Genomic DNA, 86,938 nt, shown 5'->3' with positions numbered 1-86,938 from the left:
GGGCAGCTATGAATTCAGGAGCGGTTTGATCCGGTCCCAGAACACGTAGGCACCCAGTGCAGCAAGGTGCATCCACACCGTCAGCCAATACATCGCCTGAAAACCGGGTTTGACGGTTTTGTGTCGTAACACCTGCTGCGCCAGTCGCGCAGCGGGCCAGCCACCGGCCAAGCCGAACAGGTGCAGAGTGTTTTCTTTAACGCGCCACCGATTGGCTCTCGCAGCGCGTTTATCCACCCAGTAAGCAATGAAGGTCGCGGCGTTGAGTGCAACTGCCAGCCCCCAAGCCAAGAGCGGCAGGCGGTGTTGGAAGATGCCCCAACCCAGCACTGCCGCCCAGAGTGCCGCCAGGGTGGCGGCGGGAAACTGCTTCAACCCGCTAGCGCCACGTACACGTTTTGTACGTCGTCGTTTTCGTCGATGGCGGCCAGGAAGGCTTCCACTTCTTCCAGTGCCTCGGCGCTCAGGCTGGTGGGGTCTACCGGGTTTTTGGCCTTGTAGCCCAGCTTCATGGACAGTACGTTGAAGCCGAAGTTGGGCAGGGCGCGGGCGACCAGGTCCAGGTCGGCCGGGTCGGTGTAGAACACGGTGTTGCCTTCTTCATCACCGGCTTCAAAGTCTTGCGCGCCAGCTTCGATGGCGGCAACCTCGGCGTCCGAGTCGGCCGCGTTAGGGGCCGCTTCGATCATGCCAATGTGGTTGAAGTCCCACGCCACCGAGCCGCTGGTGCCCAGCTGGCCCTTGCGGAACAGCACTCGCATTTCGGGGGCGGTGCGCTTGACGTTGTCGGTCAGGCATTCCACCATCACCGCCACCTGGTGGGGCGCAAAGCCTTCGTAGATGACGTGCTCGTAGTTGATGACCTCACCGGTCAGGCCAGCGCCCTTTCTTGATGGCGCGGTCCAGGGTGTCCTTGGGCATGGAGACTTTGCGGGCCTGTTCCACCACCAGGCGCAGCTTGGCGTTGGCCGCTGGGTCGGCGCCGCCGCGTGCGGCCACGGTAATTTCTTTCACCAGCTTGGTAAACAGCTTGCCCTTGGCATCGGCCACCAAGGCCTTGCCCTTTGCTTTCCATTGCGCGCCCATAGCGAGTCTTTCTGAGAGTTGTTCGTGAGAATTTTACTTGGCTGCTTGTGCCGGCAGGGCCGCGCTGCTGCTGCGCCATTGGGCGATGCGCAGCTCCACCTGGGTGTGGAAGGCGTAGCTGGCCAAGAGCGCCAGTGCCCAGGCCACCGCCGTGAAGGGCAGGGCCCAGTCGGTGTCGCCAATCTCCAGCACCGCCCACAGCGCGTTCGCCAGTAGCAGCACCGAGAAGTGCACCAGAAACAGCGCGTAGGAGCTGTTGCTCAGGCGGCGCACCCAGGCGTCCAGGCGGCGCGGCAGGTGCAGCGGCGTGCTGCCAAAGCTGGCCAGTACGGTGGAGACGCCCATGGCCAGCGCAATGCGCTCCCGAAAGCCCAGCGCCAGCGAACCGAGCCCGGCGCTTACGGTGCCCAGGTACAGCGCCAGCGCGTAGCCGCTGTGGCGCGTGCGCAAGCCAGCCCACCAGGCCAGCGCGCCCAGGCCGTAGGCACCAAAGAAGTACATCGCCCAGACGTCGTAGTCCGCATCCAGGTTGAACCAGGTCAGCGAAGCCACGGTTACCAGCGCCACCAAGGCCGTGGTGGCCCAGCGGTTGCCACGCGCCAGCCAGACCAGCACGGCCATCAGCGCATAGAGCTGGAAATCAATGGCCACGTACCAGACACCCGCCGAGAGCGAGTCCACGCCCAGCACGCTGTGCAGCAGGCTGGCGTGGGCCAGCCACTGGGCCAGCTGGGGTGAGGCGGGTACCAGGTCGCCATCCAGATGCGGGCGGGCCAATGCCGAGCACAACACGGTGATCAGCAAGGCCGCCACAAAGGGCAGCACCAGGCGTTCGTAACGCTGCCACAGGGTACGCAGCAGGCCCTGGCGCAAGCCGCCTTGGCCCAGGCTGCGCGCAGCCAAGTAGCCGGCCACCACCAGAAACACCTGCACTGCCATGCGGGCGTAGTCGATGAACCATGCCGCCACCTCGGGGGCGGCTTGGGCGGTGGCGTCAGACAGGGGGCCGTAGAGTGCGAAGTGGTGCAGGACGATGCACTGGGCAGCCACAATTTTCAGCAGGTCGATCAGGCGGTAGGCAGGGCGTTGCAGCGGCATCAAATCAAAAAAACAAAGCGCGCGCCTGCAGAGCGCAGGCGCCTAGTTCATCGTGTACAGGGGGATGTCCTTGGCCATGGCCAAGGCGTCCAGTTGTTGGCGGGTTTTGCCAGCCAGGTAGGTGGCGATGGCCGTGTGCGTCTCGGGGGCGAACATGGCCAAGATGTGCGATTGTGGCAGACCCACCTCGACTGCCAGCGCTGCAGCAAAGTGCGGCTCCAGCGCGGCCAGGGCCACACGCCCGTCCTTGCAAGGGTAGACGCGGTAACCTGCATGGCCGCCGCCCACGGCAGCGCCGGGTGCGGTCAGGCCCCAGGTGCGCGGCAGCGCCAGGTAGCCCGCCGCCACCGACAGCGCCACCTCTTGGACCACGCCTTTGCCCTTTTGCAGCTGCAGAAGCCGTGCCTGCAGCACGGCTTCTGAGGCCATCAGCGAGCCCGCCATGTCGGCATAGAGCGTGGGCGGCAGGTCCAGGCCAGTCACCAAATCGTTCTCGGCCAGGTAGGTCAGGTCGTGGCCGGGCTCTTCGGCGCGGGCGCCGGGGGCGCCCACGATGGCCACCAGGCTGAGCTGGGGGTACTGCTTGTGTAGCGCTTTCCACTCCAGCCCCAGCTTCTTCAGGGCCGAGGGGCGAAACGACGTGAGCAGCACGTCGGTCTTGGCCAGTGCCCGGTGCAGGGCCTTTTGGCCGGCTTCGGTTTTGAGGTCGGCGTGGCTGACCTTCATGCCGGCGTGCATCACGTCGTAAGCGGCGCGGTTGTACAGGCCCATGGGGTCACCACTCGTGCCCTTGGGCGCGCTGGGGTGGGGCGGTGGCTCCAGCTTGGTGCAGGTGGCGCCCATGCCCTGGCAGCGCATCAGGGCGGCGGGCCCCGGCAGGTTCAGCGCCAGGCTGAGGATGCGCACGCCCTTGAGCGGGCGCAGGGCGGACGTTTTGGCGGCGGCAATGGGGGGCTTGGTGCTCATGGGTTTGCTATCAAAATAGAAGCTGCTTGCGCAGGGGCTGCGGGGGCTAGAGGCTATTTTGATACCAAAACGCTAGGCCGCTGTCGCCAGTTGGACTGCCCAGGCCCGGAGCCAGGCCACGGCATCGTCCTCGGGCTGGCTGGTTTCCATGGCGTCCAGCACGCATATCTCGCCCACGCGCTGGGCGCCCAGGTCGCGCAGGCGCTCGTCAAACTGCTTGCCGCCGCCCACGAAGCTGTCGCCATAGCTGCTGTCGCCCAGCGCTACCAGGCCGTAGCGCACATGGCCCAGGTACTTGGCCTGCGCGTCCAGCGAATGGAACAGCGCCTGCGCGTTGTCGGGCACATCGCCCACGCCGGTGGTACTGGTGCAAATGATGAAGGTGCCGGGCTGGTCAAACACGGTGATGTCCAGGCCGTCCATGGGCAGCACGTCGATGGTGGCCTGGATGTCGTCGGCGCTGAACTGCAGGGCTTGGGCGACGCTGCTGGCATTGCCGTGCATGGTGCCCACAAGGATGGTGATCTGCATACGTAGAGAGTGGAAATGGGGATTGGCGCCGATGGTAGCGGCAATAATGTCGGCCTACCCGGCAACGGGATTCCCGTCATTTGCAGGTGCCCCCGTGACCCAACCCCTCGATTCGCAGCTGGGCTTTGCCTTTTTGGCCGAGCTGCCCACCCTGGACCTCGCGCCGCCCAAGCGCACGGCCCGCGCGGCCAAGGCCGCCCCCAAACCTGCAGGCAGCCAAGCCCGCGCTCCCCCTGGTGCCTGTGCCTGCCGCCACCGTGATGCCCGCGCTGGACGCCGAAGCCATGGCCCAGGCGCTGGAAGCCCACCCCGACTACCGCGTGCAGCGCCGCCTGGTGCCCCAGCTGGACTGGCCCGGCACGGCACAGGGCGAGGTCAAACGCATTCTGGTGCTGGACACCGAAACCACCGGTCTGGACCAGGCCCGCGAAAAAATCATCGAACTCGCACTCTTGCGCGTGGACGTGGACACTGCCACCGGCCTGCCGGTGGGGCCGGTGCAGGTGTACGACGGGCTGGAAGACCCGGGCAAGCCGATTCCGCCCGAGGTGGTGAAGATCACCGGCATCACCGATGCCGACGTGCAGGGCCAGGCGCTGGACGAAGCCCGCGTGGCGGAGCTGCTGCAAGGCGTGGACGTGGTGATTGCCCACAACGCGGGCTTTGACCGCCCCTTTGTGGAGAGCCGCCTGCCGGCGTTTGCCAAGGTGGCGTGGGCCTGCTCGTTTGCCGATATTGACTGGAAAGCCCAGGGCCGCAGCTCGGCCAAGCTCGAAAGCCTGGCCCAAGCGCTGGGTCTGTTTTACGACGCCCACCGTGCCGAGATGGACTGCCACGCGCTCTTGGCCGTGTTGGCCGCGCCGCTGCCGCAGGGCCGTGGCACCGCGCTGGCGCATGTGCTGGAGGCAGCCCGCAACCCCAGCTACCGCCTGAGCGCGACCAACGCCCCCTTCGAAGCCAAAGACCTGCTCAAGGCGCGCGGCTACCGCTGGAATGCGGACCAGCGCGTCTGGGCCACCCGCCTGAGCGATGACGCAGCGCTGCATGCAGAATTCGACTGGCTGCGCGGAGCAGGTCTACAACCACCGCCACGCTGCGGTGCAGATCGAGAAGCTGGATTCGCTGGCCAAGTACTCGGCCCGCAGCGGCCTCACCAGCCACCATCAGCTCTAGGCGCTGCCGTGGCTGACCCCAAACAAGGGCTGCTGCAGAGCGTGCAGCTGGGTGTGGCGCGCAAGGTGCAGATCAGCGGGCGCAGCATCCTCACCGCCATCCACAAGACCCCGGTAGCCGGCCCGGTGCCCGTGCAGCCGCTGGGTTTGCTGGGCGATGAGCAGGCCGACCTTTCGGTGCACGGCGGGCTGGACAAGGCGGTGTATGCCTACCCCAGCGAGCACTACGCCTTTTGGCAGCAGGCCCGGCGCGAGGCCGGCGTGGCCGACATTGACGATGCCTTGCCGTTTGGCAGCATGGGTGAGAACCTCACGCTGCGCGGCCTGCTGGAGACCGATGTGTGGGTAGGCGACGTGCTGCGCTTTGCCCACTGCGCGCTGCGCGTGGTGCAGCCGCGCGAACCCTGTTTCAAGTTCAACGCCGCCATGGGCTTCAACACCGCCGTCAAGGCCATGGCGTTGAGTGGGCGCTGTGGTTTCTACCTGGCGGTGAACGAGCCTGGCAGCGTGCAGGCGGGCGAATCGTTCACCCTGGAGCCGGGCCCGCGCCAAATGGGCATTCCCGAGCTCTTCAAGGCCAAACTTTTCAAACATTTGCGCTAGGCGTCTCCTCCGTGGCTGCCGGGCGGTCACCCGGGTCCGACCGATAAGATCGAGGTATGAGTCACCCACCGCATCGCCACGCCAGCACCCTGACATCCCTGACCCCTGTGTTGTTTGTGGCGCTGTGGAGCACTGGCTTTATCGGCGCCAAGTTTGGTCTGCCCGATGCCGAACCACTGACTTTTTTGAGCCTGCGCTATGCCATCGTGCTGGTGCTGATGGGCGCGCTGGCCTGGGCCATGCGTGCGCCTTGGCCACGCACCGTGCGGGAGTGGCTGCACATTGGCGTGTCGGGCCTGTTGGTGCATGCGGTGTACCTGGGCGGCGTGTTCATGGCCATTGGCAAGGGGCTGCCTGCGGGCGTGGCGGCGCTGGTGGTGGGGCTGCAGCCCGTGCTCACCGCGCTGGGTGCAGGCGCATGGTTGGGCGAACGTGTGCGGCCCACGCAATGGCTGGGTCTCGTGCTGGGGTTTGTAGGCGTGGGCCTAGTGGTTGCGCACAAGGTGGGGGCCGGTGCGAGCGGTGGCACGCTGCTCGATATGCTGCTGCCCGTGGTGGTAGCGCTGTTAGCGATCACGGCAGGCACGCTGTACCAGAAGCGCTATTGCCAGTCGTTTGACTTGCGCACGGGTTCGGTCATCCAGTTTCTGCCGAGCTTGCTGGCTACGCTGTTGGTGGCCAGCTTGACGGAGACCCTGAAAATCCATTGGACCGGCTCATTTGTGTTTGCGCTGGCCTGGCTGGTGCTGGTGCTGTCGCTGGGCGCGGTGAGCCTGCTCAATGTGCTGATCCGCAGCGGAAGCGCAGTCAATGTGGCTAGCCTGTTTTACCTGGTGCCACCGTGCACGGCGTTGGTTGCCTGGGCCTTGTTTGGTGAGACGCTGACCGGGTTGGCCCTGCTGGGCATGGGGGTCACGGTGTTTGGCGTGTGGCTGGCGCGCAAATGATGTTTCTTGAGGTAAATGTGTCTCTAGAGCCCATGGATTATGCGCAAGCAGCTATTAAAATAATAGCAATTTAGGCAGCTTCTCGCGCCATGCCCTGCGTCAGCGACAGGGCGCGTGCCGCGTGCCGCAGGGATTCACGCACCTCTTCCATTTGCGGTCCCACGTGTCGGTCGATACGGCGGATGTAAGGGCAGGTGAGGGTGGCCAGTGCGGTGTTGTCCGGCCCCAAGATGGGGAAGGAAATGTCGATCACCCCCAGCGTCTGTGCACTGTCGCGCTCAAGGTAGCCGCGCTCGCGGATGCTGGCCAGCGTGGCTTGCAGCTCGGCTTCGGTGATGGGTACTTCGCCATCCAGCGGCGTGTGTTCCGCGAGCATGCGGCGGTAGCTGCCCTCGTCGGCATAGGCCAGCAGCAGGTGGCCCGAGGCAGTGTCCAGCAGGCCCACGCGGGCACCGCGTTGCACCGCAAAGCTCCAGCCACTGGGGCTGTTGATCTGGGCGCTGATGAGCACATTGCCCCGGTCGTACACGCCCATGTGGCAGGACTGTTCGGCTTTGCGGGCGAAGTCGTCCATGACGGGCAGGGCCTGGTTGATCAGGCGGCTCAGCGGCGGGTGCATATTGGCCAGGGCGAACAGCTTGAGGCTGAGCGCATAGCGGTCCCCGGATGCGTTGCGCATGACGTACTGCCGCGCCACCAGGCGCTCCAGCATGCGGTAGATCTCGCTGGCGCTGCGGTCCATCTCTTTCACGATTTCGGCGCGCGTCAGGCCGTGCGGCTGCGTGGCCAGCAACTCCAGAATGTCCAGCCCCTTGTCCAGTGCGGGCGCGCGGTAGCGGTCTTCCGGGGGCAGGCTTGATTCGTCCTGGTCTTCGGTTTTGGCGGGGCGGCCGCGGGGCTTGGCGGGAGACGTGGTCATGGTCGGGGCTTTCGGGTGGGGGTTTATAGCAGGGCCCTGGGGGTCTAGGGTAAGTACTAGGCCGTGGTGGGACAAAGCTGCCTATGATTTCGCTTCATACATAAATAGTTTGTTCATATTTGAATTATTAAACCGGAGTCAGCAGCATGGGTCAAGGGCGTTTGCAAGGTAAAACAGTGCTCATCACGGCAGCGGCGCAAGGCATTGGCCGGGCCAGTGCCTTGGCCTGTGCGGCAGAAGGCGCCCGTGTGATTGCCACCGACATCAACCAGGCCTTTCTGGACAGCTTGGCGGCCGAGCACAGCAACATCCAGGTGGAGCTGCTGGATGTGCGCAGTGACGCCGCCGTGGCGGCCCTAGCCGCGCGCACCCCGGCGCTGGATGCACTGTTCAACTGCGCCGGCATGGTGGCCAATGGCAGCATGCTGGACTGCACCGAGGCCGACTGGGACCTGAGTTTCGACCTGAATGTGAAAAGCATGTTTCGCATGACGCGCGCCTTTTTGCCGGCCATGCTGGCCAAGGCCGAAACCCAGGCCTGCAGCGTGTCCATCATCAACATGGCGTCCATGGCGTCCAGCATCAAGGGCTTTGCCAACCGCTGCGCCTATGGGGCCACCAAGGCGGCGGTGATTGGCCTGACCAAATCGCTGGCGGCCGACTATGTGAAGGCGGGCCTGCGCGCCAATGCCCTGTGCCCCGGCACGGTGGACACGCCTTCGCTGCGCGGGCGCATTGCCAGCGCGGCCGACCCGGTGCAGGCCGAGAAGGATTTCATCGCACGCCAGCCCATGGGGCGCCTAGCGGCGGTGGACGACATCACGCCCCTGGTGGTGTTTCTGGCCAGCGACGAGTCCCGCTTTGTGACGGGGCAGGCGCTGCTGGTCGACGGTGGTGTCACCATCTGATGATGTCCACTGCAACAAGGGCCTGACTGTGACAGCACTGGTTTCCGTACAAAACCTCAGCAAATCGTTTCCGGGCGTGCGTGCGCTCGATGGCGTGCGCTTTGACCTAATGCCCGGTGAGGTGCATGCCCTGATGGGCGAGAACGGCGCGGGCAAGTCCACGCTGATGAAAATCCTGGCCGGCGTCTACCGCAAGGACAGTGGCGAGGTGCTGCTGGATGGCAAGCCGGTCGAGATCGAAAGCCCGGCGCATGCGCAGTCGCTGGCCATCGGCATCATCCACCAGGAGCTGCACCTGATGGGCCACCTGACGGCGGCGCAAAACATCTTCCTGGGCCGCGAGCCGCGCAAGGCGGGCGGGCTGTTGCTGGACGAAGCGCAGCTCAACCGCGATGCGCAGGCGCTGTTCGACCGGCTCAAGCTGGCGCTGGCACCCACCACCATCATTGGCGAGCTGACCGTGGCGCGCCAGCAGATGGTGGAGATTGCCAAGGCCCTGTCGCACAAGTCGCGCGTGCTCATCATGGATGAGCCCACCGCAGCCCTGAACAACGCCGAGATCGAGGAACTGTTTCGCATCATCCGCCAGCTCAAGGACGAGGGCGTGGGCATTGTCTACATCTCGCACAAGATGGACGAGATCCAGCGCATTGCCGACCGCATTACCGTGATGCGTGACGGTGCTTACATAGCCACCGTACCGTCTGCGACACCCATGGCAGAGGTGATTGCGATGATGGTGGGGCGCAAGCTGGACGCCACCGAAAAGCAGATTCCCGATACCTCGGCCAACGAGGTGCTGCTGGATGTGCGGGGCCTGAATCGGGGCCGTGCCATCCGCGACGTGAGCTTTACCGTGCGCCGTGGCGAGATTCTGGGTTTTGCTGGCCTCATGGGGGCAGGGCGCACCGAGGTGGCGCGTGCCGTATTCGGGGCCGATCCCATCGATTCAGGGGAGGTGTGGGTGGGTGGCAAGCGCATCCGGCTGACATCGCCCGAAGATGCGGTTCAGGCCGGTATTGGCTATTTGTCGGAAGACCGCAAGCACTTCGGGCTGGCCACCGGCATGGACGTGGAGTCCAACATCACGCTGCCCAGCCTCAAGCGCTGGCTGAAGTGGGGCATGTTCCTCAACCGGCCGGCTATCACGGCGATTGGCCACGAGATGGTGCAAAAGCTGCGCATCAAAACGCCGTCACTCACGCAGACCGCCAAGCTGCTGTCCGGTGGCAACCAGCAAAAGGTGGTGATTGCCAAGTGGCTGGTGCAGGACTGCGACGTGCTGATTTTTGACGAACCTACGCGCGGCATTGACGTGGGTGCCAAGAGCGAGATTTACAAGCTGCTCAATGATCTGGCGGCGCAGGGGCGCGCCATCATCGTGATCTCCAGCGAACTGCCCGAGGTGCTGCTGCTGAGCCACCGCATTGTGGTGATGTGCGAAGGCCGCATCACCGGTGAAGTGCGCGGGGATGAAGCCACGCAGGAAAGCCTGATGGCCCTGGCCACGCGGCGTGATTGATTCGAAAAAATACAAGGTTTTGCCATGACACAAACAAATTCCTCTCCCTCCTGGTTGGCGCGCCTCTCCGGTGGCCAGGCCAAACAAAAGCTGCTGGCTTTTGCCAGCCTGATTGCACTGATTCTGGTGTTCACCGTGCTCAAGCCCGATGCCTTCATGACGCAGGACAACATCATCGGCATCTTGCAGTCCACCACGGTGATCGGTGTGTTGGCGATTGCCAGCACCTTCATCATCATCACCTCGGGCATCGATTTGTCGGTGGGCGTGCTCATGACCTTTAGCGCGGTGATGGCGGGTGTTTTTATGGTGAACTTGGGTATGCCCATGCCACTGGGTGTGGTGTGTGCGTTGGCCATGGGGGCCTTGTCGGGCTGTGTGTCCGGTCTGGCCATCACCAAGCTCAAGGTGCCACCCTTCATTGCCACGCTGGGCATGATGATGTTGCTCAAGGGTCTGTCGCTGCTGATCACCCAGACCCGCCCGATCTACTTCAGCGATGTGGAGGGGTTTGACCAAATCTCGCTGGGTTCGCTGTTGGGGGACGTGTTTCCGTCGCTGCCAATTCCCAATGGCGTTCTGATCCTGTTTCTGGTCGCTATCGTCAGCGCGGTGGTATTGAACAAAACCGCGCTGGGTCGCTATACCTTTGCCCTGGGCAGCAACGAGGAAGCCGTGCGCCTGTCGGGTGTCAACGTGGACCGCTGGAAGGTCATCATCTACACCTTCTCCGGCGGCATCTGCGGCATTGCCGGTTTGCTGATTGCATCCCGTTTGAACTCCGCCCAGCCGGCCTTGGGGCAGGGCTACGAGCTGGATGCGATTGCTGCCGTGGTGATTGGCGGCACCTCGCTGAGCGGCGGTGTGGGCACGATTCTGGGCACCATCATCGGCGCTTTCATCATGAGCGTGCTGATTAACGGCCTGCGCATCATGTCGGTGGCGCAGGAGTGGCAAATGGTGTTGACAGGACTGATCATCATTCTGGCCGTCTACACCGACAACCTGCGCCGCAACAAGAAATAAGGAGACCGCGCCACACCCCATGCCCTTCACTTTGACCCCGTGTTTTTCCTTTCCGTGATTCCGTGTGACATAACTTTTTTCAACAGGAGACAACCATGAACGCAAAAAGAAAACTGCTGGCCTTGACGGCTGGTTTGGCACTGGCTGGTTTTTCCAGCTTCGCATCGGCCCAGGAGATTTACATCCCGCTGGTGTCCAAAGGCTTCCAGCACCAGTTCTGGCAAGCCGTGAAGCAGGGCGCTGACCAGGCTGCCAAGGATTACAAGGTGAAGGTGACCTTTGAAGGCCCTGAAACTGAGCAACAGGTGGACAAGCAGATCGACATGTTGTCGGCTGCCATGGCCAAGAAGCCCGCTGCCATCGGTTTTGCCGCGCTGGACAGCAAGGCCGCCATTCCGCTGCTGAAGAAGGCCCAGGCCGCCAAGGTGCCCGTGATTGCCTTTGACTCCGGCGTGGACAGCGACATTCCGGTGACCACCGCCACCACCAACAACGTGTCTGCCGCCGCCCTGGCTGCCGACAAGATGGCCGAGAAGATCGGTGGCGAAGGCGAAGTGGCCGTGATTGCCCACGACCAGACCAGCCGCACCGGTGTGGACCGCCGCGATGGTTTCCTGAACCAGATCAAGGCCAAGTACCCCAAGATCAAGGTGGTGGACGTGCAATACGGTGGTGACCAGCTGAAGTCGGCTGAAATTGCCAAGGCCCTGGTGCAGGCACACCCCAAGCTCAAGGGTATTTTTGGAACCAATGAGCCAGGCGCTATCGGTGCCGGCAAAGGCATCAAGGAAGCCAAGAAGACCGGCGTGACCATCATCGGTTTTGACTCCGGCAAGGCCCAGAAGGACATGATCAACGACGGCACCATTGCCGGCTCTATCACCCAGAACCCCGTGGGCATTGGCTACAAGACCGTGGAAGCCGCTGTGAAGACACTCAAGGGTGAAAAACTGCCCAAGATCATCGACACCGGTTTCTACTACTACGACAAGAGCAACATGGCCGATCCCAAGATCGCCGCGGTTCTTTACGACTGAAATCACCCCCTGAGCGGCTGTGCCGCTCCCCCCTCTCTCGCCTTTGGCGGGAGGGGGGCGCACCCGGCGGCCTGGCAGAGCCAGTTCCACGGGTGCCATGAATTGGAATGTTGACTGAAAAGGAAAGACTGTGAAACTTCTACGCTACGGATTGCCAGGTCAGGAAAAGCCCGGTGTGTTGGATGCCCAGGGCCGCGTGCGCGACCTCTCCGGGCACATTGCTGATGTGGCCGGTGCCGCGCTCCTGCCTGAGAGCCTGGCGCGTTTGCGTGGTGTGAATATTGAGAGCCTGCCACTGGTGGCTGGCACTCCGCAGAAAGACTTGCGCCTGGGTGCCTGCGTAGGCAACGTGGGCAAGTTCATCTGCATCGGACTGAATTACTCTGACCACGCCGCCGAGAGCGGCATGCAGGTGCCACCCGAGCCCGTGGTCTTCAACAAATGGACCAGCGCCATTGTGGGGCCCGATGACAACGTTGAAATCCCCCGTGGTTCGGTCAAGACCGACTGGGAAGTCGAACTGGGTGTGGTCATTGGCAAAGGCGGCCGCTACATCGCGGAGGCCGATGCGCTGTCCCATGTGGCGGGTTACTGCGTGGTGAACGATGTGTCCGAACGCGAATACCAGCTCGACCGCAGCGGTACCTGGGACAAGGGCAAGGGCTGCGACACCTTCGGCCCTACCGGCCCTTGGCTGGTCACTGCCGATGAGGTGCCGGACCCCCAGGCCCTGAAGATGTGGCTGGAAGTGGATGGCAAGCGCTACCAAAATGGCAGCACGTCCACCATGGTCTACGGCGTGCAGTTCCTGATCGCCTACCTGAGCAAGTTCATGAGTTTGCAGCCTGGCGACGTGATTTCCACTGGCACCCCGCCCGGCGTGGGCATGGGCCAGAAGCCGCCGCTGTATTTGCGTGCGGGCCAAACCATCCACCTGGGCATTGATGGCCTGGGGACCCAAACCCAGACCACCGTACAGGCCTGACATGACCAAAGTCACCAATATGCGCGTCGTGGACGTGCGCTTTCCTACGTCCCAACACTTGGATGGTTCGGACGCGATGAACCCGGACCCGGACTATTCCGCGGCCTATGTGATTCTGGAAACCGACCAGCCCGGTATGGAAGGCCACGGCCTGACCTTCACCATCGGTCGCGGCAACGAGATCTGCTGCGCCGCTATTGAGGCCATGCGCCATCTGGTGGTGGGTCTGGACATGGACTGGGTGGCCGCCGACATGGGCCGCTTCTGGCGCTATATCACCTCTGACAGCCAACTGCGCTGGATTGGTCCGGACAAGGGGGCTATTCATCTGGCTACGGGTGCGGTGGTGAATGCCGTGTGGGACCTGTGGGCCAAGCTCGAAGGCGTTCCGGTGTGGAAGCTGGTGGCGCGCATGAGTCCCGAGGAGCTGGTCAAGCTGATCGACTTCCGCTACATCACCGACTGCATCACCCCCGAAGAAGCGCTGGCATTGTTGCGCGCGCGCGCGGTAGGCAAGGAAGAGCGTTGGGCCACGCTGGAGCGCGAGGGCTACCCCTGCTACACCACGTCAGCAGGCTGGCTGGGGTATGAGGACGAGAAGTTGCGCCGCCTGGCTCAAGAGGCGGTGGATGCGGGCTTCAACCACATCAAGCTCAAGGTAGGGCGCGACAAGGCGGACGACATCCGCCGCTTGCGCATTGCGCGTGAGGTGCTGGGCCCTGAGCGCCACCTGATGATTGACGCCAACCAGGTCTGGGACGTACCGCAAGCGATTGCATGGCTGGAAGAGCTGGCCTTTGCCAAGCCTTGGTTCATTGAGGAGCCCACCAGCCCTGATGACATTGAAGGCCACCGCCAAATCCGCGAAGCCATGCTGGGCAAGATGAAGGTCGCCACCGGCGAGATGTGCCAGAACCGCATCATCTTCAAGCAACTCATCATGCGCGGCGCCATTGATGTGGTGCAGATCGACTCCTGCCGCCTGGGCGGTGTGAACGAGATTTTGGCGGTGATGTTGATGGCAGCCAAATACAACTTGCCGGTGTGCCCGCATGCCGGTGGGGTGGGTCTGTGCGAATACGTGCAGCACCTGTCCATGATCGATTACCTGTGTATTGCCGGGACCCGCGAAGGGCGTGTCATCGAGTATGTGGACCATCTGCACGAGCATTTCAAGGAGCCGTGTGTGATTGAACATGCGGCCTACATGCCGCCCAAGGCGGCAGGTTTCTCCATCGAGATGAAGCCGGAGTCGCTGGCGCACTACACCCACCGGCCACGGGTCCTGGCCGCATGAAAATCGACACCCACCAGCACTACTGGCGCTACCGGGCGGACGAATTCCCCTGGATCAGCGCCGCCATGCCGGCCCTGCAGCGCGACTGTATGCCGGTGGACTGCGAGGCCGCGATGCGGGCTGCGGGCGTGGACGCGGTGGTGGCGGTGCAGGCGCGTACCTTGGCCGCAGAGACGGACTTCTTGCTGCGCGTGGCCGACCATAACCCCGAGGTAATTGGGGTGGTAGGCTGGGCTGACTTGGCGGCGCCAGACCTGGATCACCGGCTGGACCAGTGGGGCGCACATCCCGCTTTCAAGGGGGTGCGCCATATCCTGCAGGACGAGAATGATGTCGGCGCTTGGGTGAACGCTCCGGCCATCAACACAGGCCTGCGCGCGCTGCAGCAGCGTGGGCTGGTCTATGACGTGCTGGTGTTTGACCACCAGTTGCCTGCGGTAACTGAGTTCTGTGCCCGCCATGACCAGCACTGGCTGGTGTTGGACCACGTAGGCAAGCCCGCCGTGCGTGACTGGGCGAGCAACCCGGAAGTCTCGCGCCGCTGGATCAGTTGCATCCGTGAGCTGGCGACTTTGCCCCATGTGGTGTGCAAGCTGTCGGGCGCTGTGACTGAAGCGGACTGGGGCGCACACGCTGGCATTTCGCCCGAGGATGCCAAAATTATTCTGTCCTGCTTCGACCAGGCGCTGGAGTCCTTTGGGCCGCAGCGGCTGATGTTTGGTTCGGACTGGCCGGTGTGCCAGCTGGCGGCGCCGTATGAGGGCGTGCATGGTCTGGCGCACAAGTGGGCCAGCACGCGTCTGACCGTGCGTGAGCAGGAAGCCTTCTGGAGCGGCAATGCTGTGCGTTGTTACGGCCTGAATGTGCAGGCTTTGGCCGATTGACCTTTTTTAAGCGAGAGTTTCCATGGATCTGCATTTGAAAGACAAAGTGGTCATCGTGACCGGTGGCGCCAGCGGGATTGGTGCCGCCATTTCCCTCACATTGGCCGAGGAGGGGGCGATTCCCGTCATTCTGGGCAAGAGCCCCATGCCAGCAGAGTTTGTCCAGCAGCTGCAGGCCAAGGCTGCGCAGCACCTTTTCGTGCAAGTGGAGTTGTCGGACGAGGCGGCCTGCCGCGCGGCGGTCGAACGGACGGTTGCGCGTTTTGGTCGCATTGATGGCCTGGTGAACAATGCCGGCGTGAACGACAGCATTGGTTTGGAAGCGGGGCGCGAAGCTTTCATCGGCTCGCTGGAGCGCAATCTCATCCATTACTACGTGATGGCGCACTACTGCGTGCCGCACCTCAAGGCGGTGAAGGGCGCGATCGTGAATGTGTCCTCGAAAACCGCCTTGACGGGGCAGGGCAACACCAGTGGTTACTGTGCTTCCAAGGGTGCCCAGCTCTCCCTGACGCGGGAGTGGGCGGCGGCCTTGCTGAACGACGGGGTGCGAGTCAACGCCCTGATTCCGGCCGAGGTGATGACCCCCTTGTACGAACGCTGGATCCAGACCTTTGACAACCCTGCTGAAAAGCTGGCGGCGATCACCTCCAAAATTCCGCTGGGCCATCGCATGACCACCTCCGAGGAGATGGCTCGCATGTGCGTATTCCTGTTGTCCGACGCGTCCTCTCACACCACCGGTCAGTGGGTGTTTGTGGACGGTGGCTACACCCACTTGGACCGGGCCTTATCATGAATACGGCGACCGTCCGTTACGCGCTGGCCCTGGATTTGGTGGACGATGCACAGCGTATCGCCGACTACGAAAAAGCCCACGAGAAAATCTGGCCCGAGGTGCGTGAGCACCTGCGCGGGCAGGGTGTGCTGCAGATGGAGATTTACCGGCTGGGCACGCGCCTTTTCATGGTGATGGAAGTAGACCCTGCGGTGTACAGCGCCGAGCGCATCGCCCAGGCTTCGCTGGACAACCCGGCCATCGTGCGTTGGGAGGCACTGATGTGGACCTACCAAGCCCCCACACCCTGGACGCCTTCCGGGGAGAAATGGGTGCCTATGGCCAAGATTTTTGATTTGGCTGCGCAGTAGCTTTGCTTGTCAGCATAGACAGCTTTTTAACACCCACTCCCCCAGCCCCTCGCCCCGTCGGCGAGGGGAGCTTTTAACAGCCATATCTTGTTTTGTCTCGCCGGACGCGGGCTACGCGCGGGAGGTTGCCACCGTCAGCTCGCGCCACGGCCAGCGCCTGCGGTTGTGAGACTTCGGAGGGGTTTGTCCGGCACGGCTGGCGGCTGCGCCCGCCAGTGGCTCCGCGCCACTGTGTTGGCAGCTCCTACACCCGTTGGCTGGGGCCATAGCGCACCCACTCAGAGGTAACGCGTCTTCTGCGGCCCCGTAGCCGGAGTACTCCCAAACAATATGGCTGTTAAAAGCTCCCCTCGCCGACGGGGCGAGGGGCTGGGGGAGTGGGTGTCAAAAAAACGGTCTATCCCTGCCAAAAAAAGCAGAGAAACCCTCAAGCCCCAATGTTGCACTCCCGCCGCAACAAAGCCACCGCATCGTTGAACGTGTAGTCGTGGTCACTCTCCAGCGTGGGCCGCGCATCTTCAATGAAGTTGTCCCACAGGCTGGTGTAGTCGTCCAGTTGCTGGGCGGGGGCATGCGCTGCAATAAAAGCGTTTACCACCTCCGGCTTGAGCCCTGACTTGCGAATTTTTCTCACCAGCGTGGCCGCAGCCTTTTCGGTCAGCAAGGTTTTGGGCGTGCTGCCTGCCGCCATGCACAAAAACAGTGTCAGCAGCGAGCTTTCGTCGTCATTGCCACCGGTGGCCTTGTCCCATGCCTTGTTGCTGGTGCGTTCAAAGTGGTCAACCTCGGCCAGCATGTCTTCCTGCCAGAAATAGCGGCCCATGAAGGCCGGGGTCTGGTCAAACAGTTTGCGCGCGGGAAGAGGGGATTCCAGCCATTTGGGGGCGTCTTGCAAGAGTGACTTGCGCACCGTCTCCACCACTTCGGTGTATTCGTCCGGTAGTTCTTTGGGCAGCGGTATCTTGAACTTCTCAGGCTGTCCCGCAAACTTCTTGCGCAACGCCAGCACCATTTTTTCGAACAACACCCAGTCCGGCATCTCGGTGCGTTTGAGCGCCAGGGCCAGCAGGCCGGTGCGAATCACCGCCTCTGCATCCTTGCCGGCTTCCTCCAGCGCATCTTCGTCCACGCCCAACTGCTGGGCTATCCAGATGGCGGCATCCACCACGGCTGCCACACGACTGCGGCTGGCCAGCTCGGCCTGGTAGTCGGGCAGGCTGCGCAGCGCCCATTTGGCCAGCAGGGGAATATGCTCGTCGCGGAAGCCACTGCGCTCATTCATGCCGAAGTGGGTGGTCTGCGGCATGGCAATGAGCGCCTTGAGCATGTCGGAGCCACCCTTGGAGCGCGAGAGAAAGCTGTAGTCACGCAAGTCTTCGGCTGCCCGCTGCAAATCACCACCGCTGCTGTGCTCCAGGTACAGGCTCACCAAGTTGACCATGCGGTCCTTGGCCTGCTCCAGCTCGGGGCGCAAGAATTCCGTGCCAAAGTAGCGTGCAATTTGCACCATGCCTTTGGGCGCATCGGTGCATATGGCATCCAGCCGGGCCTGGTCAATCAGCCCGTGTTGCACGCCATGGGCCAGCGCCTTCTCGAAGAAGGGGCGGGCGTCAAAGAGGGATAGAGCTTGCGGCTGCGCTGACATGGTCAGATGGCAGACTCTTCGTCGTCGTCACGGGCCGCAGGGGTGGCCTTGCCGCGGTCGGTGTCGCCGGTTTCCACCTTGCCATCGTCCTCCTCGGCTTCTTCCTCGTCATCCAGGCCGAGGTCGTGCGCGCGCGCCTTGGCACGCAGCACCAGCAGCATTTCAATGAACAGGTCTGGCAGCTCGTGGCGAAGCAGCCAGGCCATTTGCATCCAGTCCTGGTCCGCCACTTCATCGAGCTCTACCCGCGGGCGCACATAAGCCGATTGGTAGAGAGCTTGCTCGGACAGCATCTCGCCATCATCTTCCACGGTGTCAAAGAGGCCGGTGCGTGCAAAGGCTTCGATGCGACTCCACTTCTCGGTAAAGTAGTCGGCCAAGGCTTCGCTGCCACCTTCGAGGTCGCCAATGGCGGTCAAAAATTCGATAGCCTCTGCCGACTCATCGCGGAAAATGACCGAGTTCATCATGCCGCGCAGGTGGGTGCGCGTCAGGTCCTTGTACTGCTTTTCAATGACCACGGCATGCGCAAACTGCTGCGGTGTGATCAGCAGGTTGACGATGGACTCCTTGGAATCGTCGTACTCGCGGATCACGGCCAAAATGTCTTTGGGCGGGAGTTGTTCCAGCACCACCATCAGGGCGCCGTCTCCTTCGCTGTCGGCCAGTTCGGTGAGCACGGATTCGGCACCCACGATGTCGCCAGCGGCGATGAGGGCTTGGGTTTTTTCAATCAGGGCAAGTTGGGACATCGTGTTCTCCGCTCAATCAGTCTTTGTGATCAAAGCCTTGTTCCACCATCCAGGCGGCGCCTTCTTGCTCGCGCACACGGGCTTCACGTTCGTCTTCGTCCAGGCCTTCGTCTTCGCGGTTGTCATCGTCCGAATCTTCATGGTCCTCGTCGTCCTCGCTGTGCGCTGCCGCACGGCTGTCAGGGCGGCCGTACATGTATTCCAGTGCTGCGGCTACCGACATGAACCATGCGCCTGCAGGTTGTTGCAGCACTTGGCTGATCAGGGGGCGGGCTGCAGGCAGCACCTCTACCGAATCGCTGATGCTGTCCCATCCCGGCAGGTCTTCCGACTCGTGCGAAATCAGGTGGTTCATGGCGGAAGTGGACTTGAAGCGGAAGGACTGGTGGAACACAACGGCCACCATCTCGGGGCTCAGCTCCAGCATGCTGAGCAAAAAGCCCAGTTCCTTGCGGCGCTCGGCCAGCTTTTTGGGCAGCATGTGTTTGCCCTCGGAGTCGGAGGCCAGATCGTCAATCTCGGCCTCGTAAGCGCTGCGCAGGTGCTGGAAAAAAGGGGAAATGCTCATGAAGGGGCTTTACTCACAAAATGCGTGCGAAGTAGGTATTCCAGATTTCGCGTGCTGTATCAATCGGGCTGTCCAGCAGGCCACGGCGACGGTTGTCGTCGTATGCCTGGCGTTTGCTGTCATCCGACAGCGTGTCATAGGCTTCTTGCACTTCACGAAAGCGCAGTGCTGCGTCCGCGGCCGGGTTGCGGTCCGGGTGGTACAGCGCAGCCTTTTGGCGGAAGGCCTTTTTGATATCGGCCAGCGTGGCAGCGCTGTTGAGCCCGAGGGCAGCGTAATGGTCTTTCATGCAGCGGCTTTCAGCGAAGCGCATTGTCGCGGACAAAGAAAAAACCCCGCTACTGAAAAAGTAGCAGGGTTTCTTGCACCCTTGCGGGTTAATTTGGCTCCTCAACCTGGGCTCGAACCAGGGACCTACGGATTAACAGTCCGGCGCTCTACCAACTGAGCTATTGAGGAATGAAGCCTCAGATTATAGCGTGGTTTTTTCGGTGATTTGGAAAACACGCTAAATTTTTGAGAATCAGGCTATTTTTTCTCCGGCGTCTGCACACCGAGCAGCGCATGCAAGCGCGGACTCGTGGTGGTGTACTGCAGCATGACCTTCTTCTCGGGAAAGATGAGGGGCATGGCGCCGTAGGCGGCGAGTGTAGCTTCATGGAAGCCGCACAAAATCAATTTCTTCTTGCCTGGGTAATTATTGATGTCGCCCACAGCAAAGATACCTTGCACATTGGTGGCGAAATTCTCGGTGTTCACTTCTACCTGCTTGCGCTCCATGGCCAAGCCCCAGTCAGCAATCGGGCCCATCTTGGGAGAAGTACCGAGGAACACCAGCAACTGATCCGTGGGCAGCGCATGGCTTTGCCCCTCGCTGTCCAAAACATTCAGGGCAGCGAGGCGGCCATCACGGGCCTCAAACCCGGCAATTTGTGCCGCGGCAAACCGCAATGCACCATTGGCACGCAGTGCCTGCACCCGGGCTTGTGTGTCAGAGGACGCTGTGAAGACATCGCGCCGGTGCATCAAGGTTACCGATGCGGGGCGGTGGGTATTTTCATGGGCAAGCACTTCAAGTGCACACTCCAGTGCGGCATCGCCACCACCGTAGATCACCACATGGCGCTTGGCCAGGGCATGCAAGTCGGGGGTGTGATAGTGGAGCTGGGTCTGCTCAAAGGCTGCAATGCCTTTCAGCGGCAGGCCACGGGGTACAAAGGCTCCGACACCGGCAGCCACAAAAAGTGCTTTGGTGCGGAACTGCTGGCCCTTGGTGGTGAGCAGGTGAATGCTTCCATCGTCCTGGCGCTGCACCGAGGCCACTTGCTGACTGAGGTGCATCTGCGGACCAAACGGAGCGATCTGCTTCAACAGGCTCTCGATGAGGCCACTGCCGGTGGTGACAGGAACCGCAGGGATGTCGTAAATGGGTTTGTCTGCGTACAGCTCGACACACTGGCCGCCCGCATAGGGCAGGGCGTCGATCACATGGGCTTGGACTTCCAGCAGACCGAGCTGGAAGACTTGGAACAGGCCCACCGGGCCCGCGCCTATCACGACGGCATCGGCTTCTATGACGTGTGCAGCCATGCCGAGTGCCGCTTCAGCGGATCAGTTGGGCCAACTTGCCGGTCTTGTCTTTCCACTCTTCGGCGTCGTCCAGAGGGGCCTTGCGCTTGGTGATGCTCTTCCAGCCGGGCAGCTTGGCCAAATCCGCGTTGAGCTGAATCATGTGTTGCTGGTCTTTGGGAGCGTCTTCTTCGGCATAGATGGCGTTGACCGGGCATTCGGGAATGCAGACCGCGCAATCGATGCACTCATCGGGGTCGATCGTCAGGAAATTGGGGCCTTCGCGGAAGCAATCCACGGGGCACACGTCCACGCAGTCGGTGTATTTGCACTTGATACAGGCTTCGGTGACGATGTGTGTCATGTTGTTTGAGGGCAGTAAATAAGATGGCTGGCATTGAAATGCCAAGCCCTTGATTTTATTGGGTTTTGGAGGCTGCCCCTTGTCACAGGGGCATCTCCTTTGCGTTGCATCAACTCAGCAGCAGTGCCCCCGAGGTCTTGTGGGTGGCAGTGTCCACCAGAATCAGCGAGCCCAGAACACGGCTTTGCGCGTACGGAACAGCGGTAATAGCCTCTTGCAACGCCAGCTCGATATGGCCGATGGCGTTAGGCGCAATCTCGGTGGCGTCGTGTTCTTGCAGGGTGTTGATATCCAGGCTGTGGACGATGCGCTTGACCTTGGCCTTGATCCAGCGGTGGCCATGCAAGGCCAGGTACACGCGGCCGGCAACCAGGGGCTCATCATCCATCCAGGCGACGGTGGCCTTGATCTCACGGCCGGCTTCTGCAAAGGCGCGGGGCTTGGGCGTGTCGGCAAATTCGTCGTCCGGGTCGGCAGCGGGAGTCACTTGTGCCAGGAACCAGTCGCCACGAGACACGTCCACTTCACGGTCCAGCGTGATGCCTGCGCCATGGCCTGCCGCAATGCTGCCGGGGACGCGCGCGTGGTTCACCACCTGGGCCACCACGGCGGTCTGGCCGCTGGGGTGGATGCTGACCGTGTCGCCCACCTGCACGGTGCCAGTGGCTACACGGCCCCAGAACACGCGGCGGCCTTGGGTGGTGTCGGCAGAGTGGTGGAACTTTTCCACCCACTGCACCGGGAACGCGAAGGGCACCTCGGTTTCCGCAGCGGTGACGGGAAGGGTCTCCAGCAGCGCCAGCAGGCTGGGGCCCTGGTAGTCGCACCAGCCGGGCGTGGCTTCCACCACGTTGTGGCCCTTGAGGGCAGACATGGGGATGGTGGCCGTCACGACAATGCCGGCTTGCTTTGCAAAGGCCTGCAGCGCTTCGCTGATCTTGGCAAACGCGGCGGTGGCGTCATCGCCCAAGGCGTCGAGTTTGTTCACGGCAAAGATGATGCCGGGCACGCGCAGCAGGTTGACCAGCAGGCTGTGGCGGCGGGTCTGGGGCAGCAGGTCCACCAGGCCGTCCACATTCCACTTGAGCTTGGTGGCATCCACCAGCACCACGGCGGCGTGGGCGCTGCTGGCAGCGGTGACCATGTTGCGGGTGTACTGCTCGTGGCCGGGCGCATCACCAATGATGAACTTGCGGGTGGGGGTGGCGAAGTAGCGGTAGGCCACGTCGATGGTGATGCCTTGCTCGCGCTCGGCACTCAAACCGTCGGTGAACAGTGCCAGGTCGGCCTCGCCACTCTTGGAGACGTTGGCCAACTGGTCTTGCAGCACCGCTTTGCTGTCCACCAACAGGCGGCCGATCAGCGTGCTTTTGCCGTCGTCCACACTGCCGCAGGTGATGAAGCGCAGGGCGGATGAAGTGTCATTTTGGCCATTAGCCCCCGTGGATGTTGCGGGAGCAGCTATCGTATTCGTAGCAGTCATCAGAAGTATCCGTCCTTTTTGCGCTTCTCCATGGAAGCCTCAGAAGTCTTGTCGTCCATGCGGGTGGCGCCGCGTTCGCTCACGTCGGCGGCCAGCGTTTCGATCACGATGTCGGCAGCATTGGCGGCCAGACTTTCCACCGGGCAGGTGCAGGTGATGTCGCCCACGGTGCGGAAGCGCACGTCGCGGCTTTCGATCTTTTCACCATCCTTAGCCGGGGTCAGGTCGGTCACCGGCACCAGCAGGCCCTTGCGCTCCACCACGTCGCGTTTGTGCGTGTAGTAGAGCGATGGCAGTGCAATCTTCTCGCGTTCGATGTACTGCCACACGTCCAGCTCGGTCCAGTTGGAAATGGGGAACACTCGGAAGTGTTCGCCGGGCTGCAGGCGGGTGTTGAACAGCGTCCACAGCTCAGGGCGCTGGGCCTTGGGCTGCCATTGGCCGAAGCTGTCGCGGTGGGAAAAGATGCGCTCCTTGGCGCGGGCCTTTTCCTCGTCGCGGCGGGCGCCGCCGATCAGCGCGTCAAAGCGGAACTCGTCGATGGCTTCGAGCAGCGTCACCGACTGGTGCACGTTGCGGCTCTCGCCGGGGTGGGCCAGGCGCACGGTGCCGCGGGCCATGGAGTCTTCGACGCTGCGCACGATCAATTCAGCGCCCAGTTCCTTGGCGCGGAAGTCGCGGAAGTCGGTCACTTCGTGGAAGTTGTGGCCGGTGTCGATCATCAGCAGCGGGTAGGGGATGCGGCCCACGCCGAAAGCCTTCTCGGCGCACTTGAGCATGACCAGCGAATCCTTGCCGCCCGAGAACAGCAGGGCGGGGCGCTCAAACGCAGCCGCCACCTCGCGCAGGATGAAGATGGTCTCTTCTTCCAGCGCATCCAGGTGCTGGTTGGAGAGGCGGTCGAAATGGGTGGGTTCAGTCATGGCGTTCATGCTTTTGATTCTTCATGTTTCACGTGCAGGCCGCATTCTTTGGCGGCACCACCTTCCAGATTGGCTTCCCACCACCAGCGGCCGGAGCGGAAGTCTTCACCCAGGCTGATGGCGCGGGTGCAAGGCTCGCAGCCTATGCTGGGGAAGAACTGATCGTGCAGGGGGTTGTAGTCCAGCTTGTGGGTCTGGATGTAGTGCCACACATCGCCCCAGGTCCAGTTGGCCAAAGGGTTGATCTTCACGCGCTTCTCTGAGCTGTCCACCAGCGGCACATCGGCGCGGGCGCCGGACTGCTCGCGGCGCAGGCCGGTGATCCAGGCGTCTTTGCCCTTGAGCGCGCGCTCCAGCGGTTCCATCTTGCGGATGCCGCAGCAGGCTTTGCGCAGGGCAATGCTCTTGTACATCGCATCTTTGCCTTCGCGGTCCACAAACTGAATCACCGATTCATTCACCGGCTGGTACACCGTGACCGCAGCGCGGCTGGAGGCCTTGAAGCGCTCCAGCAAGTCCAGCGTTTCCTTGTGCAGGGCACCGGTTTCCAGCACGAAGATGCCGATGTCCAGCTTCAGGCTGTTGATCAGGTGGCTGATGACCACGTCTTCAGCGCCCAGGCTGGACGCTTGGGTCACGGTCGCAACATCGCCGTCCGTGCCCGCGTATTGCGCGGCTGCCTGGGACAGCACGCCCTGGGCTTCGGCCAACTTGATGATGTATTCGCCGCTGGCTTCGGCGTTGCGCGCCATGGCGCTGCCTGCAGGCTGCACTTGCACCGCAAAACGGTTCCCGAGGGACGAGGTTTCGGCGGTCATGCGGCTTCGCCTTCGCGAGCAAAGTGCGGCTTCACCGTCACCGCGTCGCCTTGGTAGAAGCCGCGATAGCGGTCGAACTGGCGTTGTGCAAAGTCGATGTTTTGGTCAGCGCGCAGCACCGCCACGTCAAAGCCGGTGCGTTCCATTTGCACCAGCTGGTCGATCAGCACGTCGCCAGTGGCGCGCAGCTCGCCGGTGAAGCCAAGGCGGCGGCGCAGCAAAAAGGCTTGGCTGTAGGCGCGGCCGTCGGTGAACTTGGGGAAGTTCAGGTCGATGCGGGTGACACCTGCAAGGTCCAGCGTGCGGGGGTCTTCGGTGTTTGCCAGTTCAATGACGTTCTGGCCCTCAGCGCGCGTGGAATGTGCGGAAGCAGCTATTAATTTCATAGTGTTTTCTTTCTTTCAGCGTCCGGGGGGCTCAGGCTTCCTGGGCGTCTTTGGCATAGCCGTCTTGTTTGGGCAAGGCGTGCAGTTCTTCGTGCTTGTCGGCCAAGCGTGCCGCGTTGGCTGCCGCCTTGAACGGCTCCATGCCCACGCGCTTGAAACAGTCGATGAAGGTTTCGCTGCCCACGCGGTGCTGGCGGAAGGTGTCGAGCACCGCCTCAATCACGCCGGGCACCTCCAAAGCGCCAAACGAGGGGCCCACCACCTTGCCAGGGACTGCGTCGCCACTCAGGGCCGAGCCGTCCGAGCCGCCGAGGGACACCTGGTACCACTCTTTGCCGTCCTTGTCCACGCCCAAGATGCCGATGTGGCCGCTGTGGTGGTGGCCGCAGGAGTTGATGCAACCGCTGATGTGCAGGTCGATCTCGCCCAGGTCGTGCAGTTCGTCCATGTCCTGGTAGCGCTCGGTGATCTGGGCGGCAATCGGGATGGAGCGGGCATTGGCCAGTGCGCAGAAATCGCCGCCGGGGCAGGCAATCATGTCGGTCAGCAGGCGCACATTGCTGCGGGCCAAGCCGGCGTGGCTGGCGGCCACCCACAGGGCGGGCAGGTCTTCTGCGCGCACCCAAGGCAGCAGCAGGTTTTGGTCGTGCGTCACGCGCACTTCACCGGCAGAGAACTCGTCGGCCAAGGCAGCAGCCGTGTCGAGCTGGTCGGCATCCGCATCGCCGGGCGCTTGACCCAGACGTTTGTACGACAGGGTCACGGCGCGCAGCGCAGGGTTCTTGTGCGGGGCCACGTTTTGCTGCAACCAACGCTCGTAGTCCTTTTGACGCTCGGCAGGAGTTGCTACCGTTTTAGGAGCTGCTTGCGCAGGCGTAGCAAGCGCTGGAGGCACAAAACATGCTGTAACGCGGTCCAACTCAGCCTGGCTGATGGTGTGTGGCGCACCGTCGCGGGTGATGATTTGCTCGTACTCGGCTTCCACCTCGTCGATATAGCGCTGGCCTTCGGCCTTCACCAAAATTTTGATACGCGCCTTGTACAGGTTGTCGCGGCGGCCCCAGCGGTTGTACACGCGCACCACCGCCTCCAGGTAATTCATGATCTGGTTCCAGGGCAGGAAGGCGCGGATCTCGGTGCTGATGACCGGAGTGCGGCCCATGCCGCCGCCTACAAACACGCGGAAGCCGAGTTCGCCGGCCGCGACGCCGTGTGTCGCTTCCCCTTCACTTTTGATCAGGTGCAGGCCCACATCGTGCCAACGCACCGCAGCGCGGTCGTTGGTAGCGCCGGTAATGGCGATCTTGAATTTGCGCGGCAGGAAGGCGAACTCTGGGTGCAGCGTGCTCCACTGGCGCATGATTTCGGCAAATGGGCGGGGATCTGCAATTTCATCCACCGCCACACCGGCCAGCTCGTCGCTAGTGATGTTGCGGATGCAGTTGCCGCTGGTCTGGATGCCGTGCATGTTCACGGTGGCCAGCAGGTCCATCACGTCGGCGCTCTTGTCCAGGGGAATCCAGTTGAACTGCACGTTCTGGCGCGTGGTGAAGTGGCCGTAGCCCACCGGCAGGTGGGTGGTGCCCCAGGTGGCTTGGGTGCCGATGGCCTTGTCAAACACTTCCTTGCTGGGGTGGTCGTACTCGCGGGCAATGCGGGCCAGCACGCGCAACTGGGCGCTGGACAGCTCGCCGTAGGGCACGGCCACGCGCAGCATGGGCGCGTAGCGCTGGATGTACCAGCCGTTTTGCAGGCGCAGGGGGCGGAACTCTTCGTCGCTCAAGGTGCCGGCCAGGTTGCGTTCCAGCTGGTCGCGGTGCTGGGCCGCGCGGGCGCGGATGAACTGGCGGTCAAATTCGGTGTATTGGTACATAAGCTATTCAGTTGAGGACAGAGCTAAAGATCTGTCCCGCAAGGTTTCACAAAGCAATGAGTTTCAAGCCAGCATAGGCAAGAAGAACGGAAAGCAAAGAACGAATCACGCGCTCGGGTGTTTTGAACATCAGGTGGGAGCCGACCCAGATACCCGGAATCGAGCCCGCCAGCAGCTTGGCCAACATGGGCCAGTCCACCGAACCGAGCGACGCATGGCCCAAACCGGCCACCAGTGTCAGCGGCACGGCGTAGGCAATGTCCGCCGCCACGATGCGCGGCAGGGGCAGCAGCGGGTACAGCAGCATCAACACCGTGACGCCAATGGCGCCCGCGCCGACGGACGTGAGTGTAACCAGCGTGCCAATGAGCGCGCCAAACAGCAGCGGCAGGCTCCAGTGGCGGGGGCGGGCGGCCGCATCTTCTTGCCCGCTGGCTACCGCCGTGGGGGCGGATTTGCCGCGCAGCGCCTTGTACAGCGTGGCCGCCGCCGTCATCAGCAGGGCGCCGCCCAGGGTGGTGGTCATCAGGCGCTGCACCTCGGGGCTGGTGGCGCCCAGGGTGTGCAAGACATAGAGGGTGATGAGCGCGGCGGGAATGCTGCCGGCCGACAGGTTGATCACCACCCGCCAGTCGATGTGGCGGGAGCGCGCGAGTTTGACCGTGCCGCCCATTTTGGTGAAGGCCGCAAACAGCAGGTCGGTGCCCACCGCCATATAGGGCTTCACGCCAAAGAAGAAGATCAAGATGGGCGTCATCAACGAGCCCCCCCCCACACCCGTGAGCCCCACGATGGAACCCACAAAAAAGCCCGCCAGTACAAACGCCAAATCTTGCATGGGGGCGAATGTAGGCGGGCCGGCTTAGATTGAAAACTATTTTTTAGCTATGCCTATATGCCAATTGAGAATATGAAGCCCGGAAAGTTGGGACGCCATGGGCAGACGCTTTACCATCAGCCCGCCAGTTGCCCCTGTGCCGCACGAGAAGGAGAACCCCATGGATCTGGATGCAGTCCCAATTACCGAGGGCCCGACGGGCCTGGTGGTCGTGGCGTCTGCCGAGGTGTTGGCCCGGGTGCGGGATGTGTTGGCTGCCGAATACCGCCTGCAGGTGGCCGCCACCGAAGCCCAGTCTCTGGACATGGCCACAGCGGCCACACCCGCCGAGTTGGTTGTGATGGACTTGGATGCGCAGTCTTTCACGGCCCTGGCGCAGCAGACGGCCGCTGTCCAGGATGTGACGATTTTGGCCATGGCTGCCCTGGCCGAAACCCGTGACTCCGACACTGGCAACCACTTGCGCCGCACCCAGCACTATGTGCGGGCCTTGGCGCGCAAGCTCTCGGTGCATCCGCGTTTCAGCGCAGTGCTCACCCCCAAAAACATTGGCATGATTTTCAAATCGGTGCCGCTGCACGACATCGGCAAGGTGGGCTTGCCTGACCGGGTCTTGCTCAAGCCGGGCAAGTTGACCGAGGAAGAGTTCGAGATCATGAAGACCCACACCACCCTGGGCCGCGACGCGATTGTGCAGGCCGAACAGGCTGTGGGCGTAGCGCCGGATTTCTTTACTTTCGCCAAGGAAATTGCCTATTCCCACCAGGAAAAGTGGGATGGCACGGGCTACCCGCAAGGGCTGGCGGGGGAGCAGATCCCGGTATCGGCCCGCCTGATGGCGGTGGCCGATGTGTACGACGCGCTGATCAGTCGGCGGGTCTACAAGGCCGCCATGTCGCACGAGGACGCGGTGGCCATCATTGCCCAGACACGGGGACGCCACTTTGATCCCGACGTGGTGGATGCCTTTGTGGCGCTCCAAGACACGTTTCACGCGATTGCCATCGCGTTTTCAGACACCGACGCCGACCTGGACAAGAAGTCTGCCTACCTGCAGACGGCACAAATTCAGCGCTAATTTCAAGCCAAATGAGGCCATGGAACCCGTGGATACTGCGCGAGCAGCTTCTCTTTTGATAGCAAAAAAGAAGCGTCGCCTTGCCCAGCCTCAGTACTTCTTGCCCCGCAGTTCTTCCATGCGCTCGTTGAAGTAGCTCTCGACCGTGTAGCGCTCTGACAGCACCACCTCGCGGCGGGGGTGCAGGAAGAGTGGCAGCGAGATGCGCGACTTCTTGGCGCCTTCGCCGGTGGGGTTGAGCACGCGGTGCACGGTGCTGGGGTAGTAGTGGCCTGAGGCCTCTTGCAGCATGTCGCCGATGTTGACGATCAGCAAGCCAAAGTCGCAGGGCACATCGAACCAGGCGTTGTCTTTGCCCAGCACCTGCAGGCCGGGTTCGGTGGCCGCGGGCAGGATGGTCAGCAGGTTGATGTCGCCATGGGCGGCGGCACGTACGGCACCGGGTTCCTCGTCGCCACGCAGGGGCGGGTAGTGCAGCACGCGCAGTAGCGTGTGGTCGCTGCCCTCAATCATTTGGGGCAAGGGCATGGAGTAGCGCGCGCGCACCTCGAGCGGTGAGTAGTCTTCCACCCAGCGCAGCAGCGTGGCGGCCAATGCGGCGCCATCTGCGTAGTAGCGTTGGGCGGCATCACTAACCTCGGCGGGGTAGCGGCCCCAAGGGTAGATGTGGAAGAACTCCTTGAGGTCTTTTTTGGTGTTGTTTTTGGCCGTCTCGGACACGCTGGGCGAGAAGTAGCCGTCGTGCTTGGCCGGATCGTGCGGATATTGGTGTTTGGCCTCGGTCTTGAAGAACGCCAGCCATTCAGCATAAATGCTTTCCACCAGGTCTTGGTTGAGCGGATGGTTCTTCAGCACGCCAAAGCCGGTTTCATGCAGGCTTTTGCAAAACGCTTGTGGCGCATCCGGGCTGGTGAAGTCAACAATGGGTAAGTGCATGGCGGTCCTCGCAGCGTTCCAAAAATTACAGCCAGTTCGACATCAGGGTGCTGTCAATCAACTGCAGCGCCGCATCAGCCTTCAGGTTCAGGCAGACCTGGGTGTCGGGCACCTCGTCACCCCAGCCGGGTTGGGGGTAGAAGATGTCACGGCGACGCATCATGGTTTGCCCATTGGCAGGGCCGTCCAGCGCCACGCGAACGCGGCCTGCCTGGATGTCAAACAGCTCGGGATTGGTCAGCGCCACAAAGGCCAGCACATCGTGGCCGAAGCAGCCGTGGATCTTGGCCACATGGGGGTAAATACCGCTGTAGAAATCGGCGTAAAAGCTCACGGCGTGGTGCAGCACATCGGTGGCGACATGCTTGTGGTGCTCGGCCACGCGTTTGAACAGCGCCAGCGGCACGATCAGCTGGTGCGTTACGTCCAGCCCCACCATGGTCAGCTTCCAGCCGGCGGTGAACACGAAGTCGGCCGAGTGGGGGTCGTTCCAGATATTGGCTTCGGCCACGGGGGAAACGTTGCCCGGCTCCATCACGGTGCCGCCCATGATGATGACCTCTTGCAGCAGTTGGGGCAGCTTGGGTTCCAGCTTGAGTGCGGTGGCCAGGTTGCCCAGTGGGCCCACGGCCACCAGGGTGATCTCGCCGGGGTGGGCGCGCGCCATGTCCACGATGAACTGGGCGGATGGGCGGGGGTCCAGCACGCTGGTGGTGGGCACGCGGCTGGGCAGGTTGCCCAGGCCATCGGCGCCGTGGATGAAGTCGGGCGGGGTGCCGGGCGCCTTGAGCCAAGGCGTTTTGACGCCCAGGGTCACGGGGATTTTCTTGCCGGCGATTTCGGTCAGATAAAGGCCGTTGGTGGCAGCTTGCTCCACCGTGACATTGCCAAATGTAGTGGTGATGCCCACCACGTCAATGCCAGGGTGGGCCAGCGCGTAGTAAAGCGCCATAGCGTCATCCACGCCAGGGTCGGTGTCATAAATAACTTTGCGTGCGGGGGTGTTGCTCATAGATGTCTCGCTTGAAAAATTGGATAAAAAAATCAGCTCAGGCCGCAGAAGGCGCGCAGGGCCTGTTCTGCCTGCGGCGATGTGGTGGGGTGCTGGCCCATGAAGGCCGTGACTTCCGCCGCCTCGGGGATGCTGGACTGGGCACCCCAGCGGGTGCATGCAATGGCGCTGGCTGCGCTGGCAAACTGCAAGGCTTCTGCCAAGGTCTTGCCCTGGCTCAAGGCCGCCACCAGGCTGCCGCAGAAGGTGTCGCCTGCGCCCGTGGTGTCGACCGGCGTGATCGGGTAAGCGCCCTGCAAGGTAAAAGCGCCTTGCTGGCGGGCGCAGCTGCCGTGGTGCCCGAGGGTGACGACGACGGTGGGGACCTGGATGCGTTCCAGGCACTCGGCAATGCTGCCGGAGTGGCCAGATACAGTCGCCAATTCGCCTTCGTTCACCACCAGCACATCAGTGTGGGCCAGCAAGTCGGCAGGCAGGCTTTGCGCCGGGGCTGCATTCAACACCACTGTGACCCCTTGGGCACGTGCAGCGCGGGCGTAAGCGGTTACCGTGTCCATGGGGGTTTCCAGCTGGAGCAGCAGGTGGGTAAAACCCTTCAGGCTTGGCAGGTGTTCGGGGCGCAGCTGGGCATTGGCGCCGGGTGCCACGGTGATGGCGTTTTCCGCGTCGTCGGACACACAAATGAATGCGGTGCCCGTGGGGTGGTCTGGTGTGCGAATGGTGTGAAGCTGTACGCCTGCCCCTTTCAGTGAAGCCTCCAGTGGCACCGCAAAAGCGTCATCGCCCAAGCCGAGCAGCATGTGGGTAGCGGCCGCACCTGCGCGGGCGCTGGCAACTGCTTGGTTGGCGCCTTTTCCACCGGGGAACGTTTTGAAATCGCGGCCCAGCACTGTTTCACCCGGGCTCGGGATGTGATGGGCGCGGACTACAAAGTCCAGATTTGCGGAGCCAGCCACAAGTATCATCGGTTGCACTTTCTGTACACAAAGAGCGTCTATTTTGACGCCGAAAATACAGCCTCCCAATAAGTCCCGTTGTATAGACCCCAATGCAATCCCTGATGTCAGTCGCTTACCCCTCATTTGGTCCAGGTGATTCAGCCTCGCTGACTCCTGCAGTCACCGTGGTGGGTGGCGCCAATATGGACTTGGGCGCACAAACAGACACCCCCTTGCTCCCAGGCGATTCCACGCCAGGGCATATCCAATATGCGCCAGGTGGAGTGGGGCGCAATATTGCAGAAAACCTGGCTCGCTTGGGCGTGCCGGTCAGCCTGCTTACCGTGGTTGGAGATGACGCATTTGGTACGCAGCTGATTACGTCAACCGCTGCCAGTGGGGTCGATGTGACGAAGATGTTGCGCCTGCCAGGGCAGCGGACCGCAACCTATCTGTCCATGCACGGACCCGATGGTGACATGGCATTCGCTGTCAACGACATGGCCATCTTGGAGCAGCTTACCCCGGCATGCTGTACCCAGCATATGCCCGCTCCAAAACCGGGGGAATGGCTGTTGCTGGATTGCAATCTTCAGACTGCTACTTTGGCGCATCTGTTGAATTCGGGCCGCACGGTGGTCGTTGACGCGGTGTCCGTGGCCAAGTGCCGCCGGGTGGAGGCCCACTTGCCTGCCGTGCACTTGCTCAAAGTCAATCGCCTGGAGGCCGCGGCGCTGTCAGGAAACCCGGTACACGCGCCAGAGGATGCTGTGCGGGCAGCGCACGCCTTGCATGCGCGGGGCGTAAAGCGCATCGTGGTGAGCCTCGGGGCGGACGGGGTCGTTTGGTGCGATACCGATGGCTCCACCGGCTTTCTGGCCGCCCGGCACGTTCCTGTAGTCAATACGACAGGCGCTGGTGATGCCTTGCTTGCTGGCATAGTGGCCGGCTTGCAGCGTCAGATGTCCCTGTCGCAAGCGGTGGCCTATGGCCGGGCGTGCGCAGAGATCACACTTTCCAGTACATTCGCCAACTCTTCTGAATTGAGCCACGCCGCCGTCTTGCGGCAACATTGAACCACTATGAACGCATTGCCCTATCTGGATATCGCACCCGAGGTGCAGCACGCACTGGCGCAACAGCAACCGGTTGTTGCGCTGGAGTCCACCATCATTTCGCACGGCATGCCGTACCCGCAAAACGTGCAGACTGCCTTGCAGGTTGAGGCCGAGGTGCGGGCTCACGGTGCCGTGCCAGCCACCATTGCCATCGTGAATGGCAGGCTGAAGGCCGGACTGTCCGTCCAGGATATTGAACTGCTAGGGCGCAGCGGACGCGATGTGGTGAAAGTGAGCCGCCGGGATATCCCGTTTATCGTGGCAGCTGGCGCGACCGGGGCCACTACCGTGGCTTCCACCATGATCATTGCCGCCATGGCAGGCATCCGCGTGTTTGCCACGGGTGGCATCGGTGGTGTTCATCGTGGGGCGCAGCAGAGCTTTGACGTGTCGGCAGATTTGCAAGAGCTTGCACAAACCCCGGTGGCGGTGGTGTGCGCGGGTGCCAAATCCATTCTCGACCTGCGCCTGACGCTGGAGTACCTGGAAACCCATGGCGTGCCTGTTGTGGGGTACCAGACCGATTCGTTGCCAGCTTTTTTTACGCGCGACAGCGCTTTCTCCGTGGATTACCGCCTGGACAGCCCTGAGGCCATCGCTCGTGCCCTGCATGTGAAATGGCGCATGGCTTTGGCCGGTGGCATGGTAATTGCAAATCCCATTCCCGAGGCGTTTGCGATGCCGCGGGAGTCGATTGACGCAGCGATTGAGCAGGCTTTGCAAGAGGCCAACGTCCAAGGCATTGGTGGCAAGGAATCCACCCCATTTTTGCTGGCGCGTGTGTGTGAGCTGACGGGGGGCGACAGTTTGGCGTCCAACATCCAATTGGTACTCAACAATGCCCGATTGGCCAGCGCCATCGGTGCAGAGTTGGTGCGCCTGGATCGCGAGGATGCGTAGTGAATGGCTGGATGGCTCCGGGGGTAAGAGGTGTATAACGTGAGCGTTATATACGGATAAGCCCTGATAGCCACACTTCAGGCGCTGCGTAATCTTGGTCTACAGTGTGTATGTTTGCTGCGAAAGACGCATCAAAGTTTATGGGGGCAGTAATGCCTTCGGTTTTTGGTAAAACTGGTTTCTTTTTTTAACCTGATAGAGAACTGAGAGAAGTTATGAACGTTAAATCTACTGTGCATATGAGCCTGTTGGCCGCCACTTTGGCCGCCAGCTTCCAGGCAATCGCTGCCGATCCAGCGGTGGTGTTCGACATGGGTGGCAAGTTCGACAAGTCTTTCAACGAAGCCGCCTACACCGGTATCGAAAAATGGAAGAAAGAAACCGGCAAGAAGTACCTTTCTTTTGAAATCACCAACGAATCTCAACGCGAGCAAGCCATCCGCCGCATGGCCGAGCGTGGCGCCAGCCCCATCATCGGCATTGGTTTTGGTCAAGCTTCCAGCATTGAAAAAGTGGCCAAGGAATTCCCCAAGCTGCAATTCGCCATCATCGACATGGTGGTGGACCTGCCCAACGTGCAATCGGTGGTATTCAAGGAGCAAGAAGGCAGCTTCTTGGTTGGTGCCATGGCTGCTATGGCTAGCAAAACTGGCAAGGTCGGTTTCGTGGGAGGCATGGACATTCCCCTGATCCGCAAGTTCGAGTGCGGTTACAAGCAGGGCGCCATGTGGGCCAACCCCAAGGCTGAAATGATTGGCAACATGACCGGCACGACCGGCGCAGCCTGGAACGATCCCGCACGCGGTGGTGAGCTGGCCAAGGCGCAGTTTTCCCAGGGTGTAGACGTTGTGTTTGCCGCTGCAGGCGGCACAGGCATTGGCGTTTACCAAGCAGCCAAGGACAGCGGCAAGCTGGCCATCGGTGTGGACAGCAACCAGAACCACATCCAGCCCGGCACCATGCTGACTTCCATGCTCAAGCGCGTGGACGTGGCTGTGTACAACGTGGCCAAGGGTCACAAGGCTGGCATCTCTGTGTTGGGCCTGAAAGAAGGTGGCGTGGACTATGCAGTGGACGCGAACAACGCCAAGCTGGTGACGGCCGACATGAAGAAAAAGGTGGAAGCTGCCAAGGCCGACATCATCAGCGGCAAGATCAAGGTTGCCGACTTCATGGCTGACAACGCCTGCAAGTTCTGATGTAAGCCCGGTCTGAGCGAGGCAGATGTGCCCCGAGCTCAGGCCCAACAATGAAAGCCCGCGGTGCTGCACAGCGCCGTGGGCTTTTCACTTCATTGCAAGAGCCCCCAAGAGGAGCAGGATTTGAGTGCAGATAGCTTGAGCCCCCGAGGCGGACCCTGGGCCGTTCACATGCAAGGCATCAACAAACGCTTTGGTGCGGTGGCCGCCAACGCGGATGTGGAGTTGCGCGTTGCCCCGGGAACGGTGCACGGCATCGTGGGCGAAAACGGTGCAGGCAAGAGCACCTTGATGTCGATTTTGTATGGGTTCTACCAAGCCGACACTGGTACGGTGGAGGTGGCTGGTCGTCGTGTGACGATCCGCAACGCGGACGACGCGATCGCCCAGGGCATTGGCATGGTGCACCAGCACTTCATGTTGGTTGACACCCTGACCGCACTAGAAAACGTGATGCTGGGTGCAGAGCCCCATTGGCTCCTGCAAAAGGCCGACGCCACTGTGCGCGGCAAGCTCGAGGGCCTGATGCAGGCCACTGGCCTGCAGGTCAAACTGGACGCGCTGGTCAGCGATTTGCCGGTGGGCGATCGCCAGCGCCTGGAAATCTTGAAGGCGCTGTACCGCGGCGCCAAGGTTTTGATTTTGGACGAACCGACCGCAGTGCTGACTCCGCAGGAGACGGAACATCTGTTCAAGGTATTGCGCGTGTTGCGTGAGCAAGGCACCACCATCCTGCTGATCACCCACAAGCTCAAAGAAGTCATGGGCCTGTGTGACCAGGTCACCGTGATGCGTGGCGGCCGCGTGGTGCAGGAACTGGCGATTGCCGAGGCCTCGATCGAAAAATTGGCGGAAGCCATGGTGGGCCGCAAGGTGCAGATGGGACGGTTGGACCAGCAGGCACGCCCCGTGGGTGAGGTCTTGCTGGAAGCCAAGGATGTGATGGTGCGCGATGCGATGCAGGTGGTGCGCCTGCATGGCCTGAACCTGCAGTTGCGCGCCGGAGAGATAGTGGGTGTGGCGGGTGTGTCCGGCAACGGCCAGAGCGAGCTGCTGGATGTGTTGTCAGGCTTGCTGGCACCGCAAGAGGGCAGCCTGCACCTTGGCGGTCGCAGCTTCGCCGTTGCCGACTGGCTGGACCCGCGCACCGCACGCGCCCTCGGCTTGGCCCATGTGCCGGAAGACCGGCATGCGCGCGCCATGGTGATGGACTTTGTGGCGTGGGAGTCGGCGGTGTTGGGCTATGACGGGCTTCCGGAATACGCCAGCCACGGTTGGATGGCCCATGGCCGCATGCGCCAGGCCACGGCCCGCATGATGGAGCGTTTTGATGTCCGCCCCCGCGATCCGGAGCTGGGCAGCAGCAAGTTCTCGGGCGGTAACCAGCAAAAGCTGGTGCTGGCACGAGAGATTGGACAAGCGCCCAAGGTTCTGCTGGTGGGACAACCCACCCGTGGGGTGGACATTGGGGCGATTGAATTTATTTACAGCCAGTTGCGCGCCATGCGCGATGCCGGCTGTGCCGTTCTGGTGGTTTCCAGCGAACTGGATGAAATTTTGGCGTTGTCGGACAGGGTGATTGTGATGAACCAAGGGCGAGTCACCGGGGAGTTGGCCATAGCCGATTGCACCGAGGCTGGTTTGGGCTTGTTGATGACCGGAGGTGGGCAATGAGTGCGTCCTACCCCTTGCCCCGCTGGGCTGATTTGGTGCTGCTGCCCGCGGTGTGCCTGATGGTGGCCTTGTTGGCGGCTGCCGGTGTTGTGGCCCTGGTGGGGCAAGACCCTGCAGAGGTCATTTCAGTGCTGATTCACGGGGCTTTTGGTACCCAGCGTGGCATTAGTTACACGCTGTACTACGCCACCACATTCATCTTCACCGGGCTGGCGGTGGCCGTGGCCTTCCATGGTGGCTTGTTCAATATCGGTGGCGAAGGCCAGGCAATTCTGGGTGGCTTGGGCGTCGGTCTGGTCGCCCTGTGGTTGTCGCATGCCTTGCCCGCCTGGGTCATGTTGCCGCTCATGGTGTTGTCGGGCGCCTTGTTCGGCGCGGCGTGGGCGGCGGTGCCGGCCTACTTGCAGGCCTACCGCGGCAGCCATGTGGTCATTACCACCATCATGTTCAACTTCATCGCGAGCAGTGTGTTGGTGTACCTGTTGGTGAACCACCTGCGTCCTGCGGGCTCCATGTCGGTTGAGAGTGCTGCGTTTGCAGACTCAGCCAAGCTTCCACCCATGCACGAAGCGTTGGCTTGGCTGGGCATTGAGTGGTCTGCGTCGCCCCTGAACGTGAGCTTGTTCCTGGCCTTGGGGGCAGCACTGGCGATTTACCTCTTCTTGTGGCGCACCCGTGCGGGCTACCACCTGCGTGCCGTGGGTTCTAGTGCCAGTGCGGCCGAATACGCGGGCATTCGCTCACGCCACCAAGTCATCATTGCCATGGCCATTTCGGGTGGTTTGGCGGGTCTGGTCGGGATGAATGAGATTGCTGGAGTGAACGGTCGCCTGTTGTTGGAATTTGTCAGCGGCGCTGGATTTACTGGCATTGCGGTGGCGCTGATGGGCCGCAACCATCCGGTGGGCATTGTGTTCGCCAGTGTGCTGTTCGGGGCGCTGTTTCAGGGCGGGGCTGAAGTGGCATTTGAGGTAACCGGTTTTAGCCGTGAAATGGTAGTGATGTTGCAAGGTTTTATCGTGCTGTTTTCCGGGGCCATGGCCTATGTGATTGCGCCCCGCTTGGGTTGGGTGCTGGTGCGTGTGTTTAAGGTGGGAGTGCGCCATGGATGAGTCCCTGATTTATGCCATGCTGGCCTCCACGTTGCGGGTTTCTACCCCGCTGGTGCTGTGCGCCTTGGCAGGTTTGTTGTCCGAACGTTCGGGGGTGGTGGACATTGGCCTGGAAGGCAAGATGTTGTTTGCCGCCTTTGCGGCGGGTGCCTGCGGTGCGGTGTACCAGTCCACGGCGTTGGCCCTGCTGGTTGGCATTCTGGTGTCCACGGCCCTGTCGTGGATGCATGGCCTGGCCTGCGTGAGCCACAAGGGAGATCAAGTGGTATCCGGGGTGGCTATCAACATCATTGCGGCTGGAATGACCGTGGTGTTGGGCATTGCGTGGTTCGAGCAAGGCGGGCAGACCCCGCCAGTGAGTGACGTGGTGCGCATCCAGCCGCTGTTTCCTGCGCTGCAAGCCTCTGTGCAGACCATTCCTGTGGTGGGTAACTTTATTGGCGTGGGCTTGTTGAGCCACAACGCGCTGGTGTACTTGGCGTTTGCACTGGTGCCCGCTACGTGGTGGCTGCTGTTCCGCACCCGCTTTGGCCTGCGCCTGCGCGCAGTCGGTGAAAACCCACAGATGGTGGACGCGGCCGGAGTGTCTGTGGCACGCTTGCGGTACAGCGCGCTCACGCTCAATGGCATTTTGTGTGGCTTGGCCGGTGGTTACCTCGTGCTGGCCCAGAGTGCCAACTTCTCGGCCAACATGACGGCGGGCCGGGGGTTCATGGCTCTGGCAGCGCTGATTTTTGGCCGTTGGCACCCGGTCGGGGCTTTCTGGGCGTGTTTGTTGTTTGGTTTCCTGGATGCGGCAGCCATTCGCCTGCAGGGCGTGCAGGTACCGGGCATGGGAGAGGTGCCTGTGCAATTCATTCAGGCGCTGCCCTATTTGCTCACTGTGGTGTTGCTGGCCGGCTTTATTGGCAAGGCGGTTGCCCCACAAGCCCTGGGGAAACCTTACACCAAGGAGCGCTAGACTCGAGCAGACATGGCATCTACGGTATTGGTCAAGGTCGTGGGGTTCAGTGATGTTGAGCGGCATTCGCTCAACACCTTGTTTCGCCTTTCCGGGCGGGAAGGGCCGCACTACACCCTCTGGACTCCGGATGCAGCCGGCCCTGCTCAGGTGGCCTTGATTGATGTAGACAGTTACGAAGCCGGCTTGGAGTTGGTTTCGCCTAGTTTCAATCCCAATTTGAAGATGATTTGTGTAGGGGCAGAGGCACCTACGCTGGCTTGGCGGACCGTTCAGCGGCCGGTGGATTGGGCCGCCTTGGTGGGGCTGCTGGATGAACTCTTTGTGTCTTCCGCAGACGTCGATATCGACATCAGTCTGGAAGACCCGCCTGCTGCACCCTTGCCACCTGGCGTCAAGTTGGCGCTGCTGGCAGGCCTGCCACTAGAGGCCCGCCTTTACCTGCGCGCCCGCCTGGCCTTGGCTGGCATCACCGCGGTGGACGAAGTGCAGACAGTGGCCCACATGGATGACAGCGTGAAGGCCAGGCGCTATGACCTGGTGCTGGTGCACGTGAATGACGACGCGGTGGACCCTTGGGTGTTGGTGAAACACTTGCAAGACTTGGAAAAACCGGTGCGCAGTGTGGTGGCCGTCTCTGCCAACTCCAGTTGGAAAACAGCCAATCTTGCCGAACGCATGGGGTGTATTGGTTTAATGGAAATGCCATTTAACCCCCTGCAGGTCATTGGCTTGCTGCAAAAGGTCTAGTTGCGTCGGCGCTTGGGGCGGCGCACATCGAGGCTGCGTGCCAGGCTGCTCTCCAGTGGCCAAGGTTCCCCACACATGCGGGCGACCAGCAATTCGGCGCCCAGGGCTGAAAATGTCAAACCCCGCGCTCCCATGCCAGCGTGAATCCAGAGCGAAGGTATCGCTCCGTTGAGCCCATCATCAAGGGCACCGACCCAAGGCAAACGGTCGTGGGTGACACAACGGGTGGCGGACCAATGCAGCACTTCATTGCGTGCAAATGCAGGTGCCACATCAGCCCCGACGGTCGGCAGCAATTCACACAAACGCTGTGCATTGGCGCGGTGTTGATCCGCCAATGGGGCGAGCCTGTGACCGGCTTGTTCCGGAATCCGATCCGGCTCAAATGTGGAGCCGACTAACCAGGCGGCCCCGCCCTCCAGCGGCACTTGCGGCAAAAAATTGCCGTGGCCGTTGACCGGGTGTGTGGGCCAATGGGCGGGCAGGGGCCGGCTGTTGTGCGTGGCGTAGCTCACCGTGCCATGGACTGCGTGCAGAAACTCCAGCCGTTGTACCAAGCCTTCAGCCAGAAAGTGCCTATGGGCGGGGTTCAGCATCAGGGGAACGCAACCAGTGGCATTGGCGAGAACCACCAGTTCCGATTCGGCCCAAATGTTGCCATCCGGCCCCATCAACTGCCACAGGCCTTCCCGTCGCTGCATACCGGCAACCGGGGCGTCATACCTGCAGTGGATAGCCGGGTGGTCAAGCCAGGCTTGCACCAGCCGAGCCGGGCGTATCCAGGCACCGCCGGCATGCCAGCGGGTGGTGCCCAGCTCCAGGTCGTGCTCCTGCACCCCCGTGGCTTGCCAGTCGCGGCCGTCCTCAAGCAGGGCTGCAGCATGTTGCAGCATCAAGCTTGCGCCGACCCGTGACATGCGGGAACGTGGGCTGTCGTCGGCCGACACATGGGGCACCACCAGGCCTGCGGGTAGTCCCGACGCACCACCCGCAGCCGCCGCATGTTGGTCCAGTACCGTGACCTGCCAGCCGCGCCGCGCCAAGGCACGAGCCACGCTGGCACCGGAAATACCAGCACCCACGATGGTGCAGCGGCGCGCACGAGTGGCTGGGGGTGCTTGGTCGCGTGCACCCAGAGACCAGCGAGGTTGAAAACATGCCGTCAGTCGGTTGCCGTCTTGTTGCACGTCCACATAGCCCGCTTCAGTCAGCCATGCGGGGGCTTCTGGCGATGTGATGTCTAGCGACAGGCGGGCACCGCGCTGGCTGCAACGTGCCAGGGCTTTGATGCGCCACTTGTCCCAATGGTGGTCTGTGGGGCGTGCCCACACGGTGTTGGCCAGAAAGCTCTGTTCTGCCATCAGGGCCGCAGTGTCGCCTACACACAGGGTGAGCGAGAGCTGGCCTTCAGCCAGCAAGATGCGGTGCTGGCCGGAACCCAGATCGGCACACGCCAACGCCAATGCATCGGCCAGCGGCTGCCAAGGGGCTGCGGTTTGGGCGGTTTGCCGGGTCCGTTCAGGCAGCTGCTGTGCCTCGGCCAACGTGAGCATGCCCACGTAGTGCAGCATGCATGGTCGATGGACATCGGCTTGCCAGCTGTGCCAACAGTGCAAAAAGGGGGCGATGTCAGCGAAGCCGGTGTCCAGCACGGTCCAGGCTGGCAGGCCAGCCCAGGCGTGCGGCAGTGCGCAGGACGCGAGCAGGCGCCGTGGCAGGGAGCCTGCGTCATCCACGCGCGGCCTCAGGCGCTGGGGGGAACGTAGCCTTGGGCAGCGTCGGCACCATCGCCGAAGAAGTGGTTTTCCATCTGGCGGGCCAGGTACTGGCGCGCGCGCGCGTCGGCCAGGTTCAGGCGGTTTTCATTGACCAACATGGTCTGGTGCTTGAGCCAGGCTGCCCAGGCTTCCTTGCTCACGCTCTCCCAGATGCGTTTGCCCAGCTCACCGGGGTAAGGCGCAAAATCCAGGCCTTCAGCCTCTTTGCCCAGCTTGATACAGTTGACGGTGCGTGCCATGGGGAAAACCTCTTAGTCGGTGGTGTGAAAATCAGAACCGCGAATCTTATTCGGTTTGGCCCAAGCCCTGCAGACCCAGGGAACTTCGGCCATGTGTAGGGCACCAACCCGCAACGCCGCCTGCCGGCCGCGCAACAGAACGAGGAATTGATTTTGAACTTGGTTTTCAGCTGGATGGACATCGCGCCGCGCCGCGTGTTTGGTTTGGTGGTACTGGCCTGCGTGGCCATGCTGGCATTTGGCATGTACCTGCAGCATGTGGTGGGCCTGGAGCCGTGCCCGATGTGTATTGTGCAGCGCTACGCTCTCATTTTGGTAGCTATCAGCGCAGCATTGGCGGGGGCTAGTGGCCGAAAAGGCTTGCAAATCACCGGTGCGGTGCTGCTGCTGGTGTTTGCGGTGGCGGGGGCCTATGTGGCGGCCCGGCAGAGCTGGCTGCAGTGGTACCCGCCCGAGGTGGTGTCCTGCGGGCGCGACCTGTACGGCATGATCGAAACCTTCCCGCTCAAGCGCGCGCTGCCCATGATCTTCCGTGGCGGCGGTGACTGCAGCAAGATCGACTGGACTTTCCTGGGCGGCACCATTGCCAACTGGTCTTTCCTGTGTTTTACAGGCTTCGCCGGCTTTGCCAGCCTGATGATCTGGCGCCGGTTTAAAGCTTCTTGACCAGCACCTGGCTCTTGCGGTCCCAGTTGTACTTGCGCTTGCGGGCCTCGGGCAGCCAGTCCGGGTCCACCTGCACAAAGCCGCGCTTGATGAACCAGTGCATGGTGCGGGTGGTCAGCACGAAGATGCTGTCCAGCCCCGCCGCCTTGGCGCGTTGCTCCACACGCTTTAACACCCGCTCGCCGTCGCCCTGACCCTGCACATCGGGCGATACGGTCAAGGCCGCCATCTCGGCGGTCTTGGCTTCGGGGTAGGGGTAGAGCGCCGCACAGGCGAAGATCACGCCGTCGTGTTCAATGATGGTGTAGTTGCCCGCATCGCGCTCGATCTCGGTACGGCTGCGCTTGACCAGGGTACCGTCGCGCTCAAAGGGCTCGATCAGTTGCAGGATGCCGCCCACGTCTTCTTCGGTCGCCTCGCGCAGGCTTTCCAGCTTCTCGTCCACCACCATGGTGCCAATGCCGTCGTGCACATACACCTCCAGCAGGATGGCTCCGTCCACCGAAAACGGAATGATGTGGCTGCGTTCCACACCCGCCTTGCAGGCCTTCACGCAGTGCTGCAGGTAAAAGGCTACGTCGGTCGGTTGGTTGGCTGCGGGCAGGGCCTTGAGCAGCTTTTCGGCGGCGGCCAGGGGCAGCTCGGTGTCGATGGGGTTGTCTTCGCTGGCGGCTTGCATGGGGTCCATGCGGATGCCGGGCACTTCGGTCAGAAAGATCAGCTTGTCGGCCTGCAGTGCGGTGGCCACGCTGGTGGCGACCTCTTCCATGGCCAGGTTGAAGGCCTCGCCGGTGGGCGAGAAGCCAAAGGGCGAGAGCAGCACCATGGCGCCCATGTCCAGCGTTTTGGTGATGCCAGCAATGTCCACCTTGCGTACCAGGCCGCTGTGCTGAAAGTCCACCCCGTCCACAATGCCCACGGGCCGTGCGGTGATGAAGTTGCCCGAGATCACGCGCACCGTGGAGTCTGCCATGGGCGTGTTGGGCAGGCCCTGGCTGAAGGCAGCTTCAATCTCATAGCGCAGCTGGCCTGCAGCCTCCTGGGCGCAGTCCAGCGCCACTTCGTCGGTAATGCGAATGCCATGGCTGTACTTGGGCGTGTGCCCCTTGGCCTTGAGCTGCTCGTTCACCTGCGGGCGAAAACCATGCACCAGCACAATCTTCACGCCCATGCTCTGGATCATCGCCAGGTCTTGCGCCAGGCTTTGCAGCTTGCCGGCGGCAATGGCCTCACCTGCAATACCCACCACAAAGGTCTGGTTGCGGAACTTGTGGATGTAGGGCGCAACCGACCGGAACCAGGGGACAAAGGTGAAGTTGAAGACAGAGGTCATTGCGGTGGCGGATGCCGGTAAATAAGTGGGCAGGGCGGGGATAATCTGCAATTCTCTACGAAGACCGCCCTTTGACAGCCAGCACGTTAAAAATCGAATTTCCTGAGTCGCTCCCGGTGTCGGGCAAACGCGACGAAATCATGGAGGCCATTGCGGCGCACCAGGTGGTCATCGTCTGTGGCGAAACCGGCTCGGGCAAAACCACGCAGCTGCCCAAGATCGCTTTGGCGATGGGCCGGGGCAAGCTCAACTACCCAGAAGGCCAGCGTGGCAAGCTGATTGGGCACACACAGCCGCGCCGCATTGCGGCCAGCAGCGTGGCCAAGCGCATTGCCGAAGAACTGAAAACGCCGCTGGGCGATGTGGTGGGCTTCAAGGTCCGCTTCAACGACCGCTTGGGCAAGGATGCATCGGTCAAGCTGATGACGGACGGCATCTTGCTGGCCGAGACGCAGACCGACCCGCTGCTCAACGCCTATGACACCATCATCATTGACGAGGCGCACGAGCGTTCGCTGAATATCGATTTTCTGCTGGGCTACCTGCGCCAAATCCTGCCGCGCCGCCCGGACCTGAAGATCATCGTCACCTCGGCCACGATTGACGCACAGCGCTTTGCAGACCACTTCGCCAGCCGACAAGGCCCCGCGCCCGTCATCATGGTGTCGGGCCGTACCTTTCCGGTGGAGCAACGTTACAGGCCGTTTGAAGAGAGCCGCGAATACGACTTCAACGATGCGATTGCCGATGGCGTGGATGAGCTGTGGCGCGACCCACAGCACCAAGGCGACATCTTGGTATTTCTGCCTGGCGAGCGCGAGATTCGCGAGGCGGCGGACCATCTGCGCAAGCACCTGAGCCACCAGCCGGTGATGCGCAATGCGGAAGTGCTGCCGCTGTTTGCGCGCCTGAGTCCGGCCGAGCAGGACCGCATTTTTGACGGACACACCGGGCGACGCATTGTGTTGGCGACCAACGTGGCCGAAACGTCTCTTACGGTTCCTGGCACTCGCTATGTGATCGACGCAGGTACAGCACGCATCAAGCGCTACAGTTTTCGTAGCAAGGTGGAGCAGTTGCTGGTGGAGCCCATCAGCCAAAGCTCGGCCAACCAGCGCGCCGGGCGTTGTGGCCGCGTGGCCAACGGTATCTGCATACGCCTGTACGACCAGAAAGACTTTGACGGACGGCCTCGGTTTACCGACCCCGAAATTCTGCGTAGCTCGTTGGCGGGTGTCATTCTGCGCATGAAGTCGCTGCACTTGGGCATCGTGGAGGACTTTCCGTTTCTGGAGCGCCCCAGTGGCCGTGCGATTGCCGACGGTTACCAGCTACTCAATGAGTTGGGCGCGGTGGACGATGCGAATGAATTGACGCCTTTGGGGAGCGAGTTGAGCCGTTTGCCGCTGGACCCGCGCGTGGGCCGCATGTTGCTGGAGGCGCGTAGCCGTGAAGCGCTGGACGAAGCGCTGGTGATTGCCAGCGCGCTGAGCGTGCAAGACGTGCGCGACCGCCCCATGGAAGCCCAGCAGCAGGCTGATGCCGCGCACCAAAAATTTGACGATGAGAAGAGCGAATTCTCTGGCTACCTGAAGCTGTGGAAGTGGATTCACGACGCCCGTGGCGGTTCGCAAGAGGCCACCCCGGGTGTTGGGGCGGGCAGGCGTTCTGCGCAGGTAAAGGAGGAGCCCGCAAAGCGGGCGGGGGACACGGAGCAGAGCGTCCGGCCGACCCAGCGCCCAGCGCACACCACAACTCACACTGCAACGCACAAACTCACCAACCGCCAATACGAGCAACTGCTGCGGCAGAATTTCGTCAACATGCGCCGCGTGCGCGAGTGGAAGGACATTTACTCGCAGTTGCATACCGTGGTGGCCGAACATAAATGGCGCTTGAACACCAAGCCCGCTAGCTACGAGCAATTGCACTTGTCCATGCTCTCGGGCCTGCTGGGCAATATCGGCTGCAAGCTCGAAGAAGGGCAGAACGGCGAGTACCTGGGCGCACGCAGCATCAAATTCTTTGCCCACCCCGGCGCGCACCTGACCAAGAAGCCGGGCAAGTGGATCGTGGCCTCTGAGTTGGTGGAAACGACGCGCCTGTTTGGCCGTGGCATTGCCGCGATCGAACCGCAGTGGCTGGAGCAGGTCGGCGGGCATCTGCTCAAGAAGCAGCTGCTGGACCCGCACTGGGAAAAGAAGGCGGCCGAGGTGGTGGCGCTGGAGCGGGCCACGCTGTATGGCATCGTCGTCTACAGCGGGCGCAAGGTGAACTATGGCCGGGTGGACCTGGCGGGTGCGCGCGAAATCTTTATCCGCGAAGCGCTGGTGGGCAAGGAGTGGGAGACCACGCTTCCGTTTTTGGCGGCCAACCAAAAACTCATCAAACAGGTGGAAGACCTGGAACACAAGGCGCGCCGGCAGGACGTGCTGGTGGATGACGAGCTGATTTACGCGTTCTACGACCAGCAGTTGCCGGCCGATGTTTGCAGCGGCTACAGCTTTGAACGCTGGTACCGCGAAGAGGTGAAGAAGCAGCCCGACTTGCTGAAGCTGACACGTGAGGAGCTGATGCGGCACGAGGCGGCGGGCATCACCACGGCGTCGTTCCCCAAGACGATTCGTCTGGGTGGCGTGGACTGTGCCGCCACCTACCTGCACGAACCCGGCGATGCGCGCGACGGCCTGACCGTGACCGTGCCGCTGTTTGTGCTCAACCAGGTGAACGACGAGCGCTGCGAGTGGCTGGTGCCGGGCATGCTCAAAGACAAGGTGCAGGCGCTGCTCAAGACACTGCACCAGCGCCCACGCAGCCGCTTGGTGCCTTTGCCCGATACGGCCGCCAAGTTTGCCGAGGCCTTGAACGCGCCCGAGAAATTTGGGACCGGTGGTTTGGTGGAGGCCGTGCTCAAGCTGGTACGCGATGCGACCAGCCTGGACATCGTCAAGGCCGACATCAAGGTCGACATGCTGAGTCCGCACTTCTTCATGAACTTCCGCGTGGTGGACGAGCATGGCCGCCAGATGGGGCAGGGCCGCAACCTGGGCGCACTGAAGGCCGAGCTGGGCAGCCAGGCGCGCGGGGCGTTTCAGGCGCTGGCCAGCTTGAAGTTGGCCCAAAACCAGACAGCGAGTCAGGAAGGCAGCAATCCCCAGGGGGCTGGGGCGACTGGGCGTTCTGCGCAGGTAAAGGGGGAGACCGCGCAGCGGTCGGAGGACACGGAGCAGAACGTCCAGTCGTTCCGGCACCCAGCGCCCGCCAACACTGCGCTAGCAGCTACAAAAACAGTAGCAAATACCAACACCGCCAGTATTCTGGATGGCCGCTTCACCGCCTGGAGCTTTGGCGAGCTTCCCGAGTTGCTGGAAATCCGCAAAGGCGGGCAAACGCTAATCGGCTTCCCCGCGCTGATCGACGCGGGCGACGCGGTGACAGTGGAGGTGTTTGACGAGCCCGAAGTGGCTGCCACCAAACACCGCGCCGGCCTGCGCCGCTTGTTTGCGATCCAGATCAAGGACGCCCTCAAGTACCTGGAAAAAAACATCCCCGACCTGCAGAAGATGGCCGTGTCGTACATGAACGTGGGCAAGGCCGACAACGGCAGTGGTGGCGGCACCATCGAAGAGCTGCGCGAGCAGATCATCGCCGTGGCGCTGGACCGTGCCTTTCTGCTGGACCCGTTGCCTGCGGACGAGTTCGCTTTCAAGCGTCGTATCGAGGAAGGGCGCGGGCGCCTGACGCTGATCGCCAACGAAGTGGCGCGCATGGCAGCGGTCATCCTGCTGGAATACGCCACGGCAGCGCGCAAGATCAAGGACACCAAGAACGCCACGGACGCCACCACCGATGCCCAGCAGCAGTTGAACCGCCTGATTTCCAAGAAGTTCTTGCAAGCCACACCGTGGGACCGCCTGCAGCACCTGGCGCGGTACCTGAAGGCCATCACCCTGCGGCTGGACAAGTACCGCGCCGACCCCGCGCGCGACGCGGCCCGTCTGAGCGAGCTGCGCCCGCAGGAACAACGCTACTGGCGCCTGGTGGCGGAGCGCAAGGGGGCGGTGGACGAGCGCATGGCCGAGTTCCGATGGTTGCTCGAAGAGCTGCGCGTGAGCTTTTTTGCCCAAGAGCTGCGCACGCCGCAGCCCGTGAGCGTGAAGCGGCTTGACAAGGCCTGGGCCCAGATCAGGGGCTGATGGGCTGGGGGCCGCTTGCGCCCTCAGTCCTCGGGCGGCAGCAGCATGGCGATGCGCTCGCTGATGGAGTCGGCCCGCTCGTGGCCGGCGATGGTTTCCACCGCGGCGATCATGTCACGGGCCGCGGCCAGCATGGAATCCCGGTCCTTGGCGTTGCGCAGCGCATCGCGGAAGGCTTCGGCCTGCTCCGGGGCGCGGCGCACAAACATGCGCTCGCAAATGTCGAACAAAAACATGCGCGTGGTGGCCAGCGAGCGTTTGCCTTCAAAGGAGTCTGCGGCATTGCTCGGCAGGGTGACCTGCTCGGCCACCGCTTTGGGGGGCGCGGGTTTGGCCATTGGGTGTGCGGCAGAGGGGCGTTCCAGGTTGATGCCGACCAAATACCCTGCGGCAATCAACTCATGCGCCAAGGTCTGCGCTTGCCCGTTGAACAGATGTTCTACCGCATGCACGGTGTTTTTTCCGTCTGCCAGGATCAAAAGCGCGCGCTGGCGCTGGCCCAAGGTGCGGCTGCCGCCCTGTAACTCTGCCCGCGCTTTGTCGGTCTTTTGAAGTTGCATTCATCACCTCCAACGAATGCCCTGATTACAACACTGCAAGATGACAAGGGTGTGAAGGGCCGAGGGTTTTCCCCCGCGCTGATCAGCGTGGCACTACGCGCAGCAGCCGGCCGGCGGGGCTGTCGGTCAGCAGGTAGAGCAGGCCATCGGGTCCCTGGCGCACATCGCGCACACGTTCCCCCAAATCAGGGAGCAACTTGGTCTCGCGCACCACCTTGCCACCAAACGGGGCAGACAGCTCCAACCGCGCCAGGTAGCCAAACTTGAGCGACCCCACCACCAGGTTACCCACCCAGGCTTTGCCATAACGCTCGCTGGTGATGAAGTCCATGCCAGACGGCGCGATGGACGGTACCCAGTAATGCAGCGGTTGCTCCATGCCAGCCTGCGCAGTAAGCCCTGCGCCAATCTTGCCGCCGCCATAGTTCTCGCCATAGGTGATTGCGGGCCAGCCGTAGTTGCGCCCACGTGCTACGACATTGAGTTCGTCACCGCCCTGCGGTCCGTGTTCGATCTCCCACAGTGCGCCATCCGGCGCCCGCACCATGCCTTGTGGGTTGCGGTGGCCGTAACTCCAGATTTCGGGCAGGGCGCCGTCGCGCCTTGCGGCAGGGGTGTTGAAGGGGTTGTCGGCAGGAATGTTGCCGTCTTTGCCAATGCGCACGATCTTGCCGTGGTGGTTGTCCAGACGCTGGGCGTCATCTTTGCGGCTAAACCGTTCGCCCAAGGCCAAAAACAGCGTTCCGTCCAACTGGCCGCCCGCTTGGCGTCCTTCTGTAATTCGGCAGCCAAAGTGGGCGCTACTGGCCACCTTGGGTTGCTGGCTGAACAGCACTTTGACGTCTTGCAAGCTGCTGCGGTCGGCGGCCAGGGTGGTGCGCGCCAAAGCGGTGCTGTTACCGCCGGTACCGGGTTCGGCGTAGCAGAGGTATACCGTGCGGTTGCTGGCAAAGTCGCTGTCCAGCAGGACATCGAGCAGGCCGCCTTGGCCACCGGCCGCGACAGGCGGCACACCAGCCAGCGGTGCAGAAACAGCCCCATGGGCCTCCACCACACGCAGGGTGCCCGGTCGCTCCGTCACCAAAAAGCGGCCATCCGGGAGAAAGGCCAGTGCCCATGGGCTTTGCATTTGGGTAGCCACAGCCTCCACCCGCAGCGCGGGTGCGGTTTGGGCCAGCGCCGTACTGCAAGCCCACGCTGCCAGCCATAGGCCCAAAGCACGCCGGATGCGGGGGGAATATGCCATGCGGATTCTCCTTTTAAGCAAAATATGCCTCTGAGGCCCATGGATACTGCGCGAGCAGCTCCTGAATAAATAGCAATTTACAGGGCTTGCAGCCGCTCCAATGCTGCGTTCAAGGTGGTGTCCTGTTTGGCAAAACAGAAGCGCACCACGCGCTGGTCAAAACCATCACCATAAAAGGCGGACAGCGGAATGGCCGCCACGCCCACCTCGCGTGTGAGCCACTGGCAGAAGTCGGCCTCACCCAAATCGCTCACCTCCGAGATGTCCACGCACTGGAAGTAACTGCCCTGGCTGGGGAGCAGCTTGAATTTGGTGTGGGCCAGGCCCGCGCGGAACAGGTCGCGCTTGCGCTGGTAAAAGGCAGGCAGGTCGAGGTAGGGGGCCGGGTTTGCAAGGTAGGCGGCCAGCGCGTGCTGCACCGGGGTGTTCACCGTGAACACATTGAACTGGTGCACCTTGCGGAACTCCGCCATCAAGGGTGCTGGTGCCGCCACGGTACCCACTTTCCAGCCTGTCACGTGGAAAGTCTTGCCAAAGCTGGACACCACAAAGGCACGCGCCGCCAAGCCTGGGTAGCGCGACACACTTTCATGCAGCTGGCCGTCAAACACCATGTGTTCATAGACCTCGTCGCTTATCAACAGCACATTGGTGGGGGCGAGCAGGTCTTGCAGCGCCAGCATGTCCGCTTTGCTCCATACCGTGGCACTGGGGTTGTGCGGTGTGTTGATCAGCAGGGCGCGCGTCTTGGGCGTGATGGCTGCGCTGATCTTGGCAAAGTCGGGCCGGAAAGTGCCGGGCGTGAGCGGCACACGCACCACCACGCCACCGGCCAGCTCGATATTGGGCACATAGCTGTCGTAGCAAGGCTCCAGCACGACGACCTCGTCGCCTGGGTGCACCACAGCCAGGATGGCGGTGATGATGGCCTGGGTGGCGCCAGCGGTGATGGTGATTTCTAGATCCGGGTGGTAGACCTTGCCATGCAGGGCTTCAATCTTGGCGGCGACGGCTTGGCGCAATACCGGCACACCGGTCATGGGCGGGTACTGGTTGTGGCCAGCCTGCATGGCGGCGGTTACGGCATCTACGAGCGCAGGGTCGCAGGCAAAGTCTGGAAAGCCTTGGCCCAGGTTCACCGCCTTGTGTTCTGTGGCCAACGCCGACATGACGGTGAAGATGGTGGTGCCCACTTTGGGCAGGCGGGAGGTGAGGGTGGGGGTAAGGTACTGGGTCATGCTATCAGCCTCTGTCGGCGCGAAATGTCTTGGTCAGTGCCGCCGCGGAACCGGCTTTGCCGGGCCGCTGGTGGCGCCCCCTGAGGGGGAGGCGGCTGCAGGCCGCTTCGGGGGGGAATCACAGTTCATAGTCGTTGACATGGCCTTCCATGGCTTTGGCAATCAGGGCGCGGTCCAGGCGGCTGCTGAGCAACTCGGCAAAAGTGAAGACAAAGTTGCGCAGGTAGGCGCTGCGTTTGAATGCCACGCGCGTGATGTTCTGGCCAAACAGATAGCCGGCGGGGCGCACGACCAAGCCACCCTTGGCCCCATTTTTCTCCATGTCCTCCACCACGTCGGTGACGGCCATTTCCGCCGCAATGCCCACGCCCAGACCCAATCGCACATAGGTCTTGATCACATCGGAATCGATGGCTTCGAGGGAGATACGCGGCTCCAGCTTGCGCGCAGCAAAGGCTTGGTCGATCTTGGTACGGCCCGTAAAGGAGGGGTGGTAGGTGATCAGAGGCTCTGCGGCCACTTCTTCCAGGGTTACGCGTTCTTTCTGGGCCAACGGGTGGTCAGTGGGCAGCACCAGCACGTGTTGCCACTCGTAGCAGGGCAGGGTCACCAGCTCGGAATAGTTGGCCAAAGATTCAGTGGCAATGCCAATTTCGGCGACATCGTCAATCAGCATACGCGCCACCTGGTCGGGGGCACCTTGGTGCAGGCTCACGTTCACCTTGGGGAACGCGGTGCGCAACTGGGCCACTTTTTCAGGCAACACATACCGCGCCTGGGTGTGTGTGGTGGCAATGGACAGTGTGCCGCTGTCCTGCGAGCTGTACTGTTCGCCGATGCGCTTGAGGTTGCCGACTTCGCGCAGGATCAACTCAATACTCTTGAGAACGTGCTGGCCCGGCTCGGTAATGCGCTTGAGGCGCTTGCCGTGTCTGGCAAAGATGTCGATGCCCAGCTCTTCTTCCAGCTCGATGATGGCCTTGGATACGCCGGGCTGGGAGGTATGCAGAGCTTTTGCGGCCTCGGTCAGATTGAGGTTGCGTCTGGCCGCCTCTTGCACGAAGCGAAATTGGTGTAAGTTCATATCAAATTTCACCTAAAGATGAAATTCATTATGCATCAAAACATCTATTGCTAAGCGGATTCCAAGGCAATCTGGGCCAGCAGGTCTACCAGTTTTGCATTCTCTCCCACGGCCTTTTGCAGGCTGAGGGCAAGTTGCGGGTAGGTGTCGCGCAGCGCCTGTACCAACAACGGCAAATCTTCGCGTGCATGTTTGCCCACACCCAGAAACATGGGCACGATGCGTACCGAATGCACCCCTTGCGCCACCAAGGCCGCCACTGCAGTGGGCAGGTCGGGCTGGCTCAGCTCCAAGTATGCGCAGGCTACCAAGGCGGCGGGCTCCTTTTGGCGAATCTGTTCAGCAACGGCCTCCATCGGTTTGTGCCACAAGGGGTCACGGGAGCCGTGGGCAAACAGGACAATGCCGGTGGTAGAGGGGGTTGTCATCGTCGCAGGACCAGCCAAGCAAAGGCAGTAAGAGAAATCACCGAATAAATCAGCCCTGGCAACGCCGCGGTGAACCAGGGCTGCCAGCCTTGCAGGTTGCCCAGGTCGTTCATCACGTTGTTGAGCAATACAAAACTGATACCCGCCATGACGCCGCCAAAGGTGTAGCTGGCAATACCACCCGAGCGGAAGTGCAGGTAGGCAAAGGGCAGGGCCAGCACCACCATGACCAGGCAGCTCATGGGGTAAAAGACTTTTTTCCAGAACTGGATTTCATATTTTTGCGCGGACTGGCCGTTGGCATTGAGGTGCCGCATGTACTGGAACAGGTCGATGGTGCCCATGCGCTCGGGGCGTAATACGGCCGCCGACACCATTTCGGCGCTGACCTTGGTGGGCCAGCGGAAAGTTTCAAACTTGGCGCGGTCTGCACGCGGTGTAGCGCTTTCAGGAGCCGTGAATTCGGTGCGCTCCACGTCTTCCAACAGCCACGATTCGTCTTCGCCAAACTGTCCGGTTTTGCCCTGCGTCAGGGACACCAGGTAGCCTTGGTTGTCGAACTCGAAAATACGTACGTCTTCCATGCTGGCGTCCGGAGCGAGCGAGCCCACGTTCACGGCGTAGTGGCCGTAGGCTTGTTTTTCCTTGAGCCATGCCCCGGTTTTCCCTACCGACATGCTTCCCTGAAAACGCGACTTCAGCATCTGCGCCGTTTTGTCGGCCAAGGGTGCCACGTAGTCGCCCACTGCAAAGGTGAACAGGACAAAACCCAAGCCCAGCGCCATCAGGGTGCGCAGGGCCCGCCAAGGCCCCAAGCCGCTGGTTCGCAGGATGGTGAATTCCGAACTGCGCGCCAAGCGTGCCATCACAAAGATGGTGCCAATCAACACGGTGATGGGAAACAGCTCGTAGACGTGACTCGGGATCATCAGTGCCACGTAGATCAACGCCTGCGGAATTTGGTAGCCCACGGCCTTGATCTTCCCTACCGCTTGCAGCTCTTCGACCACATCAAAGAAAAAGAAGAGGGCTATGAATCCCAGCGTGACGAGGAATACCGCCACGAGCACTTCACCATAGAGCAGGCGCCGCAGGGTCTTCATGCACCATCCCCCGGTGTGGAGAGGCGCCGCCCGCGCAAACGGGGGGTCCAGTTGTAGTGGCGTTTGGTGAGCCAGAGCAGGCCCATCACCAAGGCACCTCCGTGCAAGGCCAATAAAAAGGTGGCGAACTCTACCTGTCCTGACGCAATCCAACTTTTGCCCAGTACAAGCAGGTTGAAGTAGACGATAAAGGTCAAGAAGGCAAAGCCCAAATTGCCAGCCCGCCCAGCACGCGGATTGACGCCGGCAGATGCCAGGCCAATCACAATGAAGTTCATGGCGGCAAAAGTGAGCCCGGCGCGCCAAGCCAGCTCGGCCAGATGCAGGGGGGTGGGCGTTTGCACCAGCTCCAGCGTGGTCTTTGCGTGAGCGGGGGCGTAGTCGCGTGTGGATTGGTCGTCTGCACCTACACGCGCACCGTAACGTTCGAACACACTTACCGTCATGTCTGCTTTGCCAGGCGTGCGTTCTAGGCGCTGACCGTGGTCCAGCACCAGAAATTTGTCGTCGCCGATCACCTCTACCCGGCCGGTGCGTGCGGACGTGATAGTCTCTTTGCCTTGTTCTTGTGTCGCAATAAAAACGTTGTTGCCGGTTTGCTGGCCGCGCGCGTCTTTTTCGATGAAGAACACCCGGTCGCCATTGGCGGACTCCTGAAATTGGCCGGGCTCTATGCGGGCGATGTCGCCTCGCTTGTCGTATTTGTAGCGAAGGTCTTCAATGCGGCCAAAGGCCCAAGGCAGGATCAGGAAAGCCAGCGCCAGGATCACCACCAGAATGGGCCAGGCAAAGCGAAACAAGGGATTGAGTAGCGACGCCAAACCACGCCCACTGCCAAACCAGATCACCATCTCGCTGTCACGGTACATGCGCGTCAGCACACTCAGCACCGCAATGAACAGGCTCATCGACAGAATGGTTGGCATGTCCGACAGCACCGTATAACCCATGATGATCATCACGTCAGCGGGGTTGAAGGTGCCACGTGACGCCTCACCCAGGGTGCGGATCAAGGTCATTGTCATGACGACAGTGATCAGCACCACCAGGGTGGCACCGAAACTGCGTGCCAACTCTTTGCGGATGGAGGAATGGAATAACATTGCGATGAACGAAAGCACGAATTATGAACTTTGAACTCAAGCCTTTGACCCTGGTGGGCCTTGCCAACGAAAAATGTGATGTCTTGGTGCTGCTGGTGCAGCAAGACTTCAAGCCGGGCAAGGACGAGTTATCCGTGCTCGTAGCTGCAACTGTGAAGGCAGGTGATTTGGGCGCGAAGCCAGGCCAAGTCGTGTCGCTCTACCGTGCATCCCAAGCCAACGCATCCCGCTTGTTACTGGTTGGGGTAGGCGAAGGCAAGGCAAAGCAGGTTCGGTCGGCGGTGCAGGCAGCGCTGGGCTCGGTCAAGGCCTCTTTGGGTAAAAAAGTGGTGCTGGCCTTTGCGTCTGCGGCCCAGGAGGACGCGGTGCGTGCAGCCGTGTTGGCAGCGGCAGACGCGACCTACAGCTACACCCACGCTAAAAGCAAACCCGAGCCACGCACCGTCCAGAAATGCCTGGTTGCAGCCAGCAATGTGACCGAAGTGTCCGTCACCTTTGACCGTGCCGTGGCTACGGTACTGGGCATGGAACTGGCCAAGGAGTGGGCCAACCGCCCCGCCAACCACGCCACGCCGACCCTGCTGGGGCAAGCCGCACAAGCTTTGGCCAAACTGCCCAAAGTGTCCTGCGAAGTATTGGGGCCCAAAGAGGTCGCCAAGCTGGGCATGGGTTCTTTCATGGCTGTTGCCCAAGGTTCGGACGAGCCCTTGCGGTTCATTGTGCTGCGCTATGACGGAGCTGCCAAAACCAAGGCACCGACGGTACTGGTTGGCAAGGGCATTACGTTTGACAGCGGGGGAATTTCCATCAAACCTGCAGCCGAGATGGATGAAATGAAGTTCGACATGTCGGGTGCGGCGAGTGTGCTGGGCGTGTTTCGTGCGCTGGCGCAGATCAAGCCAGCCATCAATGTGGTTGGTCTGATTCCGGCATGTGAGAACCTGATCAATGGCCGTGCGGTCAAGCCGGGGGATGTGGTCACCAGCATGAGTGGCCAGACCATCGAGATACTGAACACCGATGCCGAGGGACGTTTGGTTTTGTGTGACGCGCTGAGTTATGCCGAACGTTTCAAGCCTGCGGCGGTAGTGGATATTGCGACCCTGACTGGCGCTTGTGTGGTGGCATTGGGCGGTGTGCGCAGCGGTTTGTTTTCCAGTGATGACGCGCTGGGTGAGGCGTTGTTGACGGCTGGTGAGCGCAGTGCAGATTTGGCTTGGCGCATGCCGCTGGACGATGACTATGCCGACGGTCTAAAAACGAATTTTGCTGACGTTGCCAATGTGGCAGGCCGCATGGGTGGCGCCATTACCGCTGCCAAATTCTTGCAACGCTTCGCTGGCAAGTACCCATGGGCGCATTTGGACATTGCCGGTACAGCGTGGAAAAGCGGGGCTGCCAAAGGTGCTACCGGGCGTCCGGTGGGGCTGCTGGTGGAGTACCTTGTGGCCCAAGCGGCAAACAAGTGACAGAAGTCGCCTTCCACTTTGGTGCGCCCAACAAGCTGGACTATGCAGGGCGTTTGCTGCGAAAGGCGGTGGGGCGGGGCGCTCGTATGGTGGTGTTTGGCTCCAATGACTTGGTGCGCCGACTGGATGCACATTTGTGGGCGCAGTCGCCCACGGAGTTCTTGGCGCACTGTGTAGATGGTGATTCCTCCATGCTGCGTAGCCCGGTAGTGTTGACCAGTGCCTTGCACCTCGGCTTGCCAACCGGCAGTGTTCTGTTGAACTTGGCGGATGTCATCCCGGAAGGTTTTGACCGCTTTGGACGGGTTATTGAGGTGGTCAGCCATGAGGAAGAAGATCGCTTGGCCGCCCGCGGACGCTGGAAACAATACGCCCAGCGGGGCATAACCATTCAGAAGCACGACCTGAATCTCAAAGGAGCTGCGTAATGCGTGCCCCCAAGCCAACGCCGAGGTTTTTACCCACGCTCACGGAAGTGGTGCAGCCCCCCAATCCGCCAGAACCGCCTCCCCAAGTCCCTATCGATACCGATGCCATGGTTGCCAAAGTCATGCAGGCCGTTGCACCGCATATAGAAAACCAATTGCGTGAACTGGTTAGCGATCTGGTGCAAGAGCAGTTGCGCGAGCTGTCGCCCCGTATTCAGCACGACCTGGAGCAGATGGTCCGTGCAGCCGTAGAGGGTGCAGTGGCGGAAATGCCTCATCCGCGCCAGCCCTGATTACAGAGCGAGGCGCGTTAGGCCTCCTTGTGGTCGAGAGATGTTTGCCTTGCTCAGAATGCTTTTTTTGCTATCCCAGACCCCGGAGCCAAAAACACTTCGAAAGGCAGGTTAGAATACGAGGCTCTGGAGCGGTGGATGAGCGGTTTAAGTCACACGCCTGGAAAGCGTGCGTGGGGTAAAACCCACCGCGGGTTCGAATCCCGCCTGCTCCGCCAGAACCAAGTCCCGTCAGTCCTTCCAGGCTGTCAGGCAGAAAAACCCCGCTGCATTCGTGCTGCGGGGTTTTTTATTGCCCCTTCGATTTGGGGCTGGGTCTATTTGCTGGTTTGCACCATCTTCATCGCGGTTGCAATCAAGGTCGATACCTCACTCATATTGCCCGGGATGATCAAGGTGGTCGTCGCGTCTGCGGCCACTTTGCCGTAGGCGTCCACGGCGCGTTCTGCTACCTTGAGCTGCACCGCTTGCTCACCACCTGGCTGCCGGATCGCCGCAGCAATACGTTCAATGGCCGCTGCGGTAGCGTCGGCTACGGCCGTGATGGAAGCGGCTTCGCCTTGGGCGCTGTTGATGGCCGCTTGTTTTTCACCCTCGGAGCGGGCGATAAAAGCTTCACGCTCACCGGTAGCAATGTTGATTTGTTCCTGGCGGCGGCCTTCGGATGCCGCAATCAGCGCACGCTTCTCACGCTCAGCAGTGATTTGGGCCTGCATGGCGTGCAAGATTTCTTTCGGGGGCGTCAAGTCTTTGATTTCGTAGCGCAGCACCTTTACGCCCCAGTTCAGCGCGGCTTCGTCAATCGCGGCAACCACCTGGGCGTTGATGATGTCGCGCTCTTCAAAGGTCTTGTCCAGCTCCAGCTTTCCGATGACGGAACGCAGCGAGGTTTGGGCCAGCTGGGAGATTGCCATGATGTAGTTGCTGGAGCCGTAGCTCGCACGCATGGCGTCGGTGACCTGGAAGTACAGAATACCGTCGACTTGCAGTTGGGTGTTGTCTTTGGTGATGCAGACTTGGCTGGGAATATCCAGAGGGATTTCTTTCAGCACATGTTTGTAGGCCACCCGGTCAATGAAGGGCACCAGAAAATTCAGGCCCGGGGTCAACGTGCCATGGTACTTGCCCAACCGCTCAATCACCCACGCGTGCTGCTGGGGCACCACTTTGACGGAGCGGGTAATAAAGATGACTGCGATAACCAAGAGAACAATTGCGATTTCCATAGGGGTTCCTGTTTAAGCTTTGTCGACCAAAAGGCGGTTGCCCACCATCTCTGCCACCCGGTAGGCGCCAGGTGCGGGATTGATACCTGCACGGTGCATGACCGTCCATTGCGCACCGCGGTAGTGCACGCTGGCCGTGCCATCTGCGTTCCAGCTGGCTACTTGCACCGTTTCGCCAATGTCGAGGTTGACATTCGGATTGGCCTGGGCCGGTGCTTCGGCGCGGCTTGCAGACCGTTTGAAATGCCAGATAACCACGGCACCGCCGCCCACCAGCGACGCCAGCACCACCTGAACGGTAAGGCTGGCGCCCATGTGGGCTGCGAGCGCTGCTGCAACTGCACCCAAACCCAGCATCAGCAGGTAAAAGGTGCCGGTTAGCAGCTCGACAGCCACGATGGCGCCGGTGACCAGCCACCAGAGGGTGGGTTGCGACATGTGGGGGGCCTCCTGTGTATTGATGACGCCACATTGTGGGCCAAATGCGTGACACCGCCATAACCTTGCCGCCAGAAGTCCTTACACTTCGCGCCTGTTTTGTATTTTTAGCCCGCCCGTTGGAGCCACTCGATGAAGTTTCGCTTTCCCATCATCATCATTGACGAAGATTTCCGCTCGGAAAACACGTCAGGGCTGGGCATTCGCGCCCTGGCCCAGGCCATCGAATCGGAGGGCTTCGAAGTACTGGGCGTCACCAGCTATGGCGATCTGAGCCAGTTTGCCCAGCAGCAGAGCCGTGCCAGTGCCTTCATTTTGTCGATTGACGATGAGGAGTTCACCCCCGGTCCGGACCTGGACCCTGCGGTGCTGAATCTGCGCCATTTCATTGAAGAGGTGCGCCGCAAGAACCTGGACGTGCCGATCTACGTGTATGGCGAAACGAAGACCAGCCGCCACATCCCCAACGACATCTTGCGCGAGCTGCATGGCTTCATTCACATGTTTGAAGACACGCCCGAGTTCGTGGCGCGCCACATCATTCGCGAGGCCAAGGGCTACCTGGAAGGCGTCCAGCCGCCGTTCTTCAAGGCGCTGCTGGACTACGCCGAAGACGGCTCCTACAGCTGGCACTGCCCGGGCCACTCCGGTGGCGTGGCGTTTCTGAAGAGCCCCGTGGGCCAGATGTACCACCAGTTTTATGGCGAAAACATGCTGCGCGCCGACGTCTGCAACGCGGTGGAAGAGCTGGGCCAGTTGCTGGACCACAACGGCGCCATTGGCGCCTCCGAGCGCAACGCGGCGCGGATTTTCAATGCCGACCATTGCTTCTTTGTCACCAACGGCACCTCGACCTCCAACAAGATGGTCTGGCACCACACCGTGGCACCCGGCGACATCGTGATCGTGGACCGCAACTGCCACAAGTCCAACCTGCACGCCATCATCATGACCGGGGCTATTCCCGTGTTCCTGAAGCCCACGCGCAACCACTTCGGCATCATCGGCCCCATCCCGCAAAGTGAGTTTGAGCCGGCCACCATCCAGGCCAAGATCAAGGCCAACCCCTTGCTCAAAGGTGTAAATGCCAAGACGGTGAAGCCGCGCATCTTGACGCTGACGCAGAGCACCTACGACGGTGTGCTCTACAACACCGAAACTATCAAGGGCATGCTCGATGGGTATGTGGAGAACATTCACTTTGACGAGGCGTGGCTGCCCCATGCGGCCTTTCACCCGTTCTACGGCACCTACCACGCCATGGGCAAGAACCGCGTCCGCCCCAAAGAGGCCGTGGTCTACAGCACGCAATCCATCCACAAACTGCTGGCTGGTATCAGCCAGGCCAGCCATGTGCTGGTGCAGGACTCGCAGACCGTGAAGTTGGACAAGCACCTCTTCAACGAGGCCTATCTGATGCACACCTCTACCAGCCCGCAGTACAGCATCATTGCCAGCTGTGACGTGGCTGCGGCCATGATGGAGCCACCTGGTGGCACCGCTTTGGTGGAAGAAAGCATTGCCGAGGCGCTGGACTTCCGCCGCGCCATGCGCAAGGTGGACGAGGAGTACGGCGACGACTGGTGGTTCAAGGTTTGGGGACCGGACAAGCTGGCCGACGAAGGCATCGGCAAGGCTGCAGACTGGATCATCAAGGGCGAGAGCAAGAGCGCGAAGGCCAACTGGCACGGCTTTGGCAAGCTGGCCAGTGGCTTCAATATGCTGGACCCGATCAAGTCCACCATCGTGACACCGGGCCTGGACCTGAACGGCAAGTTTGCCAAGACCGGCATTCCTGCCTCCATCGTGACCAAGTTTCTGTCCGAGCACGGCGTGGTGGTGGAAAAAACTGGCCTGTACAGCTTTTTCATCATGTTCACTATCGGCATTACCAAGGGCCGCTGGAACAGCATGTTGACCGCGTTGCAGCAGTTTAAAGACGACTACGCCAAGAACCAGCCCATGTGGCGTGTTCTGCCTGAATTTGTGCAGAAGTACCCACGTTACGAGAAGATGGGCCTGGCTGACTTGTGCCACCACATCCACCAGCTTTACGCCAAGTTTGACATTGCGCGCCTGACCACCGAGGTCTATCTGAGCGATCTGGTGCCCGCCATGAAGCCCAGCGACGCCTACGCCCACATTGCCTTGCGCAAGACCGAGCGGGTGGAAATTGACCACCTGGAGGGCCGCGTGTCCGTGGGCATGGTCACACCGTACCCACCCGGCATTCCCTTGCTGGTGCCTGGCGAGGTGTTCAACAAGAAAGTGGTGGACTACCTCAAGTTCTCGCGCGAGTTCAACGCCCAGTGCCCTGGTTTTGAGACCGATGTGCACGGCTTGGTGAGCGAGGTCGGCGAAGATGGCAAGGTGCGTTACTACGCAGACTGCGTCAAGGCCTAAGCCAGGCAAGGGCCTGCGCACGCCAATAAAACCAAAAATAGCGCCAGTGCGTTTCGCATTGGCGCTATTTTTTTTCTTTTGATAGCTTTTGGCGCAGTATCTGTGCGGGCTAGAGGCTCATTTGGCTTTAAATCAAGCTGCTTCGGTGGTTACGCCCATGGTCTGGCTGTAGCCACCGTCCACATAGGTGATCTCGGCGGTCACGCCACCTGCCAAGTCGCTCAGCAGGAAGGCGGCCACATTGCCCACGTCTTCAATCGTCACATTGCGGCGGATCGGGGAGGCGCCGGCGACCATGTTGAGCAACTTGCCAAAATCCTTGATGCCGCTGGCCGCCAAGGTCTTGATCGGGCCGGCGCTGATGCCGTTGACGCGGATGCCCTTGGGGCCCACGGCTTCCGCCAGGTAGCGCACGCTGGCTTCCAGGCTGGCCTTGGCCAGACCCATGGTGTTGTAGTTGGGGATGATGCGCTCCGCACCCAAATAGGACAGGGTCAGCAGAGCTGCTTTGGGCGTCAGATAGGGCAGGGCGGCCTTGGCCATGGCGGGGAAGCTGTAGGCGCTGATGTCGTGGGCGATCTTGAAGTTTTCGCGTGTCAGGCCGTCCAAGAAGTTGCCGGCAATGGCTTCGCGCGGCGCAAAGCCGATGCTGTGCACAAAGCCGTCAAAGGTGGGCCAGTGGGCCGACAAGTCCTTGAACAACTGGTCAATCTGCTCGTCGTTGCCCACATCGCAGTCAAACACCAGCTTGGAATCAAAGTCTGCGGCGAATTCGGTGATGCGGTCTTTGAAGCGTTCGCCTACGTAGCTAAATGCCAATTCGGCGCCTTGTTCCTTGCAAGCCTTGGCGATGCCGTAAGCAATGGAGCGGTTCGACAACACGCCCGTGATCAACAATTTCTTGCCAGCTAAAAAGCCCATAGTGTCCTCGTGAAAAATGCTTGGTCTAGTGCAGAATTGTCGCATGCGAATTCTGGTGGGCTGGTTATGGGTGTTGGGCAGTGTGTGGACCTCGGGTGCCTGGGCGGCGCACGGCTATGCCCTGTGGGGCGACCTCAAGTACCCGGCCGGTTTTGCCCAATTCGACTACGCCAATGGCAAGGCTCCCAAGGGCGGTGAGCTGCGTCTGGTCAGCAACCTGCGCGTCTCCACCTTCGACAAGTACAACCCCTTCACCATCAAGGGAACGGCGCCCGCCTATCTGAGTAGCCTGATGTTCGACACGCTGCTGGTTGGCTCGCTTGACGAGACTGCCGCAGCTTATGGCCTGTTGGCCGAGGATGTGAGTGTTGCTGCCGACGGCCTGAGCGCCACATTCCGTCTGCGCAAGGAGGCCCGCTTTCACAATGGCGACCAGGTGCTGGCGCGCGATGTCAAACACAGCTTTGATACGTTCATCGGACCTTTTACATCGCCCGCGTACAAGAGCCTGTTGGACGATGTGGCAGGTGTCGACGTGGTGGACACCACCACCATACGTTACCGCTTCAAGAAGCCCAATCGCGAACTGCCGCTGACCGTCGGTGGCCTGCCGGTGTTCAGCCACCGCTGGGGTGAGGAGGGTGGCAAGGCCAAGCCGTTTGACCAGGTGGTGATGGACATTCCGATTGGCAGCGGACCTTACAAGATCGGCCCGGTGGTGTTTGGCAAGGACATCACCTACGTGCGCGATGCCAGTTACTGGGCTCGTGACCTGAATGTGAAGCGAGGGAGCGCCAATTTCGACCGCATCCTGGTCAAAATTTACAAAGACAATACCGCGCGTCTCGAAGCACTCAAGGCTGGCGAGTTTGACCTCATGCGTTTTTTCTCTGCCGGCGACTGGGCGCGCCGCGTCAATGGACGCAAGTTTGACAGTGGCGAACTGGTCAAAGCCGAGTTCAAGCATCGACTGCCCACAGGCTTTCAAAGCTACGTGCTCAACACCCGGCGTGACAAGCTGAAAGACGTACGGGTGCGTCAGGCATTGGGCTTGGCGCTGGACTACGAATGGATGAACCGCCAGATGTTTTATGGCGCCTACCAGCGCGTGCAAGACCTGTTTGGTAATACCGACTGCCAGGCCACGGGTGAGCCTTCAGCCGACGAGTTGGCCTTGCTGACACCTTGGCGCACGCAGGTCCCTGCCGCAGTGTTTGGTCCTATGGTCGTGCCACCCCGCACGGATGGCGACAGCTCCCTGCGCAACAATTTACGCCAAGCACAACAGCTGCTGAAGGAAGCGGGTTGGGAATACCGCAACGGTGCGCTGCGCAACGCCAAGGGCGAGGCCTTTGAACTGGAGTACCTGGATAGCAATGAAACCGGCGCTCGCGTGGTGGCGCCGTGGTCGCGCAATCTGGAGAAAATTGGTGTCAAGCTCAAGTTCCGCCCGGTGGACTTTGCGCTCTACCAGCAGCGCCTGCAGAAATTCGAATTCGACATCACCTCCATCGCCTATGGTGGCACGCATAACCCCGGCCAAGAATATGCCGACATGTTCGGCAGCAAGGCGGCGGACACGGAAGATTCGGGCAACTTCAGCGGCATCAAAAACCCGGCTGTAGACGCCCTGGTGGCCGCCATGACCGGTGCCAAGCGCAAGCAGGACCTGTTGCCCGCCTGTCGCGCGCTGAACCGGGTGATCATGCACAGCCATATTTTGGTGCCCCAGTGGTCCGCCGGAACCCATCGCATGGCCTACAACACCTGGCGTCTGGACAAGCCCGCGCAGATGCCCCCGTACGCCCAAGGCGAGGGCTGGGCCATTGACTTGTGGTGGGCTAAATAATGTTTCTGTATTCCCTCAAACGCCTGGCCCTCATGTTGCCCACATTGCTGGGTGTGCTGTTGCTAACCTTTGTGGTCATCCAGTTTGTGCCCGGCGGCCCTGTGGAGCAGTACCTGGCCGAGGCCAAGGCGGGTGCCGGTACGGGGGCGGACGGAGGTGGCTTGAATTACCGTGGCGGTCAGGGCGTGGACCCCAAGCGCATTGAGCAGGCCAAAGCGTTGTACGGCTTTGACAAGCCTGCCCCCGAGCGCTTTTGGCAGATGCTGGTGCAGTTCGCCCAGTTTGACCTGGGCAAGAGTTTTTTCCACAACAAGGATGTGTCCGCGCTGGTCTGGGAAAAACTGCCCGTTTCCATGAGCCTGGGGCTATGGACCTTCTTCATCAGCTACTTGATTGCGGTGCCATTGGGCGTGGCCAAGGCCGTGCGCGCAGGTTCACGGTTCGACCTGATTACCTCGCTTGTGGTCCTGGTGGGGTATGCCATCCCCGGCTTTGTGCTGGGTGTGGCGCTGCTGGTGATCTTTGGTGGGCAGCTGCAATGGTTCCCGCTGCGCGGGCTCACCTCGGCCAACTGGGAGACGCTGTCGTGGGGCGCCCGAATCACTGATTACCTCTGGCACATCACGCTACCGGTCACGGCCATGGTGATGGGCAGCTTTGCGGTGACTGCCATGTTGACCAAGAACGCGTTTCTGGAGGAGATCCGCAAGCAATATGTGGTGACGGCGCGTGCCAAGGGCTTGTCGGAAGGTCGGGTGCTTTGGAAGCATGTTTTGCGTAACGCGCTGATCCCCATCGTTACCGGCTTTCCAGCTGCGTTTGTGGGTGCCTTTTTTACCGGGGCGCTGCTGATCGAAACCCAGTTTTCCCTGGATGGCATGGGCCTGTTGAGCTATGAAAGCGTGATCCGTCGCGACTACCCTGTGGTCATGGGAACGCTCTACCTGTTCACGCTGATTGGCCTCGTCACCAAACTGATTTCCGACCTCTGTTACGCCTGGGTAGACCCCCGTGTCACGTTTGACTAAGCCCATGCAAATCAACAACCCAGCCCATAGCCAAAGTCCCCGCCGTCGCGCCTGGCTACGCTTCCGGCGTAACCGCTTGGGCTTTGCCAGCCTGCTGATTTTTTGTGCACTGGTACTTATCAGCCTGGCGGCGGAGCTGGTGTCCAATGACCGCCCATTGGTGGCGGTCTACCAGGGCCAAACCTACTGGCCCATGGTGCGCGACTACCCCGAGACCACCTTTGGCGGCGACTTCGCCACGCCTACGGATTACCTAGACCCCTTTATTCAGCAGCGACTGGCCGAGCCTGGCAACTGGGCGCTGTTTGCGCCTAACGCCTATGGCCCCAAGACGCTGAACTACTTTGCCCCCGCACCGAACCCGGCACCACCCAGTCGCGCCAACTGGCTGGGTACGGATGACCGAGGGCGCGACTTGCTGGCGCAACTGATCTACGGTTTTCGGGTCAGCGTGCTGTTTGCGCTGGCACTGACCTTCACCGGCGTTGTGCTGGGCGTGGTCACGGGAGCCATCCAGGGCTTTTTTGGTGGCAAAACCGATCTGGCTTTCCAGCGTTTCATTGAGGTCTGGGGGGCCATGCCCGAGCTGTATCTATTGATTATTTTCAGTGCGGTATTCGCACCCAGCATTACGCTGCTGCTGGTGCTGCTCAGTCTGTTTGGCTGGATGGGCCTGTCCGACTATGTGCGGGCCGAGTTCCTGCGCAACCGCCAACTTGACTATGTGCGGGCCGCCCGTGCGCTAGGCGTGTCCAACTGGAAAATCATCACCCGCCATGTGCTGCCCAACAGCCTGACGCCCGTGGTTACCTTTTTGCCCTTCCGCATGAGTGGTGCGATTCTGGCGCTTACCTCACTGGACTTTCTGGGCCTGGGTGTGCCGCCCGGCACACCATCGCTGGGTGAATTGCTCTCGCAAGGCAAAAACAATATCGATGCTTGGTGGATTTCGCTATCCACCTTCGGCGTGCTAGTCGTCACGCTGCTGCTGCTCACCCTGATGGGCGACGCCCTGCGCGATGCGCTGGACCCCCGAAAGCAGGACCTATGAGCGCTCCCAAACCACTTTTGGAGGTGCGCGGCATGCGCGTGGCCTTTGAGGGCCGCGAGGTGGTGCATGGTGTGGATTTTCAGATTCAACCCGGAGAGAAGCTGGCGCTGGTGGGCGAATCTGGCTCCGGTAAAACCGTCACCGCGCTGAGCCTGCTTGGCCTTGCTCAAGGCGCCGATGTGCAGGGCACAGCCCACTTTGGAGCGGCCGACCCCGTCAATTTGTTGGGCCTACCCGAACGCCAGTTGCGCGCCATTCGTGGCGCAGACATCGCGATGATTTTTCAGGAGCCCATGACGGCCCTGAACCCGGTGCTGACCATTGGCGAGCAGATTGCCGAGATTTTGCAGTTAAAACAGGGTCTAGCCCCCGCAGAATCTGCGCGAGCAGCTATTCAATTGATAGCGGATACGGGTATTGCAGAGCCCACAAGGCGTTTCAAGGCCTATCCGCACCAGCTATCGGGTGGCCAGCGCCAGCGCGCGATGATCGCCATGGCACTGGCTTGCAAGCCCAAATTGTTATTGGCGGACGAGCCCACCACGGCGCTGGACGTGACGGTGCGCCGCCAGATTCTGGATCTGCTGGACCAGTTGCAACACAAGCACGGTATGGCGGTGCTGCTGATTACCCACGACCTGAACCTTGTGCGCCAATTTGCCAACCGCGTGGCGGTGATGGAGGCTGGACATCTTGTAGAAGAGGGCGTTGTGGCGGATGTATTTGCTCGGCCTCAGCATGCCTACACCCGCCGATTGCTGGACAGCCGGCCCAGCCGCCAAGTGCTGCCAGCCCAGCCAAATGCCGAAGTGCTGCTGCAGGGCCACGGTGTGCGCGTGGGCTACCCGGTGCCGTTGGGCGGAGTGAAGGGTTGGTTTAAATCTGGTGAATTTGTGGCGGTGCAGGGGGCTGACTTTGTCGTTCCCGCAGGCCAGACGCTGGGCGTGGTGGGAGAGTCGGGTTCCGGCAAATCGACCTTGGCGCTGGCGGCACTGGGTTTACAACGATTTTCGGGTGATTTGTCGGTGTTCGGGCGGGCTTGGGGTCAGGGTATTGCTGCTGACCAAGCCCTGCGCAAAGGGCTTCAGGTGGTCTTTCAGGACCCGTTTTCATCTTTATCCCCTCGGTTGACCGTGGAGGAAATTGTTGGCGAGGGCTTGTTGGTGCACGCGCCGCAATTGGACACCCCGGCCCGCCGAACCCGGGTGGTGGATATGTTGGAGACGGTGGGGCTATCGGACGCACAGTTTCCCGGCTTGCTGGAGCGTTACCCCCACCAGTTCTCTGGCGGCCAACGCCAGCGTCTGGCCATTGCACGGGCACTTATTTTGCAGCCGAGACTGTTGGTACTGGATGAACCTACCAGCGCGCTGGATGTGACCATGGCCCAACAGATCCTGCAGTTATTGCAGCGTTTGCAGGCCGAGCGTGGCCTCGCCTATTTGCTGATTACCCATGACGTAGCAGTTATCCGGGCCATGGCGCACCATGTTTTGGTCATGCAAGCTGGGCATATTGTTGAAAGTGGCACTGTGGAACAGGTACTGAACGCGCCCCAACATGGGTACACCCGCACATTGCTGGCTGCAGCCGAATAATTCCTTACGGATCAAGGGTCTTAGCACAAGTTTGTGGGTATAATCCAAAGCTCACGACCAAACGGGCGGGTAACTACCGCCCGTTTTTTTTGGTCGATTGTTTTTCACTCACGCATTCAGGCAGGCTTTACAGACGTGGCATTACAGGAAATCGTTGAACAAACCGTAGCAGGGCTGGGATATGACCTGGTGGAGATTGAGCGCTCCGCCGGAGGCTTGCTGCGCATCACCATCGATTTGCCTTGGACTCCACCCAAAGAGGGCGAGTTGGCTGTTGAGCAGTTTGTGAATGTGGAGGATTGCGAAAAAGTGACGCGCCAGTTGCAGTTTGCGCTGGAGGTGGATGGTGCGGAATACAAGCGGCTCGAGGTGTCCTCGCCTGGTATTGACCGCCCGCTGCGTCACACGCAAGATTTTGAGCGGTTTGCAGGGCAGATCATCGACATCACCCTCAAGGCTCCGATGGGTGCAGCGGCCAACGGCCAAGTCAATGCCAACCGGAAGAAGTTTCGCGGCACGCTGGAGCGTGTGGTGGCAGCCGACGGCACCGTGGGCTGGCAAATCGTCTGGAGCGATGCGCCCGAGCCCAAGCCCGGCCAAAAGGTCAGCAAAAAACGTGTGCCACCGCCACTGCAGGCGCTGGGCTTCACGTTTGACGAACTGCGTGACGCGCGGCTGGCACCGATTGTGAGTTTCAAGGGCCGCGGCAACGCTGGTTCTGCGGAGTAAGTCGTACGGCTGTGTTTCAGCTGGCGCGTCCCCCAAGTTTGTTTGTATTGATAAGAGTGTTCAGGAGAGTCATGGCATGAATCGCGAACTGTTGATGCTGGTGGAAGCAATTTCCCGAGAGAAAAACGTAGAACGTGACGTGGTGTTGGGTGCTGTGGAAGCAGCCCTGGCCCAGGCCACCAAAAAGCTGTACCCCGGCGAAGTGGATATCCGCGTCGCCTTGGACCGTGACAGCGGTAACTACGAAACCTTCCGTCGCTGGCATGTGGTTCCCGATGAGGCCGGTTTGCAATTGCCTGACCAGGAAATCTTGCTGTTCGAAGCCAAGGAGCAAATCCCTGACATCGAAGTGGATGAGTACATCGAAGAGCCGGTTGCATCGGTGCCGATTGGTCGCATTGGCGCGATGGCGGCCAAGCAGGTCATCTTGCAAAAGATCCGTGATGCTGAGCGCGAAATGCTGCTCAACGACTTCATGTCCCGTGGCGAGAAGATCTTTGTGGGCACCGTCAAGCGTCTGGACAAGGGCGACATCATTGTGGAGAGCGGCCGCGTCGAAGGCCGTCTGCGCCGCGGTGAGATGATCCCCAAGGAAAACCTGCGTACCGGTGACCGTGTGCGCGCCATGATCATGGAAGTGGACCTGACCCTGCGTGGCGCGCCCATTTTGTTGTCGCGTTCCGCACCCGAATTCATGATCGAGCTATTCCGCCAGGAAGTGCCCGAAATCGAACAAGGCCTGCTGGAAATCAAGAGCTGCGCCCGCGACGCAGGCTCGCGCGCCAAGATCGCCGTGCTGTCGCATGACAAGCGCGTGGACCCCATCGGCACTTGCGTAGGCGTGCGTGGCACCCGTGTCAATGGCGTCACCAATGAGCTGGCCGGTGAACGTGTGGACATTGTGCTGTGGAGCGAGGATCCCGCCCAGTTCGTGATTGGTGCCTTGGCCCCTGCCAACGTCTCTTCCATTGTGGTTGACGAAGAGCGCCATGCCATGGATGTGGTGGTGGACGAGGAAAACTTGGCGATTGCGATTGGCCGTGGTGGCCAAAACGTGCGTCTCGCCTCCGAGCTGACCGGTTGGAAGATCAACATCATGGACGCGGCCGAGTCGGCGCAGAAGTTGGCCAACGAGACCGACTCCGGCCGTAAGCTGTTCATGGAGAAACTGGATGTTGACGAAGAAATCGCTGACATCCTGATTGCAGAAGGGTTTACCAGCCTTGAAGAAGTGGCTTATGTGCCACTCCAAGAAATGTTGGAAATTGAGAGCTTTGACGAAGACACGGTGCACGAGTTGCGCAACCGCGCCAAAGATGCCCTGTTGACCATGGAAATCGCCCATGAAGAAAGCGTCGAAGAAGTTTCGCAAGACCTGCGTGACCTTGAAGGCCTGACCCCCGAGCTGATCGGCAAACTGGCAGATGGCGGTGTTCACACCCGCGATGAACTGGCCGATCTTGCCGTTGACGAACTTACAGATATTACCGGCCAGTCTGCGGACGAAGCCAAGGCCCTGATCATGAAGGCGCGCGAACATTGGTTTACCAATGACGCCGCCTCTCAAGAGTAACGGTCATGAAAGGTTACACAAAATATGTCCAGTACGACCGTTGCCGAGTTCGCCAATGAACTCAAAAAATCCACCGATACCCTGCTTGAACAACTGAAGTCAGCCGGCGTCCCCAAGGCTTCGGCCTCCGACGTTCTGACTGATGGTGATAAACACAGCTTGTTGAACTATTTGCAAAACAGCCACGGCACTGCCAGCCCGGAGCGCAAAAAAATCACCTTGGTGAAAAAGCAGACCACTGAGATCAAACAGGCCGACGCTACGGGCAAAGCCCGCACCATCCAAGTCGAAGTCCGCAAGAAGCGCACATTTGTGCGCCGCGATGATGGTGTGGATGTCCCTTCCGATGCGCCAGAGCAGGAAGCTGAAGTGACTGAGTCCGCAGCGCCTGCAATTGACCACGCAGAACTCACACGCCGCGAGGAAGAGGCTCGCCGTCAGGCGGAACTGATCCGTCGCCAAGAAGAAGACTTGGCTGAGAAGCGCCGTGCACGCGAAGAAACTGAAAAACGCGAGCGTGAGGCTGACGAGCGCGCCGCCAACTACGCGGCGGCGGAAGCACTGAAGAAAAGCCAGGCTTCTGCAAGCGTGGCCGAGGCCTCGGATGACGCGGCTCAAGCCGCCGCTGCACGTGCCGCCGCACAAATTGAAGCGCGCGAAACAGCAGCTGCTGAGTCCAAAGCCCGTGCGGAAGAGGAGTCAGCCCGTGCCGTTGACTTGGGCGATCGCCGCCGCAAGGCTGAGGCCGAAGCCGCAGCCATTCGCATGATGATGTCGGCGCCCAAAAAAGTGTTGGTTGCCAAAAAGCCCGAGGAAGCGAAGCCAGCAACAGACGCCAAGGCTGGCATGAAGGGTACCTTGCACAAGCCTGCGGCAGGTTCTACGGTGGCCAAGCCAGCCAAACCAGGCGCTGGTGCAACCGCTGGCAATGCGGGCGCTGGTGCAGGCAAAGAGGTCAAATCTGCCAAGCTGTCCAGCAGCTGGGCTGGCGACCCTGCCAAGAAAAAAGAACTCAAAACGCGTGGCGATACTGGTGCCGGTGCCGGGCGCTCGAGCAACTGGCGCAGTGGCCCGCGTGGTCGCCGCGGCAATGACCGCGACCGTGATGATCAGCACAACCAGGCAGCGCCGGTGGAAGCGCGCGTCATTGAAGTGCACGTGCCCGAAACCATCACCGTGGCCGAACTGGCCCACAAGATGGCTATCAAGGCCTCTGAGGTCATCAAATCGCTGATGAAGATGGGCCAAATGGTCACCATCAACCAGCCGCTGGACCAGGACACCGCCATGATCGTGGTGGAAGAAATGGGCCACAAAGCGATTGTTGCTGCCTTGGATGATCCCGAAGCCTTCACCGACGACGACGTGCAAGGCCAGGAGGCCGTGTCTCTACCTCGCGCTCCAGTGGTGACCGTGATGGGCCACGTCGACCATGGCAAGACCTCGCTGTTGGACTACATTCGCCGCGCCAAAGTGGCCGCGGGCGAAGCCGGTGGCATTACCCAGCACATTGGTGCCTACCACGTGGAAACCCCACGCGGCATGGTGTCCTTCCTGGATACCCCCGGTCACGAGGCGTTTACCGCCATGCGTGCCCGTGGCGCACAGGCTACCGACATCGTGATTCTGGTCGTTGCCGCCGATGACGGCGTGATGCCACAAACCAAGGAAGCCATCAAACACGCCAAAGCGGCCGGTGTTCCTTTGGTGGTGGCGATTACCAAGTCTGACAAACCCGACGCTAACCCCGAGCGCGTGAAGCAGGAACTGGTTGTCGAAGAAGTGGTGCCTGAAGAATACGGCGGTGATTCTCCATTCGTGCCCGTGTCTTCCAAGACCGGTATGGGCATCGACACTTTGCTGGAGCAGGTGTTGTTGCAAGCCGAAGTGCTGGAACTCAAGGCTCCCGTGGATGCCATGGCCAAGGGCTTGGTCATCGAAGCCAAGCTCGACAAGGGCCGCGGCCCGGTGGCTACCGTGCTGGTGCAGTCGGGTACCTTGAAGGCTGGCGATGTGGTGCTGGCAGGCCAGACTTATGGCCGCGTGCGCGCCATGCTGGATGAAAACGGTCACAAGATCGAGTCGGCAGGTCCTTCCATCCCGGTGGAAATCCAGGGTCTGACCGAAGTGCCGCAAGCCGGTGACGAGTTCATGGTGATGTCCGACGAGCGCCGCGCCCGAGAAATTGCCACCTACCGGGCTGGCAAGTTCCGCAACACCAAGCTGGCCAAACAACAAGCCGCCAAGCTGGAGAATATGTTCTCCGACATCGGTGCGGGCGACGTCAAGATGTTGCCCATCATCGTCAAGGCGGACGTGCAAGGTTCGCAAGAAGCGCTGGCGCAGTCGCTGCTCAAGCTCTCGACCGACGAAGTCAAAGTGCAAATGGTGTATTCCGCCGTGGGTGGTATCAGCGAGTCGGATATCAACTTGGCAATCGCGTCCAAGGCTATCGTGATCGGCTTCAACACCCGCGCCGATGCTGGTGCGCGCAAGTTGGCTGAAGGCAACGGTGTGGACATTCGTTACTACAACATCATTTACGACGCCGTGGATGAGTTGAAGGCGGCCATGTCCGGCATGCTGGCGCCTGAGAAGCGCGAAGAGATCATCGGTATGGCCGAGATCCGCACGGTGTTTGTGGCGTCCAAGATCGGTACGGTTGCCGGTTGTATGGTTACTGCTGGCTTCGTCAACCGCAACGCCAATTTCCGTCTGTTGCGCGACAACGTGGTGATTTACACCGGCGAGCTGGACTCCCTCAAGCGCATGAAAGACGATGTGCGCGAAGTCAAGGAAGGCTTCGAGTGCGGTATCAAACTCAAGAACTACAACGACATCAAGGAAGGTGATCAGCTGGAGTTCTTCGAGGTTAAAGAAATCGCCCGTACCCTGTAAGCGAGATACGACGAGTGCGCAAAAAGTCATCCACACCCAACCGCAGCTTTCAGGTGGCCGACCAGATCCAGCGGGATCTGGCCGAGTTGATCGCTCGTGAGCTGAAAGACCCACGGGTGGGCATGGTCACCATCCAGGGTGTCGAAGTGACGCCCGACTATGCCCATGCCAAAGTGTTCTTTAGCCTGCTGGTAGGAGACCCCGTGGCGACTGCCGAGGGGCTGAATCAGGCTGCTGGCTTCTTGCGTGCGGGTCTGTTCAAGCGTTTGCATATTCACACGGTGCCCACCCTGCATTTCATCTTTGACCAGACCACCGAACGGGCGGCTGACATGAATGCGTTGATTGCACGTGCAGTGTCTTCGCGCGCAAAAGAGGACTGACACCATGAACGCGCCACGTGCACGGGTTGCAAGGCGCCCCGTGCATGGGGTGCTGTTGTTGGACAAGCCAATTGGACTGTCCAGCAACCAGGCATTGCAGAAAGCCAAATGGCTGCTGCGGGCCGAGAAGGCGGGCCATACCGGTACGCTGGACCCACTGGCCACTGGTGTGCTGCCGCTGTGCTTTGGCGCAGCAACCAAGTTCAGCCAGATGCACTTGGATGCCGACAAGGCCTACGCCACCACGGTACGGCTGGGTATCAAGACCAGCACGGCGGATGCCGAGGGCGAGGTGATCAGCGAGCGGCCTGTGTCGGTGACGCCAGAGCAGCTGGCTGCAGTGGTGCAGCAGTTCACCGGGCCCATTGCCCAGGTGCCGCCCATGCACAGCGCTTTGAAGAAGGACGGAAAGGCCCTGTACGAGTACGCCAGGGCCGGTATTGAAGTGGAGCGACCAGCGCGCCACGTGACGATTTATGCATTAAAAGTGCTGGAATCCCTCGTGGATACTGCGCAACCAGCTATCAAATTGGTAGTGGATTGCAGCAAGGGAACATACATCCGCACGCTGGGCGAGGACATTGGCGAGGCCCTTGGCTGCGGCGCCCACCTGAGCGCATTGCGAAGGGTGCGCACAGGCGGCTTTAGTGAAGGCCAGTGCATCACGCTGGAGGCCCTGGAGGCCATGAGCGAAGCGCAGCGGCTGGCGTGTTTGTTGCCGGTGGATGCGCTGCTGCCAGGGCATGTGCCTGTCACACTGGACAGCGACAATGCGGCACGGTTTTTGAGTGGAATGCGCAGGCGTGGCCCCTGGCCCGATGCGAATGACGTGGTGGTTTACGCAGCAGGCTCCAAGAGCTTGCTGGGAACCGCCCGTGTGGAAGCGGGGGAATTGATCCCCGTGCGGCTGTTGAGCCCGCAGGAAATCAGCGAATCCCAGGCCCTGCAAGAGGCCATGGAACAGAGTTTGAAACCAGTGAATGCAACCTTGGCCCTTGGGGCGTAAGCAGAAAGTGAACCATGAGTAAACAAATCCGAAACATCGCCATCATCGCCCACGTCGATCATGGCAAGACCACGATGGTCGACCAACTGCTGCGCCAGTCCGGCACCTTCGCCGAGCACGAAAAAGTGGTCGACACCGTGATGGACAACAACGCCATTGAAAAAGAGCGTGGTATCACGATTCTGGCCAAGAACTGTGCCGTGAGCTGGGAAGGTACCCACATCAACATCGTCGACACGCCCGGACACGCGGACTTCGGCGGCGAAGTGGAGCGTGCCCTGTCCATGGTGGACAGTGTGGTGCTGCTGATCGACGCGCAAGAAGGCCCCATGCCGCAAACCCGCTTCGTGACCAAGAAGGCGCTGGCCCTGGGTCTGCGCCCCATCGTGGTGGTGAACAAGGTCGACAAGCCCGGTGCCAACCCCGACAAGGTGGTCAACGCCGCGTTCGACTTGTTCGACAAACTCGGCGCAACCGACGAACAGTTGGATTTCCCCGTGGTGTATGCCTCCGGTATCAACGGCTGGACGTCGCTGGAAGAGGGCGCACCCGGTGAGCAGTGGGGCCCCGACATGTCGGCCCTGTTCAACACCATCCTGAAACACGTGCCCGCCAATTCGGGTGACCCCAAGGCACCTTTGCAACTGCAAATTTCGGCGCTGGACTTCTCTTCGTTCGTGGGGCGCATCGGCGTAGGCCGCATCAGCCAAGGCACGATCAAGCCCATGATGGACGTGGTCGTCATGGAAGGCCCCGATGGCAAGGCCGTCAAGGGCCGTGTCAACCAAGTGCTGACTTTCCAGGGCCTGGACCGCATGCAGACCCCCGAAGCCGGCCCCGGCGACATCGTGCTGATCAACGGTATTGAAGACATCGGTATCGGCGTGACAGTGACCGACCCGGCAAACCCTGCACCGCTGCCCATGCTGAAGGTCGACGAACCCACGCTGACCATGAACTTCTGCGTGAACACCAGCCCGCTGGCTGGCCGCGAAGGCAAGTACGTGACCAGCCGCCAGATCTGGGATCGCCTGCAAAAGGAACTGCAACACAATGTGGCGCTGCGCGTGAATGAGACCGACGAAGAAGGTATCTTCGAAGTCATGGGTCGCGGCGAATTGCACTTGACCATCCTCTTGGAAAACATGCGCCGTGAAGGCTACGAAATGGCAGTGTCCAAGCCCCGCGTGATGTTCAAGGACATCAATGGCGAAAAACACGAGCCTATCGAGCTCGTAACGGCCGACGTGGAAGAGTCTCACCAAGGTGGCGTGATGCAGGCCTTGGGCGAGCGCAAGGGCGAGCTGGTGAACATGGAACCGGACGGCCGTGGCCGTGTCCGCCTGGAATACCGCATTCCTGCGCGTGGCCTGATCGGTTTCTCTAACGAATTCCTGAACTTGACCCGTGGTTCCGGCCTGATCTCCAACATCTTTGACAGCTACGAGCCGCACAAGGGCGACATTGGTGGCCGCAAGAACGGCGTGCTGATCTCCATGGACGCTGGTGAAATCTTCACCTACGCCCTGGGCAAGCTGGATGACCGCGGCCGCATGTTCGTGAAGCCGAACGACCCAGTGTACGAAGGCATGATTGTGGGTATCCACAGCCGTGATAACGATCTGGTGGTCAACGCGACACGTACCAAGCAGCTGACCAACTTCCGCGTGTCCGGCAAGGAAGATGCAATCAAGATCACGCCCCCGATCGAATTGACGCTGGAATACGGCGTGGAATTCATCGAGGACGACGAACTGGTTGAAATCACGCCCAAGTCGGTGCGTCTGCGCAAGCGCCACCTGTCTGAAAGCGACCGCAAGCGCGCTGGTCGCTCTTGATCGACTGATCCCCATGGCGGCTTTGCCGCCTCCCCCTTGCAGGGGGCGATGCCAGCAGACCGGCCGAGCCGGATCTGCGGCATCTCTGATTTGCAGACACGCACTTCGATGGCGCCCATTGCATGAAACTCACCCACACGCGGGCCGTATTTTTGATGGTGGCGGTGACCCTGATGTGGTCCACCGCTGGTGTGGTCACGCGCCATCTGGAATTCGCGCGCAGCTTTGAAGTTACCTTCTGGCGCGCGTTCTTTACCGTTCTGAGCCTGATGGTGATCCTGCCCTTTGTGAGCGGGCGGGATGTGTTTTACAAAATCCGCCATGCTGGCCTTCCATTTTGGTTGTCCGGCCTGTGCTGGAGTGTGATGTTTACCGCCTTTATGGTGGCGCTAACGCTTACCAGCGTGGGCAATGTGTTGGTCACCATGTCGCTAGGGCCGCTGCTCACCGCGCTGATTGCGCGGATTTTCATTGGCCACCGGGTGCCGCTGCGGACCTGGGTTGCCATCGTGGTGGCGGGGGCAGGCATTGTCTACATGTACGCGTCCCAGCTGGGCTCGGTCACCTGGCTGGGGACTTTGGTGGCTTTGTGCGTGCCAATAGCCGGTGCCACCAACTGGACGGTGACCCAGCATTCGCATGACCAAGGCCATGACGTGGACCTGATGCCTGCGGTGTGGGTTGGTGCAGTTATCTCCTGCATAGTGACTTTGCCGCTGTCGTTTCCTCTACAGGCCAGTGCACACGATGTGACCTTGCTGGGGTTTCTGGGGGTGTTCCAGCTGGCCGTGCCTTGCGTGCTCAGCGTGCGCTGCGCGCAGATATTAAAAGCACCCGAGATCTCCCTGTTGCAACTGCTTGAAGTGATTTTTGGCATTCTGCTGGCTTGGCTGGGGGCGAACGAAGTGCCGAGCAGCCCGGTGCTGTGGGGTGGGGCGCTGGTGATTGGTGCTTTGGTTGTGAACGAAGTGATTGGATGGAGACAACGCGAATGACAACTTTGCTTCCCAGTGACGAAGTGATCACCGAAATCCGTGGGCAAGTGGGTTTGATTACCCTCAATCGTGCCAAGGCACTCAATGCCTTGAGCTTGGACATGGTGCGTAGCCTGACGGCCACACTCTTGGCCTGGAAGGACGATGCAGGCATCCAAGCCGTGGCCATCCGTGGCAGCACCAAGACCGGAGTGTTTGGCGGTTTTTGCGCCGGAGGAGACATCCGCTTCTTCCACCAGGCAGCCCTGGCTGGCAATCCGGCGTTGGAAGACTTCTTCACCGAGGAATATGCCCTCAACCACCTGATCCATCACTATCCCAAGCCCTATATCGCCTTCATGGATGGCATCGTGATGGGCGGAGGGATGGGCATCAGTCAGGGTGCTTCGCACCGCTTGGTGACCGAGCACACCAAGATGGCCATGCCCGAAACCAATATCGGCCTGTTCCCCGACGTGGGCGGGGGATACTTTTTGAGCCGATGCCCCGGTCGTACCGGCGAATGGTTGGCAATGACCGGTGACCTTATTGATGGCCGCACGGCTGTGGCCCTGGGATTGGCAGATCAACTCGTAGAGTCGGCCCGTTTGCCAGAGGCATGGGAGGCACTCTGCGTTCTGGACTGGACCGGTGCCGCCCCGTTGGCAGGCTGGATTGCTATGTTTTCAGGAGCTGATGGCGCAGAACACACGGGGCCTAGAGACCAAATTGATCATTATTTTGCGCTGAAGAGTGCCACTGAAATTGTGCAAGCGCTAGAAGCTGGCAGTAGCGATTGGGCGCAACAGACGGCCGCCACCCTGCGTAAACGGTCGCCTCTGATGTTGCACGTGGTTCTGGAGCAGGTGCGCCGCGCCCGTGGCATGACACTGGCCGACGACTTGCGCATGGAGCGGGACATGGTCCGACACTGTTTTTTTACCGCCCATCTGAACCGGTCCGGTGAGGCGAGCGAGACAGTGGAAGGAATTCGTGCGCTGGCGGTGGATAAAGACCATGGACCGCGCTGGAATCCAACGCGTTTGGAAGAGGTAACCACCGCGATGATCGCTCCATTTTTTACAAGCCCTTGGCCTGCGGCTGCACATCCATTACGTGGTCTCGCCTGAACAGGAGCGCACTGGCGCCTAGCCCTTAGCGGTTGCGGTCCTTCATGGCGCGCTCCACCTCGCGCTTGCCTTCGCGGTCCTTGATGGTGTCGCGCTTGTCGTGCTCGGCCTTGCCCTTGGCCAGTGCGATGTCGCACTTCACCTTGCCGCTTTTCCAGTGCAGGTTGATGGGCACCAAGGTGTAGCCTTTTTGCTCCACCTTGCCAATCAGGCGCTTGATCTCTTCCTTGTGCATCAAGAGCTTTTTGGTGCGCACCTTGTCAGGGCTCACATGGCTGCTTGCCGTGTGCAGCGGATTGATTTGCAGGCCGATGATGAACAGCTCACCATTGCGAATCACCACATAACCATCTGTGAGTTGTACTTTGCCTTCGCGCAAGGATTTGACCTCCCAGCCTTCCAGCACCAGACCCGCTTCAAACCGCTCCTCAAAGAAGTAGTTGAACGCGGCCTTTTTGTTGTCGGCGATACGGGTAGCAGTTTCGGGTTTTTTGGCCATTGGACTCAGGTGGGGATGACAGACGGGAAAGAAAGAGACGCCAGTGGGCTTGTCTACAATCCCGCGCAGACCGCTATTCTATGAAAACTGTTCACAAGTCCGTTTTAATCTGGTACAGCCCGCAAGAGATGTACGCCTTGGTGACCGATGTGGCGCAGTACCCCCAATTCTTACCGTGGTGTGACCACGCCCAAGTTTTGGAACAGGATGCACTTGGCATGACTGCAGAGGTGGGCATTTCATTCAGCGGTATCCGGCAGACGTTTATCACGCGCAATAGCCATACAGAACCCAGTCAGGTAGGCATGCAGTTGCTGAAAGGGCCATTCTCCAAACTAGACGGTGCGTGGAATTTTCATCCCCTGGGTGACGGATCGCAGCGCGCCTGCAAGGTCGAGCTGCTCTTGAACTACGGGTTTGAAAATGCAACGCTGGGCAAATTGGTAGGGCCGGTATTCGACAAGATTGCAGCTAGTTTGGTAGATGCGTTTGTAAAACGTGCGCAGCAGGTGTATGGCGACTGAAATCACATTCCCGGTGACGGTGGTATTCGCAATAGGCCCTCGGCGGGTGCTGACGTGCGATCTGGAGGTGAAGCTGGGATGCACTGCGGCGATGGCAATTGAGCTAAGCGGCTTGCTGCACCCTGTGCCGCAGCCAGAAATTGATCTCTTGGAATTGGGAGTTTGGGGGCGCAAAGTTAGTGGACAACATCCGCTTCGGCCCCATGACCGGGTTGAGCTTTACCGTCCCCTCATGGTAGATCCGAAGGTCGCGCGCCGAGAGCGGTTTGCCAAACAAGGGGCCAAGTCAGCAGGCTTGTTTGCTCAGCGAAGGACTGGCGCCAAAGCCGGCTATTGAGCGATCGGAAGCTTACTTGCAGTCTGCGTCGATGATGCCCTGAATACGTTGGGTCTCTGCAGCTTTGCTCGCATCATCCAGCACTTCACGCTCTCCGGCCGCATTCGTACGGGCAATCCTTCCCCCGTTTTCCATGGATGCCTTGGCTTGTTTCGCGCGCGCGCAGTTATCCGACTTAACTCTGGCGAGACGTTCTTCTTCTACCTTGCGCTTGGCTGCCTCGGCTTCTTCTGTTTGCTTTTTCTTGGCTTCCAAAGTCTTGTCTCCGCCCGCTTTGCTGGCTGCCAATGTGGGCACCGGTGCGCTTGCCGTAGCGGAGGATTCAGAGGCCCCTGAAGGAACCACAGCTTTAGCCGTCGAACCGCCAGGCCGCTTCAGGATATTTTTTTCGGGGATATCCGCGCCCGGGCCGCGGTCGCTGAAAACCTTGCGGCCGTCTTTGTCCAACCATTGCCATTGGGCGAAAGCGCTAGTGCAGGGGACTACCAGAAGTGCAACCAAGAGTGCATGAGACAGTTTCATGGAGCAAGTGTAGCGCGCGAGGCGCGTTCAAGACAAATCCGCACGGGTACAATCCGATTTTTGGAGCTTTGACATGCGCCTTCTCGGCAAAGCGCTGACCTTCGACGATGTGTTGTTGGTGCCAGCGTTCTCCCAAGTCCTCCCCAAGGACACCAGCCTCGCCACCCGTTTCTCCCGCAACATTGCACTGAACCTGCCGCTTGTTTCAGCGGCAATGGATACGGTCACTGAAGCCCGCTTGGCCATTGCCATTGCGCAAGAGGGTGGGATGGGAATTGTTCACAAAAACCTGACCGCGGCAGAGCAAGCAGCGCAAGTTGCCAAGGTGAAGCGTTACGAATCTGGCTTGCTGCGTGACCCGGTTGTAATTACCCCCGACACCACGGTGCGCCAGGTTATTGCTTTGTCGGAGCAGCTGGGAGTCTCTGGATTCCCGGTGTGCGACGGTGGCAAAGTGGTCGGCATTGTGACCGGACGCGATTTGCGGTTCGAGACCCGCTACGACCAACCCGTGCGCGAAATCATGACGCCGCGTGAGCGGCTGATTACTGTGCCTGACGGCACGACCCCCGAAGCAGCCAAGGCGCTGCTGAACAAGCACAAGCTGGAGCGTCTGCTGGTGGTAAACGAAGCCTTTGAACTCAAGGGCTTGATCACCGTCAAGGACATCACCAAACAACTGAATTTCCCCAACGCGGCACGCGATGCCACAGGCCGTTTGCGCGTAGGCGCAGCCGTGGGTGTGGGCGAGGGCACCGAAGCCCGCGTCGAAGCCTTGGTGGCTGCCGGCGTGGACGCCATCGTGGTGGATACGGCCCATGGCCACAGCAAGGGTGTGATTGACCGTGTGCGCTGGGTCAAGCAGAACTTCCCGCAGGTGGACGTGGTAGGCGGCAATATCGCTACCGGTGCTGCAGCGCTGGCATTGGTCGAAGCTGGTGCGGATGCCGTCAAGGTGGGTATTGGCCCCGGTTCCATCTGCACCACCCGCATCGTGGCTGGTGTGGGCGTGCCCCAAATCATGGCCGTAGACAGCGTGGCCACGGCCTTGCGCGGCACCGGCGTGCCACTGATTGCCGACGGTGGCATCCGTTACAGCGGTGACATTGCCAAGGCGATTGCCGCAGGCGCGGGTACCGTGATGATGGGTGGCATGTTTGCCGGTACCGAAGAAGCTCCGGGCGAAGTGATTCTCTATCAAGGCCGCAGTTACAAGAGCTATCGCGGTATGGGCAGCATCGGCGCCATGCAGCAGGGCAGTGCGGACCGCTACTTCCAGGAATCCAGCACTGGCAACCCCAATGCCGACAAGCTGGTGCCCGAAGGCATTGAAGGCCGGGTGCCCTACAAGGGCTCCATGGTATCCATCGTGTTCCAGATGGCTGGTGGCATTCGTGCCAGCATGGGCTATTGCGGTTGCGCCACCATCGAAGACATGCAAAACAAGGCTGAGTTCGTGGAAATCACTACAGCCGGTATTCGCGAGAGCCACGTCCACGACGTGCAGATTACCAAGGAAGCGCCGAACTACCGGGCTGACTGATAGCCGATCCAGGGCCGTCCTCCGCGACGGCCCTTTGCTTTGAACAACCGACTTTTTCGACCACCATGCAGCACCAGAAAATCCTCATTCTTGATTTCGGTTCCCAGGTTACCCAGCTGATCGCACGGCGCGTGCGTGAGGCGCACGTTTTTTGCGAGGTTCACCCTTGTGACGTGAGCGACCAATGGATTCGTGACTATGCAGCCGACGGTCAGCTCAAGGGCATCATCTTGTCCGGCAGCCATGCCAGCGTGACCGAGGACACAACCGACCGGGCGCCCCAGGCGGTGTTCGATCTGGGATTGCCAGTGCTGGGTATTTGCTATGGCATGCAGACCATGGCGCAGCAGCTGGGCGGCAAGGTGGAAACCGGTCACACCCGTGAGTTCGGCTTTGCCGCAGTACGTGCACATGGCCACACCGCCTTGCTGAAAGATATTGCCGACTTCACCACGCCGGAAGGCGAGGGCATGCTGAATGTATGGATGAGCCATGGTGACAAGGTCACCGAGCTGCCACCAGGCTTCAAGCTGATGGCCAGCACGGACAGCTGCCCAATTGCCGGCATGGCCGATGAGGCGCGCAAGTTCTACGCTGTGCAGTTCCACCCCGAAGTCACGCACACGGTGCAAGGCCAGGCGTTGCTGAACCGCTTCGTGCTGGGCATCTGCGCGACTCAGCCCGACTGGATCATGGGCGACTACATCAGTGAAGCCGTGGCACGTATCCGCGAGCAAGTGGGCGATGAAGAGGTGATTCTTGGCCTGTCCGGCGGCGTCGATTCATCGGTGGCCGCGGCACTGATACACCGTGCCATCGGCGATCAGCTGACTTGCGTGTTTGTGGACCATGGTTTGTTGCGTCTGAACGAAGGCGACATGGTGATGGACATGTTCGTCGGCAAGCTGCACGCGAAGGTGATTCGTGCGGATGCTTCCGATCTGTTTCTGGGCAAGCTGGCGGGGGTGAGTGACCCTGAAGCCAAGCGCAAGATCATTGGCGGCGAGTTTGTCACCGTGTTCAAACAAGAAGCCGCCAAGCTGAAAGGGGAGGGCGCCAAGGGGGCTAAATGGTTGGCCCAGGGCACGATTTACCCCGATGTGATTGAGTCCGGTGGCGCCAAGAGCAAAAAGGCCGTCACCATCAAGAGCCACCACAACGTCGGCGGCCTGCCCGAGCAACTGGGGCTGAAGCTGCTGGAGCCGCTGCGTGAATTGTTCAAGGATGAAGTCCGCGAACTCGGCGTGGCGCTGGGTCTCCCCCACAACATGGTGTACCGCCACCCGTTCCCCGGCCCGGGCCTGGGCGTGCGGATTCTGGGCGAAGTGAAGAAGGAATACGCTGACTTGCTGCGCCGGGCTGACGCGATCTTCATCGAAGAGCTGCACAACTTCAAGGACGAAGCCACAGGCAAGACCTGGTACCAGCTGACTAGCCAGGCCTTCACCGTGTTCCTGCCTGTGAAGAGCGTGGGTGTGATGGGCGATGGCCGCACCTATGACTACGTGGTGGCCCTGCGCGCGGTGCAAACTAGCGACTTCATGACTGCCGATTGGGCCGAGCTGCCTTACGCGCTGCTGAAAAAGGTGTCGGGCCGCATCATCAACGAAGTGCGCGGGATCAACCGTGTCACCTATGACGTGAGCAGCAAGCCGCCGGCAACCATTGAGTGGGAATAGGGCGGCTGCGGCCCTAGGGGAAATCCCGAAACACGCCCTGTTTCTCACCAATTTTCCTTAAAAAGTTCACGCAGCGCCCCACGGGGCGCTGACTTTTTATGTGCGCTTGGTGCACAATGTTTTCATGAACACCGAGAAGCTGATGGGCCTCCAAGCAGACTCTGACACGCTGCATTTTCTGGAAGATGAAGCTGTAGGAGGATCTGCCAAAGAGCCCGTTTGGCGCTTGTTGGTCGTGGATGATGAGCCGGATGTTCACCGTGCGACAACTTTTGCCTTGGCAGGCGTGCGTATTTTGGGACGTGCGCTGCAGTTTTTGCACGCTTACTCTGCCAGCGAAGCCAGCAAAATCCTGAATACCGAGCGCGATGTGGCCGTGGTTTTGCTCGATGTCGTGATGGAGCGCGAAGACGCTGGGCTAGCGCTGGTTAAGACAATACGCCAAGACTTGCGACTCAGCGAGTTGCGCATCATTTTGCGCACAGGGCAACCGGGCTATGCCCCGGAGATCGAAACAATCCATGATTTCGACATCAATGACTACAAAACCAAGTCTGAGTTAACCCGTACAAAACTTTACGCCACGGTCACTGCCGCGCTGCGGGCCTACGAGCAAATTCGTAAGCTGGATGAACTGGCTTTTTACGATCGCCTCTCATGCCTTCCGAACCGCAACAAATTCATAGACCTCGCGGAAGAACGGCTTAAAAATCAGCCGGCTGCAGATGATGTGATAGCGATTCTGGACATTGATGATTTCTCTGAGATCAACGATGCACTTGGACACCAACAAGGGGATCGCCTGCTGCAATCTGTAGCGGACCGTCTTAAAGTCGAGCTTGGTCCTGAAGTAATTTTGGCTCGCATTGGCAGTGACACATTTGGTTTGATGGGGGAGCAGAGTGTTGTGAACCCCTTGCGGGTCTTAGCCATGTTCAGGGAGCCCTTCCAAGTGCAAGACGACTCCATGGTTGTGACCGCCACCATGGGTCTGACCAAGTTATTGTCCGATGGCGTCTCAGGGCGCGATGCACTCAAGGATGCCAATATTGCACTGAAACGTGCGAAAAAAAGTCGCCGCGGAAGCTTCGTGATGTTCTCCAGCGAAATGGGGTCAGACATCCGCGAACGCGTGCGCTTGCTACAAAGTTTGCGTAGTGCAGTGGAAAGTGAACGACTTTTTATTGTGTATCAACCCCAAATCAACCTCAACAGCGGTCAGGTGGTGGGGATGGAGGCCTTGATCCGTTGGCGCAATGAAGATGGAACCTTTGTTCCCCCGGATCGTTTCATCCCGCTGGCGGAAGCATCTGGGATGATTATTGCAATCGGTGATTGGGTGTTGCGTATGTCCTGTCATGAACTTGGGCGACTCCAAGCTATGGGGTTGACGGATTTGCGAATGTCAGTGAACGTATCCCAAATCCAGTTTAGGCATCCAGAGTTTTTGGACAAACTCAACGCAGCATTGTTGGATACTGGTATTCGGCCGAATTGTCTCGAGTTGGAAATTACAGAGTCGGTCGCAATGGAGGATGCCGACTTCATGCTGGAAACCTTGAATTTGGTTCGCGAACTTGGAATCTCTATTGCGATTGATGACTTTGGGACGGGCTACTCTTCGCTCAGCCAGTTGCGTCAGCTCCCCATCGATCGACTCAAGATCGACCGTGCCTTTGTGTCCGAATTGCAGAAAGATATGTGTGGCGGACACATCGCGTCAATGGTTATTGAGTTAGGACGCAATCTGAATCTAACCGTTATTGCCGAAGGCATAGAAGATGAGGCTCAAGCCCAAGCCTTGCGTGCTCTAGGATGCCATGAGGGGCAGGGCTACTTGTACGCCAAGCCCATGACTCCGCCACTTTTGAAAGAATGGTTAATTGCCAGGGGCTGTGTCGCCTGATCGTTGCGGAAGTGAGTGTCCTGCCCGATGTTGCGCACGCTAGGATCGGGACATGAATAAAGACGTCAGTTTTATGCGCATGGCGTTGGATCAGGCCCGGCAAGCTAAAGATGCGGGTGAAATCCCGGTCGGTGCCGTGGTGGTCAGAGATGGACGCGTGATAGCCGTGGGGCGAAATATGTCTATCGCATCTCATGATCCGTCTGCACATGCCGAAATCGTGGCCTTGCGCACTGCGGCCCAAGCCCTTGGCAACTACCGTCTCGATGGATGCGAACTCTTTGTGACGTTGGAGCCTTGTCCGATGTGTGCTGGGGCAATATTGCACTCCCGTCTCAAGCGGCTGGTATTTGGCGCCTCAGACCCCAAAACAGGGGCAGTAGGATCAGTTCTGAATATTTTTGCCAACCAGCAACTCAACCATCAGACCCAAGTCTGTGGAGGGACTTTGTCGGAGGAGTGCTCTGGGATTCTGAGAGACTTCTTCAAAGAGCGCCGCAAAGAACAAGCCTTACAAGTTCGGCCCCTTATGGACGATGCAGTACGTACACCCGAATCAGTTTTTTCCAGCATGGAAGACTTTCCGTTCGCTTCTTGCTATCACCGGGATACGGAACATCTGCGAGGGTGGCACATGCACTTTCTGGACGAGGGCCCTTCAACGGCCCCGACTACCGTGCTCTGTTTACATGATATGCCTGGGTGGAGCTATCGCTACAGAGGAATCATCCCCATCTTGAGCATGAAAGGAATTCGGGTAATTTCCCCGGATCTGATCGGTTTTGGCAAGAGCGACAAGCCCAAAAAGGCGTCCGTCCACACTGTGAATCTGCATCTGCGTGGATTGCAGTCATTGTTAGCGCACTTAGGCGTTCAAAAAATATTCATCGTGGCAGAAGGGCTGGGGATTCACTTGGCCCAGGCACTTGCTTTTAGTCGTTCAGTGAGCGTAACGGGTCTGCTTCAAATATCGACTGAATTTGAGGGGGCTCCTGATATGCGCCCGTTCCCACACAAGGGCTACCAAGCAGCTCTGACGGTTTCGAGTACGTTGGCACAACAATTCAGGCAAGGACCGTGGAGCATGGACAGCGGATTCGAGGTTGGTGCCCCACATATGACAACGCAAGCAATTGCACAGCATATCGAAATGAAGTGTCACAGCGGATAATCACCTTAGTGAAAAAACATATTTATATTTATTCCCCCTCTGGGGCAGTTCGAGACAAGGCTGCTTTCAGACGCGGGGTGAAACGCCTGCAAGTACTTGGCTATGACGTGGAGCTTGATGCGGATGCCTTGAATGGGTATATGCGTTTCGCTGGTGATGATTCAACCCGATTGGCGGCCATCCATCGTGCAGCAGCAAGTGGCGCCGACATCGCCCTGATTTCGCGTGGCGGATACGGAATTACACGACTATTGGCTGATATCCGATATCGGGCAGTCTCGAAAGCTGTTGATCAAGGTATGCAGTTTGTAGGTATCAGCGACTTCACAGCCTTCCAGCTTGCGGTGCTTGCCAAAACAGGCACAGTCACATGGGCTGGTCCAGCGTTGTGCGAAGGCTTTGGTGTGGGTGGTGCCTCTGACGAACAGCCAGATGACATCATGGAGGATTGCTTTCATGACATGGCGAGCGGGCAGGGTGAGGGCACTGGGTGGCGTCAAAATCAGGCACTGTTGGGTGGGCCTTTAGGTATTCAAAATGCGATGGTTTGGGGGGGCAACCTGAGCGTTTTGGTCTCAATGGTGGGGACTCCCTATTTTCCGAGCGTCAAGGGCGGGATTCTATTTCTTGAGGACATTGGCGAGCACCCATATCAAATAGAGCGAATGCTGACCCAGCTTCTACACTCTGGAATACTCTCCCGCCAGAAAGCAGTTGTGTTGGGTCAATTCACCGGTTTTACATTGCATGCACACGACAAGGGGTTCAAATTGAGCACTGTGGTTGCCTGGTTACAAGCCAAGCTCAAAATTCCTGTTCTAACAAATTTGCCATACGGTCACGTTCAAACCAAAGTGTTGTTGCCGGTAGGGAAACGGGCCGATCTTGTTGCGGAAGGCAGGGATGTGATGTTAGTTTGGGGACATTGAGCAACTACTGCCCCAGAGGGCTGGCCCGCGAACTGAGGCCGCTTGGCAACAGACCCTTGAACATGCCACTCAAATTTTTCAAGTCGCGCTTTGGCGATCGCTTCGCCTTCTGTAGCCGCAACCGCCGCCATTATGTCGCCCCGCAGATACCAGAGATCCTGTACGTCCGCAGCGTAGGTCACTCGCAGTTGCACGACAGGGTATGTTTCAGCTTCTCGGTCACCAAGAATTTCCAACATGGCCCGGCGTATGTCTTCAATTGTTGCTGCTCCATCGCTTTGGCCAATTGAAGATGTGCCCCTTAAAAGGCTGCTCATAATGGTGGAAGGTGTCCAACGCATGGTTCTTTTCTCTAACGAATCGTTGGGGACGGTACGCAAACTGAATGCCATTGACCATAGGGTCTGACGCGGATTTTTACCTCACACACAATGTTGTGCATCAATATTGACCTCCATTCCTATGACCAGAAATGCATTTGATTCTCGTTAGCTTGAGCAGCCTAGCAAAAACTATTCAACACAAATGCTAAATGAACATTGCTATGACATGTCTATTCATTTTTTACCAAGCTCTAGTGATAAGACGCGTT

At 60.4% G+C, this 86,938-nt stretch carries 79 protein-coding genes, 2 tRNA genes and 1 pseudogene; 45 read left to right on the top strand and 37 right to left on the bottom strand.

All coding sequences use genetic code 11. The annotated features are described in order from the left end of the window. Nucleotides 1-6 precede the first annotated feature (6 nt). From U5O12_RS07410 to U5O12_RS07390, 5 genes and pseudogenes are all read right to left on the bottom strand, one after another. A complete protein-coding gene (locus U5O12_RS07410; protein ID WP_322578016.1) occupies nucleotides 7-375 on the bottom strand; it encodes a DUF1294 domain-containing protein in 369 nt (122 codons plus the stop codon). Further along, a pseudogene (locus tag U5O12_RS07405) lies at nucleotides 372-1,086 on the bottom strand (YebC/PmpR family DNA-binding transcriptional regulator). The gene U5O12_RS07410 and the pseudogene U5O12_RS07405 overlap by 4 nt, the downstream one beginning before the upstream one ends. A gap of 33 nt (nucleotides 1,087-1,119) precedes the next feature. Further along, nucleotides 1,120-2,184, bottom strand: coding sequence for an acyltransferase (locus U5O12_RS07400; protein ID WP_322578015.1), 1,065 nt, complete (start codon nucleotides 2,182-2,184; stop codon nucleotides 1,120-1,122). 42 nt (nucleotides 2,185-2,226) lie between these two features. Next, a complete protein-coding gene (locus U5O12_RS07395) occupies nucleotides 2,227-3,150 on the bottom strand; it encodes a CoA transferase (RefSeq protein WP_322578014.1) in 924 nt (307 codons plus the stop codon). 72 nt (nucleotides 3,151-3,222) lie between these two features. Further along, a complete protein-coding gene (locus U5O12_RS07390) occupies nucleotides 3,223-3,681 on the bottom strand; it encodes a flavodoxin domain-containing protein (RefSeq protein ID WP_322578013.1) in 459 nt (152 codons plus the stop codon). Between the two features lie 236 nt (nucleotides 3,682-3,917). Between U5O12_RS07390 and U5O12_RS07385 the strand changes: the two genes are divergently transcribed. Next, nucleotides 3,918-5,456 (top strand): 3'-5' exonuclease, encoded by a 1,539-nt coding sequence (locus U5O12_RS07385; RefSeq protein WP_322578012.1) that lies wholly within the window; start codon nucleotides 3,918-3,920, stop codon nucleotides 5,454-5,456. Between the two features lie 56 nt (nucleotides 5,457-5,512). Next, entirely contained in the window at nucleotides 5,513-6,403 is an 891-nt protein-coding gene (locus U5O12_RS07380) for a DMT family transporter (RefSeq protein WP_322578011.1), read from the top strand. Between the two features lie 70 nt (nucleotides 6,404-6,473). On the opposite strand, the gene U5O12_RS07375 is transcribed toward U5O12_RS07380, so the two are convergent. Beyond that, nucleotides 6,474-7,322: an IclR family transcriptional regulator gene (locus tag U5O12_RS07375; RefSeq protein WP_322578010.1), complete on the bottom strand. Its 849-nt coding sequence runs from the start codon at nucleotides 7,320-7,322 to the stop codon at nucleotides 6,474-6,476. 146 nt (nucleotides 7,323-7,468) lie between these two features. On the opposite strand from U5O12_RS07375, the gene U5O12_RS07370 reads away from it, so the two are divergent. The 9 genes from U5O12_RS07370 to U5O12_RS07330 all read left to right on the top strand — a co-directional run bounded on the left by U5O12_RS07370 (nucleotide 7,469) and on the right by U5O12_RS07330 (nucleotide 16,130). Next, nucleotides 7,469-8,230, top strand: coding sequence for an SDR family oxidoreductase (locus U5O12_RS07370; protein WP_322578009.1), 762 nt, complete (start codon nucleotides 7,469-7,471; stop codon nucleotides 8,228-8,230). Nucleotides 8,231-8,258: 28 nt separating this feature from the next. Continuing rightward, on the top strand, nucleotides 8,259-9,752 hold the full coding sequence (locus tag U5O12_RS07365) for a sugar ABC transporter ATP-binding protein (RefSeq protein WP_322578008.1): 1,494 nt from the start codon (nucleotides 8,259-8,261) through the stop codon (nucleotides 9,750-9,752). Nucleotides 9,753-9,776: 24 nt separating this feature from the next. Then, nucleotides 9,777-10,778, top strand: a complete 1,002-nt coding sequence (locus U5O12_RS07360; RefSeq protein WP_322578007.1) for an ABC transporter permease — start codon at nucleotides 9,777-9,779, stop codon at nucleotides 10,776-10,778. 95 nt (nucleotides 10,779-10,873) lie between these two features. Next, nucleotides 10,874-11,815: an ABC transporter substrate-binding protein gene (locus U5O12_RS07355; RefSeq protein WP_322578006.1), complete on the top strand. Its 942-nt coding sequence runs from the start codon at nucleotides 10,874-10,876 to the stop codon at nucleotides 11,813-11,815. Between the two features lie 130 nt (nucleotides 11,816-11,945). Continuing rightward, nucleotides 11,946-12,800, top strand: coding sequence for a fumarylacetoacetate hydrolase family protein (locus tag U5O12_RS07350; RefSeq protein WP_322578005.1), 855 nt, complete (start codon nucleotides 11,946-11,948; stop codon nucleotides 12,798-12,800). 1 nt (nucleotide 12,801) lies between these two features. Further along, a complete protein-coding gene (locus U5O12_RS07345; protein WP_322578004.1) occupies nucleotides 12,802-14,097 on the top strand; it encodes an L-fuconate dehydratase in 1,296 nt (431 codons plus the stop codon). Beyond that, a complete protein-coding gene (locus tag U5O12_RS07340) occupies nucleotides 14,094-14,981 on the top strand; it encodes an amidohydrolase family protein (protein WP_322578003.1) in 888 nt (295 codons plus the stop codon). The genes U5O12_RS07345 and U5O12_RS07340 overlap by 4 nt, the downstream gene beginning before the upstream one ends. Before the next feature lie 22 nt (nucleotides 14,982-15,003). Further along, complete coding sequence (locus U5O12_RS07335; RefSeq protein ID WP_322578002.1) at nucleotides 15,004-15,780, top strand: SDR family oxidoreductase; 777 nt, start codon at nucleotides 15,004-15,006, stop codon at nucleotides 15,778-15,780. After that, nucleotides 15,777-16,130 carry an L-rhamnose mutarotase gene (locus tag U5O12_RS07330; RefSeq protein WP_322578001.1) on the top strand — a complete coding sequence of 118 codons (354 nt, stop codon included), beginning with the start codon at nucleotides 15,777-15,779 and terminating at the stop codon, nucleotides 16,128-16,130. The genes U5O12_RS07335 and U5O12_RS07330 overlap by 4 nt, the downstream gene beginning before the upstream one ends. A 427-nt stretch (nucleotides 16,131-16,557) precedes the next feature. Here the strand turns inward: U5O12_RS07330 and U5O12_RS07325 are convergent, their stop codons facing one another. The 13 genes from U5O12_RS07325 to U5O12_RS07265 form a co-directional block, all read right to left on the bottom strand. Then, nucleotides 16,558-17,775, bottom strand: coding sequence for a hypothetical protein (locus tag U5O12_RS07325; RefSeq protein WP_322578000.1), 1,218 nt, complete (start codon nucleotides 17,773-17,775; stop codon nucleotides 16,558-16,560). A gap of 2 nt (nucleotides 17,776-17,777) precedes the next feature. Continuing rightward, nucleotides 17,778-18,527 (bottom strand): hypothetical protein, encoded by a 750-nt coding sequence (locus U5O12_RS07320; RefSeq protein ID WP_322577999.1) that lies wholly within the window; start codon nucleotides 18,525-18,527, stop codon nucleotides 17,778-17,780. Between the two features lie 16 nt (nucleotides 18,528-18,543). Beyond that, the gene (locus U5O12_RS07315; RefSeq protein ID WP_322577998.1) at nucleotides 18,544-19,095 is read right to left on the bottom strand and encodes a hypothetical protein; all 552 of its coding nucleotides are present in this window, start codon (nucleotides 19,093-19,095) and stop codon (nucleotides 18,544-18,546) included. Nucleotides 19,096-19,108: 13 nt separating this feature from the next. Then, on the bottom strand, nucleotides 19,109-19,384 hold the full coding sequence (locus U5O12_RS07310) for a DnaJ domain-containing protein (protein WP_322577997.1): 276 nt from the start codon (nucleotides 19,382-19,384) through the stop codon (nucleotides 19,109-19,111). A 94-nt stretch (nucleotides 19,385-19,478) separates the two neighbouring features. Beyond that, nucleotides 19,479-19,554: transfer RNA gene (locus tag U5O12_RS07305), tRNA-Asn, on the bottom strand. Between the two features lie 69 nt (nucleotides 19,555-19,623). Next, nucleotides 19,624-20,685, bottom strand: a complete 1,062-nt coding sequence (locus U5O12_RS07300; protein WP_322577996.1) for an NAD(P)/FAD-dependent oxidoreductase — start codon at nucleotides 20,683-20,685, stop codon at nucleotides 19,624-19,626. 13 nt (nucleotides 20,686-20,698) lie between these two features. After that, complete coding sequence (fdxA, locus tag U5O12_RS07295; protein WP_322577995.1) at nucleotides 20,699-21,028, bottom strand: ferredoxin FdxA; 330 nt, start codon at nucleotides 21,026-21,028, stop codon at nucleotides 20,699-20,701. Between the two features lie 109 nt (nucleotides 21,029-21,137). Next, nucleotides 21,138-22,511: a sulfate adenylyltransferase subunit 1 gene (locus tag U5O12_RS07290; RefSeq protein ID WP_322577994.1), complete on the bottom strand. Its 1,374-nt coding sequence runs from the start codon at nucleotides 22,509-22,511 to the stop codon at nucleotides 21,138-21,140. After that, a complete protein-coding gene (gene cysD / locus U5O12_RS07285; RefSeq protein ID WP_322577993.1) occupies nucleotides 22,511-23,443 on the bottom strand; it encodes a sulfate adenylyltransferase subunit CysD in 933 nt (310 codons plus the stop codon). The genes U5O12_RS07290 and cysD overlap by 1 nt, the downstream gene beginning before the upstream one ends. After that, on the bottom strand, nucleotides 23,440-24,252 hold the full coding sequence (locus U5O12_RS07280; RefSeq protein WP_416221461.1) for a phosphoadenylyl-sulfate reductase: 813 nt from the start codon (nucleotides 24,250-24,252) through the stop codon (nucleotides 23,440-23,442). The genes cysD and U5O12_RS07280 overlap by 4 nt, the downstream gene beginning before the upstream one ends. Next, complete coding sequence (locus tag U5O12_RS07275; protein ID WP_322577992.1) at nucleotides 24,249-24,638, bottom strand: DUF934 domain-containing protein; 390 nt, start codon at nucleotides 24,636-24,638, stop codon at nucleotides 24,249-24,251. Before U5O12_RS07275 ends, U5O12_RS07280 begins: the two co-directional genes overlap by 4 nt. A gap of 31 nt (nucleotides 24,639-24,669) precedes the next feature. Further along, entirely contained in the window at nucleotides 24,670-26,511 is a 1,842-nt protein-coding gene (locus U5O12_RS07270; RefSeq protein ID WP_322577991.1) for a nitrite/sulfite reductase, read from the bottom strand. Nucleotides 26,512-26,557: 46 nt separating this feature from the next. Continuing rightward, the gene (locus U5O12_RS07265) at nucleotides 26,558-27,349 is read right to left on the bottom strand and encodes a sulfite exporter TauE/SafE family protein (RefSeq protein ID WP_322577990.1); all 792 of its coding nucleotides are present in this window, start codon (nucleotides 27,347-27,349) and stop codon (nucleotides 26,558-26,560) included. A 160-nt stretch (nucleotides 27,350-27,509) separates the two neighbouring features. On the opposite strand from U5O12_RS07265, the gene U5O12_RS07260 reads away from it, so the two are divergent. Next, complete coding sequence (locus tag U5O12_RS07260) at nucleotides 27,510-28,427, top strand: HD-GYP domain-containing protein (protein WP_322577989.1); 918 nt, start codon at nucleotides 27,510-27,512, stop codon at nucleotides 28,425-28,427. A gap of 90 nt (nucleotides 28,428-28,517) precedes the next feature. On the opposite strand, the gene U5O12_RS07255 is transcribed toward U5O12_RS07260, so the two are convergent. From U5O12_RS07255 to U5O12_RS07245, 3 genes are read right to left on the bottom strand one after another with little or no spacing between them, the layout of a single operon-like run. After that, on the bottom strand, nucleotides 28,518-29,363 hold the full coding sequence (locus U5O12_RS07255; protein WP_322577988.1) for a 2OG-Fe(II) oxygenase family protein: 846 nt from the start codon (nucleotides 29,361-29,363) through the stop codon (nucleotides 28,518-28,520). A 25-nt stretch (nucleotides 29,364-29,388) separates the two neighbouring features. Continuing rightward, nucleotides 29,389-30,375, bottom strand: coding sequence for a nucleoside hydrolase (locus U5O12_RS07250; protein ID WP_322577987.1), 987 nt, complete (start codon nucleotides 30,373-30,375; stop codon nucleotides 29,389-29,391). A gap of 32 nt (nucleotides 30,376-30,407) precedes the next feature. Next, nucleotides 30,408-31,340 carry a ribokinase gene (locus U5O12_RS07245; RefSeq protein WP_416221460.1) on the bottom strand — a complete coding sequence of 311 codons (933 nt, stop codon included), beginning with the start codon at nucleotides 31,338-31,340 and terminating at the stop codon, nucleotides 30,408-30,410. Nucleotides 31,341-31,435: 95 nt separating this feature from the next. Here U5O12_RS07245 and U5O12_RS07240 point away from each other — a divergent pair, with 95 nt between their 5' ends. The 7 genes from U5O12_RS07240 (at nucleotide 31,436) to U5O12_RS07210 (ending at nucleotide 39,027) form a co-directional block, all read left to right on the top strand. Continuing rightward, the gene (locus tag U5O12_RS07240; protein WP_322577985.1) at nucleotides 31,436-32,389 is read left to right on the top strand and encodes a PfkB family carbohydrate kinase; all 954 of its coding nucleotides are present in this window, start codon (nucleotides 31,436-31,438) and stop codon (nucleotides 32,387-32,389) included. Between the two features lie 6 nt (nucleotides 32,390-32,395). Next, nucleotides 32,396-33,331 (top strand): pseudouridine-5'-phosphate glycosidase, encoded by a 936-nt coding sequence (locus U5O12_RS07235; protein WP_322577984.1) that lies wholly within the window; start codon nucleotides 32,396-32,398, stop codon nucleotides 33,329-33,331. Nucleotides 33,332-33,546: 215 nt separating this feature from the next. Beyond that, nucleotides 33,547-34,530, top strand: coding sequence for a BMP family ABC transporter substrate-binding protein (locus U5O12_RS07230; RefSeq protein ID WP_322577983.1), 984 nt, complete (start codon nucleotides 33,547-33,549; stop codon nucleotides 34,528-34,530). A 171-nt stretch (nucleotides 34,531-34,701) separates the two neighbouring features. Then, nucleotides 34,702-36,204, top strand: coding sequence for an ABC transporter ATP-binding protein (locus U5O12_RS07225; RefSeq protein ID WP_322577982.1), 1,503 nt, complete (start codon nucleotides 34,702-34,704; stop codon nucleotides 36,202-36,204). Then, the gene (locus U5O12_RS07220) at nucleotides 36,201-37,316 is read left to right on the top strand and encodes an ABC transporter permease (protein ID WP_322577981.1); all 1,116 of its coding nucleotides are present in this window, start codon (nucleotides 36,201-36,203) and stop codon (nucleotides 37,314-37,316) included. Before U5O12_RS07225 ends, U5O12_RS07220 begins: the two co-directional genes overlap by 4 nt. Further along, complete coding sequence (locus tag U5O12_RS07215) at nucleotides 37,309-38,277, top strand: ABC transporter permease (protein ID WP_322577980.1); 969 nt, start codon at nucleotides 37,309-37,311, stop codon at nucleotides 38,275-38,277. The genes U5O12_RS07220 and U5O12_RS07215 overlap by 8 nt, the downstream gene beginning before the upstream one ends. Nucleotides 38,278-38,289: 12 nt before the next feature. Then, entirely contained in the window at nucleotides 38,290-39,027 is a 738-nt protein-coding gene (locus tag U5O12_RS07210) for a hypothetical protein (RefSeq protein WP_322577979.1), read from the top strand. Here the strand turns inward: U5O12_RS07210 and U5O12_RS07205 are convergent. Both U5O12_RS07205 and U5O12_RS07200 read right to left on the bottom strand, forming a co-directional pair. After that, nucleotides 39,024-40,763 (bottom strand): FAD-dependent oxidoreductase, encoded by a 1,740-nt coding sequence (locus tag U5O12_RS07205; protein ID WP_322577978.1) that lies wholly within the window; start codon nucleotides 40,761-40,763, stop codon nucleotides 39,024-39,026. The genes U5O12_RS07210 and U5O12_RS07205 overlap by 4 nt on opposite strands. A gap of 8 nt (nucleotides 40,764-40,771) precedes the next feature. Further along, nucleotides 40,772-41,044 carry an oxidative damage protection protein gene (locus U5O12_RS07200; protein WP_087493783.1) on the bottom strand — a complete coding sequence of 91 codons (273 nt, stop codon included), beginning with the start codon at nucleotides 41,042-41,044 and terminating at the stop codon, nucleotides 40,772-40,774. 174 nt (nucleotides 41,045-41,218) lie between these two features. Between U5O12_RS07200 and U5O12_RS07195 the strand changes: the two genes are divergently transcribed. After that, on the top strand, nucleotides 41,219-41,710 hold the full coding sequence (locus U5O12_RS07195) for a disulfide bond formation protein B (RefSeq protein ID WP_322578019.1): 492 nt from the start codon (nucleotides 41,219-41,221) through the stop codon (nucleotides 41,708-41,710). Here the strand turns inward: U5O12_RS07195 and argA are convergent. Further along, a complete protein-coding gene (argA, locus tag U5O12_RS07190) occupies nucleotides 41,697-43,043 on the bottom strand; it encodes an amino-acid N-acetyltransferase (protein ID WP_322577977.1) in 1,347 nt (448 codons plus the stop codon). The two genes, U5O12_RS07195 and argA, sit on opposite strands and share 14 nt — an antisense overlap. A gap of 71 nt (nucleotides 43,044-43,114) precedes the next feature. Here argA and hrpA point away from each other — a divergent pair, with 71 nt between their 5' ends. Next, nucleotides 43,115-47,239: an ATP-dependent RNA helicase HrpA gene (gene hrpA, locus U5O12_RS07185; RefSeq protein ID WP_322577976.1), complete on the top strand. Its 4,125-nt coding sequence runs from the start codon at nucleotides 43,115-43,117 to the stop codon at nucleotides 47,237-47,239. 23 nt (nucleotides 47,240-47,262) lie between these two features. Here the strand turns inward: hrpA and U5O12_RS07180 are convergent, their stop codons facing one another. The 7 genes from U5O12_RS07180 to lptF form a co-directional block, all read right to left on the bottom strand. Further along, complete coding sequence (locus tag U5O12_RS07180) at nucleotides 47,263-47,799, bottom strand: hypothetical protein (protein ID WP_322577975.1); 537 nt, start codon at nucleotides 47,797-47,799, stop codon at nucleotides 47,263-47,265. Nucleotides 47,800-47,881: 82 nt separating this feature from the next. Beyond that, nucleotides 47,882-49,045: a PQQ-dependent sugar dehydrogenase gene (locus tag U5O12_RS07175; protein ID WP_416221459.1), complete on the bottom strand. Its 1,164-nt coding sequence runs from the start codon at nucleotides 49,043-49,045 to the stop codon at nucleotides 47,882-47,884. Between the two features lie 77 nt (nucleotides 49,046-49,122). After that, entirely contained in the window at nucleotides 49,123-50,283 is a 1,161-nt protein-coding gene (locus tag U5O12_RS07170; RefSeq protein ID WP_322577974.1) for a pyridoxal phosphate-dependent aminotransferase, read from the bottom strand. Nucleotides 50,284-50,401: 118 nt separating this feature from the next. Next, nucleotides 50,402-51,367, bottom strand: coding sequence for a CysB family HTH-type transcriptional regulator (locus tag U5O12_RS07165; RefSeq protein WP_322577973.1), 966 nt, complete (start codon nucleotides 51,365-51,367; stop codon nucleotides 50,402-50,404). Nucleotides 51,368-51,417: 50 nt separating this feature from the next. Further along, nucleotides 51,418-51,795: a CbiX/SirB N-terminal domain-containing protein gene (locus tag U5O12_RS07160; RefSeq protein WP_322577972.1), complete on the bottom strand. Its 378-nt coding sequence runs from the start codon at nucleotides 51,793-51,795 to the stop codon at nucleotides 51,418-51,420. Beyond that, nucleotides 51,792-52,898: an LPS export ABC transporter permease LptG gene (gene lptG / locus U5O12_RS07155; protein ID WP_322577971.1), complete on the bottom strand. Its 1,107-nt coding sequence runs from the start codon at nucleotides 52,896-52,898 to the stop codon at nucleotides 51,792-51,794. The genes U5O12_RS07160 and lptG overlap by 4 nt, the downstream gene beginning before the upstream one ends. Further along, nucleotides 52,895-54,001, bottom strand: coding sequence for an LPS export ABC transporter permease LptF (gene lptF, locus U5O12_RS07150; protein WP_322577970.1), 1,107 nt, complete (start codon nucleotides 53,999-54,001; stop codon nucleotides 52,895-52,897). The genes lptG and lptF overlap by 4 nt, the downstream gene beginning before the upstream one ends. Before the next feature lie 23 nt (nucleotides 54,002-54,024). Between lptF and U5O12_RS07145 the strand changes: the two genes are divergently transcribed. The 4 genes from U5O12_RS07145 (at nucleotide 54,025) to U5O12_RS07130 (ending at nucleotide 56,409) form a co-directional block, all read left to right on the top strand. Next, nucleotides 54,025-55,470: a leucyl aminopeptidase gene (locus tag U5O12_RS07145; RefSeq protein ID WP_322577969.1), complete on the top strand. Its 1,446-nt coding sequence runs from the start codon at nucleotides 54,025-54,027 to the stop codon at nucleotides 55,468-55,470. After that, complete coding sequence (locus U5O12_RS07140; RefSeq protein ID WP_322577968.1) at nucleotides 55,467-55,898, top strand: DNA polymerase III subunit chi; 432 nt, start codon at nucleotides 55,467-55,469, stop codon at nucleotides 55,896-55,898. The genes U5O12_RS07145 and U5O12_RS07140 overlap by 4 nt, the downstream gene beginning before the upstream one ends. Continuing rightward, nucleotides 55,898-56,191, top strand: a complete 294-nt coding sequence (locus U5O12_RS07135) for a hypothetical protein (RefSeq protein WP_322577967.1) — start codon at nucleotides 55,898-55,900, stop codon at nucleotides 56,189-56,191. The genes U5O12_RS07140 and U5O12_RS07135 overlap by 1 nt, the downstream gene beginning before the upstream one ends. Nucleotides 56,192-56,319: 128 nt before the next feature. Further along, nucleotides 56,320-56,409, top strand: a tRNA-Ser gene (locus U5O12_RS07130). Between the two features lie 99 nt (nucleotides 56,410-56,508). Here the strand turns inward: U5O12_RS07130 and U5O12_RS07125 are convergent. Further along, nucleotides 56,509-57,417, bottom strand: a complete 909-nt coding sequence (locus U5O12_RS07125) for a stomatin-like protein (RefSeq protein WP_322577966.1) — start codon at nucleotides 57,415-57,417, stop codon at nucleotides 56,509-56,511. A 12-nt stretch (nucleotides 57,418-57,429) separates the two neighbouring features. After that, a complete protein-coding gene (locus U5O12_RS07120; protein WP_322577965.1) occupies nucleotides 57,430-57,855 on the bottom strand; it encodes an NfeD family protein in 426 nt (141 codons plus the stop codon). A gap of 132 nt (nucleotides 57,856-57,987) precedes the next feature. Here U5O12_RS07120 and U5O12_RS07115 point away from each other — a divergent pair, with 132 nt between their 5' ends. Next, complete coding sequence (locus U5O12_RS07115; RefSeq protein ID WP_322577964.1) at nucleotides 57,988-60,258, top strand: arginine/lysine/ornithine decarboxylase; 2,271 nt, start codon at nucleotides 57,988-57,990, stop codon at nucleotides 60,256-60,258. Nucleotides 60,259-60,390: 132 nt separating this feature from the next. Here the strand turns inward: U5O12_RS07115 and fabI are convergent, their stop codons facing one another. Continuing rightward, nucleotides 60,391-61,179, bottom strand: a complete 789-nt coding sequence (gene fabI, locus U5O12_RS07110; RefSeq protein WP_322577963.1) for an enoyl-ACP reductase FabI — start codon at nucleotides 61,177-61,179, stop codon at nucleotides 60,391-60,393. A gap of 43 nt (nucleotides 61,180-61,222) precedes the next feature. Here fabI and U5O12_RS07105 point away from each other — a divergent pair, with 43 nt between their 5' ends. The 12 genes from U5O12_RS07105 (at nucleotide 61,223) to U5O12_RS07050 (ending at nucleotide 77,236) form a co-directional block, all read left to right on the top strand. Next, nucleotides 61,223-63,028 (top strand): extracellular solute-binding protein, encoded by a 1,806-nt coding sequence (locus U5O12_RS07105; RefSeq protein ID WP_322577962.1) that lies wholly within the window; start codon nucleotides 61,223-61,225, stop codon nucleotides 63,026-63,028. Further along, entirely contained in the window at nucleotides 63,028-64,056 is a 1,029-nt protein-coding gene (locus U5O12_RS07100) for an ABC transporter permease subunit (protein ID WP_322577961.1), read from the top strand. The genes U5O12_RS07105 and U5O12_RS07100 overlap by 1 nt, the downstream gene beginning before the upstream one ends. A 4-nt stretch (nucleotides 64,057-64,060) precedes the next feature. Continuing rightward, the gene (locus tag U5O12_RS07095; RefSeq protein WP_322578017.1) at nucleotides 64,061-65,107 is read left to right on the top strand and encodes an ABC transporter permease; all 1,047 of its coding nucleotides are present in this window, start codon (nucleotides 64,061-64,063) and stop codon (nucleotides 65,105-65,107) included. Beyond that, the gene (locus U5O12_RS07090) at nucleotides 65,104-66,705 is read left to right on the top strand and encodes a dipeptide ABC transporter ATP-binding protein (protein ID WP_322577960.1); all 1,602 of its coding nucleotides are present in this window, start codon (nucleotides 65,104-65,106) and stop codon (nucleotides 66,703-66,705) included. The genes U5O12_RS07095 and U5O12_RS07090 overlap by 4 nt, the downstream gene beginning before the upstream one ends. Before the next feature lie 135 nt (nucleotides 66,706-66,840). Then, complete coding sequence (rimP, locus tag U5O12_RS07085; protein ID WP_322577959.1) at nucleotides 66,841-67,434, top strand: ribosome maturation factor RimP; 594 nt, start codon at nucleotides 66,841-66,843, stop codon at nucleotides 67,432-67,434. A 76-nt stretch (nucleotides 67,435-67,510) separates the two neighbouring features. Next, complete coding sequence (gene nusA / locus U5O12_RS07080) at nucleotides 67,511-69,007, top strand: transcription termination factor NusA (RefSeq protein WP_322577958.1); 1,497 nt, start codon at nucleotides 67,511-67,513, stop codon at nucleotides 69,005-69,007. 24 nt (nucleotides 69,008-69,031) lie between these two features. After that, on the top strand, nucleotides 69,032-71,905 hold the full coding sequence (gene infB / locus U5O12_RS07075) for a translation initiation factor IF-2 (RefSeq protein WP_322577957.1): 2,874 nt from the start codon (nucleotides 69,032-69,034) through the stop codon (nucleotides 71,903-71,905). 14 nt (nucleotides 71,906-71,919) lie between these two features. Further along, on the top strand, nucleotides 71,920-72,288 hold the full coding sequence (gene rbfA / locus U5O12_RS07070) for a 30S ribosome-binding factor RbfA (protein WP_322577956.1): 369 nt from the start codon (nucleotides 71,920-71,922) through the stop codon (nucleotides 72,286-72,288). Between the two features lie 4 nt (nucleotides 72,289-72,292). Then, nucleotides 72,293-73,294 (top strand): tRNA pseudouridine(55) synthase TruB, encoded by a 1,002-nt coding sequence (truB, locus tag U5O12_RS07065; protein WP_322577955.1) that lies wholly within the window; start codon nucleotides 72,293-72,295, stop codon nucleotides 73,292-73,294. Nucleotides 73,295-73,308: 14 nt separating this feature from the next. Beyond that, entirely contained in the window at nucleotides 73,309-75,132 is a 1,824-nt protein-coding gene (gene typA / locus U5O12_RS07060; RefSeq protein WP_322577954.1) for a translational GTPase TypA, read from the top strand. A 122-nt stretch (nucleotides 75,133-75,254) separates the two neighbouring features. After that, entirely contained in the window at nucleotides 75,255-76,127 is an 873-nt protein-coding gene (locus U5O12_RS07055; RefSeq protein ID WP_322577953.1) for a DMT family transporter, read from the top strand. Continuing rightward, on the top strand, nucleotides 76,124-77,236 hold the full coding sequence (locus U5O12_RS07050) for an enoyl-CoA hydratase/isomerase family protein (protein ID WP_322577952.1): 1,113 nt from the start codon (nucleotides 76,124-76,126) through the stop codon (nucleotides 77,234-77,236). Before U5O12_RS07055 ends, U5O12_RS07050 begins: the two co-directional genes overlap by 4 nt. Nucleotides 77,237-77,261: 25 nt before the next feature. Here U5O12_RS07050 and smpB read toward each other — a convergent pair whose 3' ends face one another. After that, entirely contained in the window at nucleotides 77,262-77,735 is a 474-nt protein-coding gene (gene smpB, locus U5O12_RS07045; RefSeq protein WP_105262807.1) for an SsrA-binding protein SmpB, read from the bottom strand. 80 nt (nucleotides 77,736-77,815) lie between these two features. Between smpB and U5O12_RS07040 the strand changes: the two genes are divergently transcribed. Together U5O12_RS07040 and U5O12_RS07035 are read left to right on the top strand one after the other, a co-directional pair. After that, nucleotides 77,816-78,259, top strand: coding sequence for a type II toxin-antitoxin system RatA family toxin (locus tag U5O12_RS07040; protein ID WP_322577951.1), 444 nt, complete (start codon nucleotides 77,816-77,818; stop codon nucleotides 78,257-78,259). After that, nucleotides 78,249-78,596 carry an RnfH family protein gene (locus U5O12_RS07035; protein ID WP_322577950.1) on the top strand — a complete coding sequence of 116 codons (348 nt, stop codon included), beginning with the start codon at nucleotides 78,249-78,251 and terminating at the stop codon, nucleotides 78,594-78,596. The genes U5O12_RS07040 and U5O12_RS07035 overlap by 11 nt, the downstream gene beginning before the upstream one ends. Nucleotides 78,597-78,608: 12 nt before the next feature. Here the strand turns inward: U5O12_RS07035 and U5O12_RS07030 are convergent, their stop codons facing one another. Next, nucleotides 78,609-79,118, bottom strand: coding sequence for a DUF4124 domain-containing protein (locus U5O12_RS07030; protein ID WP_322577949.1), 510 nt, complete (start codon nucleotides 79,116-79,118; stop codon nucleotides 78,609-78,611). A gap of 73 nt (nucleotides 79,119-79,191) precedes the next feature. Between U5O12_RS07030 and guaB the strand changes: the two genes are divergently transcribed. From guaB to U5O12_RS07005, 5 genes are all read left to right on the top strand, one after another. Next, nucleotides 79,192-80,661, top strand: coding sequence for an IMP dehydrogenase (gene guaB / locus U5O12_RS07025; protein WP_322577948.1), 1,470 nt, complete (start codon nucleotides 79,192-79,194; stop codon nucleotides 80,659-80,661). A gap of 65 nt (nucleotides 80,662-80,726) precedes the next feature. Then, a complete protein-coding gene (gene guaA / locus U5O12_RS07020) occupies nucleotides 80,727-82,340 on the top strand; it encodes a glutamine-hydrolyzing GMP synthase (RefSeq protein ID WP_322577947.1) in 1,614 nt (537 codons plus the stop codon). Nucleotides 82,341-82,464: 124 nt separating this feature from the next. Further along, nucleotides 82,465-84,246: a bifunctional diguanylate cyclase/phosphodiesterase gene (locus U5O12_RS07015; protein ID WP_322577946.1), complete on the top strand. Its 1,782-nt coding sequence runs from the start codon at nucleotides 82,465-82,467 to the stop codon at nucleotides 84,244-84,246. Between the two features lie 52 nt (nucleotides 84,247-84,298). Next, nucleotides 84,299-85,417, top strand: coding sequence for a tRNA adenosine(34) deaminase TadA (tadA, locus tag U5O12_RS07010; protein WP_322577945.1), 1,119 nt, complete (start codon nucleotides 84,299-84,301; stop codon nucleotides 85,415-85,417). 8 nt (nucleotides 85,418-85,425) lie between these two features. Then, nucleotides 85,426-86,346, top strand: a complete 921-nt coding sequence (locus U5O12_RS07005; RefSeq protein ID WP_322577944.1) for an LD-carboxypeptidase — start codon at nucleotides 85,426-85,428, stop codon at nucleotides 86,344-86,346. The last annotated feature ends 592 nt before the right edge of the window (nucleotides 86,347-86,938 follow it).

The organism is Rhodoferax sp. (assembly GCF_034519335.1).
GTDB lineage: Bacteria > Pseudomonadota > Gammaproteobacteria > Burkholderiales > Burkholderiaceae_C > Allorhodoferax.
This window is presented reverse-complemented; position numbering and strand designations above follow the sequence as displayed.

Coding starts and splice junctions, on each gene's coding strand:
- U5O12_RS07400 (WP_322578015.1), bottom strand. CDS start 2,184: ATGCCGCTGCAACGCCCTGCCTACCGCCTGATCGACCTGCTGAAAATT.
- U5O12_RS07395 (WP_322578014.1), bottom strand. CDS start 3,150: ATGAGCACCAAGCCCCCCATTGCCGCCGCCAAAACGTCCGCCCTGCGC.
- U5O12_RS07390 (WP_322578013.1), bottom strand. CDS start 3,681: ATGCAGATCACCATCCTTGTGGGCACCATGCACGGCAATGCCAGCAGC.
- U5O12_RS07380 (WP_322578011.1), top strand. CDS start 5,513: ATGAGTCACCCACCGCATCGCCACGCCAGCACCCTGACATCCCTGACC.
- U5O12_RS07375 (WP_322578010.1), bottom strand. CDS start 7,322: ATGACCACGTCTCCCGCCAAGCCCCGCGGCCGCCCCGCCAAAACCGAA.
- U5O12_RS07370 (WP_322578009.1), top strand. CDS start 7,469: ATGGGTCAAGGGCGTTTGCAAGGTAAAACAGTGCTCATCACGGCAGCG.
- U5O12_RS07360 (WP_322578007.1), top strand. CDS start 9,777: ATGACACAAACAAATTCCTCTCCCTCCTGGTTGGCGCGCCTCTCCGGT.
- U5O12_RS07355 (WP_322578006.1), top strand. CDS start 10,874: ATGAACGCAAAAAGAAAACTGCTGGCCTTGACGGCTGGTTTGGCACTG.
- U5O12_RS07345 (WP_322578004.1), top strand. CDS start 12,802: ATGACCAAAGTCACCAATATGCGCGTCGTGGACGTGCGCTTTCCTACG.
- U5O12_RS07340 (WP_322578003.1), top strand. CDS start 14,094: ATGAAAATCGACACCCACCAGCACTACTGGCGCTACCGGGCGGACGAA.
- U5O12_RS07335 (WP_322578002.1), top strand. CDS start 15,004: ATGGATCTGCATTTGAAAGACAAAGTGGTCATCGTGACCGGTGGCGCC.
- U5O12_RS07330 (WP_322578001.1), top strand. CDS start 15,777: ATGAATACGGCGACCGTCCGTTACGCGCTGGCCCTGGATTTGGTGGAC.
- U5O12_RS07325 (WP_322578000.1), bottom strand. CDS start 17,775: ATGTCAGCGCAGCCGCAAGCTCTATCCCTCTTTGACGCCCGCCCCTTC.
- U5O12_RS07320 (WP_322577999.1), bottom strand. CDS start 18,527: ATGTCCCAACTTGCCCTGATTGAAAAAACCCAAGCCCTCATCGCCGCT.
- U5O12_RS07315 (WP_322577998.1), bottom strand. CDS start 19,095: ATGAGCATTTCCCCTTTTTTCCAGCACCTGCGCAGCGCTTACGAGGCC.
- U5O12_RS07310 (WP_322577997.1), bottom strand. CDS start 19,384: ATGAAAGACCATTACGCTGCCCTCGGGCTCAACAGCGCTGCCACGCTG.
- U5O12_RS07300 (WP_322577996.1), bottom strand. CDS start 20,685: ATGGCTGCACACGTCATAGAAGCCGATGCCGTCGTGATAGGCGCGGGC.
- fdxA (WP_322577995.1), bottom strand. CDS start 21,028: ATGACACACATCGTCACCGAAGCCTGTATCAAGTGCAAATACACCGAC.
- U5O12_RS07290 (WP_322577994.1), bottom strand. CDS start 22,511: ATGACTGCTACGAATACGATAGCTGCTCCCGCAACATCCACGGGGGCT.
- cysD (WP_322577993.1), bottom strand. CDS start 23,443: ATGAACGCCATGACTGAACCCACCCATTTCGACCGCCTCTCCAACCAG.
- U5O12_RS07280 (WP_416221461.1), bottom strand. CDS start 24,252: ATGACCGCCGAAACCTCGTCCCTCGGGAACCGTTTTGCGGTGCAAGTG.
- U5O12_RS07275 (WP_322577992.1), bottom strand. CDS start 24,638: ATGAAATTAATAGCTGCTTCCGCACATTCCACGCGCGCTGAGGGCCAG.
- U5O12_RS07270 (WP_322577991.1), bottom strand. CDS start 26,511: ATGTACCAATACACCGAATTTGACCGCCAGTTCATCCGCGCCCGCGCG.
- U5O12_RS07265 (WP_322577990.1), bottom strand. CDS start 27,349: ATGCAAGATTTGGCGTTTGTACTGGCGGGCTTTTTTGTGGGTTCCATC.
- U5O12_RS07260 (WP_322577989.1), top strand. CDS start 27,510: ATGGATCTGGATGCAGTCCCAATTACCGAGGGCCCGACGGGCCTGGTG.
- U5O12_RS07255 (WP_322577988.1), bottom strand. CDS start 29,363: ATGCACTTACCCATTGTTGACTTCACCAGCCCGGATGCGCCACAAGCG.
- U5O12_RS07250 (WP_322577987.1), bottom strand. CDS start 30,375: ATGAGCAACACCCCCGCACGCAAAGTTATTTATGACACCGACCCTGGC.
- U5O12_RS07245 (WP_416221460.1), bottom strand. CDS start 31,340: ATGATACTTGTGGCTGGCTCCGCAAATCTGGACTTTGTAGTCCGCGCC.
- U5O12_RS07240 (WP_322577985.1), top strand. CDS start 31,436: ATGTCAGTCGCTTACCCCTCATTTGGTCCAGGTGATTCAGCCTCGCTG.
- U5O12_RS07235 (WP_322577984.1), top strand. CDS start 32,396: ATGAACGCATTGCCCTATCTGGATATCGCACCCGAGGTGCAGCACGCA.
- U5O12_RS07230 (WP_322577983.1), top strand. CDS start 33,547: ATGAACGTTAAATCTACTGTGCATATGAGCCTGTTGGCCGCCACTTTG.
- U5O12_RS07225 (WP_322577982.1), top strand. CDS start 34,702: ATGCAAGGCATCAACAAACGCTTTGGTGCGGTGGCCGCCAACGCGGAT.
- U5O12_RS07220 (WP_322577981.1), top strand. CDS start 36,201: ATGAGTGCGTCCTACCCCTTGCCCCGCTGGGCTGATTTGGTGCTGCTG.
- U5O12_RS07215 (WP_322577980.1), top strand. CDS start 37,309: ATGGATGAGTCCCTGATTTATGCCATGCTGGCCTCCACGTTGCGGGTT.
- U5O12_RS07210 (WP_322577979.1), top strand. CDS start 38,290: ATGGCATCTACGGTATTGGTCAAGGTCGTGGGGTTCAGTGATGTTGAG.
- U5O12_RS07200 (WP_087493783.1), bottom strand. CDS start 41,044: ATGGCACGCACCGTCAACTGTATCAAGCTGGGCAAAGAGGCTGAAGGC.
- U5O12_RS07195 (WP_322578019.1), top strand. CDS start 41,219: ATGGACATCGCGCCGCGCCGCGTGTTTGGTTTGGTGGTACTGGCCTGC.
- argA (WP_322577977.1), bottom strand. CDS start 43,043: ATGACCTCTGTCTTCAACTTCACCTTTGTCCCCTGGTTCCGGTCGGTT.
- U5O12_RS07180 (WP_322577975.1), bottom strand. CDS start 47,799: ATGCAACTTCAAAAGACCGACAAAGCGCGGGCAGAGTTACAGGGCGGC.
- U5O12_RS07175 (WP_416221459.1), bottom strand. CDS start 49,045: ATGGCATATTCCCCCCGCATCCGGCGTGCTTTGGGCCTATGGCTGGCA.
- U5O12_RS07170 (WP_322577974.1), bottom strand. CDS start 50,283: ATGACCCAGTACCTTACCCCCACCCTCACCTCCCGCCTGCCCAAAGTG.
- U5O12_RS07165 (WP_322577973.1), bottom strand. CDS start 51,367: ATGAACTTACACCAATTTCGCTTCGTGCAAGAGGCGGCCAGACGCAAC.
- U5O12_RS07160 (WP_322577972.1), bottom strand. CDS start 51,795: ATGACAACCCCCTCTACCACCGGCATTGTCCTGTTTGCCCACGGCTCC.
- lptG (WP_322577971.1), bottom strand. CDS start 52,898: ATGAAGACCCTGCGGCGCCTGCTCTATGGTGAAGTGCTCGTGGCGGTA.
- lptF (WP_322577970.1), bottom strand. CDS start 54,001: ATGTTATTCCATTCCTCCATCCGCAAAGAGTTGGCACGCAGTTTCGGT.
- U5O12_RS07145 (WP_322577969.1), top strand. CDS start 54,025: ATGAACTTTGAACTCAAGCCTTTGACCCTGGTGGGCCTTGCCAACGAA.
- U5O12_RS07135 (WP_322577967.1), top strand. CDS start 55,898: ATGCGTGCCCCCAAGCCAACGCCGAGGTTTTTACCCACGCTCACGGAA.
- U5O12_RS07125 (WP_322577966.1), bottom strand. CDS start 57,417: ATGGAAATCGCAATTGTTCTCTTGGTTATCGCAGTCATCTTTATTACC.
- U5O12_RS07120 (WP_322577965.1), bottom strand. CDS start 57,855: ATGTCGCAACCCACCCTCTGGTGGCTGGTCACCGGCGCCATCGTGGCT.
- U5O12_RS07115 (WP_322577964.1), top strand. CDS start 57,988: ATGAAGTTTCGCTTTCCCATCATCATCATTGACGAAGATTTCCGCTCG.
- fabI (WP_322577963.1), bottom strand. CDS start 61,179: ATGGGCTTTTTAGCTGGCAAGAAATTGTTGATCACGGGCGTGTTGTCG.
- U5O12_RS07105 (WP_322577962.1), top strand. CDS start 61,223: ATGCGAATTCTGGTGGGCTGGTTATGGGTGTTGGGCAGTGTGTGGACC.
- U5O12_RS07100 (WP_322577961.1), top strand. CDS start 63,028: ATGTTTCTGTATTCCCTCAAACGCCTGGCCCTCATGTTGCCCACATTG.
- U5O12_RS07095 (WP_322578017.1), top strand. CDS start 64,061: ATGCAAATCAACAACCCAGCCCATAGCCAAAGTCCCCGCCGTCGCGCC.
- U5O12_RS07090 (WP_322577960.1), top strand. CDS start 65,104: ATGAGCGCTCCCAAACCACTTTTGGAGGTGCGCGGCATGCGCGTGGCC.
- nusA (WP_322577958.1), top strand. CDS start 67,511: ATGAATCGCGAACTGTTGATGCTGGTGGAAGCAATTTCCCGAGAGAAA.
- infB (WP_322577957.1), top strand. CDS start 69,032: ATGTCCAGTACGACCGTTGCCGAGTTCGCCAATGAACTCAAAAAATCC.
- truB (WP_322577955.1), top strand. CDS start 72,293: ATGAACGCGCCACGTGCACGGGTTGCAAGGCGCCCCGTGCATGGGGTG.
- typA (WP_322577954.1), top strand. CDS start 73,309: ATGAGTAAACAAATCCGAAACATCGCCATCATCGCCCACGTCGATCAT.
- U5O12_RS07055 (WP_322577953.1), top strand. CDS start 75,255: ATGAAACTCACCCACACGCGGGCCGTATTTTTGATGGTGGCGGTGACC.
- U5O12_RS07050 (WP_322577952.1), top strand. CDS start 76,124: ATGACAACTTTGCTTCCCAGTGACGAAGTGATCACCGAAATCCGTGGG.
- smpB (WP_105262807.1), bottom strand. CDS start 77,735: ATGGCCAAAAAACCCGAAACTGCTACCCGTATCGCCGACAACAAAAAG.
- U5O12_RS07040 (WP_322577951.1), top strand. CDS start 77,816: ATGAAAACTGTTCACAAGTCCGTTTTAATCTGGTACAGCCCGCAAGAG.
- U5O12_RS07035 (WP_322577950.1), top strand. CDS start 78,249: ATGGCGACTGAAATCACATTCCCGGTGACGGTGGTATTCGCAATAGGC.
- U5O12_RS07030 (WP_322577949.1), bottom strand. CDS start 79,118: ATGAAACTGTCTCATGCACTCTTGGTTGCACTTCTGGTAGTCCCCTGC.
- guaB (WP_322577948.1), top strand. CDS start 79,192: ATGCGCCTTCTCGGCAAAGCGCTGACCTTCGACGATGTGTTGTTGGTG.
- guaA (WP_322577947.1), top strand. CDS start 80,727: ATGCAGCACCAGAAAATCCTCATTCTTGATTTCGGTTCCCAGGTTACC.
- U5O12_RS07015 (WP_322577946.1), top strand. CDS start 82,465: ATGAACACCGAGAAGCTGATGGGCCTCCAAGCAGACTCTGACACGCTG.
- tadA (WP_322577945.1), top strand. CDS start 84,299: ATGAATAAAGACGTCAGTTTTATGCGCATGGCGTTGGATCAGGCCCGG.